General features: G+C 51.7%; 76 protein-coding genes and 1 pseudogene (1 of these 77 running past the window's edge). 36 read left to right on the top strand and 41 right to left on the bottom strand.

Annotation, left to right across the window (positions count from 1 at the left end):
- The 4 genes from KHS78_RS02805 to KHS78_RS02790 all read right to left on the bottom strand — a co-directional run.
- Positions 1 to 3,816, bottom strand: the 5' portion of a protein-coding gene (locus KHS78_RS02805) for a hypothetical protein (protein ID WP_211824936.1). 2,232 nt of this gene lie to the left of the window's left edge; 3,816 of the gene's 6,048 nt are visible here — the first part of the coding sequence; its start codon is at positions 3,814 to 3,816; its stop codon lies off the left edge, out of view.
- 230 nt (positions 3,817 to 4,046) lie between these two features.
- Entirely contained in the window at positions 4,047 to 6,323 is a 2,277-nt protein-coding gene (pflB, locus tag KHS78_RS02800) for a formate C-acetyltransferase (protein WP_425513952.1), read from the bottom strand.
- 68 nt (positions 6,324 to 6,391) lie between these two features.
- Positions 6,392 to 8,491 (bottom strand): phosphate acetyltransferase, encoded by a 2,100-nt coding sequence (gene pta / locus KHS78_RS02795; RefSeq protein WP_211824935.1) that lies wholly within the window; start codon positions 8,489 to 8,491, stop codon positions 6,392 to 6,394.
- 108 nt (positions 8,492 to 8,599) lie between these two features.
- On the bottom strand, positions 8,600 to 9,322 hold the full coding sequence (locus KHS78_RS02790; protein ID WP_211824934.1) for a helix-turn-helix transcriptional regulator: 723 nt from the start codon (positions 9,320 to 9,322) through the stop codon (positions 8,600 to 8,602).
- A gap of 162 nt (positions 9,323 to 9,484) precedes the next feature.
- Here KHS78_RS02790 and KHS78_RS02785 point away from each other — a divergent pair, with 162 nt between their 5' ends.
- From KHS78_RS02785 to KHS78_RS02770, 4 genes are all read left to right on the top strand, one after another.
- Entirely contained in the window at positions 9,485 to 9,853 is a 369-nt protein-coding gene (locus tag KHS78_RS02785) for a DUF1904 family protein (protein WP_211824933.1), read from the top strand.
- 56 nt (positions 9,854 to 9,909) lie between these two features.
- A complete protein-coding gene (locus tag KHS78_RS02780; RefSeq protein WP_211824932.1) occupies positions 9,910 to 10,242 on the top strand; it encodes a DUF1904 domain-containing protein in 333 nt (110 codons plus the stop codon).
- Positions 10,243 to 10,734: 492 nt separating this feature from the next.
- On the top strand, positions 10,735 to 11,157 hold the full coding sequence (locus KHS78_RS02775; RefSeq protein WP_211824931.1) for a hypothetical protein: 423 nt from the start codon (positions 10,735 to 10,737) through the stop codon (positions 11,155 to 11,157).
- A gap of 345 nt (positions 11,158 to 11,502) precedes the next feature.
- Positions 11,503 to 15,168: a C80 family cysteine peptidase gene (locus KHS78_RS02770; protein ID WP_211824930.1), complete on the top strand. Its 3,666-nt coding sequence runs from the start codon at positions 11,503 to 11,505 to the stop codon at positions 15,166 to 15,168.
- Positions 15,169 to 15,461: 293 nt separating this feature from the next.
- On the opposite strand, the gene KHS78_RS02765 is transcribed toward KHS78_RS02770, so the two are convergent.
- The gene (locus tag KHS78_RS02765) at positions 15,462 to 16,532 is read right to left on the bottom strand and encodes a PLP-dependent cysteine synthase family protein (RefSeq protein WP_211824927.1); all 1,071 of its coding nucleotides are present in this window, start codon (positions 16,530 to 16,532) and stop codon (positions 15,462 to 15,464) included.
- A gap of 150 nt (positions 16,533 to 16,682) precedes the next feature.
- On the opposite strand from KHS78_RS02765, the gene KHS78_RS02760 reads away from it, so the two are divergent.
- Entirely contained in the window at positions 16,683 to 17,135 is a 453-nt protein-coding gene (locus KHS78_RS02760) for an Lrp/AsnC family transcriptional regulator (RefSeq protein ID WP_211824925.1), read from the top strand.
- A gap of 9 nt (positions 17,136 to 17,144) precedes the next feature.
- Here the strand turns inward: KHS78_RS02760 and KHS78_RS02755 are convergent, their stop codons facing one another.
- Positions 17,145 to 18,425: an HlyD family type I secretion periplasmic adaptor subunit gene (locus KHS78_RS02755; protein WP_211824924.1), complete on the bottom strand. Its 1,281-nt coding sequence runs from the start codon at positions 18,423 to 18,425 to the stop codon at positions 17,145 to 17,147.
- Complete coding sequence (locus KHS78_RS02750) at positions 18,422 to 19,033, bottom strand: hypothetical protein (RefSeq protein WP_211824923.1); 612 nt, start codon at positions 19,031 to 19,033, stop codon at positions 18,422 to 18,424. The genes KHS78_RS02755 and KHS78_RS02750 overlap by 4 nt, the downstream gene beginning before the upstream one ends.
- 242 nt (positions 19,034 to 19,275) lie before the next feature.
- On the opposite strand from KHS78_RS02750, the gene KHS78_RS02745 reads away from it, so the two are divergent.
- The 3 genes from KHS78_RS02745 to KHS78_RS02735 all read left to right on the top strand — a co-directional run bounded on the left by KHS78_RS02745 (position 19,276) and on the right by KHS78_RS02735 (position 23,105).
- Positions 19,276 to 20,541, top strand: coding sequence for a TolC family protein (locus KHS78_RS02745; RefSeq protein WP_211824922.1), 1,266 nt, complete (start codon positions 19,276 to 19,278; stop codon positions 20,539 to 20,541).
- A gap of 85 nt (positions 20,542 to 20,626) precedes the next feature.
- Positions 20,627 to 22,099: a hypothetical protein gene (locus KHS78_RS02740; protein ID WP_211824921.1), complete on the top strand. Its 1,473-nt coding sequence runs from the start codon at positions 20,627 to 20,629 to the stop codon at positions 22,097 to 22,099.
- Position 22,100: 1 nt separating this feature from the next.
- Entirely contained in the window at positions 22,101 to 23,105 is a 1,005-nt protein-coding gene (locus KHS78_RS02735; protein ID WP_211824920.1) for a M23 family metallopeptidase, read from the top strand.
- On the opposite strand, the gene KHS78_RS02730 is transcribed toward KHS78_RS02735, so the two are convergent.
- Positions 23,075 to 25,171: a peptidase domain-containing ABC transporter gene (locus KHS78_RS02730; protein WP_211824919.1), complete on the bottom strand. Its 2,097-nt coding sequence runs from the start codon at positions 25,169 to 25,171 to the stop codon at positions 23,075 to 23,077. The two genes, KHS78_RS02735 and KHS78_RS02730, sit on opposite strands and share 31 nt — an antisense overlap.
- A 56-nt stretch (positions 25,172 to 25,227) precedes the next feature.
- Positions 25,228 to 51,879, bottom strand: coding sequence for a hypothetical protein (locus KHS78_RS02725; RefSeq protein ID WP_211824916.1), 26,652 nt, complete (start codon positions 51,877 to 51,879; stop codon positions 25,228 to 25,230).
- A 294-nt stretch (positions 51,880 to 52,173) separates the two neighbouring features.
- Between KHS78_RS02725 and KHS78_RS02720 the strand changes: the two genes are divergently transcribed.
- A complete protein-coding gene (locus KHS78_RS02720; RefSeq protein ID WP_211824914.1) occupies positions 52,174 to 53,319 on the top strand; it encodes a 2OG-Fe(II) oxygenase in 1,146 nt (381 codons plus the stop codon).
- A 69-nt stretch (positions 53,320 to 53,388) separates the two neighbouring features.
- Here the strand turns inward: KHS78_RS02720 and KHS78_RS02715 are convergent, their stop codons facing one another.
- Positions 53,389 to 53,946, bottom strand: a complete 558-nt coding sequence (locus KHS78_RS02715; protein WP_211824911.1) for a DUF4136 domain-containing protein — start codon at positions 53,944 to 53,946, stop codon at positions 53,389 to 53,391.
- A gap of 177 nt (positions 53,947 to 54,123) precedes the next feature.
- Between KHS78_RS02715 and KHS78_RS02710 the strand changes: the two genes are divergently transcribed.
- Entirely contained in the window at positions 54,124 to 54,735 is a 612-nt protein-coding gene (locus tag KHS78_RS02710) for a YigZ family protein (RefSeq protein WP_211824909.1), read from the top strand.
- A gap of 13 nt (positions 54,736 to 54,748) precedes the next feature.
- Here the strand turns inward: KHS78_RS02710 and KHS78_RS02705 are convergent, their stop codons facing one another.
- Positions 54,749 to 55,528, bottom strand: a complete 780-nt coding sequence (locus KHS78_RS02705) for a hypothetical protein (protein ID WP_211824908.1) — start codon at positions 55,526 to 55,528, stop codon at positions 54,749 to 54,751.
- Between the two features lie 122 nt (positions 55,529 to 55,650).
- Positions 55,651 to 56,613: an alpha/beta hydrolase gene (locus tag KHS78_RS02700; protein ID WP_211824907.1), complete on the bottom strand. Its 963-nt coding sequence runs from the start codon at positions 56,611 to 56,613 to the stop codon at positions 55,651 to 55,653.
- Between the two features lie 147 nt (positions 56,614 to 56,760).
- Here KHS78_RS02700 and KHS78_RS02695 point away from each other — a divergent pair, with 147 nt between their 5' ends.
- The gene (locus tag KHS78_RS02695) at positions 56,761 to 57,819 is read left to right on the top strand and encodes an IS701 family transposase (RefSeq protein ID WP_211824906.1); all 1,059 of its coding nucleotides are present in this window, start codon (positions 56,761 to 56,763) and stop codon (positions 57,817 to 57,819) included.
- A 215-nt stretch (positions 57,820 to 58,034) separates the two neighbouring features.
- Here KHS78_RS02695 and KHS78_RS02690 read toward each other — a convergent pair whose 3' ends face one another.
- A complete protein-coding gene (locus KHS78_RS02690) occupies positions 58,035 to 58,262 on the bottom strand; it encodes a YgdI/YgdR family lipoprotein (RefSeq protein ID WP_211824905.1) in 228 nt (75 codons plus the stop codon).
- A 497-nt stretch (positions 58,263 to 58,759) separates the two neighbouring features.
- On the opposite strand from KHS78_RS02690, the gene KHS78_RS02685 reads away from it, so the two are divergent.
- Positions 58,760 to 60,805, top strand: a complete 2,046-nt coding sequence (locus tag KHS78_RS02685; RefSeq protein ID WP_211824904.1) for a hypothetical protein — start codon at positions 58,760 to 58,762, stop codon at positions 60,803 to 60,805.
- An 83-nt stretch (positions 60,806 to 60,888) separates the two neighbouring features.
- Here the strand turns inward: KHS78_RS02685 and fba are convergent, their stop codons facing one another.
- Positions 60,889 to 61,953: a class II fructose-bisphosphate aldolase gene (gene fba / locus KHS78_RS02680; protein WP_211824903.1), complete on the bottom strand. Its 1,065-nt coding sequence runs from the start codon at positions 61,951 to 61,953 to the stop codon at positions 60,889 to 60,891.
- Between the two features lie 420 nt (positions 61,954 to 62,373).
- Between fba and KHS78_RS02675 the strand changes: the two genes are divergently transcribed.
- Positions 62,374 to 63,588 carry a protein kinase domain-containing protein gene (locus KHS78_RS02675; protein WP_211824901.1) on the top strand — a complete coding sequence of 405 codons (1,215 nt, stop codon included), beginning with the start codon at positions 62,374 to 62,376 and terminating at the stop codon, positions 63,586 to 63,588.
- A gap of 83 nt (positions 63,589 to 63,671) precedes the next feature.
- On the opposite strand, the gene KHS78_RS02670 is transcribed toward KHS78_RS02675, so the two are convergent.
- Positions 63,672 to 64,835, bottom strand: coding sequence for a phosphoglycerate kinase (locus tag KHS78_RS02670; protein WP_211824900.1), 1,164 nt, complete (start codon positions 64,833 to 64,835; stop codon positions 63,672 to 63,674).
- 241 nt (positions 64,836 to 65,076) lie between these two features.
- Between KHS78_RS02670 and KHS78_RS02665 the strand changes: the two genes are divergently transcribed.
- Both KHS78_RS02665 and KHS78_RS02660 read left to right on the top strand, forming a co-directional pair.
- On the top strand, positions 65,077 to 65,520 hold the full coding sequence (locus KHS78_RS02665; RefSeq protein WP_211824899.1) for a host attachment protein: 444 nt from the start codon (positions 65,077 to 65,079) through the stop codon (positions 65,518 to 65,520).
- Between the two features lie 25 nt (positions 65,521 to 65,545).
- Complete coding sequence (locus tag KHS78_RS02660) at positions 65,546 to 65,764, top strand: hypothetical protein (RefSeq protein WP_211824898.1); 219 nt, start codon at positions 65,546 to 65,548, stop codon at positions 65,762 to 65,764.
- 20 nt (positions 65,765 to 65,784) lie between these two features.
- On the opposite strand, the gene KHS78_RS02655 is transcribed toward KHS78_RS02660, so the two are convergent.
- Together KHS78_RS02655 and KHS78_RS02650 are read right to left on the bottom strand one after the other, a co-directional pair.
- The gene (locus KHS78_RS02655) at positions 65,785 to 66,285 is read right to left on the bottom strand and encodes an ATP-dependent zinc protease family protein (RefSeq protein WP_211824897.1); all 501 of its coding nucleotides are present in this window, start codon (positions 66,283 to 66,285) and stop codon (positions 65,785 to 65,787) included.
- A gap of 102 nt (positions 66,286 to 66,387) precedes the next feature.
- Entirely contained in the window at positions 66,388 to 67,407 is a 1,020-nt protein-coding gene (locus KHS78_RS02650) for a type I glyceraldehyde-3-phosphate dehydrogenase (RefSeq protein WP_211824896.1), read from the bottom strand.
- 146 nt (positions 67,408 to 67,553) lie between these two features.
- Here KHS78_RS02650 and KHS78_RS02645 point away from each other — a divergent pair, with 146 nt between their 5' ends.
- The gene (locus KHS78_RS02645; RefSeq protein ID WP_211824895.1) at positions 67,554 to 67,925 is read left to right on the top strand and encodes a group I truncated hemoglobin; all 372 of its coding nucleotides are present in this window, start codon (positions 67,554 to 67,556) and stop codon (positions 67,923 to 67,925) included.
- Positions 67,926 to 68,163: 238 nt separating this feature from the next.
- Here KHS78_RS02645 and KHS78_RS02640 read toward each other — a convergent pair whose 3' ends face one another.
- Genes KHS78_RS02640 through KHS78_RS02630 form a run of 3 tightly spaced genes read right to left on the bottom strand, consistent with a single transcriptional unit; the run spans position 68,164 to position 70,219 of the window.
- Positions 68,164 to 68,856, bottom strand: a complete 693-nt coding sequence (locus KHS78_RS02640; RefSeq protein WP_211824893.1) for a TIGR00266 family protein — start codon at positions 68,854 to 68,856, stop codon at positions 68,164 to 68,166.
- 12 nt (positions 68,857 to 68,868) lie between these two features.
- Positions 68,869 to 69,549 (bottom strand): TIGR00266 family protein, encoded by a 681-nt coding sequence (locus KHS78_RS02635; protein ID WP_211824891.1) that lies wholly within the window; start codon positions 69,547 to 69,549, stop codon positions 68,869 to 68,871.
- 4 nt (positions 69,550 to 69,553) lie between these two features.
- The gene (locus KHS78_RS02630) at positions 69,554 to 70,219 is read right to left on the bottom strand and encodes a TIGR00266 family protein (RefSeq protein WP_211824889.1); all 666 of its coding nucleotides are present in this window, start codon (positions 70,217 to 70,219) and stop codon (positions 69,554 to 69,556) included.
- 254 nt (positions 70,220 to 70,473) lie between these two features.
- On the opposite strand from KHS78_RS02630, the gene KHS78_RS02625 reads away from it, so the two are divergent.
- Positions 70,474 to 71,034 (top strand): DUF4136 domain-containing protein, encoded by a 561-nt coding sequence (locus tag KHS78_RS02625; protein WP_211824887.1) that lies wholly within the window; start codon positions 70,474 to 70,476, stop codon positions 71,032 to 71,034.
- Positions 71,035 to 71,090: 56 nt separating this feature from the next.
- Here KHS78_RS02625 and KHS78_RS02620 read toward each other — a convergent pair whose 3' ends face one another.
- Together KHS78_RS02620 and tkt are read right to left on the bottom strand one after the other, a co-directional pair.
- Entirely contained in the window at positions 71,091 to 71,519 is a 429-nt protein-coding gene (locus KHS78_RS02620) for a hypothetical protein (RefSeq protein ID WP_211824885.1), read from the bottom strand.
- A gap of 311 nt (positions 71,520 to 71,830) precedes the next feature.
- Positions 71,831 to 73,837, bottom strand: coding sequence for a transketolase (gene tkt / locus KHS78_RS02615; RefSeq protein WP_211824883.1), 2,007 nt, complete (start codon positions 73,835 to 73,837; stop codon positions 71,831 to 71,833).
- Between the two features lie 232 nt (positions 73,838 to 74,069).
- On the opposite strand from tkt, the gene KHS78_RS02610 reads away from it, so the two are divergent.
- Complete coding sequence (locus KHS78_RS02610) at positions 74,070 to 74,933, top strand: hypothetical protein (RefSeq protein ID WP_211824881.1); 864 nt, start codon at positions 74,070 to 74,072, stop codon at positions 74,931 to 74,933.
- On the opposite strand, the gene KHS78_RS02605 is transcribed toward KHS78_RS02610, so the two are convergent.
- The 3 genes from KHS78_RS02605 to KHS78_RS02595 form a co-directional block, all read right to left on the bottom strand.
- The gene (locus KHS78_RS02605) at positions 74,934 to 75,824 is read right to left on the bottom strand and encodes a hypothetical protein (RefSeq protein WP_211824879.1); all 891 of its coding nucleotides are present in this window, start codon (positions 75,822 to 75,824) and stop codon (positions 74,934 to 74,936) included.
- Positions 75,805 to 76,839, bottom strand: coding sequence for an acyltransferase family protein (locus KHS78_RS02600; RefSeq protein WP_211824876.1), 1,035 nt, complete (start codon positions 76,837 to 76,839; stop codon positions 75,805 to 75,807). The genes KHS78_RS02605 and KHS78_RS02600 overlap by 20 nt, the downstream gene beginning before the upstream one ends.
- Before the next feature lie 261 nt (positions 76,840 to 77,100).
- Positions 77,101 to 77,802, bottom strand: coding sequence for a glutamine amidotransferase-related protein (locus tag KHS78_RS02595; RefSeq protein WP_211824875.1), 702 nt, complete (start codon positions 77,800 to 77,802; stop codon positions 77,101 to 77,103).
- A gap of 210 nt (positions 77,803 to 78,012) precedes the next feature.
- On the opposite strand from KHS78_RS02595, the gene KHS78_RS02590 reads away from it, so the two are divergent.
- From KHS78_RS02590 to KHS78_RS02550, 9 genes are all read left to right on the top strand, one after another.
- Positions 78,013 to 79,035 carry an ArsR/SmtB family transcription factor gene (locus tag KHS78_RS02590; RefSeq protein ID WP_211824873.1) on the top strand — a complete coding sequence of 341 codons (1,023 nt, stop codon included), beginning with the start codon at positions 78,013 to 78,015 and terminating at the stop codon, positions 79,033 to 79,035.
- Between the two features lie 22 nt (positions 79,036 to 79,057).
- Positions 79,058 to 80,221 carry a methionine adenosyltransferase gene (metK, locus tag KHS78_RS02585; RefSeq protein WP_211824871.1) on the top strand — a complete coding sequence of 388 codons (1,164 nt, stop codon included), beginning with the start codon at positions 79,058 to 79,060 and terminating at the stop codon, positions 80,219 to 80,221.
- A gap of 125 nt (positions 80,222 to 80,346) precedes the next feature.
- The gene (gene ahcY, locus KHS78_RS02580; RefSeq protein ID WP_211824870.1) at positions 80,347 to 81,741 is read left to right on the top strand and encodes an adenosylhomocysteinase; all 1,395 of its coding nucleotides are present in this window, start codon (positions 80,347 to 80,349) and stop codon (positions 81,739 to 81,741) included.
- An 81-nt stretch (positions 81,742 to 81,822) separates the two neighbouring features.
- Entirely contained in the window at positions 81,823 to 82,683 is an 861-nt protein-coding gene (gene metF / locus KHS78_RS02575; protein WP_211824869.1) for a methylenetetrahydrofolate reductase [NAD(P)H], read from the top strand.
- A 203-nt stretch (positions 82,684 to 82,886) separates the two neighbouring features.
- Positions 82,887 to 83,609 (top strand): hypothetical protein, encoded by a 723-nt coding sequence (locus tag KHS78_RS02570; protein WP_211824868.1) that lies wholly within the window; start codon positions 82,887 to 82,889, stop codon positions 83,607 to 83,609.
- 174 nt (positions 83,610 to 83,783) lie between these two features.
- Positions 83,784 to 84,512, top strand: coding sequence for a 16S rRNA (uracil(1498)-N(3))-methyltransferase (locus tag KHS78_RS02565; protein WP_211824867.1), 729 nt, complete (start codon positions 83,784 to 83,786; stop codon positions 84,510 to 84,512).
- Positions 84,513 to 84,661: 149 nt separating this feature from the next.
- Positions 84,662 to 85,147, top strand: coding sequence for a DUF3015 domain-containing protein (locus KHS78_RS02560; protein ID WP_211824866.1), 486 nt, complete (start codon positions 84,662 to 84,664; stop codon positions 85,145 to 85,147).
- A 104-nt stretch (positions 85,148 to 85,251) separates the two neighbouring features.
- A complete protein-coding gene (locus KHS78_RS02555; RefSeq protein WP_211824865.1) occupies positions 85,252 to 87,111 on the top strand; it encodes an Lnb N-terminal periplasmic domain-containing protein in 1,860 nt (619 codons plus the stop codon).
- A 12-nt stretch (positions 87,112 to 87,123) separates the two neighbouring features.
- Positions 87,124 to 87,984: an alpha/beta hydrolase gene (locus tag KHS78_RS02550; protein ID WP_211824863.1), complete on the top strand. Its 861-nt coding sequence runs from the start codon at positions 87,124 to 87,126 to the stop codon at positions 87,982 to 87,984.
- A 15-nt stretch (positions 87,985 to 87,999) separates the two neighbouring features.
- On the opposite strand, the gene KHS78_RS02545 is transcribed toward KHS78_RS02550, so the two are convergent.
- The 8 genes from KHS78_RS02545 to pilG form a co-directional block, all read right to left on the bottom strand.
- Positions 88,000 to 88,464: a chemotaxis protein CheW gene (locus tag KHS78_RS02545; RefSeq protein ID WP_211824861.1), complete on the bottom strand. Its 465-nt coding sequence runs from the start codon at positions 88,462 to 88,464 to the stop codon at positions 88,000 to 88,002.
- 31 nt (positions 88,465 to 88,495) lie between these two features.
- Positions 88,496 to 89,515, bottom strand: coding sequence for a chemotaxis protein CheB (locus KHS78_RS02540; RefSeq protein WP_246506061.1), 1,020 nt, complete (start codon positions 89,513 to 89,515; stop codon positions 88,496 to 88,498).
- Positions 89,508 to 95,468 (bottom strand): Hpt domain-containing protein, encoded by a 5,961-nt coding sequence (locus tag KHS78_RS02535; RefSeq protein WP_211824857.1) that lies wholly within the window; start codon positions 95,466 to 95,468, stop codon positions 89,508 to 89,510. Before KHS78_RS02535 ends, KHS78_RS02540 begins: the two co-directional genes overlap by 8 nt.
- Positions 95,469 to 95,538: 70 nt before the next feature.
- Positions 95,539 to 96,384 carry a CheR family methyltransferase gene (locus tag KHS78_RS02530; protein WP_281416976.1) on the bottom strand — a complete coding sequence of 282 codons (846 nt, stop codon included), beginning with the start codon at positions 96,382 to 96,384 and terminating at the stop codon, positions 95,539 to 95,541.
- A gap of 31 nt (positions 96,385 to 96,415) precedes the next feature.
- Positions 96,416 to 98,395: a methyl-accepting chemotaxis protein gene (locus tag KHS78_RS02525; RefSeq protein WP_425513955.1), complete on the bottom strand. Its 1,980-nt coding sequence runs from the start codon at positions 98,393 to 98,395 to the stop codon at positions 96,416 to 96,418.
- A gap of 192 nt (positions 98,396 to 98,587) precedes the next feature.
- A complete protein-coding gene (locus KHS78_RS02520) occupies positions 98,588 to 99,130 on the bottom strand; it encodes a chemotaxis protein CheW (protein ID WP_211824851.1) in 543 nt (180 codons plus the stop codon).
- A 117-nt stretch (positions 99,131 to 99,247) separates the two neighbouring features.
- The gene (gene pilH, locus KHS78_RS02515; protein WP_211824849.1) at positions 99,248 to 99,613 is read right to left on the bottom strand and encodes a twitching motility response regulator PilH; all 366 of its coding nucleotides are present in this window, start codon (positions 99,611 to 99,613) and stop codon (positions 99,248 to 99,250) included.
- Positions 99,614 to 99,713: 100 nt separating this feature from the next.
- Positions 99,714 to 100,100, bottom strand: a complete 387-nt coding sequence (gene pilG / locus KHS78_RS02510) for a twitching motility response regulator PilG (protein ID WP_211824847.1) — start codon at positions 100,098 to 100,100, stop codon at positions 99,714 to 99,716.
- A gap of 246 nt (positions 100,101 to 100,346) precedes the next feature.
- Here pilG and gshB point away from each other — a divergent pair, with 246 nt between their 5' ends.
- The 3 genes from gshB to KHS78_RS02495 all read left to right on the top strand — a co-directional run bounded on the left by gshB (position 100,347) and on the right by KHS78_RS02495 (position 102,973).
- Entirely contained in the window at positions 100,347 to 101,300 is a 954-nt protein-coding gene (gene gshB / locus KHS78_RS02505) for a glutathione synthase (RefSeq protein WP_211824844.1), read from the top strand.
- A 173-nt stretch (positions 101,301 to 101,473) separates the two neighbouring features.
- Entirely contained in the window at positions 101,474 to 102,349 is an 876-nt protein-coding gene (locus KHS78_RS02500; protein ID WP_211824842.1) for an energy transducer TonB, read from the top strand.
- A 48-nt stretch (positions 102,350 to 102,397) separates the two neighbouring features.
- Entirely contained in the window at positions 102,398 to 102,973 is a 576-nt protein-coding gene (locus KHS78_RS02495; protein ID WP_211824840.1) for a YqgE/AlgH family protein, read from the top strand.
- Between the two features lie 13 nt (positions 102,974 to 102,986).
- Here the strand turns inward: KHS78_RS02495 and KHS78_RS02490 are convergent, their stop codons facing one another.
- The gene (locus tag KHS78_RS02490; protein WP_211824838.1) at positions 102,987 to 103,535 is read right to left on the bottom strand and encodes a hypothetical protein; all 549 of its coding nucleotides are present in this window, start codon (positions 103,533 to 103,535) and stop codon (positions 102,987 to 102,989) included.
- 146 nt (positions 103,536 to 103,681) lie between these two features.
- On the opposite strand from KHS78_RS02490, the gene ruvX reads away from it, so the two are divergent.
- Positions 103,682 to 104,146, top strand: coding sequence for a Holliday junction resolvase RuvX (ruvX, locus tag KHS78_RS02485; protein ID WP_211824836.1), 465 nt, complete (start codon positions 103,682 to 103,684; stop codon positions 104,144 to 104,146).
- A gap of 25 nt (positions 104,147 to 104,171) precedes the next feature.
- On the opposite strand, the gene KHS78_RS02480 is transcribed toward ruvX, so the two are convergent.
- Positions 104,172 to 105,311: a PilT/PilU family type 4a pilus ATPase gene (locus KHS78_RS02480; protein ID WP_211824834.1), complete on the bottom strand. Its 1,140-nt coding sequence runs from the start codon at positions 105,309 to 105,311 to the stop codon at positions 104,172 to 104,174.
- A 32-nt stretch (positions 105,312 to 105,343) separates the two neighbouring features.
- Entirely contained in the window at positions 105,344 to 106,378 is a 1,035-nt protein-coding gene (locus KHS78_RS02475; RefSeq protein WP_211824832.1) for a type IV pilus twitching motility protein PilT, read from the bottom strand.
- Between the two features lie 173 nt (positions 106,379 to 106,551).
- Here KHS78_RS02475 and KHS78_RS02470 point away from each other — a divergent pair, with 173 nt between their 5' ends.
- From KHS78_RS02470 to KHS78_RS02450, 5 genes are all read left to right on the top strand, one after another.
- The gene (locus tag KHS78_RS02470) at positions 106,552 to 107,247 is read left to right on the top strand and encodes a YggS family pyridoxal phosphate-dependent enzyme (protein WP_211824830.1); all 696 of its coding nucleotides are present in this window, start codon (positions 106,552 to 106,554) and stop codon (positions 107,245 to 107,247) included.
- A gap of 32 nt (positions 107,248 to 107,279) precedes the next feature.
- Entirely contained in the window at positions 107,280 to 108,098 is an 819-nt protein-coding gene (proC, locus tag KHS78_RS02465) for a pyrroline-5-carboxylate reductase (RefSeq protein ID WP_211824828.1), read from the top strand.
- Between the two features lie 108 nt (positions 108,099 to 108,206).
- Positions 108,207 to 108,779: a YggT family protein gene (locus KHS78_RS02460; RefSeq protein WP_211824826.1), complete on the top strand. Its 573-nt coding sequence runs from the start codon at positions 108,207 to 108,209 to the stop codon at positions 108,777 to 108,779.
- A gap of 179 nt (positions 108,780 to 108,958) precedes the next feature.
- Positions 108,959 to 110,920 carry a dynamin family protein gene (locus KHS78_RS02455; protein WP_211824825.1) on the top strand — a complete coding sequence of 654 codons (1,962 nt, stop codon included), beginning with the start codon at positions 108,959 to 108,961 and terminating at the stop codon, positions 110,918 to 110,920.
- A gap of 83 nt (positions 110,921 to 111,003) precedes the next feature.
- A complete protein-coding gene (locus tag KHS78_RS02450; protein ID WP_211824823.1) occupies positions 111,004 to 111,378 on the top strand; it encodes a DUF2306 domain-containing protein in 375 nt (124 codons plus the stop codon).
- 213 nt (positions 111,379 to 111,591) lie between these two features.
- On the opposite strand, the gene KHS78_RS02445 is transcribed toward KHS78_RS02450, so the two are convergent.
- The 5 genes and pseudogenes from KHS78_RS02445 to KHS78_RS02425 all read right to left on the bottom strand — a co-directional run.
- The gene (locus KHS78_RS02445) at positions 111,592 to 112,398 is read right to left on the bottom strand and encodes a formyltransferase family protein (RefSeq protein ID WP_211824821.1); all 807 of its coding nucleotides are present in this window, start codon (positions 112,396 to 112,398) and stop codon (positions 111,592 to 111,594) included.
- The gene (locus tag KHS78_RS02440) at positions 112,398 to 113,516 is read right to left on the bottom strand and encodes an acyl-CoA dehydrogenase family protein (protein WP_211824819.1); all 1,119 of its coding nucleotides are present in this window, start codon (positions 113,514 to 113,516) and stop codon (positions 112,398 to 112,400) included. The genes KHS78_RS02445 and KHS78_RS02440 overlap by 1 nt, the downstream gene beginning before the upstream one ends.
- Before the next feature lie 15 nt (positions 113,517 to 113,531).
- Positions 113,532 to 113,957 carry a type II toxin-antitoxin system RatA family toxin gene (locus KHS78_RS02435; protein WP_211824817.1) on the bottom strand — a complete coding sequence of 142 codons (426 nt, stop codon included), beginning with the start codon at positions 113,955 to 113,957 and terminating at the stop codon, positions 113,532 to 113,534.
- A gap of 20 nt (positions 113,958 to 113,977) precedes the next feature.
- Entirely contained in the window at positions 113,978 to 115,186 is a 1,209-nt protein-coding gene (locus KHS78_RS02430; protein WP_211824815.1) for an aspartate aminotransferase family protein, read from the bottom strand.
- A gap of 35 nt (positions 115,187 to 115,221) precedes the next feature.
- Positions 115,222 to 115,343 (bottom strand): annotated as a pseudogene (locus KHS78_RS02425) (IS1595 family transposase); the annotation flags it as partial.

Below are 115,343 nucleotides of genomic sequence, written 5' to 3'. Positions count from 1 at the left end.
TCTTAAAAGCAGGTCTTTTATATCATCATCAAAAATATCTTGATCAAAAACATTCCTTAATACACTTTCAAAAATTTTCAACCTATTTTCATTTGATATAGGTCGATACCAGCATAAAAGCACATACAAAAAGTGTTCATGTAACTCGTAACTATTGAATTCATCTCCCGTCACCGTTAAAGCACGCTCAACGTTAAGAGGTTCATCTTTTGTTCTATTTTCGGCATCAGAATCTTCAATTTCGTCGTTCACAAGCTGGCTAACCAATTGTGTTGTTTTATCTAATTTTTGTCCCCATAGCTCCTCAAATATCTTCGCCTGAATATCCTTATAATTCTCAACGCCCTGCTGCGAAAAACGATCTAATAGTCTCAGCGACTTCTCTAAAAACCATTGTTCAATATACTGTGACTGGTGTATACCTCTAACAAGCGTCCATCTGACCATTTCTGCTATAAGCTCAATGTAACTCCATACTGTTGCTCTTGGGGCCTCATGATTGAAAAAGTACTCCCAAAAATCAATCAACCTATAAAGGAAAAACGCTGACAGCAACTTTCTATCGCGCACATCAACTTTGTCAATAGCAATCTGGATGGACTCCAGTTTATCCCCAATAATCGAATCTTCTTTCACCCTATATCTAATCAAAAGAAGATTCATTATGACATCTAATGAATTCTCTTTAACACCACCACTTTCCGTTTCATAATTACTCAGTGGGGGTAGGCATCGTTCATTAATAGTACTCTCATACTGTCTATCCCACAGTATTTTTTCAACTTCCTCCACTGCATCGGCTGGCGACCAAAACTGAGTAAAATATACAGTATCACTTTCTTCTTGATCAGAGGGTAAACCCTGCTGCCCTGTTAATTCTTGACCTTTCTGAGCTTCTACTAATGATGATTTTTTCTTTTCTATAGCATCAAAATATTCATGGATTTTTGTCAAGATAAAACTGCGTGTTGTTTCATCAACAGCTGGAAACCATTCACTATCTTCTTTATCTAAAGTTTGTTTCAACCAGTCTGGTTCTAAAAGCAAGTGCGCATTAAAACAGAAACCGAATTTTACCAAGTCAAGCAATGTTCTCCTATCATCAGCTGTCATCAAGATTTGTTCTTGAGAAAGAACAAATCTATTAAACAAAGGCATAACCTTATAAAACCAAGACCACATAAATAACTGTTTATAGACTGGCTGTTGAATTTTGCTAAGACACACCCTGAGCAGACTTAATTTCCGTATATAGTCTGGATCCTGCTCTACATTTTCATCTGGCAAGCCGGCAACATAAAATATGATGCCTCTTGCATCACTCTCTTCCAAGTATTTACTTTGATAACAGGCATCAATGAATTTCTGTTTATTATAGCCCCATGAGGGTTCAACAGATACAGTTCCAGGCCGCAGCACTTGATTTTTTAAAGCCTCAACTATCACTATAAGACCCTTTACTTCCTTCTCTTTGCGTAGATATGGTCCAAGCCCGCTGTGCCTTTGACTATAAAGCTCATCAATAAAATGACCTAGTTCATCACATTGAGTCTCAAGGTGTCGTTTTATGTCAACAGGATCATAACCACATATTTTAATTTTTACCTCAGCCTCTGCTCCCCTTGATAAACCAGCTTGCTTTACCTTTAGGGATTGCGGCGTTACAGTTACGGCCTTATCGCTTTTTTCAGGTACCGTTACATCATAGCTCCCTTTCACCCCCTCCCCTTCTTCATCAGATAATTGTTCATCAGATGAAGGTTCCTTAGGCATCACTGAAGCATCCTCAGCCTCGTGAGCTCCGGGTAAATTCATCCGAGCATTATATACATCTTGATATAACCCCCTCGCTTCATCCCTCCGATTTGATGTAGTTTCAAGAGCATTTTCTAGTAACTTAAGGTGTATAACAGATAAATTTTCATGGATACCGTTTCTTATCGCATATTCAATCAATCGGTAAGCTCGGTCAAATAATAAGTCTTCCTCTTCCTTTAATTCATTCGTTAAAATCACAAACACATCAATTAGTAAAACAAGCCACATCTTTGATAACAAACCCTCATCATGTATTGGTATTTTTTTTGCCAATAGGTTTTTTTGAATATTTTCTAAAACATGAACTCTAGCTACCCCATCATCAAAAAAACACCATGAAAGCACAAGAATTTCATAGTGCATACGTACATCATGGGAATTAGCCATATCCCTATCATCTATATCCAGAGGCTTAGCATGTTCAGGCCGCCGGTATTCTCGAGCTTGTATTTCCGCATTAGCGCGATCAATATCACAAGCTACTATCTTCCTAACCAGCTGTCGTCTTAACTCTAATTTATTTCTTTCTTCGACTTCTTTTAATAGAACACTTCGAATATCATCACATTCACAGTTAATTCTCATTAACGATTCTATATTTTCCACTGCTTTTTCGAGAACATTTGACCCTAGACAAAGCGAAGACAACAGTTTTTTTTCAGATATCATCTCGCGCAATACACCTAAGATCGAGTTAATATTGCGCTTTTTAAGCCTTGATTTTAGTGCAAGAGTTTGAAGATACTCCAGGTACTGAAAAACCCTGAAATACCAGAAGGATTGAGCAATCTCTTTATCCTCTACTTTTAGTTTAAAAAACATTCTCTTAACAGAACGCAATGCTTGCATCATATATTTATGATCATCTAATTTTTGAGCTATTAATAATGTATACTGCAATACACAGGTTGTATGTGGGAAAAGATTACCTTCTCTATCCAGAAACATCTCTAATGGCGGTAATGACGATATATCAATAGAATCGTCAGTAGCGGAACCTGCCAAAATCTCTATCACCTTTTGCTTCGTAGATTCATAGCCCCACTCCTGTTTTATTTGCTCAATTTCAGCAGAGGCTTTATATTGACCGGATCCTACTCCTTGTTCCTCGCTGACATAACGTTCTAATATTTCTCTTTTTTCAAGATATTCTTTTAATTTATCAATAATTACTGTTCGTTTCGAAAGATCTTGTTCCTCAAATTTTTCAACCCCCATATTATTCTTAATTTCTTCTATAAGTCGTGCAGGTAACAAACAGTACAACTCATTATGACAACCATACATCATCATCATCATTAATTGAGACTTAGCCGAATCCTGACAATACCCTTTCCCCCCGTAAGCAAGTAATGCTTTGAAAAACAAGGATGCTTTATAAAACCATATTTTCGCAAAAACCTGTTTCCATGCGCCAGATTCAGTCGCATGCAACGCCTTCCTTATTTCCATTAATTTTTCTATTTCGACATCAACGACATTTCGATCACCGGTTATAATTTGTGCTGCTTCAAACATTGGTTTGACAACATTAGTTTCAAGCGGTTCTTCCCATTCCCACTCTCCAGGAACAATAACACTCTCTGGATTTAAGTACCTCTTATCTATTGCTTCATTGATGGTCAAAAGAGCTCGTTTTTTATTTGGATCAAGTGATTCGGCATCCTTAATGACCTTTTCCACATCAACCAGTTCGTATTTATGAAAAACTTTAAAATCACTCGCTTTTGAAACACGTTGCTCCAACGACTCAGTTAATTCACCCACTGAAACAACGGCTACTTTTCTTTTCCAATGCGGTAATACTTCGCTTGCTGAAGCACTTACACTTGATTCTGGTGATGCAAAATAACGTTCAAAACCCGGTGGCACACTGACATGGGTCGTTTGCATGCGGCCACGCATGGCCTGCGCATGCGCCCCCCCCGATCGTCGCACTGCAGGTGGTGTACTTGGAGGTGTTTCTGAAGGTGTTCTTGGACCTGGAGCCTGTGCCATTCCCTTGCCTCTCTGTTGGATTTCACAAGCATCAGACAGGCGATGTATCAGTTAGTTCAATTCAAATGCCTTACAATCAGCAGACATAAAAAAACCGGCCACATGGGCCGGTAAAAAATCCCTGGCATTGAAAACAGGGGTCACTGTTTTCCGCCTTAACTACCTCTCACAGTCATTCCATGTTTGGTAGCCGACAGTGTCAGCGACACTGTCGGGCTTGTTTGTCGTCTTTACATTGTCGCAGTAAAGGTACGGGTAATAACGTCGCGCTGCTGCTCTGGGGTCAGAGAGTTGAAGCGTACCGCGTAGCCAGACACACGGATGGTCAGGCTTGGGTACTTCTCCGGGTTCTCCACGGCGTCTTCCAGCATTTCACGGTTCAGCACGTTCACGTTCAGGTGCTGACCACCTTCACGGGAATCTTCGTGGTGGAAGTAACCGTCCAGCAGGCCGGCCAGGTTACGCTGACGGTTGCCGTCGTCCTTGCCCAGCGCCTTCGGCACAATGGAGAAGGTGTAGGAGATACCGTCTTTCGCATAGGCGAAAGGCAGTTTAGCCACAGAGCTCAGGGATGCAACCGCACCGCTGGTGTCACGGCCGTGCATCGGGTTGGCGCCAGGACCGAAAGGCTGACCTGCACGACGACCGTCCGGGGTGTTACCGGTCTTCTTGCCATACACAACGTTAGAAGTGATGGTCAGGATAGACTGGGTCGGTACCGCGTTACGGTAAGTCTTGTGGGAAGCAACCTTCTTCATGAAGCTTTCCACCAGCTCGCAAGCGATGCTGTCAACGCGGTCATCGTTGTTACCGAACTTCGGATAGTCACCTTCGATTTCGAAATCGACGGCAATACCGTTTTCGTCACGTACCGGCTTAACTTTCGCGTACTTGATGGCAGACAGGGAGTCCGCCGCGATGGACAGACCCGCGATACCACACGCCATGGTGCGATAAACGTCACGGTCGTGCAGCGCCATCAGGGCGGCTTCGTAGCTGTACTTGTCGTGCATGTAGTGAATGCAGTTCAGTGCAGTCACGTACTGGGTTGCCAGCCAGTCCATGAAGTTGTCCAGACGGTTGTAAACGTCTTCGTATTCCAGTACGTCCGCAGTGATTGCGTCAGTCTTGGGACCGATCTGGGTCTTCAGCTTCTCGTCCACACCGCCGTTGATTGCGTACAGCAGGGTCTTGGCCAGGTTGGCACGAGCGCCGAAGAACTGCATCTGCTTACCAACGATCATCGGTGATACGCAGCAGGCGATGGCGTAATCGTCGCTGTCCATGTCAGGACGCATCAGGTCATCGTTTTCGTACTGGATGGAGCTGGTGTCGATGGAAACCTTCGCACAGTACTCCTTGAAGCCCTGGGGCAGCTGCTCGGACCACAGAACAGTGATGTTCGGCTCCGGGCTCGGGCCCATGTTGTACAGGGTGTTCAGGAAACGGAAGCTGGTCTTGCTGACCAGGGTACGGCCGTCCAGACCCATACCACCGATGGACTCAGTCGCCCAGATAGGATCTCCGGAGAACAACTGATCATAGTCAGGAGTACGCAGGAAACGCACCATACGCAGCTTCATGACGAAGTGGTCGATGTATTCCTGAGCTTCCTGCTCAGTGATGGTGCCGTTGTCCAGGTCACGCTGGATGTAGATATCCAGGAAGGTGGAGGCACGGCCCAGGGACATGGCAGCGCCATTCTGGGATTTAACCGCAGCCAGGTAACCGAAGTAGGTCCATTGAACCGCTTCACGGGCGTTGGTTGCAGGACCGGAGATATCGCAGCCGTACTTGGCGGCCATCTCTTTCATCTGCTGCAGGGCACGGTACTGGTCGAAGATCTCTTCGCGCAGACGAATCGTCGCTTCCAGGTCTTCGCCGGCATTCAGTTTTTCTTCCAGGGACGCGTGAGAACGTGCCTTGTCCTTCATCAGGGCGTCGATGCCGTACAGGGCAACACGACGGTAGTCACCAATGATACGGCCACGTCCGTAGGCATCGGGCAGACCGGTCAGAACACCGGACTTACGGCAGTCACGGATGGACTTGGTGTAGACGTCGAAAACACCCTGGTTGTGAGTCTTGCGGTACTCGGTGAAGATCTTCAGGGTATCAGCGTCCAGCTCACGGTTGTACGCTTCACAGGAAGCCTCAACCATGCGGATACCGCCGTTCGGCAGGATCGCACGCTTCAGGGGCGCATCAGTCTGCAGACCAACGATGGTCTCCAGGTCCTTGATGATGTAACCGGCATCGTGGCTGGTGATGGTAGACGGCAGCTTGGTGTCGAAATCCAGCGGCGCGTGGGTCTTGTTCTCGACCTTGATGCCTTCCAGGACGTCAATCCACAGCTTGTCAGTGGCCTCAGTCGGGCCGGCCAGGAAGGTGTGATCCCCTTCAAACGGGGTGTAGTTTTTCTGGATGAAGTCACGAACGTCAACGGACTCTGTCCACTGACCGTGCTCGAAACCTTCCCAGGCGGCGCTCATGGTTTCAGTTGTCATGGCTATACCTACTGTGCTTCTCGTTAACTGACAGACAGGGCAGCCCATGGGGACTGCCCTACCATCTTTTACTGTTGCCCGGCGTCGGCCTGAATCGCAGTCAGGGCGATGGTGTAGACAATGTCGTCTACCAGCGCGCCGCGGGACAGGTCGTTAACGGGCTTACGGAGACCCTGGAGCATCGGGCCGACACTTACGACGTTGGCGCTACGCTGTACCGCCTTGTAAGTGGTGTTTCCGGTGTTCAGGTCGGGGAATACAAATACGGTGGCGCGGCCGGCAACATCACTGTTCGGTGCCTTGCTGCGGGCAACGTCTTCGACAGACGCCGCGTCGTACTGCAGCGGACCGTCGATCATCAGGTCAGGGCGACGCTCGCGGGCGATACGGGTCGCTTCACGGACTTTCTCAACATCGCTGCCGATGCCGGAGTCGCCGGTGCTGTAACTAATCATGGCGACGCGGGGGTCAACACCGAATGCGGCGGCAGAATCAGCGCTCTGAATGGCGATGTCAGCCAGCTGTTCAGCGGTCGGATCCGGGTTAACGGCGCAGTCACCGTAAACCAGTACCTGTTCCGGCATCAGCATGAAGAAGATGGAGGAAACGTTCGCGGCATCAGGACGGGTCTTGATCAACTGGAACGCAGGACGGATAGTGTTCGCGGTGGTGTGAACCGCACCGGAAACCAGACCGTCAACGTCATTCATAGCCAGCATCATGGTGCCCAGAACAACCGTGTCTTCCAGTTGCGCTTCCGCCATCGGTGCAGTCAGACCTTTGCTCTTACGCAGCTCAACCATCGGGTCAATATACTGGGTACGAGTGGTCTCAGGATCCAGAATTTCCAGACCTTCCGGCAGGGTGATGCCCTGGCTTTCAGCCACAGCCTCGATCACCTCACGCTTGCCCAGCAGGACACAGTTGGCAATACCACGTTCCTGACAGATAACCGCCGCACGGATCGTACGCGGCTCATCACCTTCCGGTAGAACAACACGCTTGTTGGCCTGTTGCGCCTTGCGTACCAGCTGGTAACGGAATGCCGGCGGAGAAAGACGGGATTCAACGGTGGTGGCAATCGCGCTCTGCAGCCAGTCCACATTGATGTGATCAGCCACGGTCTCCATGACCATCTCGATCCGCTCCAGGTCATCGGCCGGTACGCTGTTGTGCATACGGTCCATGCGAGTTGCGGTTTCGTAGGAGCTGGATTCAGTCATTAACACGGGCAGGCCACTGCTCAGCAGGGAAGGCTTGACCAGGTTGATGATAGAGTCTGCCGGCTGGTTACCACCGGTGATCAACAGACCAGCCAGGGGCACACCATTCTGTGCAGCCATAGAGGTCGCCAGGATGACGTCGTCACGGTCGCCAGGGGTGATGATCAGGGTGCCAGGCTTCAGGTGGTGAGCCATGTTCGCGGCAGTGCGCGCGCACAGCACACGGGAGGTCACACGACGCTGGTTTATTTCACCTTCAAACAGGATTTCAGCGCCGAGGTTGTCAGCAATATCCCGGGTACGGGCGGCTGACAGCTCTTCACGCATGGGGATGTAGCCCATGGGCATAGCGCGGTTGCAGGCGATGTCCGGCAGTGGCTTGAACTCACCGTCAGGATTCAGTTCAGCCAGGCTCGCTTCGTCCATCTTGTTCAGGACATAGCCCAGTACGTACTTGCTGCACAAACCACCGTAGTTGTCTGCCGCGATTTCCAACTGGTCCGCGACGTCTGCCAGGGTTTCATCTTCGTCACGCTGGCCAACCAGAACCACCTTGCTGTTCAGGGTCTTGGCGATTTCGCTGTTCAGGCGTGGCACATAAGGCGCGTCACGGGTCGGGATCAGACCTTCAACGATAACCACATCCGCACCGGCGCAGGCGCGGTCGAAGTTGGCGACGATCTCTTCCATCAGAACGTCGGATTTATTGTCACCCAGCAAATCTTCCACACGGTTCATGGTGATCGGCTGAACGGTTTGCTGGCTGAGCACGGAGCGGGCCATTTCCACGGAACGCTCAGGGCCATTTTCACCCGGACGCGGCTGGGCTACCGGCTTGAAGAAACAGACGCGGCATCCGAGCTTATCAAGGGCGCGAACCATACCCAGGGCAACGGACGTAAGACCAACCCCATAATGTGTGGGTGCAACAAAAAACGTGTGCATACTGACTGAATAGAGACCTGATAACTGAGAAACAACTGTAGTCGTTAATCGTCGTTTTTGACGCGATAGCGACTACACCGCTTTTGAAGGCTGACTCCCGGTAAGGGATTAGCCTTCTCCGGATTTACGCTGTCGTATGTACAGATAGACGGTGTGCTTGGACACGCCGAGTTTACCTGCAACCAGCGGCACACTTTCCTTGATATCAAAGATACCCTTGTCGTACAGGGCCATAATGATGTGCTTATTTTTCACCTTGTTGGACAGCTGGTGATCGCTGTTGATTTCCTGAATGGTATTGTCGACCGTGCTCTCCACCAGGTCGTCGACGCTGGAGGGGAAGTGCTCGGTCACCGCCATTTCACTGTCAACACCACCCACAAATGCCTGCAGGAAGTCCGCGGCAGGAATGCTCATGTTAATGTTAATACAGAGCATGCCAATGGGACGGTTCTGGCCGTTACGAATAACACTGCTTGTGGATTTCAGCAGCTGGCCGTCAGGCGTGCGCTTGAAGGTGGTGCGGATATCACTGCCCGGCTGGCTGGCAATTTCATGCAGCTGGCGCAGGGCACCGGCAGTAATGGGATTATGGACACTGCGACCGGTCGTCATGCCGTTGGCAATCTTGACGATCGACTGGTTGAGGTCTTCCAGGGAGTGCAATGCAACTTCACAGCTCATACCCAGAATAGCGGCAATACCGTCTACCACGGTTTCCATGGAACGGATAATCTGGCGGTCTTCCTCAGTGAAAGGACCACTGCGCCAGGCAGGCTCGTCATCCGGCAATTGCAGCCTGTTAGGTTGAGTGTGAATGTCTTCCAACACAGTGACAGCTTCTCCCGAAGACGCTTGGTCGTACCTGACCCGAATACTGAAATAATCAACGACACAATGTGATTCAACTATAGTTGAACAACTTTTTTGCGTAGTTGTTTTAAGTCAATAGTTTTTGAGTTTTTAACGCCATGTTGAATAAGGAGAAACCACATGCCGCATATCAAGATACGAGGTCTGGACCAGAAAACCGTCAACCAATTCAGCAAAGAGTTGATTGAACGTGTTGCGGAAATAATGGGTTATCCCAAAACACATATCACCCTTGAGCAACCGCTATCACACTTTTTTGTCAGTGCCGGAAACCCGGCTCCGTCACCTGTCATCGAAGTATTCTGGCTGGATCTCGGCAACCCCATCAAACAACGTACCGTCAACACAATCACCAGCATCATACGACGAAAGACAGGTATATCGGGCAATATAACCATCATCTTCTTTGACAAAAGCGATCAGGCATTTTTCATGAACGGACAGTGTTTTGATCCTTCCACTGACAGGCGGGAAAGTGCTGACAGGTAAATGCCTGGCATAGTGATATGCTCTCTCGTCAGTTGCATTTAACCAGGAGACATACCATGCCACATGTCAGGATTCGAGGCGTTCAAAAAAACCAGATCATGATGATGAGCAGCGAGCTGCTTGATTCCCTGTCAGAACTGGTCGGCTGCCCCCGGGATCATTTCACGATTGAGCATATCCCCTCGACGTTCATCGTCGATGGTAAAGAAGATGCCGGTTATCCCTTCATTGAAATGCACTGGTTTGACCGGGGGCCAGAGGTACAGGACAAAGTCGCCGCCAGCTTAACTCAACTGATTCGCCGGGTCAGCGATCAAGCTGCTGATATCGCCGTTGTGTTTCACCAATTGATTGAGAGAGATTACTACGAGAACGGAGAGCATTTCTAAGCAAATCATAACATTGGATAACAGCCCCCAAAATAGGCGATGCCAGAACAACCTTTCACCACTTTCCGTATATAAACGAGCAGGTACCTCTTATCACTGATATTAGTGCCTCTTTGTAAATCAATTAGACCAGCATATCGTTCTTGCAACCCCAAGCAATATCACTAACACCAATGTACATCTTATGATACATCAGCAACGGCTATGTATTATGCAGGGTATTTAATCAAATAATAACGCCATTAAATCATAACCACATTATAAAAACCTTAGATTTTATAACCAATTTATTCGTAATCGTACCCCTTAGTTATTTGGAATTTGATTTTTCCAATCTAAATAACTCATCTACAACGAACATCCCTAGCCCTACCTTGAGATGGAACTTATATAAGAAAAAAACATCTAAACAAGGGGTTTACTCATGGTAACAAATCACCACTAATTAAAAGAGGCCTTTTGATTAGTGCCAAAGTGTTTTAAGGAATCGTTATGGCAATTTCACTTTTAAAGAATGCATTTTGTTGCGGTAGTTTAAACGACTTCCGCATTCCAGCTGTCAAGACAGCATGTAAAGAATCTGTTTTTGGACGTACCGTATATCGAATCACATACCCTCTTCGCCAACTAGCATCAAATCTTATTATGATTCCTTATACATGGACAAAGTTAGCAGTCCAAGAAACATGGAAAAGCTTGGATGACCGTTGCTGTGTCCTTATAAAAATACCCTTAACCCTATTGGCTGGTGCTGGTGCTTTCGTAGTCAGTCTGGCACTTGGTACCACCGTCAGTTCTACAGTCGGACTCATCCAGTCTATTCATAAATCAGCATATGAGGCCAATCTTGATGAGCTTGATACCCTTCTGGAGCGCGTCTTTTGGAATAAATTTGACGATAAAGAAATATCTTAGTGAATGACTTGAATTGGTACGGTTGTTAATAGTATTTGCTGGAAAGTATACGAAACCGAGTCATTCGGTGATCTGGCTTACTGTCTAGGTAATGGAGCACTATTAACTCCGTGTTTGCATACAACCGTATCTCGATAAACCTATTAATTGTATGACTGATAGTCACATTTTATTTTCCTCTTATTCACAGGATGGTTGTTAATAATGAATTACAACTCCTGCTTTGCCGAAAGAAGGTTATCGATTTATAGACAACTTCAATAGTTTCAAAAAACAGCAAATAGATTGATTGACAATTATCACAACACATGATGCATTTAATAATTTCAAGGATTATGCAAGGCAATGGACAGCATACACGTAAACCCACCGCTTCATCGTTCTAATCCTGAGACCAATAATTCGTCTGAGCAAAGTTATTTTTGTGGAAAAGTCGTTTGTGTGATTGAAGCCGCTATCAGATTAGTGCAGGACGTTAAGGAAAAGGTTTACGGTTTTTTTATCAACTTAAAAAAAATTATTACCCGCCATTGTTTTGTCTGTTGTCGTGACGACAATATATCAGAGACAGGCATGACAGCTGATGGTTTACACAGCGATGAAAACGTAGGTGTTGGCCCACAAGACATCCATGTCACCGACAACCATTCATCCAGCATCCCACCTATTTCTACAGAAGCAGTGAATTCCGATGCAGAAATAGTCAATTCACCATCACCAGAAGAACACATAGAAGCGATGAGTGCCGACTCAAGTTCCTTGACGAGTCAGCATGCATCCTTAACCTGGGATGTAACAGAGCCCGCGATAAGCTTCAGGTCGGATCAACCACCCCAGATATATAGTGATTCAGGAGCAATACCGAAATTCACACTTCACGATATGGTCAACGCTTGTTCGCTACCAACAGAGGAACAATGCGAGAAAGAAAACAGCTGCAACGGGGCTGCATGTGTAGCGGATCATGATCGTTTAGACACAGTTGACACCTTAGCAACGGAATCTCTCGCTCCTGAATGCATAGGGCCTAACGCCCCATCTGACAGCATATCAACCGGCTGTTTGCTGATAGATACTGAACCAAGCATCCCTGAGAGGTTTCAAGAATTAGATAAAATTATTATGCAAAAGATGGAGGAAGATCCGGCTTTACAGAAGTACGATGAACACGGTCCGTTAACGTTTAGGCATATTGTTCGTATTGGTGACTTTGAATTGGTCTGGAAACTCATGACGGACTACCCGGAACACTTCGAACAGCCACAAGGTTTGCTGTACCTTTTATTCAATACAGGGCTTCAAAACCGGTTAAGGGATAGTTATGAAGAAATAAACTTCGACAATCTCACACTAATAGTAGATAACCTGCTATTAACAGAGTCGCATACTACTATTGTTGACACATTAATTTGTATCACTGCGCTCATGAAGGCGTGTGAAGAAATGCGACCAGAAAGAGAAACAGATCAATGCAAACAACATATTTTTAAAACGCTGACAAGATATAAAATCCAGATAACTCAATACTTAGCAAAGAATAATCATTCTCCTAATGTCCAAATGATGAGACGCATAGGAATGATGCATCCCCTAACCCAGCATACGTACAGATTGCATTCAAGACCATTCCTCCTGTCAATAGCTATGTTTAACTTCCCTCAAATAGGCCAAATAACGATTGAAGCTCATATGCTATCAAGACTTATAGATACATCATCTCCCGTAAGCGAATACCAATTCCTGTATGATGATTTAATCGATTGTATTTACAGCTCTTTTATTAAAGATTGTATTTTTGGATATGCAGAGCATGCATGGATTGCCTACTTAGAAAAGCACTATGACGTTAAAAATGCGATCATTATCCATGCAATTAAAATAAAGAATGAAGCCCATATCTTACAGCTACAACAAGCTGGAATACTTTATAAAGAATCAACCAACCCTTTAATAGAAGAAAGAATACGCGCAATCACTGATCAAACATTGCTGCAGGCGCATGCAACACAATTTAATATAAAAGTAGTCAGAAGCGCGCAGCCTGACACACCACAAAAACGATTAACCTGGATGCCAGACGCTCCTGAAAAACCAGATCATATCGACCATTTGTCAATTGAGCATTCTGCTGACACGGTTGATATACCTACTAACACTAATAAATCAGATCATAGTATTGATGAACATAATGAAGAGACCAATAACAACTCACATCATCATGCAAACCTTAGCGCCACTTGTCCCAACAGTGCAGATTTACCTTTAACAGATTCTACATTAAGTAAAACTCATTCTGAATCAACCATCAGTTATAGCGTACTGCCAAAACAATTAACACCACCTTGTATTTTTGTTGATTCTGAAAGTAGTCTTACTGAAGCTTTTCAAGCATTGGACGCAACCATGGCCCAAGACCATATAATGTTAAGCTCAGCTTTTGAGGCCTACGCTCTTGATGCTCCACTCACTTTTAGCTATACGGTTATCGCGGCCGATTTTGCATTGGTATGGGAACTAATGACGCAATACCCGAGTCACTTTGCACAAAAACAAGGAATATTACATTGTTTGTTTCTTCTCGGCCTTGCCAATCCAAAAAGGTACTACTTTGACGAAATTGATTTTGAAAAGCTGACACTAATCATTCAAAAGCTTGTATTGTCAGAACCTAATTCTGTACTGATAGATACGTTACTCTGCATCTATTATCTCATTGAAAAGGTAGATACTACAAAAAATCAAAGTAGAATACATTATCAGGAAGACTTAAGATTCCTAGAAAAAATGGAAGAATATAAAGTTGACATTATAAATACACTAATAAAAAGAGAAGCTATTGCAATAGACGAAATACCGATTGAGGCCTACATGCTACAAAGGGCTTTAAAGAGTATAAAATACACCTATAGATTTAAACACCTTTGCAAACATTACTTCCTCGACAAGTTATATGACCACTGCCAAGACAACTTTAATGAAGCATGGATGGAATTTATTAGAGGCAACAATGAAATCGGCACCGCACTAATCCTAGCCGCAATTAAAAGAATGGATGAGAGCATGCTCGATTATATAGAAAAAACGGGATTCCAATGCGGAGAGTTTCCTGTCGCCCTACTTCCTCAATTAACCAAGGAACTAGCCCATACTTTAGTACACAAAGCTGCTATAACATTTGATCTGAGAATAAACAAAAGACTTCTTCGCGCCAGACTAAGAGAAAAAATAGATTTTAGAGTACCTATTTCAAAAGATGCTCAACAGAATTACCAAATATTAACTGGAGAACCATTTGATGAGGATGATATCTTTGATGATGAAGAGTATCGCTACGATCATGCAATCGTCTTAGCAACCCCAAGCGTTATTGATGATGGTCCTGAAAAGCTTTGCATTAAACATCCAAGACGAACAGCACTTTATGAATGGTCTATTAATGATGAACGATTGAAATTAATTCGAGGAATAGAACGCCCATTAAAAGGCAATTATAAAATCATTATCGGCTCACATGGCGATGGCAACATAATCTCTGACAAAGACAAATACGGGCTGACAGAACTCCCTCTAGGAGGTCAATATGTTGCTAATAAAATGCACCAATTGATTATGAAAAAAGATGGAGACAAACCTTCAAAAATAACCTTACTACATTGTAATACTGGAAGTAATCTCCCATTAATAAACTTTAGAACTAGGTTTACAAAACGACTAGCATTTCTAGGCTATCGAACAATGGTCAGCGCTCCTCGAATTGGCTGTCCATCTTTTTCAGATAAAACAGGTAGAAAGACATATATAAAAGAGGGGTTACTAGGATTAACTATTGAGCTACCCTGGATTAAAAAAGCGCTTTCTTATTGGAATGAAGTACAAACAAAAGATAAAGAAACCCATGACCACTTTATTGGAACAGGTTATAAACGAGTGAACAATATGAAAGCTATTTACAGAATTGAAGATGGAAATGTAATAGAAGAGGATGATTCAGACCTCCCTGAACTCAAATAAAAAACATGTAACACTGAAACGCAAAAACAAAGATACTTCATCAATAAACACCATCTTTCTGTGATAGATACCTTCTTCAGCTATACACATTTATTTTATTTAGTGAGATTAGATTAACCCATTTTTATCACTATAAATATCGTAATATAGCCCATCCAAAAGACGACTTATGACCCTATTTTAATCTCACTGACTAATTTCAAAATCAGGATGTATGATCTTGCTGTAGTGAGTAGAGAGCCTGTTGCAAGAAGACCAGTTCAAAACAGGCTCTCTTCTACACACCCTCCGTATCAGGCTGGAAGGTTACCTGTAATATCCAATGTTTCCAGGGCTTTCTCACAGGCGCTGATATCGCCAATATTCGCAGCCACCCACTCGGGGTTGTAGTAGGTATCCAGGTAACGCTCTCCTGCATCACAGAGCAGAGTAACAATGGAACCCTGCTCTCCCCGTTCCTGCATGCCACTGGCAATTTTGAGTGCGCCAAACAGGTTAGTGCCTGTACTTGCACCAGCCTTACGTCCAATGTTCTTTTCCAGCCAGTAGATCGTGGCAATAGCAGCTGCATCTGGAATGGTGAGCATGGTATCCACAACCTCCGGAACAAAAGAGGGCTCCACTCTTGGACGACCAATGCCTTCTATACGGGATGACTTATCCAGTGTTAGCGCACAATCACCAGTCTTGAAATAGTCGTGAAATACCGAGTGATCCGGATCTACGACACACAGTCGTGTATCAAGTTGCCGATAGCGGATATAACGCCCGATCGTTGCCGAGGTACCACCAGTGCCTGCGCTCATGACTACCCAGGAAGGCTCAGGACACGGTTCCTTTTCCATCTGGCTGAAGATGGAATTGGCAATATTGTTGTTGCCCCGCCAGTCTGTAGCACGCTCGGCATGAGTGAACTGATCCATGTAGTAACCATTCAGCTCAGCCGCCAGCCGTTCGGACTCCAGGTAAATATCTGAGGGTTTATCCACCAGATAACACTGTCCGCCATAAAATTCGATCTGCTCGATTTTCTTTTTCGCGGTAGATTTCGGAATCACGGCGATGAACGGCAAACCAATCAACCGAGCAAAGTAAGCTTCGGAAATCGCCGTACTGCCGGATGACGCCTCAATAATTGGCATGCCTTTCCGAATCTTTCCGTTGCATAGCCCATAGAGAAACAGGGAACGGGCAAGCCGGTGCTTCAGGCTGCCGGTAGGGTGGGTACTTTCATCCTTGAGGTAAATATCAATACCGGTCAGGCTCGGGATATTGAGTTTAATCAGGTGCGTGTCGGCCGAACGCTGAAAGTCCGCTTCAATGGCACGGATAGCCTGGTTGACCCATTCACGATTACTGACCATAAATCATCACTCTCCACACATGCGATAACAGACGTTTCTGTTACTCATACTATCGCCCGGACGGGGGAAAAATATTGCAAAGTCGACTGGTGATTTCAGTCAGTATGAAAAATAATTCCAAACTATCCAATATAGTTAGAATTATTTTTCATGGATAAAACTGATCGTAAAATACTTACACTGCTACAAGAAGATACCACTCTTCCGCTGACGGAGATCGCTGAACAGGTCAATCTCTCTCCCACCCCATGCTGGAAGCGCATCAAGCGCCTGGAGAGTGAAGGCATCCTGACCCGCCGTGTCGCCTTGCTTGACCCTGCCAAAGTAAACCTCAGCGTTTCCGTTTTCGTACACATAAAAACCAGCGGCCATAACAGCAGCTGGCTGACCGACTTTGCCCACACCGTAGCCTCGTTCCCGGAAGTGGCCGAACTCTATCGTATGAGTGGGGAGTGGGATTACCTGCTGCGGGTCGTTGTCAGTGATATTCAGGCATTTGATGTGTTCTACAAGAAGCTGATTGATTCAGTCGACGGGCTGAGTAATGTCACTTCCAGCTTTGCCATGGAACAGATCAAATACACCACCGCACTACCACTGTGACACCGAGGCTTATGTATCCGTCGCCGTAAAACGGATGGATTCAGACAAAGGGCCCAGCAGGTAGCCAAGCAGCGTCCTTTTACCGGCAAGGATATTCAGCTCTACCGTCATTCCAGGAATCAGCTGACTGTTTTCATCGAAACCGGTGGTATCGGTCTCAATCATGGCCTTGTAATAGTGCTGGGACGTGACTTCATGTTTATAGGTGTCCGCACTCACTTCCAGCACCTTCCCTTTCAGGGAACCATACGTGGTGTAATCATAAGCAGAGACCCGCACATTCACCGCCTGCCCCGGCCAGACCTTGGCCCGGTCGTGCGGTGCCACCATGGCTTCAACCATCAGCGGCACACCATCCGGTACGATTTCTGCCATCACGGCGCCCGGTGGCACCACTTCACCAATCGTATTGACGTGAAGGGTGTGCAGGGTACCGGTAACCGGCGCTGTGACGTTTTCACGGACTTCCCTTTCCCGCGATGAGCGAATCTGTTCCTGGATCTGGGCAATTTCCAACCGGGTCTTGTTGTAATCGTGCTGGGCTTCTTCGCGGAAGTCGGTAATCAATTTGCTTTTCTTCAGACGCAGCTCTGACAATTTCGCCTCAATCACCGGAATCTGTTTCATTGACTGGTTGACCCGGGTTTCGATCTTGAGCAGCGCCATCTTCTTTTCGAGCTGGTTCTGCACGGAACCGGCGCCCTGCCGCAGCAAGGTCGACAGAATATCCAGCTGCTTCTGCGCCACGGCCCGCTCATTGTTCATATCCTTGATGACCTGTTCCAGCTCGGACAACAGTGCCTCTTCCTTGGTGATCTGCTGGCGGACAATAGAGATCTGTTCCCTGAGCTTCTTTTTTCGTTTCTTATGCAGTTCCAGCTCATTGAAATAATACTCATCTTTCTCCGCGACTTGCTCAATGGAGGGTGACAGGGCCTCGCCTTTCATTTCTGCATACAGTCGCTGGGCCTTGGCCACCAGCCCATTCAGCTGTTGTTTCCGAATACTGATGTTTTCAGTCAGGGTGGGATTCATCACCGCAAACAGCAACATATTCTTGGCGACCCGCTGGCCTTCCGTGACATGCAGGCCAGTCAGGATCCCACCTTCAAGATGCTCGACCACACTGTTATTACTGAAGGTCGTAACCCGCCCGTCGCTTTTGACAACTACATCAATCTCGACAATCGCCGCCCAGATCAGGAAAAAAAGAATAATGCCCGTGATACAGAGCACGATGGAATAGCGCGACAGGAAGCGGTGGTTCATCCGGCTTAGCAGCGGTTTCATGGCCATTCTTCCAGTACCTTGATAACAACTTCATTGCGTTGATTGTCAGGACCGGAGTCATCCAGCCGAACCTTGATATTCTCGGAAGGGAGGCCTTTTTCAACGAGGACCTTACGAATCTGGGTGATCCGGTTGAACGCCACCTCATAGGCCACTGTTTTCGCCACACCTTTATGAGTCAGGATGCTGATGATGAAGACAGGTTTTTCCTTGATTTCATCGTATTTTTCATCAATCCATGACTCAAAATCTTTCTTGGCGTCTTCGGTCAGGCGGGAACTGAAATCCTGGTACTTTATACGAATCAGTTTCTCTTTGACTTCTGCTTCAACCTGGCTTTCCAGAATGACATCTGTGGCTTCTGAGACAATTTCCCGTTCAATATCCGCATCCACAGTCGCCTGCTGACCCGACTCCAGGGCCTTCATTTTACCCGCTGCCTTTTTCTCGGTTTCAAGCACGGCTTTCGCGATATCGTAACCGACCTGAACACTGAGTGCGGTTACAACCAGGATGAGTACGACGACAAGGAATACAAATACCAGCAACGTGGTCGACAGTGCATCTACAAATCCGGGCCAAGGATTACTTTCAGGTTCTTTCGCCATAGCGCTCCACCGGCGGATCAGCAGAATGAAAACCGGCTACGGCCCGGGAAACCGGCATGCCTTGTCAGCCACGACGTGTATTACACCGACAGGTCTAAGTATCTATCGTCTGCCTTATGGGCTTCTTGATGTTTCTACAGGTTCGTCAAGCGTATTCCCTTTCTACAGTTCTCCTTCAATAAGCCGATTCAGCTTGAAAGCCTTCCCCATAATTACAACGGACTCAGGCGGAATTGGATGGTATGAAGCTGAAATGTCTGCTTGGGGGCTGTTCATTGTTGTTCCTGACCCCGGGCCATGCCTTGACACTGACAGAAGCAGTCATCAAGGCGCTGGAATTTAACCCTACTGTGAAATCCCTTGAGGCTTCGGTCGATATGGGAGAGGCCCGGCTTGACCAGAGTTATGCCGATTATCATCCCAAGTTGTCCTACCAGCTGGAACGTGGGTTAACCCGTAGCACGGACAAGGACTGGCGGGACAAGATCAAATCGTCCGTCATCCTCAGCCAGGTTGTCTACGATTTTGGCCGGATCTCCAACCAGGTCGATGCCAGAAAGCACAAACTCAATGTCTCCCGGCAAACACTGAATGATGGCCGCGAAAAACTCGCCCTGCTGACCACCAAGACTTTCCTGGAAATCCTGAAACTGGAACAGGTCATCGGGCATGTGAAAGAAAACATCGTTTTCTACAAGCGTTTCCTGGGCATTCTTGAAACCCGGGAGGCCGCGGGCGCCTCGGGCAAATCGGACGTCCAGCGTCTGACCAGCCTGGGACAGAATGCCGAACTGGAGCTGATCCAGTACAAGACTGACCTGACCTTCGCCCGCAAAACCTTCAAGAGCCTGACTGGGATTGAACCCGACAACCTGATCATGCCCATGCTGGATGACCTGGTGATTAAGCACACACAGGATGAACTGGTGGAGTTTGCAGTCACACGGAGCTACCAGGTTCAGGCGATGCACTCTGCCATCGAATCAGCCAAAGAGGAGAGGGACAAGGCCCGCGCCGACCTGTATCCCACCTTCAAGATGAAACTGGAGGTCAACCGGGAAAACTCCCTGGACACCTCGGAAAAATGGAAAACCACTGAGGCCGGCACTGTCACCATGAGTTACGACCTCTGGGACGGTTTCAAGACCCGCCGGAAAATTGACGAAACTAACGCCAAGGTCATGCAGGCCGATTACCGGATGCGTGAAGCCACACTGTCACTGGAGAAAAAAGTCCAGGAATCCTACAGCTCCATGATGAAGCTGCTGGACGAGAAAATGGTCAACGACGAAGCCCTGAAGACCAACCAGGAAATTGTCGACCTCTATTACAAGGAGTTCGAACTGGGCGAAAAGACCCTGCTGGATATCACCACCGCACAAGGTGATTACCATAACAGCCGGGTTCAGAGCGCCGTCTTTCAGTTCGACTTTTATAAAAGCATTCTGGACATCCGTTTTTTCATGAACGATGTCATCAACACGATCAGGACTCTGGAAGACAGCTGAGTATGCTGTCACGACAAAAGAGCAGTAGAGGACGCCTCGGCGACTCTGGCAAAGGAAATGCGAAAGCAAAAGGGTATACAGGGATATGTCTGAGCTGCATATTGCCAACCCCAAGAAAATCGTGGGGTTCATCCAGCGCATGGCGTTTGTCGTGGCAGCCACCATCGTGCTGGTTTACTTTACCAGGGACTTTTTTGGCCCGGCCTTCATGTCCAACGTGGCACTGAACGGCACCATTCTGTTTGTTTTCCTGCTGGGCACCTTCTTATGCTTTCTTTACGTTTTCCACCTCAGGGATGATGTACTGATCGTATCCAAGCTGGATGAGATTCTCTTTGTCAGCCCGGACGATGATACACCGCCTCCCAAGCTCAAAATGCACCTGATGACGCCAACCGTGACCCTGCTCAAGAACAACGTTGCCTCACTGGGTCTTATTAAACTATCAGCCCCCGCCACCAAGGCGTTGATCGACTCACTGCAGGACAGTCTGGATGAGAAAAGCGCCTTCGTACGCTACTTCACCGACCTGCTGGTCTTTATCGGTCTCCTCGGTACCTTTCTGGGTCTGACCATCACCATTGGCTCCATCGGCGGCATTCTCGCCGATCTGGCAAAAGGCCTTGGTGGCGATGTCGACATCATGGTGACGCTGGTGCAGCTGATCAAGGGTCTGGAAGGGCCTCTTGGCGGTATGAGCACCGCCTTCGGCTCCTCACTGATGGGTCTGAGCACATCACTGGTGCTCGGCATTCTCCTACTCCACCTCAACAAGGCGAGCAGCTACTTTAACTCTTCCATGGAAAACTGGCTCGCCCAGCATACGGTTGAGCACCTGGCCGGCAGCGGTGTCGTCAACAGCGGAGGCAACACCGCCAATGCGGTACCCGCTGCCGACAATGCTCAGTTGGGACAGATCGCTACGCAGCTCAAGACAATTTCCGGCATTCTGCAGAAGATATCTGACAAAGACTCTATCAGTGATGGCCAGTGGCAGGAATTGACGGGCCTGATCCGTAATAATCATCAGGAGCTGTCTGAACAAACCACCCAGATGTCAGACACCGTGAAACAGGTCGGCAACCACATTGAAACCATGACGGAACTGCAGTCCAGCCAACTAACCCAGGCGGAGCTGCAACTGAAAGAAGCAGAAAAACTGCGACAGCTGTTCACCACCCAGACCAATGCGAGTGTCGAGGCCCTGGGTGCCGTCAAGGAAAGCAAGCACCGGTTGGTACAGATTGTCACTGCCTTGCTGAATGAACAGAAAACCCTGCACAGAAGCCAGATGAAAACCACTGAGCAGGTCACCGGGCTTAAAGATACACTCAAAGAAAAAGTGGTCACCTCATCCAAAGAACTCAAGGTGGTGTCTGATCAGGTGAAGGACTATTCCGGGAAGGTTGAAGACTGCTCTGAACAAATAGAAACACTTTCTGAGAAAGTCGAGACAGAAAGCCAGTCGAACCAGGTTCGCCAGTCGCGGCTGGAAAAGATGTTCAAGGTGCTGACCAAGGCGGTCACCGACCTGAAGAGCAAGCTACAAGACCGCTAAGATGGCCCGATTACGCTGGCGTTGCCTCTTTTGGTTATTCAGTCTCTCGACAAGTGCCAGCGCAGCTGAAACACCGTCATTCATCTTTCCTGTCGACTGTAACTATGGCGTTGACTGTTTTATCCAGAATTATGTGGATAACGATCCCACCCCTGCTTACCGTGATTATCAGTGCCACCACCAAACCTACAATGGTCATACAGGCACAGATATCCGCCTGATTAATCTACCGCAAATGGCATCCGGTGTTGCCGTCCTGGCTGCGGCGGACGGTGAAGTCATCGCCATTCGAAATAGCGTTGCGGATGTCTACCTTGATCCTGAAAAACATGCTCAACTTGAAGCCATCGGGCTGGGAAATGCGGTGATCTTGCAACATTCTGACAGCTGGCTAACCCTGTATGGACACCTGAAAAAAGACAGCCTCAAAGTGTCGAAGGGCGATTGGGTTCAGCAGGGGCAGGTTCTGGGCGATATCGGCCTGTCAGGCCTGACAGCGTTTCCCCATGTGCATTTTCAAGTGAAACATCAGGATCAGACGATTGACCCCTTCACCGGAACATCCATAAGCGCAAACTGCGGAAATACCGAAAATACTCTCTGGCATCCATCCCTTCTCAAACAACTCACTTACTTTGAAGGATCCTTACTGGATCATGGTTTCAGTGACCAGCGACCACCGGACTATCAGGCGATAGAATCCGGCACATTCAATCAGGGAGCCGACAAGCACAGTCCACACCTGTTTTTCTGGGTACGACTGATCGGCCTAAGCGAGGGTGATCAGATCACGCTCCAACTGATAGCCCCCGATGGACAATCACTCAAGAATCACACCTTCCCCGCCCTGACGCGCAGCAAGGCACAGCAGTTCTATTACATCGGCATGAAAAACCCGGTTGGCCAACCGGGTAGCTGGCAGGGCCAATTGACGCTGGAACGGTCAGGCCTGCCCGTCATGGAAAAAACCTTTTCCTACATCGTAGAAGATGCCGCGGGTCGCTGAGTCAACTCAGCCAGCACCCGGTTACGGCTGCCATCGGCAATGATACGCCCCTCAGCCATCACAATAATGCGATCCACCAGCTGTAACAGGTTATGTCGATGGGTAATGAGGATCAGCGTCTGGTTTTCCTTCAGCATGTTCGGTAATCGCTGACAGAATAGGGTTTCACTGTAATTATCATAAGCACTGGTTGGCTCATCCAGAATCAACAGCCGTCCGTGCCGTAACAGCGCCCGGGCGAGGCACAAGGCTTGCTTCTGCCCACCCGACAAATTGCCACCCCGCTCCTGGATCGGGTGGCTGTAGCCCCGGGAACACTGCCGGACAAAGCCATCCAGGCAGGCGGCATGGCAGGCTTCATCCAGTTTCTCTGTTGTCGCAGAACTTTTCCCTAGCATCAGATTACTTTTGAGCGTTCCCCTGAATAACGAAGGTTTCTGGGGGGCTACTGCGCAATGGCTGCGGTACTGATCCAGATTCAGATGATTGATATTGTGGCCATCAATCAGGATATTGCCCTCTGAGGGTTCCACCAGTCCCTGAATCAGTCGAACCAGCGTGCTCTTACCGGAGCCGGATGCTCCCAGTATCGCAACACGCTCCCCCGGCTTGATGGTGAAGCTGATATCCCGCAACACCTCAGGCTCTGACGACGCAAACCGGTAGGACACTTTGTCGAATTCAATATGCCCTCTCAACGTGGGAACATTGAGCTTGTCACTTCTGTCATCTTCCCCGGTCAGCCCCAGCAGTTCATTGATTTCCTTGAGCGCCTTGATGGAAAAACTCAACCGGTTGACCGCCATGGCCAGATTCATCAATGGCGCAATGGCACGGCTGCCGAGAATGATGCAGGCAAACAGGGTGCCCGGGGTAATACTGCCGTTGTAAATCTGGAACACACCCAGAACCAGCATACCGATAACTACGCACTGGGTGGCGCTGGTGACCAGCGTATTCAGCAGCACATTGGACTGTTTGCTCGACAGTGATGCGCTGGCAGAGTTGGTCACCAGCGAACGCCAGCGCGCCAGCGCCTTACGCCGGGCACCCAGTGTTTTGATGGCTTCCAGTTCTGAACTGACTTCGTACAGATAGGCTGTTTTGGCATTATTGGCCTTGGTCAGCTGGCTGGCATAGCGACGGGTCCGACGATAGCTGTAGATCGTAACCGGCACCAGGCACAGCGCAATCGTCAGGGGAATCAATGCCATGACCCCGGCAATCAAGGCAATCACCAGGGTAAACAGAAGAAAAAACGGAACGTCCAGCAAAGACAGCAGCACCGTTCCGGACAGGAACTCCTTCACCCGGGCAAAGTTTTCTACGGCATGGGTAATCCGGCCGGGCGAGTCGGGTAATGCGCTTTGCTTGAGCTGGATCAGGCGCGCCAGAATGAACTGCTCACTGCGCTTTTCAATGATCCGGCAAGCATCATCGACAAAATAGCTGCGCAGCCAGCGCAGGATGAAATCAAACACCACGACGCCCACCATGCCAATACTGAGCGTCAGCAGAGTATCCGTGGCAAAGGTCGGGATCAGCTTGTCAAAGACCATGTTGGTGAACAGAGGCAGTGTCAGGGTCAACAGGTTAACCATCACCGTTGCCAGCAGCACCTGTGCATAGTGTGGCCAGAGTTCTGTCATCTGAGAGCGGAACCAGGCCGGCATAAGAGAAAGGTTTTTCTGCTGCTCGGCACCACCTTCCTGAAACCGGTAAATCACACCGGAATAGACCGCTTCCAGACGTTCCAGTGGCATCCAGATGCCCTTGTTATGCTTTCCGGAGGCAACAAAACATCCACCCTCACGGACATCCGTGATGATCATAAAGTGCTTTTTCTTCAACTGGACAATGCAGGGCAGGTCGTCTTCTGACAGGTCAATCAGCTTTCTGCGGCTTTTCACTGCGCGGAGACTACAGTAGCTGGCAGCCCGCTCCAGCGAGCGAAGATCAAAATCCTGGCCGTCCCGGGTCAGCGCTTCGACATCTTCATTGACAACATCCGCCCCGAGATAATGGCAGATGGCGAGGAAACTCTCTTTCAGTGTGAACTTGAGCATAGCAGGCGCTGCAATCCGTTGTCTGTGCGCCCTCTGAACCGGCTTGTCTGAACAAATCAGAGGAAGTTGACGGTTATCGTGTTACCACTGCCATCAGTATAAACATCCTGGTTGACGTTGTGCTGGACACTCGTTTCATCGTCAACGGTGATGTTATCCGTTCCATCGTCAACATCAATGGTCAGGCTGTTACCCCCCGTAATGGCGCTGACATCATTCATGGAGATAGAGATGGTATCGGCATTTCCTCCGGTGAAATCAATTTTTTCCATATTATCGATCAGACTGGTGTAGGAACTGAGGTTGAAGGTCGCGCCCTCGTCCAGATTGAGCGTGTCATTGTCCGCCCCGCCATCCATACTCGTGGAGCCGTTCTGCAAGGCCGCCAGGTTGGTATTGAGGACATCGTCGCCGGCACCGCCGATCAGCTGGTCGGCCGCATAGCCGGTCAGGGTGTCGTCGCCGGCCTGTCCATCCAGCACGTTGGCAATGGTGCTGTGGGCTGTCAGGGTATCGCCAGTCACCGCATTATTGGAGCCCAGGACTTTTTCAATACTACTGAGAGTATCCGTGCTACCACCACCATCCGTCGCCGAGTTGGTTTGCAGGTTAACGGTGACACCGTTGGTGTCGTTGCTGTAATCGGCGGTGTCATCATCCGCACCGCCATTCAGCGTATCAGCACCCGCACCACCTTCCAGCGTATCCTCACCGGAGCCACCGTTTAGCGTATCAGCACCATTATTGCCTCGGAGGATATCTGCCCCCTGGCCACTGGTAAGCACGTTATTGGCATTATCACCGATCAACGTGTCATCACCGTGATCTGTCGTGACATTTTCGAAGCCCTTGACCTTGTCGGTACCGGTATTGGCGCCGCCGCCATAACTCTTGTTAACCGTGATGTAGCCTTGTGCATCTGGCGTTGCAGAGAGATCGACAGTGATATCATCCGGGGTATCGCTGGGGCCAGTCACAGTACCCACCATATCCAGAGTATCACCAGCTGCCGTGTTAGCCCCGCCATCTAGTGTATCGTTGCCGAAGCCGCCATGGATGGAGTCATCACCGGCATCGCCGTTGATCGTGTCGTTGCCCTGATTGCCGTTAATGGTGTCGTTGCCGGTTCCACCATTGACGGTATCCGCCCCTGCGCCAGCCTGGATGTTGTCATTACCGCCGCCGCCATCAATGGTGTTGGCTTCACCATCACCGCGCAAAATATCACCCGCCGCATCATCAGAGCCGATGATATTTTCGATATCACTCAGGATGTCAGTTCCTCCACCACCATCCAGGGCAATGTTGGAAAACAGATCAACGGTCACCGCCCCACTATCCTGACTGTAATCCACAGTGTCACCAGAGGAACCTTCAGCACCGCCGTTCAGAGTATCCCAGCCACCGCCGCCACGGAGCGTATCATCACCGGCTCCTCCCTGCAGTGTATTAGCGGAGCCATTACCGATTAACGTATCTTGACCAGACGTCCCTGTGGCATTCTCTATTCCTCTCAGGGTATCTGTACCCGTGGTCTTGGTGGCTGAGCCATCACCGGCATCCACCAGTGTCACTGTTACGCCACCGGAAATCGTTGAGTAATTAACGGTATCTGTGTCAGCACCGCCATCCAGCGTGTCATTTCCGGCGCTGCCGAAGAAGGTATCGTTATTACCATTACCTTCAAAGCTGTTATTGCTGCCATCGCCAGTCATGGTATCGATACCACTGGTACCGACAATATTTTCAACATTGCGTACTGTATCGGTGTTTCCACCCTTGGCTACAGAGCCATCGGATGCACCTTCCAGAGTCACCGTCAGGCCACTGGCATTGGTGCTGTAATCGAGCGTGTCACTGCCAAAGCCGCCATCAATGGTATCGGTACCGCCACTGGAGTGAATGGTGTCATTCTGCGCCCCCGCATTGATCACATTATCTTCATCATCACCCGTAATGGTATCAACGCCGTCTGTCGCCGTAATGTTCTCGATATTACGCAACGTATCGGTGTAAGTGCCATCATTCACCGTGCCCACCCCACTGCCATTGAGCACCACAGTGATTCCCGCGTTGGCATGCCCGCTGTAGTCGGCAGTATCCATATCATCACCACCATCCAGCGTGTCTGTACCCAGGCCGGCTTTCAATGTGTCATTGCCAGCAAGACCTGTCAGCGTGTTATTGGCGCTATCACCGCTAATGGAATCGGCATTGCTGGTGCCAATCACATTTTCGATATTTTTCAGGGTATCCGTATCACTGCCATGGACGGCCGAGCCGTTAGACGCACCATTCAGAATGACGGTGATACCGGTGCCTGAACTATTGAAATGCGACGAGTTATAGTCAGCGGTATCGGTATCACCACCACCGTCCAGGGTATCGCTGCCATCTGTCGCATGAAGGGTGTCGTTACCGGTACCCGCTTCGATCGTATTGTTGACCGTGCTTCCCGTCAGCGTGTCGCCCTGATTACTACCCACAATGTTCTCAATATTATTGAGGGTGTCACTGCCCTGATCCGTACTGCTGCCCGTATTCCCCGCTAGGTTAACGGTAACCACACCGGTGGCATCACTGTAGTCGACGGTGTCGCCCTGGCTGCTGTGATCGCCGCCATCCAGCACATCGTCTCCCCCGCCGCCTTTCAGGGTGTCATCACCATTACTGCCGTCGATATTATTCGCGCCACTGTCGCCAATCAGCGTATCGTTTGAGAAGCTCCCGATAATATTCTCAATTTCATAAATACTGTCAGTGCCTTCACCCGTGGCAGTATTGGTGGCCAGGTTGACGGTGACGGCACCCGCATCAGCATAGGTGATCGTGTCGTCACCATCACCGCCGTAGATAGTGTCATCACCGCCATTACCTTCCAGAGTATCAGCACCGCCGTCACCGTAGAGCGTATCGGCACCATTACCGCCTGCAAGCCGGTCTGCTGCACCACCGCCACGAAGGGTATTATTTGCGGCATTCCCGGTGATATTGTCAGCTTGCGCACCACCAGTGACATGCTCTATCCGCGTAATGGTACTGTCGGATGAGCCATAGCCGTCTTGTACGGCTTCGCCATCCCCCAGATCCAGGTTGATAGTATGGGTAGCCGTGCTCAGATCGAGCAGGTCATTATCACCACTGCCGCCGTCAATGCTGTCATTGCCTTGGCCACCATTGAGCGTGTCATCATTATCGCCGCCATTCAGGGTATCGTTGCCGGCCCCGCCGTTGATCACATCGTCGCCAGCATTACCGGTCAGGGTGTTGGCATCGCCATTTCCTGTCAGCGTATCATCGCCACTACCGCCTACTGCGCTTTCGATACCGGAGAGGTTGTCTGTCACAGCGCTGACCGTTGCGGTCTGTGAGGCTGAGGCAAGATCAACGGTGACCGTAGCCGTCTCGCTGGAGTAATCAACCGTGTCGTTATCCCCGGCTTCCTCACCTCCGTCGAGGGTGTCAGCACCTGCACCACCGGTCAGATAATCATTGCCATCCCCCCCTTCCAGATGATCAGCACCACCGCCACCGGAAAGGATGTCGTCACCCCCATTACCCACAAAGTGGTTGGCATTGCCATCACCGGTAAGATCATCGATTTGGGCGCTGCCGCGAATATTTTCGATATTACTGAGGGTGTCACTGGAGCCTTCGCCATCCTGAGCATTGGTGCCAACGGTATCACTGAGATCTGCCACCACATTACCGGCGACACTGCTGTAATCCGCCCAGTCTTCCGTGCCGGCACCACCGTTCAGAATATCGTCCCCGGCACCGCCGATAAGAGTGTCATCACCGGCATCGCCATTGAGAGTATCGTCTTCGGTACCACCGGTCAGGGTATCGTTATCATCACCACCATTCAGCGTATCCGCCCCTGCTCCGCCATCCAGGTCGTCATCACCGGCATCGCCATTGAGCTCATCCCCGCCAGCGTCACCTCTCAGGGTATCTGCGCCTCCACCACCATGGAGGAAGTCGCCATCATCGCCACCTTCCAAGGTATCCGCATCATCACCCCCTTCAAGGGTATCGATGCCTGCACCACCAAATAACTGGTCCTGACCGGCATCACCACGCAGGGTGTCGTTATCGTCTTCACCACGCAGGATATCGTTTTCGGTACCGCCTTCGATGATGTCGTCACCGGCACCGCCGTGCAGGGTGTCCTGGCCGGCATCACCATAGAGCTTGTCATTGTTTTCATTCCCGAGCAGGGTGTCATTCCCGCTATTGCCATGGAATTCATCCACACCCGTGCTGCCGGTGAGCACATTCACGCCGGTGGTACCGGTTACAACACCGCCATTGCCTCCCAGCGTGACATTCTCAATAAAGATGATGCTGCTATCGCTGGTGCCATAGCCGTCGTTGGTCGCCGTGTTGCTACTGAGGTCGATGTCCACCGCTTGAGTGGCACCGGTCAACAGCAGGGTATCGGTTCCGCCACCACCATTAATGGAATCGTTACCGGCACCACCGTCAATCGTATCGTTATCATCCTCTCCCCAGAGCGTATCGTCATCGTCGCCACCCAGGAGGGTATCTTCGCCCGCGCCACCTTTCAGGAAGTCCTCTCCCTGACCACCGGTCAGTGAGTCATTCGCATCGTTGCCTTCAATAGTGTCGTCGTCAGCACCACCATCAATGGTATCAACACCACCGCCGCCCAAGAGAGTGTCATTACCAGCATTACCGTTCAGGGTGTCTGCACCGTCGCCGCCTTCAAACCGGTTATTGTCAGCATTCCCGGTGATACTGTCGTTGCCACTGGTACCGATAATGTTCTCTATTTCATTCAGTGTGTCCTGACCACCTTCACCATCATTGCTGACCTGGTTACTACCCAGCGTCATATCAACGGTGATGGCGCCCTTGCCACTGTAATCTACCGTATCGCCATTGGTTGATTCAGTACCGCCATCCAGCGTATCGTTACCCGTTCCGCCGTAAAGTGTGTCATCACCGGCATCACCATTCAGCGTGTCATTGCCAGCATCACCGTAAAGCGTGTCGTCGTCATTACCGCCATTGATGGTATCGCCGTCGGCATCACCGTGGATGGTGTCAGCACCGGCATCACCATTGAGAATATCGGCACCGGCACCACCATTGACCGTATCCGCACCTCCTCCGGCATTGATGGTATCCACACCGCCATTACCATTGATGGTGTTGACCTCATCATTTCCCGTCAGCGTATCGCTACCTGATGAACCATTGATGTTTTCAATGCCTTGCAGCGTATCGGTATCGGAGCCATCGGAAGCTGTACCGTCACCACCGGCACCCAGGGTGACAGTGACATTACTGCCATGTGAACTGTAATCCACGGTGTCACCAACACTGCCATGTGCACCACCTATGAGGGTATCGGAACCAGCCTTGCCATAGAGTGTGTCATCGCCACCCTGGCCATCCAGAATGTTGACTTCTGCGGTACCAATCAGTGTGTCGTTACCGGAACCACCGATGGCAGACTCAAAGTTAGCGATAATGTCAGTACCACGACCCACATCCACAACGCTGGACGCACCCAGATCGATAGTCAGACCAGCCGTTGTATCGGAGTAATCGAGGGTATCGTTGTCATTGGCACTTTCACCGCCATCCATGGTGTCACTGCCGGCACCGCCCTGGAGTGTATCGTTACCTTCATCACCATTGAGGATATCATCACCGCCGCGGCCTTCGAGGGTGTCATTACCAATGCCGCCGTCATAACGGTTATCATTGTTGTCACCGATAATGTGGTCATCCCCTTCGCCCAGCACCAGGTCTTCTATGCTGATCAGGGTATCAATGTTGCCGCCGCCCAGATCCACCTGGAAACTACTGCCACCGCCGGAACGATCGATGGTCAGTGAACCAGTGAATGCGCTGTAATCAACCCGATCGTTGCCAAGCCCACCATTCAGCGTATCCGCCCCGAGGCCGCCCTCAAGGATGTCGTTACCTTCACCACCAAGCAACTCATCATCGCCACCATTGCCTGTCAGCGTGTCAGCACCGTTCCCACCTTCCAGCTTGTTGGCATTGTCATCCCCCGTGATCGTGTCACCATTACTGGTACCAATGACGTTCTCAATACCAACCAGGATGTCGTTTGAACCATCACCATCATTGGAAGCGACACCAGACGACAGATCCACATTAACAAAGTTACCGGCACTACCGTAGTCGGCAGTATCAACAGTCCCTGCATCATCACCGCCAGTAAGCGTATCAACACCACCCGCGCCATAAAGCGTATCGTTACCGTCCCCACCCGTCAGATGGTTGCCGACTGCATCACCACGAATCGAGTCATCATTCGACGTACCGATAACACGCTCAATACCGATCACATCATCGCGATTGCCAAAGCCATCATTACTGGCTTCCTCACTGGCAAGGTCAATGGTCAAGGATCCGGTGGCACCACTGTAGTCGGCCACATCCGCATTACTGGTATCGGTGCTTGCATCACCACCACGAAGGACATCCGCGCCATCACCGCCTTTAAGCGTATCTGCGCCATCACCACCATGGAGTACGTTAGCCTGATCATTGCCCGTCAACGTATCATCGCCACTGCTGCCGGTAAGATTTTCAATCCCTGCAAGGGTATCCGTATCGCTGGTGCCAGCATCTGTCACTGAGCCAGCTCCACCACTGGTCAATGTTGCGGTTACGGCACTGCCGTGTCCGGTATAATCTGCCGTATCACCGGTGCCGCCGCCGCCATCCAGCGTATCGCTGCCTGCACCACCCTGCAGGGTGTCATCATCCGCATCACCAAAGAGCTGATCGGCTCCGCCACCGCCACTCAGTACGTCGTTACCCGCATTACCATGAAGAATGTTGCCGACACTATCACCCGTCAGTGAATCATTATTCGAACCACCGGAGAGATTCTCGACACTGTTCAGGGTATCTCTGCCACCCTGGCCATCATTATTCACCGACTGGTTGGACAGGTTGATGGTAACGGCCTGCGACTCTGCACTGTAATCTGCCGTATCACTACCACCATCCCCGAACAGGTTATCGTTGCCTGCACCACCGATCAGGGTATCGTCGTTATTCCCCCCACGGAGTGTATCAATGTCGTTACCACCATTGAGGGTGTCGTCACCATCCCCACCTTCCAGCGTATCCGTTCCGGCCAGACCGCTCAGAGTATCGCCACCCAGACCACCCTGAATCACATTGGAAACACTGCTACCAGTCAGGGTATCTGCAGAATTACCACCGATAATGTTTTCAATGGATTGCAGTGTATCCTGCCCACCCAGCGTATCATTCACCAGGGCGGCGCTGGACAGATCAACCGTCAGGCCAGAAACCGCACTGCTGTAATCCACCGTATCAATATCGCCATTACCATTCAGGGTATCGTCACCAGCACCACCGGCAAGCGTATCATTACCATCACCACCATCCAGAATATTGTCCTGGGTATCGCCAGTCAGTGTGTCGTTACCGGTGCCTGCCGTGACATTCTCTATGTCGATGTGGGTATCCTGGCCACCATGACCATCATCATTGTTCGTGTTATCTGCCAGGTTGATATTGATGTCGTTGGTCTGGTAACCGTAATCGGCCGTATCACCACCCGCACCTTCAGTTCCACCATCCAAAGTATCGTCACCGGCTTCACCGACCAGCCGGTCATCACCGCCACCACCGGCCAACACGTTATCCTCACTGTTGCCGGTGATATCATCGTTTTCATTCGTGCCGGTGACATTTTCTATGTCAATCAGGGTGTCGGTATCAGAATTACCGCTGAAGGTAACAGAACCCGTATCCCCACCGGTTCCATTATCTAAATCAACCGTTAATTCATTACCAACCACAGTGCTGTAATTAACAGTATCGACTTCCGTGCCGCCATCAATGGTGTCACTGCCTGAACCTTCATGGAACGTATCCGCGCCTTCATTACCAAACAGCTGGTCGTTGCCGGCACCGCCAGTAATGCTGTCACTGCCTTGTCCGCCTTCAATACGGTTGGCGCCACCACTACCGATCAGCGTATCGTCATGGTCACCGGAAATAATATCTTCAACTTCATTCAGGGTGTCGGTCAGAACCCCGCCCTCTTTGGACCGGTTGGTTGTGAGATTGACTTCGATATCACCCGTTGCATCGGTGTAATCCGCAGTATCCGTACCTGAACCACCATCCAGCAGATCAGTACCCTCTCCCCCTCTCAGCGTGTCATTCTGGTCACCACCGTACAGGTTGTCGTTACCATTGGCGCCAATGAGGGTATCGGCACCACCGTTGCCGTAGAAATCATTGTCTTCAGCATCACCGGTGATCTGGTCATCTCCGGCACCGCCGCGAATAATTTCAATACCGGTCAGCGTATCCACACCACTTTGACCATCATTATTCAACGCCTGGTTACCTAGATTGATAACAATGCCCTGTGTACTGGTATTTGAGGAGTAATCTGCTGTGTCACGGTCCGTGTTATCCCCACCATTGAGGATATCGCTGCCCGCTCCGCCGGTGAGGGTATCGTCACCCAGTCCACCGGTTAGTTCATTAACGACCGCGTTACCTGTCAGGGTATCGTTACCGTTGGTACCAATGATATTTTCAATATTACGCAGGACATCGGTATCGGCACCGGATACCGCGGTACCATCACCGCCCAGTATCAGCGTCGCCTGAACGGACTGACCCGCACCAAGGTTGCTGTAATCCACAGTATCTGTATCGTCACCACCATCAATGGTGTCACTGCCGGCGCCTTCGATAAACGTATCGTCACCGTCACCACCGTTAAGCGTGTCGTCCCCATCGCCACCAGTGAGGCTATCGGTACCTGCATTACCCGTGAGCGTATTGGCGACTGTTGTACCCACCAGTGTGTCGTTGCCACTGCCGGTAATCGCAGCTTCAAAGTTGCTGATGGTATCCACATCACCAGCGCCAGCGTTGACCTGGGTAAGATTGAGATTGACGGTCAGGTCATTACTGTAATCACTGTAATCCAGCGTATCGAAATCAGCGCCACCATTCAGGGTATCGTTTCCAGCACCACCGCTGATGGTGTCATCATTGGCATCGCCGTTAATCGTATCAGCGCCATCACCACCAAAGAGCGTATCGTTCTGATTACCGCCGTGAAGGGTATCTGCTGCGTCTTCGCCTCGGATAGTATCCGCACCATCCAGTCCTTCGATGACATTGGCAGCACTACTTCCAGTAAGGATGTCATCATGATTACTGCCCTTAAGATCCTCAATGCCGGTCAATGTATCATTGCCATTAGCACCGGAGGCTGTGCCGTTCGTCAAATTGACCGTGACGCTATCTGTAGCATCATCATAATCAGCACGATCCGTGGTGCCGACATCATCACCACCGATGAGTACATCGTCACCCAACCCTCCCTTAAGGACATCATTGCCTTCACGCCCTTCCAGCCGGTTACCCAGGTTATTGCCGGTCAGAGAATCTCCCTGGGTACCACCAATCAAGTTCTCAATGTTTTCGAAGGTATCCTGGCCGCTGTCACCATCACTGGTCGCCTGATTGGTTAACAGGTTGGCATTAACAATACCGGTTACACCACTGTAATCGACCGTATCGGTGCCCGCATCGCCTTTCAGGGTGTCATTGCCGCTACCGCCGCGCAGAGTGTCATCATTGTCACCGCCTTCAAGGGTGTCGGCGCCATCCTCACCGGTCAGGTCATCATTACCGGCACCGCCTAGCAGGGTGTCCCCACCCGTGCCCCCGGTAAGGGTGTCATCACCGGTACCACCATCCAGGGTATCAACCCCGCCACCACCGGACAGCGTATCTGCTCCAGCCAAACCGGTCAGCACATTGTTGGCTGTATCACCGGTCAGGGAATCCGCATTCTGGCTCCCCGTCACATTCTCAATGCTATCCAGTGTGTCACTGGTGAAATAACCGTCATCAGACGTCTGATTCGCCCCTGCGGTTAAATCAACGGTAACGCCATTCAACGCATCGGTGTAATCGGCTGTGTCCGTGCCATTCCCTCCCCGGAGAATGTCAATACCGGCACCGCCAGTCAGGGTATCGTCGTTATCTCCCCCTTCCAGGGTATCTCCACCCGCCATCCCGTTCAGGGTGTCGTTACCACCACCGCCCTGCAGCAGGTTAACCTCAGTGTCGCCAGTCAGCGTGTCGCCACTGCCTCCGCCAACCAGGTTTTCAATATCAATGAGTTCGTCCGTGCCACCGTCACCATCAACGGTCGCTTCAGAATCCGTCAGATTGGCAACAACAATACCGGCCGCATTACTGTAGTCCGCCGTATCCACATCGGAACCACCGCCGCCCACCAGACGGTCATTACCACCGCCACCGGCCAGCGTGTCATCACCATCGTTACCGGTCAGGACGTTGTTACCACCATCACCGGTCAGCGTGTCACCCGCACTGCCACCGGTAATGTTTTCCACATTGACCAGGGTATCCTGACCGCTGTTGCCATCATTATTGAGTGACTGGTTTTGCAGATTGATAGTGACGGCGGTGGTTCTGGCACTGTAATCCGCAGTATCTCCGGCCGATTCACCGCCAGTGCCGCCATCAAGGGTATCCGCACCATCACCACCCACGAGGACATCATCTCCGCTTTCGCCATACAGCAGGTCAACACCGCCATTACCGGTCAGCGTATCGCCGGAATCACCACCATAGAGATCATTGGCATTATCATCACCCGTCAGAGTATCGGCGTGGTCGCTGCCACGGAGGTTTTCAATGCTGATCAGCGTATCCGTCGCATCACCGCTTACTGTGGCCTGAGGGGTACCAAGAGAAAGGTTCGCAGTAACGGAATTTGCCGCGCTGCTGTAGTCAGCGGTATCACCATCGGTTTCACCGGTGGTGCCACCATTGAGCGTATCGCTACCAAGGCCGCCAATCAGGGTGTCATCACCACTACCGCCCTGCAGGTTGTCAGCACCGGCATTACCATTGATGGTGTCATTGCCGTTCTGGCCTTCGATGACATTGGCGTTCAGGTCACCGGTCAACGTATCACTTAGCCCGCTGCCCTTGATGTTTTCGATATCTGTCAGGGTATCGGTATCGGACGTGCCATCGGTGGCAGTACCCGCACTGAGGTCAACGTTGACGATACGGCCATGGCTGGTGTAATCCACCGTATCCCCGTTCGTTTCACTGCCCTCACCGCCATTGAGCACATCACTACCGCTGCCGCCAATCAGCGTATCATCGCCATCTTCACCGTACAGCTCATCGTCTTCGGCATTACCATACAGGGTATCGTTGTCCGAATTACCACGCAGGACATTGACGTCATCATCACCGGTGATGACATCAGCGTGTGTACTGCCCGTGATATTTTCAATACTGGTCAGGGTATCGGTGTCACTGCCCACCGTGACGGTATCGGTTGGTCCGGAAATATCGGCATTCACACTGCCAGATGCCAAGCTGTAATCAGCCGTATCATTACCGCCACCACCGTTCAGATTGTCGCTGCCGATACCACCATCCAGGGTATCGCCACCACTGCCGCCTTCCAGGGTATCATCGCCAGCATCACCAAAGAGTGTGTCTGCATTATTACCACCTTCCAGGGTGTCACCGGCGCCGCCGCCCCGTAATGTGTCGTCGCCATCTCCGCCCTGCAGCAGGTTAATCTCGTCATCACCGGTGATGGTATCGGCGCCGGCACTGCCGATGATATTCTCGATGCTTTCTAATGTATCTGTGGAACCTGAGCCGTCCGTCGCATTGGGTGTTGCAGCCGCCAGGTCAACGATGATGCTGTTGGCATCATTACTGTAATCCGCCGTATCGGTTCCATCACCGCCCTTGATCTGGTCAGCACCGGAACCGCCCTCAAGGCTGTCAGCGTCATCCCCACCTTCAAGGATGTCATCACCGCTGCCACCGGTCAGCGTATCATCGCCAGCATCACCTCGAAGCGTATCTGCAGCCTGACCACCGTCGAGGATATCATCACCCAGTCCACCTTCCAGCGTATCATCACCACCGCCGCCGCTGAGGGTGTCATCTTCGTCATTACCGAGTAATGTGTTGGCGGCACCATCGCCGGTCAGGGTATCGGCGAAAGCACTTCCTGTAAGATTTTCAATATCGATCAGCGTATCGGTGGCATCACCATCAACAATCGCAGTGTCACTGGAGCCAGAAAGATCGGCCGTGACAAAACCTGAAGCATTGGTGTAATCCGCCGTATCACCGCCACTGCCTTCAGTGCCGCCATCCAGCGTGTCAGCTCCGGCGCCTCCCGCCAGGGTATCATCCTCAAGACCGCCTGACAGGCTGTTATCGCCGCTATCACCGGTCAGGGTATCCTTGAAGTTACTGCCGATGACGTTTTCAATATTATTGATCTGGTCAATAGAGCCGCTGCCATCGGTGGCATGATTGGATGCAGCAGACAGGTCAAGGATGACGCCGACCGTATCACTGTTACCATCCAGATCGGATGAATAATCTACCGTATCAACGCCTGTGCCTGTACCACCATCAATGCTGTCAGCGCCTGCGCCACCTACAAGGGTGTCAGAACCCTCACCGCCTTCAAGCGTATCAGCGCCCGATCCGCCATTCAGGGTATCGTTGCCATTCATGCCCTGCAGAGTATTGGCGTTAGCATCCCCCGTCAGCACATCATGGGAGCTACTGCCAATAATGTTTTCAATCTCAATCAAGTCATCCTGACCGGAATCCCCATCATCCGTTGCCTTGTTGATGGAAAGATTCGCATTCACCGCATTAGCGGCCAGAGAGTAGTCTGCAGTATCACCAACCGCGGTATTCGCGCCACCTTCAAGGCGATCATTTCCAGCACGCCCCTTCAGATTATCATCACCCGCGCCGCCATAGAGATCGTTGGCATTGCCGTCACCGGTGAGCGAGTCATCATTGCCGCTACCCCGGAGGTTGTCGATATCAAAGAAAGTATCCTGACCACTGTCGCCGTCATCCGTTGCCATGCCATCCGTAAGACTGGCGGTCACGGCCCCTGCAGCATTGGTATAATCGACGGTGTTTTCATCACTGCCATCACTACCGCCACGGAATGTGTCATCCCCCTGTCCACCGGAGAAGGTATCACTGCCCAGTCCGCCAGACAGTTCATTGTCTTCAGTGTTCCCGGTCAGGGTATCGTCACCATTGCTGCCGATAACATTTTCAATGCCAGAAAGCGTATCGGAGAACCCGAAACCATCGGCGGAGGCCGTACCGGTCTGCAGGTTGACGTTCACAAAGAGGTTACTGGAGCTGTAATCCGCGGTATCAATATCATCACCGCCAATCAGTTCATCAGCCCCCTGACCGCCAACCAGGGTGTCATCACCGGCACCGCCATCGAGCCGGTTTTCATTGGCATCCCCGGTCAGCTGATCCGCACCCGAACCACCATTAACGTTTTCGATACCAATTAATGTGTCAGAACCACCAGTGCCGTCTGTTGCCTGAGGTGCGGAAGCCGAAAGGTTAACGGTGACATTACCGGTTTCATCACTGTAATCCGCGGTATCTTCCAGACCAGCACCGCCATCCAGCGTGTCATCACCCGCACCACCTTTCAGGATGTCATCACCAACCTGACCTTCCAGCGTGTCATCTTCATCCCCACCATTGAGGGTATCTGCGCCATCGCCGCCCTGAAGCAGGTTGGCTTGATCATTACCGGTTATCGTATCCGCACCCTGACTACCGATAATATTTTCTATGCTGTACAGGGAATCGGTCGTTCCGGAACCATCAATAGCGGTGGCAGGTGTCGCACCGGCCTCTACAGAAAGGTCAACGGTGACACCCGCCAGACCGTCCTGGCTGTAGTCAGCCGTATCAATGCCTGAATCACCCCTCAGGATGTCGGCGCCATCCCCACCTCTCAACGTATCGTTCTCACCACCACCATCCAGGGTGTCGGCACCATCTTCACCGGAGAGGAAATCATCGCCCAATCCGCCCTGCAGATTGTTGACACTGTTATTACCGGTCAGGGAATCATCGTGATCACTGCCTATGACATTTTCTATATTAAGCAGTGTGTCCTGATCGCCATTCCCATCCGTCGAAATGCCATCAAGATCAATCGTAACTGCGCCGGTATCCAGGCTGTAATCAGCGGTATCGCCGTTGGTCTCGCCTGTGGTACCGCCATCCAGGGTATCTGCTCCATCACCGCCCCGGAGGATGTCATCACCACCACCGCCACTCAGGTTATTGGCTGAATCACTGCCGGTCAGCGTATCATTCAGCGCACCACCGATAGCGTTTTCAATACTGCTCAGGGTTTCTGTGACACTGCCTTCCGTTGCCTGGTTGGTGGAAAGGTTTACTGTTACGACTTCTGTCGCTTGATAGCTGTAATCAACCGTGTCGTTGCCCCCACCGCCGGTCAATGTATCCTGTCCAGCTCCGCCTGACAGCGTGTCATCATTACTACCACCGATGAGAGTGTCATCACCATCACGCCCATTAAGGGTATCGTTGCCGCTCCCGCCTTTAATGGTTTGATCATTACTGTCACCACTGATGGTGTCACTGCCAGAGCCGCCAATGAATTCTTCTATACCGGTTAAAGTATCTATGCCGCCCTGACCGTCGTTGTTGATTCCCTGATTTTCCAGATCGATGGTGACATTAGAGGTTTGGGCAGAATAATCCACCACATCCGTGCTGGCATCATCACCACCGATAATCACATCATTACCGGCACCACCGGTGAACGTATCACCGCCATTACCACCGTTGAGTGTATTGTCATCGGCGTCGCCAATCAGTGTGTCACCACGTGTGGAGCCGATGACGTTTTCGATATCTACCAGCGTATCAACATCGGTTGTGGCATCGGTCGCACTACCGCTATCCAGATTGACCGTTATGGCGCGCAGGTGTGCACTGTAATCAGCGGTATCGCCGTTCGTTTCAAGGTTCTCTCCACCGCGCAGGGTATCACTGCCTTCACCGCCACTGAGCGTGTCATCACCATCACCGCCTTCGAGTACATCATCTCCGTCGTTACCGGATAATGTGTCCTCACCGCTGCCACCCTGCAGGGTGTTGGCAATGCTGCTCCCGGTCAGCGAATCATCACCGGTACCACCGATCAGGTTTTCAATGTTTTCCAGCGTATCTGTTGCATCACCGGTAACGACAGCCTGTGGGCTGGCTGCAGACAGGTCAGCATCCACATCGCCAATCGCATCACTGTAATCGGCGGTGTCGTTATTCAAACCACCGCGCAGGGTATCGGCACCTAATCCGCCCTTAAGAATGTCATCACCATCCCCACCATCCAGCGTGTCATCACCGGCACCGCCATCAAGGCTGTCAGCGCCAGCCAGACCTTCCAGCGTATCGGCCCCACCATTACCAATCAGGGTATCGGTCAGCGTTCCACCACGCAGGAGATTATTCTGGTTATCACCCGTCAGGCTGTTACCCAGATTACCGCCCCAGATATTTTCGATACCGACCAGTGAATCCGGTGCATCTCCCGTCACAATGGCAGTCGGGGAGGCAACCGACAGATCAATGGTGACGGACCCACCGGCAGAGGTGTAGTCAGCGGTATCTCCGCCGGTATCATTATCGCCCCCTTCCAGTGTGTCACCACCAAGACCACCGGCCAGAATGTCATCGCCATCCCCACCTTTCAGGACGTTGGCATTACCATCACCCGTCAGGGTATCGCCTGCACTACCACCTGTGACATTTTCAATACTGTCAAGAACATCTGTCACCTGGCCATCTTCCGTCACCTTGTTATTCGTGAGAGAAAGATTGACCGTCACAACCTCGGTGTTGTTGCTGTAATCCGCGGTATCATTGCCTGCACCGCCATTGAGGGTATCGCTGCCGGCACCGCCATCCAGAATATCGTTTTCGGCACCACCATTGAGGGTGTCATCTCCCCCATTGCCGCGCAGGGTATCTACACCGCCATTGCCGGAAAGGACATTAACCTCACCATCGCCTGTTAACAGGTCATCACTGCCGGTGCCATTCACATTTTCGATATCAATCAGCGTATCAGTCGCAAGACCGCCTTCCTTCACCTGATTGCTTCCGGCAGAAAGATCTACTTCCACACCACTGGTATTGAGGCTGTAATCTGCCGTATCACCACCCGCGCCATGGGCACCGCCATTGAGAGTATCTGCACCGGTGGAAGAACCCACACCGCCGGACAGCACATCATCACCGGCATTACCGGTCAGAATATTATTCCCGTTGTCACCTGTCAGGGTGTCATCCCCGGCGCCGGCCGTGACGTTCTCAATATCCTGAAGCGTATCCGTAGCACCAAACTGGTCAGTAGCGGTACTGCTGCTCAGATTGATGGTCAGGTCCTGGCCAACCGTAGCGGCACTGTAATCAGCCGTATCACCATTGGTTTCAGCACCTTCCCCACCATTCAGCGTGTCATTACCATCACCGCCGATCAGGGTGTCATCACCCTCCATGCCTCTCAGGGTATTGGCGCTGGCATCACCCGTCAGGCTATCAGCGTCATTGGTGCCGGTAAGGTTTTCAATGTTAAGCAGGGTATCACTGCCACCCAGGCTGTCGGTGGCAGTGCCATCGGCAAGGCTTGCAGTTACCCCGGTACTACCGGTATCGCTGAAGTCAACCGTATCACCCAGGGTTTCATCGGTTTCCCCACCATCCAGGATGTCATCACCACCACCGCCAGTGAGCGTATCGTCTCCATCACCACCAGTGAGTTGGTTACCTACAGTGCTACTGTCTGATCCGATCAGGGTGTCATCGCCTGCACCGCCGATAACATTCTCGATAGCGACATAAGTATCAACACCACCCAATCCATCACTGCCCGACCCTGTGTTCAGGTTCGCACTGATATCAACAAGACTGTCCGCATAACTGGCAGTATCGACATCATCACCGCCATTGAATGTATCGTTACCGCTGCCACCAATCAGCGTGTCATTACCAGCGCCCCCCTGCAGGGTATCATTGCCGCCTTCACCTCGAAGGGTATCCGCATCACCGCCGCCACTCAGGGTATTGGCGTTGGTATCACCCGTAATATCATCGTCCCAGTTGGTACCAATGACATTTTCTATTCCTGTCAACGTATCAGCGTCTGACGTGCTGTCAGTCGCTGAACCACTACCGCTACCTGTATCCAGATCAACCGTAATTTTTCTCAGGTGGGTGCTGTAATCCGCCGTATCCCCGTTAGTTTCACCACTATTGCCACCCGTTAGTGTGTCGCTGCCCTCACCACCGCGCAGGATGTCATCACCATCCCCACCTTCCAGGGTATCTGCATCACCCAGGCCGGACAGGGTATCGTCACCATCGCCACCCTGTAGCGTATTGACCGCACTACTACCGGTCAGGGTGTCGCCGGCACTGCCGCCGATGAGATTCTCAATGCTGTCCAGGGTATCGGTAGCATCACTTGCAACTATGGCTTGAGGCGAAGCTGCTGACAGATCCGCCGTCACCACCGTGGTAGCGTCACTGTAATCCGCCGTATCCTCATCCGCGCCGCCACGCAGGATATCTGCACCGGTGCCACCTTTCAGCGTGTCATTGCCATCCCCCCCGTCCAGGGTGTCCGCACCCTCACCACCGTCCAGAGTATCCGCGCCACCGCTTCCTTCCAGGGTGTCAGCCCCCGCATTGCCGCTCAGGGTATCGTCCTGACTGCCTCCCCGCAGGGTGTTGGCCACACTGCTGCCGGTCAGCGTGTTAGCATGACCGCTGGCACCATCAATATTCTCGATGTTGGACAATGTGTCTGAAGATTCACCAACAATGAGTGCCTGCGGCGAAGCAACGGACAGATCAACAGTGACGGCACCTGTCGCATCTGTGTAATCAACAGTATCACCAACAGCGGTATTGCTGCCGCCATCAAGGTCATCAGCCCCCAGGCCACCTTTCAGGATGTCATCACCGGCACCACCATCAAGGACATTAACCGCATCATCGCCAGTCAGGGTGTCGTTGCCGCTGCCGCCGGTGACGTTCTCAATGCTGGTCAGGGTATCGGTCAGGGAACCGCCTTCCGAGGCACGGACCGTGGCAGCCGACAGGTCGACCACCACATCATCGGTGTTATCGCTGTAGTCGGCGGTATCGGTGCCACCACCACCATTGAGGGTGTCAATGCCGGCACCACCGTTGAGGATATCGTTGTCACTCCCACCATTAAGAGTGTCGGCACCGGCATTACCACTTAGAACGTCATCTCCACCGCCACCAGACAACACATTGGCATCGGTATTACCCGTCAGCGTATCGTCGGCAACAGAGCCAATGACATTTTCAATATTGATCAGGGTATCCGTCAAAACACCTGCTTCACGCACTTGGTCACTTGTAGCAGAAAGATCAACCGACACCCATGCACTGTTCTGGCTGTAGTCCACTGTATCGCCATTGGCACCGTGGGCGCCGCCGTCCAGGGTGTCGTTGCCAGTAGAAACACCCGTGCCGCCCATCAGGGTGTCATCGCCACCGCCGCCGGTCAGCACGTTGGCACTGCTGTCACCGGTCAGGATGTCATCACCACCACCGCCGGTGACATTCTCAATGTTCTGCAGGGTATCCGTCGCACCGAACTGGTCCGTCGCCGTGCTGCTGGTCAGGTTGATGTTGAGGTTCTGGCCGGCCGTCGCCGCACTGTAGTCCGCCGTGTCACCGGCGGTCTCGCCGCCTTCGCCACCGTTCAGGGTATCGTCGCCGTCGCCGCCCACCAGGGTGTCATCGCCGCCCATCCCCAGCAGCTGGTTGTCATTGCCATCACCGGTCAGGCTGTCTGCCCCGCTGGTGCCGGTCAGGTTCTCGATATTCTGCAGGGTGTCGCTGCCACCCTCACTGTCGGTGGCCGAGTTCGTCGACAGGTTCGCCGTGACGCCGTTGGTGCCGTCCTTGAAGTCCACCGTGTCGCCGTTCACCCCGTGGGTGCCGCCGTCCAGGGTGTCGTCACCCGCGCCACCGGTCAGGGTGTCATCCCCGGCGCCACCGGTCAGGGCATTGCCCACCGTGGTGCTGTCCGTGCCGGTCAGGGTGTCGTCACCACTGCCGCCGATCACATTCTCCACAGCGGTGTAGGTATCCGCGCCACCGGTGCCGTCATTACCCGTGCCGGTATCCAGGTTGGCGGTCACATCCTGGCTGACACCGTCGTAGCTGACCGTGTCCACATCCGCGCCACCGTTGAAGCTGTCGGTGCCCGCACCGCCGAACAGAATGTCATCACCGGCATCCCCGTTCAGGGTGTCATTGCCGCCTTCACCCCGCAGGATATCCGCATCATCACCCCCACTGAGGGTATTGGCGTTATCATCCCCGGTAATATCATCGTTCTGGTTCGAGCCGATCACATTCTCAATATCGGTCAGGGTATCGACAGCACTGGTCGTATCCGTCGCCGTACCACTGCCACTGCCGGTATCCAGGTCCACCGTGATGGAGCGCAGGTGGGTGCTGTAATCCGCCGTGTCCCCGTTCACTTCGCCAGTCGTGCCGCCGCTCAGGGTGTCACTGCCCTCACCGCCGCGCAGGATGTCATCACCCGCACCGCCTTCCAGGGTGTCGTCATCCCCCAGGCCCGACAGGGTATCGTCACCGGCACCACCGGTCAGGGTGTTCGCCACGCTGCTGCCGGTCAGGGTATCGCCGGCACTGCCGCCCACCAGGTTCTCAATGCTGTCCAGGGTATCCGTGGCATCTCCGGTCACCGTCGCCTGGGGTGAACCCACCGACAGGTCCGCCGTCACCACCGTGGTGGCGTCGCTGTAATCCGCCGTATCCTCATCCGCACCACCGCGCAGAATATCTGCACCGGCGCCGCCCTTCAGGATGTCATTGCCGTCACCCCCGTCCAGGGTGTCTGCATCCGCACCACCGTCCAGGGTATCCGCGCCGCCATTGCCTTCCAGGGTATCCGCACCGCCGTTGCCGGTCAGCGTGTCTGCCTGGCTGCCGCCGCGCAGGGTATTGGCCACGCTGCTGCCGGTCAGGGTGTTGGCATGGCCGCTGGCGCCATCAATGTTTTCTATACCGGACAGGCTGTCCGAGGCTTCGCCGGAGATCACCGCCTGGGGGGAAGCCACAGACAGGTCCACGGTCACCGCACCGGTGGCACCGGTATAGTCCGCCGTATCACCCGCCCCACTGTCGGCACCACCGATCAGCGTATCCGCCCCCAGGCCACCGGCCAGGGTGTCATCACCGGCGCCGCCGTCAAGCACGTTGCCCACGGTCAGGCTATCGGTGCCGGTCAGGGTATCGTTGCCGCTGCCGCCGGTGACGTTCTCGATGCTGGTCAGGGTATCGGTCAGGGAACCGCCTTCCGAGGCACGGACCGTGGCAGCCGACAGGTCGACCACCACATCATCGGTGTTATCGCTGTAGTCGGCGGTATCGGTGCCGGCACCGCCGTTGAGGGTATCCGCCCCGGCGCCGCCATTAAGAATATCGTTGTCGTTGCCACCGTTCAGGGTGTCAGCGCCATCATTCCCCTTCAGGGTGTCATCCCGGTCGCCGCCGGTCAGGGTGTTGGCCTGGTCGTCACCGGTCAGCACATCATCGCTGCCGGTACCGATCACGTTCTCGATGTTGAGCAGGGTGTCGGTGAAGACGCTGCCTTCCTTCACCTGGTTGCTGGTCACCGACAGGTCCACTTCCACCCCGGTGCTGTTCTGGCTGTAATCCACCGTGTCGCCGTTGGCACCGTGGGCGCCACCGTCCAGGGTGTCGTTGCCGGTCGTCGCGCCGGTGCCACCCATCAGGGTGTCATCGCCACCGCCGCCGGTCAGCACGTTGGCACTGCTGTCACCGGTCAGGATGTCATCACCACCACCGCCGGTGACATTCTCAATGTTCTGCAGGGTATCCGTCGCACCGAACTGGTCCGTCGCCGTGCTGCTGGTCAGGTTGATGTTGAGATCCTGACCCACCGCCGCATCGCTGTAATCCGCCGTGTCGCCGTTGGTTTCGCCGCCTTCACCACCGTTCAGGGTATCGTTGCCGTCTCCCCCCTTCAGGATGTCATCCCCGGTTCCGCCCAGCAGCTGGTTGGCATTGGCATCACCGGTCAGCGTGTCTGCACCGCTGGTACCCGTCAGATTCTCGATATTGAGCAGGGTGTCACTGCCACCTTCACTGTCCGTGGCCGAGTTCGTCGACAGGTTCGCCGTGACACCGCTGGTGCCATCCTTGAAGGCCACCGTATCGCCGTTCACCCCGTGGGCGCCGCCGTCCAGGGTGTCGTCACCGGCACCGCCGGTCAGGGTGTCATCCCCGGCGCCGCCGGTCAGGGCATTACCCACCGTGGTGCTGTCCGTGCCGGTCAGGGTGTCGTCGCCGCTGCCGCCTGTTACGTTTTCTATGCTGGTGAATGAATCATTGCCACCGGAGCCATCATTACCGGTGCCTGTTTGCAGATCGATCGTGATGTTCTGAGTAACACCGTCATAAGTGACCGTATCCAACTCAGAACCACCATCGAAGCTGTCACTTCCGGTTCCCCCGGAAAGGGTATCATTGCCGCCTTCACCGTAGAGCGTATCTGAACCGGCAGCACCGTTTAGAATATCGTCACCACCACCACCGGTCAGGACGTTATCGACATTGTTGCCTGTCAGCGTATCGCCGTAGCCTGACGTACCGATGATATTTTCAATATTGCGAAGGGTATCGGTTTCTGTAGTCCCGGCATCAGTCGCTGTACCATCGCCACTATCAGCCAGTGTGGCAATAACGGCTCGACCATACCCATCGAAGGTTACGGTATCGGTATTCCCACCACCATCAAGTACATCATCACCAGCGCCACCGAATAGCAGGTCATCACCATTGCCACCGTTTAGGTTGTTGGCCTCCGAAGAGCCACGGATATCATCATTACCACCGCTACCGGTCACATTCTCGATGAATAGCAGCGTGTCTTCGCCACCATCGCCATCATCACTCGCCCGGCCTGCAGCAAGATCGATGGTAATAGCGTTACCCGCGCCACTGTAATCCGCCAGATCACCGGTGCCTGCGCCACCATCAAGAATGTCATCCCCGGCACCACCTGCCAGCGTATCGTTATCGCCCTCACCTTTGAGCGTATTGTCATTGGCATCACCGGTAATATCATCCTGACCGCCACTACCCGTGACGTTCTCAATGCCATAGAGGAAGTCGCTGCCACCATCGCCATCATCACTGGCCAAACGCGCGGAAAGATCAACAGTGACATCGCTGGCTGCCAGTGAATAGCTGACCGTATCACTGCCCTGGCTGATCGGATTGGTGCCCCCGGCTTCCGTTTCGCCATAGAAGATGTCATCACCCGCACCGCCCCGCATCAGATCATCGCCGGCATTGCCGCTCAGGATATTGTTATCCGCATTACCCACCAGCGTATCGTTGTTACTGCCACCCGTCGCATTCTCAATATCGATCAGGGTATCGCTACCGGCATCAATGCCGTTTGCGTTAGTCAGTGAACCATCCAGCGCAACCGTAACGACACCGGTGCTGTTGGAATAATCAACCGTGTCACCCTTGGTCTCGCCGCCTTCGCCGCCATTGAGGGTATTACTGCCACCCCGCCCACGCAGGACATCATCACCGGCTCCGCCCAACAGCTGGTTGTCGTCGCTATCGCCCAGCAAGCTGTCGTCACCACTGCCGCCGGTGATATTTTCAATACTGATGAGTGTGTCATTACCACTGAGTATGCTGCTGGCAAAGCCGGCATCCAGATCAGCATTCAGGTCAGTCGAATCGGCACTGTAATCTGCGGTATCGCCAGCGGTTTCCCCGACAGTTCCACCATTGAGAGTGTCATTGCCACTGCCACCGGTCAGCTGGTCATCACCGGATCCACCTTCCAGCGTGTCCTCACCACTGGCGCCATCGAGGACATCATCACCTGCATTACCCGTGAGAGTATTGTCATCGGTGTTACCGGTCAGCTGGTCATCACCGGATCCACCCATGACATTTTCAATACCGGAAATCGTATCCTGACTGCCAGTACCATCATTCGCAACAACCCCGCTGGTCAGATCAACCTGAAGTGTGATGCTCGCGCTGCTGTAATCGGCCGTGTCACCATTGGTTTCATTGCCTTCACCACCGATCAACTGATCCTGACCTGCGCCACCGATCAGCGTATCGTCACCATCACCACCATCCAGAACATCAACGCCACCACCGCCGGAAAGCTGATCAGCACCAGCATTGCCACGCAGAACATTGCCTTCTGTTCCCGTCAACGTTGCGGTGATCACATCATCCCCAGCACCGCCGATGACGTTTTCAATGCTGGTCAGAGTATCGGTGTTGTTGAATCCATCATTGCTGGCAACATCACTGTCCAGATCAACCGCGATATCACCGGTGACCTGGGAATAATCGGCGGTATCGCTTTCTGCGCCGCTTCCGCCATCGAAAGTATCACTGCCGTCGCCTCCCACGAAGGTATCGCTGCCGGCACCGCCCTGCAGGGTGTTGTCTGAGGCATTACCAATGATCGTGTCATCGCCACTGGAACCAATGACATTTTCAAGATTCACTACCGTATCGGTACCCAGGTCACCATCCTGGGCCGTGTTCGCGCCAATGCCAAAGGCTGCCGTGTAGTCGGTTCCAGAAAGGTTGACCGTTACCGCCGCTGATGCACCACTGTAATCAACTGTATCGCCCGACACATCATGATTACCACCATCCAGCGTGTCATCACCTGCACGACCTACCAGCAGATCGTCGCCGTCGCCACCACTGATGGTGTTATCATCGGCAGTACCCTGCAGCGTATCGTCGCCGGAGCCGCCGGAAACATTTTCTATGGAAATGAGGGTGTCTTGACCCGATGCAGTAACGACAGGGCTGCCCGTATTATCCAGATCAACCGTGATGTCTGCGGTTTCACTGGCATAACTGACGGTATCGCTCCCATCGCCGCCATCCAGCGTGTTTGTACCACCGCCGCCGCCAAGCGTGTCGTCTCCATCCAACCCGAAAATCTGGTTATCTGAGGCATCACCGAGCAACGTATCGCCCTGAGCGGTCAGATTAGTACCCTGCAGGTTTTCTATGGAATCGATGGTGTCCGTACCACCCTGACCATCATTGGAAATGCGACCGTCACTCAGGTCGACATTGACTGCGTTACTGAGGGTCGCGAAACTGACGGTATCAATGCCGTCACCACCGCGAAGCACATCATTACCGGCTCCGCCCTCCAGGGTATCGTTATCATCTCCCCCTTCGAGGATATCGTTACCGGCACCACCGATCAGCGAATCATCGCCGTCTCCGCCCTGTAGCGTATCGTGCCCGTCACCACCATTCAGCGTATCGGTACCACGTCCACTGCTCAGTACGTTATCCAGATCATTGCCGGTGAGCGTGTCATTACCATGATCCGTTGTGACATTTTCAAAACCGGTCACCGTATCGGTACCGGTATTAACGCCGCCACCATAACTCTTGTTGACGATGACAGGTCCCGTGCCATCCGGTGACCCGCTTAAATCAACCGTAATATCATCCGGTGTATCAAAAGCGCCGGTAACAGTCCCCACCATATCCAGGGTGTCGATACCATCACCGCCAGTCAGGGTATCGTTACCAAACCCACCATGGATGGTGTCGTCATTGTCTCCCCCATCAATGACATCATCTCCCTGATTGCCATTGATGGTGTCATTGCCGGAACCACCATTGATCGTATCCGTGCCATCGCCGCCAAATATTGTGTCATTGCCGTCTACACCATTGAGGACGTTTGCCCCCAGGTCACCGATAATCTGGTCATCACCCGTACTGCCGGTCACATTTTCAATATTGGTCAGTGTATCGGTATCACCCGCTGTATCCGTCGCTGTATTCGTAGACAGGTTAACCAGAACAGGGCCGGTTTCCTCACTGTAATCCACGGTATCGGTGTCGTTGCCACCGTTCAGATTATCCGCACCGGCGCCGCCCTTCAGGATGTCATCCCCGTCACCACCGTTCAGGGTATCGTCGTCATCTCCGCCATCCAGGGCATCATTGCCGAAACCGCCATCCAGCGTATCCATTCCGGCACCGCCAATCAGCGTGTCATCACCACTCAGGCCATTCAGCGTGTCATCGCCCGCCAGACCGGTGAGCACATTGGCGCCATCGTTATTCACATCAACGTATTCGCTACCGGTGATGGTATCGTCGTGGGTCGTTCCAGTGACATTCTCAAAGTTGCTGATGGTATCTGAGGTGCCGTAACCGTCGTCCATGACAGTACCCGACCCCAGACTAACGGTGACGCCGCTCTCCGGCCCTACCGTATTACCGAGATATTCATAACTGTACTGGACGGTATCCGAACCGTCGCCGCCATCCAGCGTATCATTACCCACACCACCGGAGATGATGTCATCGCCTCCAGCTGCATTGATTATGTCATCCCCCACGCCGGCATGGATGATGTCATTCTGGTCACCACTGGTGATCTGATCACCGGTCGCGCTGGTATCCAGCACCAGCGGCGTCAGACCGGTGGATGTCAGAACCAGGTCATCCGGATCTGTCGCATCCCGCAGGACAACAGGCATGCCATAGTCATTTTCTGAGCCATCCTTGAAGACGACCTTGAAAGAGAGGTCGGTGACCTGACTGTCAGACTGGGTGGGAAACTTCAGGGTAAAGGCTGACAGGCTGGGCAGCAGCCAGCTGCCATCGCCTTGGTCTGAACCTCCGGATACTGCCCAACCATCTGGCATGTTTTCGACATAAATAGCAGCAATATCGGTAATATTGGCATCATTTTGCAGATTTAAGACTTTACTATTCTGCGTATCACTGAACAGTGACGGGTCATCACCGTAAATTTCGAGTCCATTGTCTTTGTTCAATGAGATATCGGGCAGGCCGCCATCCAAACCATCCAGATCACCACCAAAATACTCCGTGCCCAGATGTTGTTCAGGATCACTCTGACTGATGGAAGGGTTGTTACCCCCACCGCCAATGATCAATTGTCCGGCAGCGCGTGATCCAACGTTGGTGACCGATACCGAGAATGAGATATCAATATTGGTTTCAGCAATTGACGGTCCGACATCCTCTTCTGTGGCTGAGGATGTCGCAGTGCTTGTTGCTTCAAGGCTTTCGGTGAAATCTCCTTCTCGGGGTTCAACTTCTTCTACCGGCTTCTGCTTGAACTCTTCATCATTCTTTTTAATATCCTTAGCGGCTTTCGACTGTTTCTTGGAGTCAGCGGCTTCACTATAAGATGCATCGGCTTCCGTTTGACCGGAAGAGCCTGGCGCTTCCTCCAATTCATCCGAATCGCCTTCCAGCCCTTTCAAGGTGGAAATCGGCACATCTTCCGATTCAACAAAATTCGCTTTGGCAATAAACTCATCACCGGTAATGATCGTACCGTCGGCGAACTTAAACTCCAGCGGTTTTTCTGTTGCGGTCATTACCCCGGCCAACAATAGGGTGACTTCAATACCGCCGGGATAAACAAGAACAAAGTCAGGCCCCCTGACTTCCATTTTGATGTCATCGGGGTTCACATCCAGTAAATACTGGGTATCAGCCGCAGCAGGCTTGACTAACGAAGTGGATAGCGCCTCATAGCGAACTTCTTCAACTTTTGTGGCGCTTCCTTGATTACTATCAGAAGCACCGGTGGTTTCCGACTGCTGATCACCACTGACGCCGTTTTCATCGGCCATGGCAACATCCTTGTTTTATTCCCGCTTATCGTCAGGAAAAGGCACAAAAATACTATCGTTTTTTTATTAACAACATCGAGTTATTAATAAAACTGACACTATTCCGTCAGAACAAAAAATCAAGAAATGAATAAAGCCCTGCAAACGCAGGTTATCTTAATAATTTATAGTAAGTTGCCAAGAGTAATTCAAAGAATTATCCAATAAGAAAATTAAAAACCCATTTCCTAATTAAAAAAAATTTTTTACTTATAATTAATATAAACAAAGCAATAATTCGAACAGGATAAAGTCATGACGATTAAAGCACCTTCTTGGGGAGAACCGGCTCCCTGGTTTTATGCCGATACGGTTTATAATCCACGCTTTGCCTTTTCCAGTCTTGGCGGCCGTTTTGTCGGCCTGGTATTTCTGGGCAACTGCGCAGCACCGCCGGTAATAAAGTTTCTGGAAGCAATAAAAAATGCCACTTTAATTGCAAATGATGATCACAGCGTTCGCTTTGCGGTGACCCTGAATCCCAAAGACCAGAAAAACCGTCTGGCACTTGACGCATTTCCCAAACAACGGATCTTCTATGACAAGGATGCCAGCATTGCCAGGGAGTACGGCGCCCTCGGTTACGACCCAGTTGAAGGGAAGGATGTCTTCTACCCCTACTGGGTGGTACTGGATCCCACACTGCGTGTCTACGCCAAGGGAGGCATTGATCAGCCAGAGGCGTTTATCCATACCATGCAGAACCTGCCGGACCCTGCCAGCCATGTGGATACCAATATTGATCTCTGGGCTCCTGTTCTGCTCGTCCCAAGAATCCTGGAGGATGATCTCTGCCAAACCCTGATTCAGTATTACCATGACGGCCAGCCTGAAGCATCCGGCTTTATGCGCACCGTCGATGGCAAAACCCTTGAGCTGCAGGATTCCGGCGTCAAACGCCGCTCTGATATCAATATTGACGATGAATCCCTGCAGGATGCCCTGAAATACCGGATCAGAACCCGGCTGGTGCCTGAGATCGCCAAGGCCTTCCAGTTCCGGGCCACACGCATCGAGCGCTATATCGTCGCCTGCTATGACAGTAGCGACGCAGGCTTTTTCAAGGAGCACCGGGACAACACCACCAAGGGCACCGCGCATCGCCGGTTTGCTATCAGTATCAATCTGAACAGTGAAGACTATGACGGGGGTGAACTCTGGTTCCCTGAATATGGACATCGCCGCTACAAACCACCCACAGGGGGCGCTATCGTCTTTTCCTGTTCCCTGATGCATGCCGCTACGCCAGTGACACGGGGTACCCGCTATGTCACGCTGCCGTTTCTCTATGATGATGCCGCCGCCAAGATACGGGAAGCCAATAACTGCTTCCTGGGTGACGGCGTTGAACCCTATCGTTCTGATGACCACAGCGACGACTGGGACAAGCAGGCCCAGTAAACGACAAGGTAATACCAATAAAAAAGGCGCTTTTCATTGTTTCAGTGAAAAGCGCCTTTTTCGTATGTATTACTGGATGGTGGCTTTCGGCGGAAATGCCGCCAGTGTTTCCTGCACCGCTTCCTGTATATAGACGGTTCTTTTTTCCGGTGTGGAGGTTTCAGGCAGTCGTCGTTTAGCAACACCCCGCCAGATCAGCTGGCGACTGGCAGGATCAATAATATCCAGCGTGAGTTGTCCTTCCTCGTAGTCCCGAACCCGGGTTTCCGTTCTCGCTCCCATAGACCACGGTAACGTATGGTAGCCCATACCAACAGTGACATGGGATTCATCGCGTCGGGTCTTGCTTCCGGTGAAATAGTGAACCAGGAAATCAGCCTGATCCGGACTCACCTGCTGGTACCCCTGCTCTGTCAGGGTGTGCTCTACCGCCGCCCTGATGCGACGATCCTGCAAACTGTCTTTGTCATAGTCATCCTTGTTATCCGTCTGAGGCAGCCATGCATAGCGTGACAGCGACGTGTATTGATAACCGGGATCAAAATCACGATCCACTTTTATGCTGGAACAGGCCACCAGAACCAGTGACAGAAGTAGAAACATGAACGTTTTTATTGGTTTCATCATCCCACTCTCCATTCGCCTGTACCTTTACCACTATATTTAAATAGTCGTTTAATAGGCATCGTTTTTACGGCTTGCTGACATCTGCTTGCCATACAGTAAGGCTCCATTATCATTGAATACAGCCTCGGTGACAGATACGACAACTGTCATCAAACAATGACACTGATGCAGTAATTCATGTCTGACATATCCCCTTTTTTTATTCCTGATAACACGGTTTTCCTGGAAGACGTCATCAAAAAGAGTCGCTTCCTGACTTATCTTGCCCATACCCCTGGCCGAGAAGCGGCATTGGCGTACATTCGCCAGCTCAAAGCCGAACACCCCGCCGCCCGTCATCACTGCTCAGCATTTATCGCCGGCACACCCAGTGATGGTCAGCAATGGGGGTTCAGTGATGACGGAGAACCCAGCGGTACCGCAGGCAAGCCGATGCTGGCGCAATTACAGGGTTCCGGGCTGGGGGAAGTCTGTGCGGTGGTGGTACGTTATTCCGGCGGAATTAAACTGGGAACGGGCGGACTGGTCAAAGCCTATGGCGGCGGTGTTGGCGATGCGCTCAAGCAGTTGCAAAGCAGAGAGAAAATACCCCATCATACGTTTTCCCTGCAGTGCGACTACGGCACGCTGAGAACCGTTGAGTACCTTCTGGCGCAATATGCCGGCGTTATTGAGGACCGCCTCTACACCGACAGCATCAAGCTATGCTGTTCTATCGATTCCCGCTGTTACAACGCCTTCTGCCAGCAACTGCTACAAGCCAGCGATGGGCAGCTGAAACCACAGTGATGATGTCAGCACATTAACCGGATAGTGAACGTGCCAGTACCAACAGATTATCAACGATCGTCCGGGTCTGCTTCGCAACAACCATTGGTGCGAGGTTAACCTGATAATCCTGGTATCGGCCACGAATGTAACGCCAGCGATGACTCACAGGCTTCAACTGCTCTGATGACACCCCTGACTGGCTCAGCTGCATCAACACCTGATCCATATCATCCGCCAGAAGATTGAGGTCACGATCGAAATAGCCGTCCTGATCCAAGGTATGCAGGGCACCAATATAAGCGCGGGCCGTATAACGTGCAGCCATATACTGGATCCGCACCGCCTGCTGGTAAAGCAGCTGCTGCTCCGTTGTAGAAGAAAGGCTTGTCGCTATGCTTTCAAGAAGGGTGTCCAGCTCGCGGAGCTGTTCGGTGAACGTCAGGTTGAAGTCCCATTCGAAATCCTGTTCATGCAGGTCCAGCGCTGCCGCATCAGCCACCTTATGCTCAAATGCAGGCCACAATGCCAGCAATGCATCGCGCTGCTCGTCTGAAATAACCGAATTCTCAACAGACACGATCTGCTCCAGCAAGCGTGTTGCCTGCAGCAATTCTGCCTGAACGGCCTGCTGATCAACAGCAAGCCCCAACTCGCCTCGCTGAACAAAGAGATCACAGCTGATTCGAAATACCTGCATATGCAGCTGGCGAACAGTATCCAGTACCGCAATATCCGCTTTCGCTGATGTTGCAACACACAGACAGGCACATAGCAATAACCGACCGGTAAACAACCTGGTGAGACCCTTCACAACAACCCCCATTACTTATTCTTGTTTACATCCCTAGCGGGTGAATTGTCAGGTGGAGATTTTAACGGGTGTTCCCAACGATGTCTTGCCGGAGCCCTGTACAGGTTAACATTTTAATGATATCACCCCTGTCGTTTCGCCAGGCGTTTCCGAATCACCTCAAAATATTGTTCGCGGATACTTTCGATTTCATTGGCCAGATGGTGGCAACCGTCGGGGATGAAGAAGACATCCGGTTTTGTGTACAGCCGTTTCAGCACCTTCAGGTTATGCTGCCAGTTGACAGTCCTGTCCCGCTGCCCCTGGATAATCAGTGGAGAACAAGGACAGGGTTTCCGATACGACTCGATGCGCCGTATCCACTGGTGCAGTGCACCGACCCACTCAACCGGCAGGACATTGGATTGCAATGGATCGTTAGCCAGAAACTCAAGAAATGCCTGATCATTCGAGTTATTGGAACGGGAACGCGGCACCGACGATACAAACGTACGCAGCATGAAATACTGCACCAGTCCCATACGCCAGAGCATCGGACGCACCAGCGGCGCCATCAGGAAAACATCGGCAATCTCGTAGCGCGCCAGCAGTTCCGGATAATTGACCAGAGTATCCGTAATAATGGCGCCACCGGTACTCTGTCCCTGCAGGAACCAGGGGCTGGACAGCTTTCCGCTGGCCCACTCAAGACAGTGACGGAACACCATGGAGTAACGGCTGAAACAGTCAATGCTGGCAATTGAACCGGAGGACAGTCCATGCCCCGGCAGGTCATGGACCATGACAGCGTACCCCTCCTCCAGCCAGAAGCGAACAAGATGACCGTACAGACCGGCGTGGTCATAATAGCCATGCACAAGAAACACGGTACCCACCGGATGCTCCGGACGCCAGACATGGGTAGCCAGATGATAGCCATCCACTTCCAGATAGCCAATATCATGCTGAACACCCGGCAGGAAGTGTTCCGGCGACATCGCGTAGAAATCCAGATACGCCCGGAGGTTAGCATCGGGTTCTAATGTATTCCCCAGTTCCAGCGCAGGCAGGGAAGATTTAAGGTTTTCTATAATTTGCCGGTTCAAATCCGTTCGTCCATTCAACACGTTCAAAAAGGCAATTATACGGAGTATTGCCCAATCTGCTTAAAATACGGCCTGTAAAAGCGCTTCCCTGCCATCGTTAATTACTCAAGTTACGCGCCAGGTTGAAAATACGGCATCATAGACAGCATGAAACACGATCTGATTGAACTGTACTCTGACTATCTGCTGTCCTCTTTTGGCAAAACAACCGCAACGGGTTTGTCCAACCTATCGGACGATGCCTATAGCCATGATCAGGTCACCAGGCTGCTCTCAACGAATCAGTTCACCAGCCGTACACTTTGGGGGTATGTGAAGCCCGTCGTCAGGCAAGTTGAGAAGCCCGATGGCGTATTGATCTTTGATGACACGATCCAGGAAAAGCCATACAGCAAGGAAAACGCCCTGAACACCTATCATTTTGACCATACGAAAAACCGCACGGTTAAAGGGATCAATCTCCTCAATGCCCATTATCATGCAGGTGATGCATCAATCCTTGTAGCCTATGAGCTGATCGAGAAAACGATTCAATACACCGACCTGAAAACGAAAAAGATCCGACGCAAGGCAGAAAGGACTAAAAACCAGATGCTCAGGGATATGGTGAAGGTTTGCTGCCAGAACAACCTCCTGTTCCGCTATGTGCTTGCTGACAGCTGGTTTTGCTCCAATGAAAACATGATGTTCATCCGTCATGATTGCGGCAAACATTTTCTTATGGCGATGAAATCTAACCGCAAAGTGTCACTGTCCCTGGAAGATAAGCAGCAAGGCCGCTCACAACGCATAGATACTGTAGATTTCTCCGAAGGCGAGCCTGTTGAAGGCTGGATAGCAGGCATCGACTTTCCAGTTCTGCTATTCCGTCAGGTCTTTAAAAACAAGGACGGCAGCACAGGCATTCTCTATCTGGTATGCAGCGATCTGGAGTGTGACGCCGAAAGTCTCAAAACGATCTACAAGAAACGGTGGAAAGTTGAGGTCTTCCATAAAACCCTGAAGTCCAATGCCTCCATGGCAAAGTCACCAGCCCATACGGTCAAAACTCAGAGCAACCATGTCTTTCTGTCGATTTACTCAGCTTTCAGACTGGAAACCCTGTCTCTGAAACTGAAGATCAATCATTTTCAGCTCAGGGCGAAGATTTACATGACCGCTCTGCGAGCCTCATTCGAGCATCTAAGGTTATTCGTTACTGCGTAACTTCAGTTAATTATTGTCTGGAGCCACTCTCAGACAAACGTACCATAGCTGATGGTCTTATAGCCGACCTGCCAGAATCGCCTTAAAGTAATCACCAGAAGCTGCCTGCCTTCACTGCCCTGTGATTCTTCAACCCTGATGAACCGGGCGGGCGGCTTCGTTCCTTATATTCCGGCACCCCATGTAGAAACAACAGCCGGTACCCGGCAATAGCCCTATTTTTTGGTTATCGACTCAATCAGGTTACGATTCAACTGCATATTTTCCCCAGCCACCGTGGTGAACTGGTAAAAACCGGAATCTTCATCGTAATGCGGCATGCCTCGCGTGATGATTTCACGGCCATCATTCATCTTGATCACATGGGGGGAAGAGCAGCCGCTCACCACCAGACAGGCGAGCATGACAGCAGGTGGCACAAGGCCAGTCAACGGACGAAACATCGCGACAACTCCGAAAATCGACTTTCAGAGCATAGCCAGCCTGAACCAATCTGCCAAAAACCAAAATCTATGCAAACACCTTTTCTTTAACCCTGAAGCACTGACACTACCCACCCAGACATTAAACATGCGCATCAGTGTCGCCTGTTATTTATTTAAAATTTTTCTTCATTAATTCGTCCACCTTAATTACAAACTCGAAAGCAACTGTTTCAATCATCATATAAAAGAACAAATATCTAAAGCGACAGATAAACACTTTTTACCTTAATAAACCTGCCACCCCAAAATCTCCAACCTGCAGAATTATAGGTTCCCTATAACATCGATAAAAATATGCGGAACTCTGATCAATAAACACAATCTAATCAGAACAAGTAAAAAATATGACATGCCCGATGTATTTCTTCATTTTACGTGCAAGCATGTTTTTTCAAAACCAATGGTAGATTATTTTTTCATCACGAACATAAAAGACAAGACAGGAGACTCATAAAATGGACAGTGGAAATGTTTTATCTCGCCTTATTCAGCGAGGCTATTATTTTGACGATAGCCGTAAAGCCATTATGCACCATGATGGAACCAAAGCGGTGGTTTCCGTTGATAGAAATGGCGTATGCGTAAGAAAAATTGATAATCCAGCTTACTTATCTTCTATTCAGGCTTTCTACCAACAACATAGAATGACAGCATCCGAGGGAAACAACCCGGCACTAAGAACGATTACCCATACAGAAGCAGCCGTAAGCAGTGTAACGCCCCCAAAATCTATCGACAATGAAACACTCAAGGTACTGGTAGAGCTAATCGCCCACATGAAATGCGCCAGAACGGATATGTTGCTGAAATTAGGCGAGCTATTCAGTATCAGGGTAAACAGCTTACAGTCAGCGGTATTCGCAAACCAGAATGCATTCATTGACGAAGACGACCCTGATAAAGGTATCGACCTCATTGAAGGCTTTGCGAAGCTTTCAGAAAAAATCGCAACCCCTGAAGACTATAACGCTCACATCTGGCATGAAGATATTCGAAGCAAGACACCGCCCATACGCTGCGCATCAGACTTCGTCGCTTACTTAAGTCGCGAGCCAGGGTTTAATATCCCCACACATGCGCTTCGTCAAGCACAAGGTGCCTTACAGGACACTGACAGCACCGAGGGCGCCACGGCAGTACACACAACCAACCGGTCAAAAGTTCTTCCTGCAACGGATAACGTTCCAGTATGTATGGTTAGAGTGATTGCTAATACGCAAGATTTTACAGCAGACCTTTTAGCCGGCTTAGGCAACATCATGGGACTTTCACCACAACAGCTACTCGAAATTGTGAATAACAATAAGGAGATATTTACTAATGGAGAGAGTGTATTACAAGAATTGCATCAGAGAATAGACAAAGACGGTACGACTTTCATCATTCGTGATATTACTATCGCTAATTTTGTTCGAGGTATACCCAAAGAAACTCAATGTAAATTTAGAAAAACCGAAGCATTTCTTTATTTCATAGATCAGAGAGCCTTTAACGCTCGCTCTTCACTGAATAGAGAACTCGTTAAACAGGCACAGGAATCCATTGACAAAGCGCTACGTTTAGATGAAGAAAAACGAAAGACCCCATTGGAAAAAGATAAAACAATGCTCGAAATATTGAAAATTACGCTAACGCAACGATCTTTCAATTTCAATTCAAAGTCAGGCCATGATTACCTGCTTCTAATAGCTGCCATATTCAAATTATCCCCTGAGCGATTAGCAATCTTGGTTAATGATGCTATCGCTCACCGCAAATTACCTGAACCTGAATGTTATAATTTATTGGATCCTATGGGAGAAATGCAAAATTACGTCAATATAGATCATGACCAACTATGGCGATTAGCTAAATTTGGGGAAATGAAATCTTATTTACAGAATATGGAGTATGAAGACGCTGTTTTACGTTTCAATTTGAACATTGGAATGTTAAACCTTGCAGCACAAAGTGCTACAGGAGCTACAGGAGCTACAGGAGCTACAGGAGCTACAGGAGCTACAGGAGCTACAGGAGCTACAGGAGCTACAGGAGCTACAGGAGCTACAGGAGCTACAGGAGCTACAGGAGCTACAGGAGCTACAGGAAAGGATAAATCCGCACTGCCATACATGCATAGTGAAACAGTCAAACCTGCCGTATTAAATAATCCTGATCATTTAAAAATACGCGGCACTGCTCCAGAAGAGCAGGCAAAGGTACAACATGCATTAGCCAATGTTCTCAGGGAGGGCCACATAAGAATAGTGCCCAAGCATGCTCTATTGAAGCTCACAGCTGAGGATTTATTAACATTCGAAACGCTGGCCGCACGTGAAGAAGGTGAGGTGATTGAGTACCTTAACGGCAATGATAAACCCGTCCAGGAAACGGTGGCCTCTTTTTGGGCGAGACTGAACAAACCGAGCTCTAAAAAGCTAATCTGTGCGATTAACGGCCGACCTCTCTTTCAATTTGATGAAGGAAAAAATATGGTCACGCACCTTGCCAGTCGCCAATGACCTTGAGCACTTGCTGGACTGGTAATGGACCATGATGCCATTGCCGGGGTGATTTATTCAATCACCCCGGCAAAAAGATAAGATCAGGAAATCTTCGGATCCAGATCACCGCTAGCATAGCGCTCGAACATCACGTCCAGGCTGACCGGCTTGATCTTGCTGGCATTGCCGGCAGTACCAAAGGCTTCATAACGCGCCACACAGATATCCGCCATCGCCTTAATAGTTTCATTCAGGTATTTGCGGGGATCGAACTCCGCCTTGTTGTGTGCCAGGAAGCGACGGATCGCACCGGTGGACGCAAGACGCAGGTCGGTATCGATGTTGACCTTGCGGACACCGTGCTTGATGCCTTCCTGGATCTGCTCAACCGGGACACCGTAGGTTTCTGGAATCTCACCACCGAATTCATTAATAATGGCCAGCCATTCCTGCGGCACACTGGAAGAACCATGCATGACCAGGTGAGTATCAGGAATACGCTCATGGATCGCCTTAATGCGGTCGATGGCCAGGATGTCGCCAGTGGGCGGACGGGTAAACTTGTATGCGCCGTGGCTGGTACCGCAGGCAATGGCCAGGGCATCCACACCGGTCAGCTTGACGAATTCTGCCGCTTCATCAGGATCGGTCAGCAGCTGGTCATGGCTCAGGGTGCCTTCAGCGCCGACACCGTCTTCTTCGCCGGCCTGGCCGGTTTCCAGGGAACCCAGGCAGCCCAGCTCGCCTTCGACCGATACGCCGCAGGCATGCGCCATCTCGACGGTACGGCGGGTCACTTCCACGTTGTAATCCCAGTCAGACGGGGTCTTGCCGTCCGCTCTCAGGGAACCGTCCATCATGACAGAGCTAAAACCCAGCTGGATGGAACGCTGGCAGACATCCGGCGAAGTCCCGTGATCCTGATGCATCACCACAGGGATATGAGGGAATTCTTCAATCGCCGCCAGGATCAGGTGGCGCAGGAACGGGGCGCCGGCATACTTGCGGGCGCCGGCCGAGGCCTGGACGATGACCGGGCTGTCGGTCTGATCCGCCGCCATCATGATGGCGCGCATCTGCTCCAGGTTGTTGACGTTGAAGGCCGGGACGCCGTAACCGTGCTCGGCGGCGTGGTCCAGCATCTGACGCATGCTGATCAAAGCCATGACTGATCCTCATCATTGGAATTTGGGACAGTACCCGCACTACCTCCGGCACCGTACTTACGCAAGTCAGGGTATCCGGTCAACTGCGGTGGGATAAATGCGGTGAGAGTGTATGACAGATTGGCGCCGGTTGAAATGGTGCATCACCCGAACAACCCCGACACCCTTATCAGCGTGGACAGATTGTCTGACATAGCCCCAGACGCAAGGAACTCTCTGTCTATCATCGACTCTACACCCATGATGCCACGCTGAATTTACTATGAATTTGTCTCCTTCTGCCCAAGAAAGAGGCCAAACCCATGCCAAAGAGTCTGCCCTATGGATATACAAACGCCCTTAAAGAGGCCTCCACCTCACACATCATTACCACCATCTACGAGCAGAACGAGTAGCCCAGCCGGTAGCGTGAGACAATGTTTGGTAACGTTTCACTTCTCGGATAGTGACACGCCCTCCGGAGCCAGCAATGGAGAATCTTCGGGTGAAAGATCACTAGATTCGTTTGATATTGACGTAGCTTGTGGCGATGAAAACGCAATTAAAGAAGCCATCCTGCATTTTTCCGATTACCAGAAAAAACCAGAGCCCGCAGATACAGCCTTACAAAAAATAGACTATGAAATGCAGGCTATAGGTACAGGTCACTTTGCAAATATTCTTCTCTATCGTCACCTGAGTGCAACTGAGCATAGTGACCATGAGCAATCAGAAACATTCAGCTGTGCGTTTAAATTTGCAAAAGAAGCATGGGAAGAAAACCAAATAAATAATGAACTCAAACTATTAAGAGAAATACATGACCATAAAAACATTGTAAAACTATGCGCCTCATTCAGACATAACCTGCAAACTGTACTAGTCCTTGAGAGGTGCCAACACAGTCTGCAGGATCTCTTAGATATGGATCATGGCAGTCTGACTGAGCATCAAGTAAGAGTCATCGGAAGAGATATCGCACGGGCGCTGACTTACTTAGAAGAAAAGCACATTGCTCACTGCGATCTGAAGCCAGCCAACGTGCTGGAATACAAAAAAAACTGCTGGAAAGTGTGTGACTTAGGACTTTCGCAGACTAAGGGAACCCGCTCTCCTGAGTATAAGGGTACCTTGGAATACATGGCGCCAGAAGCAATGAAACAATTGTTATATTCATGCCATTCTGACTGGTTTGCTTTTGGCATCCTACTCATGGAGCTGGCGATACACCCAACAAAAATCAAAGATCTGTTCCCTATTACCTATCAATCACATGAACTCTGTGAGCTCCTAAGTCTTCAAAATGATGAAGAAAATAAAGCGTTTATGGAAGAAACTTTGCAAGACTATATGAGCAATTTAAAAACTCAAAAACCTGATCAGAGAACCATTGACGATATTCTTAAAAGCACACCTAAAGCACTCAATCTGGCTTATGTTGCACATATATCAATACTCATAAAAGAAATCAGTATCAGCTGGCAGGAAGAATTCCTTATTCTTGCTTTCGCAGAACTACAAGACAAAACAACGGACCGCCTTCACCCAAAACACATTGCACGTTACCAACAGAACGCACTGGAGAGAATGTACCAAGAGAATAGAGATGCGCAACCTTACCGCCGCTGTGTGCCGCAATGCTGCAGCATTCAATAATAATGAAGAATGTTGATTGTGGATAAAAAGCAGCAACGGATACTGTTAATTACCCGTTGCTGCCTCTCAATGAGAAAGAGAGATTAATTCGCACGCTTCTCCAGCATCGCAACCGCCGGCAACACTTTGCCTTCTACATACTCAAGGAACGCACCGCCACCTGTAGAGATGTAGGATACCTTGTCCTTGATGCCATACTTATCCACAGCTGCCAATGTGTCACCGCCACCCGCAATGGAGAACGCCGGGGATTCAGCAATCGACAATGACATGGCTTTGGTGCCTTCGCCAAACTGATCAAACTCAAACACGCCGACCGGGCCATTCCAGATAATGGTACGGGCATCTTTGAGGATATTGGCAAACAGCTCACGGGTCTGGGGACCGATATCGAAGATCATGTCATCATCTGCGACATCATCCACCAATTTGATGGTGGCTTCTGCATCTTCACTGAATGCCTTGCCGACAACAACATCCAGGGGCAGGGGAATATTGACCTTTTCCAGCAGCGCCTTAGCCTGGGGAAGCATTTCATGTTCGCAGAGGGACTTGCCGACTGAATAGCCTGCCGCTGCCAGGAAAGTGTTGGCGATACCACCACCGACAATCAGCTGATCACAGATATCAGAGAGGGACTCCAGCACCGTCAGCTTGGTGGACACCTTGGAGCCGCCGACAATCGCCGTCATCGGCCGTTCCGGATTACCCAGCGCGCGGGACAGGGCGTCCAGCTCAGCCACCAGCAGCGGACCAGCACAGGCTACCTGCGCGTAAAGGCCAACACCGTGAGTAGAGGCCTGGGCACGGTGCGCGGTGCCAAAGGCATCCATCACGTAAATATCGCACAGGGCTGCCATCTTACGCGCCAGGGCTTCGTCGTCTTTCTTTTCGCCCGGATTGAAGCGAACGTTCTCCAAAATCACCAGGTTACCGTCTTCAACGGTGAAACCACCATCCACCCAGTCACGGATCAGAGGAACGTCACAGCCGAGTTTTTCACTGATGTAATTCGCCACTGGCTGCAGGGAAAAAGCAGGATCATACTCGCCTTCTACCGGACGCCCCAAGTGGGAGGTCACCATCACCTTGGCGCCAGCCTTCAGGGCATGCTCAATTGTGGGCAATGAGGCAAGAATACGGGCATCACTGGTTACCCGTCCTTCTTTTACAGGGACATTGAGGTCCTCACGGATCAGAACGCGCTTACCTTTCAGATCCAGATCGGTCATCTTCAGAACGGTCATCTCAGGCTTCCTTACGACAGCTTCTGACAAGCCGGCTCAGACATGTGCCGGAAAGGCACGGACATTACCACAAGCGTGCGCCGGCGGTCATGTTCCGGGGTCATTAAACCATAGCCTTTGTACGGTGCGATCACGACAACAACGCTGTTCATGCTGCCAACAGGCGACAACAGGCGTCTTGAACTATCTTTGCTCTGACATCCGCTGTCGATGGTCAAAAGACCAATGAGAGGTACATCCCATGGCATCAACCTGGGTACTGGTCGCTGATAACAGCGAAGCCAGAGTTTATGATTTTGACCGGCATAAAAAAACGTTGACGTTAATTGATGAGGTCGAGCACGAAGAGGGCAGGTGGAAAAACCAGGCTTTTGTCTCTTCAGGGCCAGGACACACCATTACATCTTCAGGGAGTCACACCAGTCGCGCAGTAGGCACTGATGCTTCCCCGAAAGTCCATGAATCCCAGAACTTTGCCCACATGATCGGCACCTGTATTAACCATGCTTATGATCTTCACCGGTTCGACACTATCAGCCTGTGTGCTCCTCCCAAATTACTGGGTGAAATTCTGCCTGAAATCAGCAAGAACGTGCCCCAAGGCGAGCACATCAACAAAGACCTGGTCAAGGAGAGTGACAACGCTATTGTCGATCACCTCCTGGCGCAGTCCGGTATCGTCTGAACCCTGAGCATGGGCGGTAATCGCTATGAATCGTTACAGAGAACTGGAAGAACTGGATATTGAGTTCCAGGAAGCAGAAAGTGCCTGGCTGGGCGTCAGGGAAGACGCCACATTATCCGATCAGGACAAGCAGGCTTTCCTTAGCCGGCTTCATCAATGCCTTGAGAAACGCAAGGCCCATATCACCAAACACTGGCATGACCCGGCGTATTACGATATACAGTGCAACCTCAAGGTCGATTAACCTATAAGGCCAGAACAGATTTACTGTTCTGGCTTGATTTCCGGCAGCTCCACATCCACTAGGAAATCACCATTGAGCCAGTTACGCCCCAGCAGGAGAGGGTAGGTCATGGTATCCCGGTTATTGAGGTTGACCTCAACCGGTTTACTCTGCCCCTGATACGCAAGGTTCATTTCAACCACATAGCGCATTTTGGCGCCGTGAGAGCTTCTCACCTTCACGATATCTACAATTTCGGCATCTGCTTCAATGACCTGGCCAGCTTCATTCGACGTTTTGAAATGAATCGTCTTGCCAACATTATCATCCATGACCGGCGCCGGATCGCGGACGACCATATCCCACGCATGCAGTGAGACTTTTGCGGCCCCGGTATCCACCCGGGCAAGATAGGTCAAACCGGTTTCCTCTATCGAAATATACTCCACCGGCCCAACAACCTGCTTATTACTGAATGGACCAGAAACCGTAGAGCACGCTGCCAGCGTCAGAGATAGACAAACCAGTAACCATCGCTGCATAAATACCCCCAGATATAGATAGAAGAAAGGCTAGAGTTGTTAGATCACACAGAATCATAGCTGGTTTTCACCGTGTGTTGCCTGACACCGTTGTCAGCCAACCTAACGCCCTCCAAGCCATACACGACTAACATCCAGCATACGGTTGGCAAATCCCCATTCGTTATCAAACCAGCAGAGCATTTTCACCATACGTCCTCCACTAACGCGAGTCTGGGTGCCATCTACAATCCCTGACCGGCTGTCGTGATTAAAATCCACCGACGCATGGGGCTCTTCAGTATAACCGAGCAAGCCCTGTAACCGTCCACTGCCTGCAGCCTGCCTGAAAATACCATTGATCATTTCAACCGTTACATTGCTCGTGAGGTTAACGGTTAGATCCATAGCAGATACATTGATGGTCGGTACGCGCAGGGAAAGCGCTTCGAAACGGCCAGAAAGCGAGGGTAAAAGACGATCAATCCCTAACGCCAACCCGGTATCCACCGGAATGATTGACTGAAGAGCACTGCGCGTCAGGCGCAGGTCGGCCTGATGATAGGCATCAATCACCGGCTGGTCGTTCATGGCGGAATGGATCGTTGTGATAACACCATGCTCAATACCGAACGCCTGATCAAGAAGATGCAACACCGGCACAATGCAGTTCGTGGTACAGGAAGCATTGGATACAATCCGATGCGTCTGACTCAGGTCTTCATGATTAAGCCCATACACAATCGTGGCATCAACATCCGCCTGGGCAGGCTGTGAAAAGAGCAGCCGACCGGCACCAGCTGACAGATGCTGCTGGGCTGTGTCACGATCCTTGAAAGAGCCGGAACACTCCAACACCAGATCAATTTCCAGCTCCCGCCAGGGCAACCGCGCAGGATCCGGCTCATTAAGCACTCGAATGTGATCGCCATTAATCTGCAGGTAGTCACCCTCATGGCTCACCTGCCCCGGAAAACGGCCATGGGTCGTGTCGTAACGGGTGAGATACGCCAGAGTAGCGATATCCGCCAGCTCGTTAATGGCCACAACCTGGAAATACTCGCGATAGCCGCACTCATAGAGGGCCCGCATCACACTCTGGCCAATACGCCCATACCCATTGATTGCCAGCCTGAACGCCATACCTGCCCGTACCCGTTACCTCATAAACACCGGCTGGAGTATATCACGAGGTTATCAGCCGCTATTTTCAAAAAAGCTTTTTTTCTCAGCAGGACAGCCGACTAACTGTAAATGGACAGAGAAAACCGGACAGGGCAGGGCGGGTAATGGCAGATTCTCTCTATGAACGGCTGGGCGGACACTCCACACTGTTTGAAGCCATGCACCGGCTTTATGAAAAAATGCAGAACGACCCGGTGATCAGCCACTATTTTGCAGACATGGATATCGAAAGCCTGACGCGAAAACAGGTTTCTTTCATGACCCGGGCTTTTGGTGGGCAATCACCATCCGAACGCCGCTCTTTGAAAGAAATCCATGCCGGACTTAACATCTCGAATCACGATTTCAACGTACTGGTCAGGCTGCTTCAGGAGACGCTTACCGAAATCGGCATCGAAATCAAACTGCAGCATGAAGTGATGGCCATTATTGAGGATGTCAGAGAAAGTGTGGTAAGCGACTCAACAGACAATTAATTCGTATCAGATGACACAAAATTCAGTATTCAAGCGCTGAGAAGAAACATAACGCACCATCTGCTCTTACCGCTTTTTTCTTTCTCTTTCCTCCAAGATCAAAGGATGTGCCCGGTCACCGGACACATCACGACAGTTTGTTAATATTTGCAGATTCATACACTTGATTATTTATCCATCAAACACCTGGCAGCGTTACTTTGCAAGGTGACTGCTGACAATGTCTGAATCATTCAGATCAATCCTTTTTCTTCTTGATTATCCGTCTAAACGGTTCCGCCCATGCGGCCAAGGCGCTGGCCTGCCGGGTTTGTATCCAGACCTTTCCCTTCCCGGAAAAACGGCAGACAAATCCTTCACCTGAGAAAAACAGGGATTTATAGCCACCCGGTTTACTGATCTCGTAATCAAGCCCGTCGGTAAAGGCAACAATATGGCCAGTATCGACCACATAATCCTCCGTGACATCCAGCTCAATCATCGCCCCATAGGTGTTGAACCAAAGGTCACCCTGCCCACGACAACGAATCAAAAAGAGGGATTCCCCGGAGAAAAACCCTCGCGTCAGTCCCTGCCATTTCGTTTCAATCTCAACCCCTGCAGTGGCGGCCACAAAGGCGGCACTTTGCAGATAGATCGATTCCTCATTTAGAAACACATGCGCCATATCACCGGGTGAGCCCGGTGCAATCCCGATTTCACCACTGGCGTCTGCCGCCGTGTATTCATTGATAAACAGCGATTCACCGGTCATCAGCCGTCCAATGCCACCACGGAGTTTTGTCTTCATCCGTATATGGCTGTCCATCGTCGCCATGGCAGAGGCTTCAACTTTCAGCGTTTCATTGGCTGGCACCTGTACGGTCAGGAAGCTGTAATCCGGTTGGCCGGTAAGGGTAAATGGATAGCCCTGCATCTGTTCTGCTGCCATGATACGTTTTCCTCAGGCTTTTCTTGGCCGTAACAGGGGAGTCAGGCGATGACCAAACCCTGATGGACTGTGCGACTGACACCAGACCCGACCACGCCCCTTAAACCGGCAGGCCAGACCTTCTCCCCCCAGCCAGGAATGCAGCCAACTGTCACCGGCCTTGCTCAAGGAAAAGTCCAGGGTGTCGTCGAATGCGACAATATGGCCGGTATCCACCAGTGCCTCCCCATCGACATCCACAGGGTAAATGGCACCAAACGCACCGAGTACCAACTTGCCTCTGCCAGATAGATGCAGCCAGAACAGGCTCTCACCAGAGACCAGGTTTTTAATTCCCTGCCAGCCAAGATCCATATCTACCGAATGCTCACAGGCCACAAAGGAACCTGCCTGTACAACCAGGCCACTGTCCAGATCCAGCGACAGCATATCGCCTGACAGTGTCGTGCCCAGCCAGACTTCACCAGCCGTCTGTTGCGGCTCAAAGTGATTCAGAAAAAAGGATTCTCCGGCCACCATGCGCTTCATCGCCTTGAACAGGCCGGCTTGCCCTTTCTTATGAGTGGTCGTCGTCACCGCCATATTGCCACTCATGGCAATCATGGCACCGGCTTCTACGGTGCAGGCTTCCCCTGGCGACAGCGTCAGTCGGGCAACGGCATTCCCGGGTCCATGTTCTAATACGACATCCATAGCATTATCCCCGGAGTTTTGGATTCAACCAGTCGGCCAACCCGCTCAGGCTTCGGGTTTGCAGTGTGATCCGGCCCTTGCCAACCACCCGCATCACCAGCCCCTCACCACCAAAGAAACTGGAAAACAGCCCACCGGCAAGGCGTAACTTCAATTTTAGCCCTGGTCCGTACGCAACAAGATGACCACTGTCGACAATCATTTCGCCATCGACGTCTTTTTCCAACAGCGCCCCATAGGCACCGTACCAGACCCTGCCGGTACCACTCACAGCGATCTTGAACAGCCCTTCCCGTGCTAGAAAGGACGTAAATCCCGCCCACTTGAGCCCAATCCTGATACCGTCGGTACAGGCAAGAAAAGCACCTGCCTGAAGATACAGACATTCATCATTAAGCGACACTTCACGAATATCACCCGGTGTCGTCCGCGCCAGAACAAGACGTTGATTGTCACTGCCTGGATTACTGAACGCACTGAGAAAAAACGTTTCCCCCCCCAGCCATTTACGCATCAACGCACTGAAGGGGTTACCGTTTATCCTTGCTTTCAACGCAAGCTCGGCATCCATGCTCGACATAGCACCCGATTCAGCAATCACACACTCGCCAGGCGCCAACACAACCGCCAGATGGGCAAAGGCTGGCGCCCCCTTAATCTCTGTGTGCATGGTTGTGTCGCTCCTTACAGTCACACCGTTCAACGAGTGAATGCAAAACATGATATGGCAGCTTCCACAGTACTGTCATTGATTTCATCACGAGAAAGCAGCATCCATTGCAAAAGATTTATTAGCCTTTAGTCGTTTATTAAACGATAACGCTTCATAACCATCGAAACCACACTGTTTATCGGGCGAAATAAACAACTTACGTTATACTTCAAACGCTTTCCTAGATGCACATGCAGACAGGAGTACCCTCCATGAAGCTGGCTTCTTCCCTCACCGCTCTACTATTGCTGACATTACTGTCCGCCTGTACCGTTAAGCCACAGGTTAACTGGGATTACGACCCACAGGTCAACTGGTCCAGTCTAAAAACCTGGGCATGGCTGGAACCCAAGGGTAAATTCAAAGAGCGTATGATTCATGGCTTTATGAGCCAACGGATTCATCGCGCCGTAGAACAAGACTTGGTACTAAAAGGGCTGAAGGAAGTAGCAGCCAAAGATGCGGATATGTTGCTTAGCTGGGGGTTTACGGAAAAAAGACGTCTGCAGGAAACACGCTACAACGCCGGTTTTTCATGGTATCCCTACCCCTGGATGATGAGCAGCTGGCCCACGGAAACGATTATTGATACCTATCAGGAAGGGTATTTGACCTTAAACATGATTAATCCAAAGACAAAAAACCTGGTCTGGCAGGGCGTTGCCCGTCATCGCATCACCGGTTCCATGTCACCAGGAGAGAAAAAGGAGCATATCAATTCATCAATAATTGATATTTTGTCAGAATTTCCACCTCACTCGGAAAACAAATAACGATCAGATCGCGAAAGAGAAAATAGGAATTTCTCTTTCACCTCCAGAAACAACGATCAATTAGCATAGAGTGAATCTTTTAGTAGAGCAGGGCGAGAACAAGACTTAAAAAAGTTGGTTCCACTCTGATGAACAAGATTTAATACACTAGCGTTATCAAAACTGTATACAGGATAAAACGAAGCACCTGTATAGCTAACTGTTACATTACCCTCATTAACCACCTGAAAGTAATCACATTTATGGTCACTCAAAGACGCCAAGGTATCAACCAGAACAATATCTCCAAGCTTCAATGTCTGGCTATCACTACTACCTACAAGCATTGTTTTAGTATAATCAGCGGGTACATTTTGACTTGCATAACTCACATAACTGATAAAGGCAGCCCCCAATGGGAGTTTAACAGTAACATTCGCCTGTTCATCAGCGTAAACATTAAAAGTTGATAGCAACATAAATAGCATCAAGGTTTTCTTAAACATCAAAAACTCCTACGAATAATTAAACACCAATCTTTTCATAACCATTGAAACCAAGATATAAATCTCCTTTTCTTCTTGGGTTAAACGTGAAAAATCTATAAATAAAAGAAATTTTCTCGCCTAGACATAAGACAATAACAAATTTAACAAGTTCAAATTCTCAGATAAAAAATCTGTCAGGAAGACAGGTTTCCAGAAAAATTAATGTTTTTATTAAGCAGAGCGTTATTTAAACATCTACGAGAACAATATCTTATCGATTTTTGAATACCCGGCAGAAAGCAGAGACTCTCTGCCGGGTATTTAGCCTATCAGCTGAAGTCTGTCAGAAGCTCATCCGCAACCGCCAGCACATTATCCAGCGTGAATCCGAACTCACGGAACAGATCTTCCGCCGGGGCAGATTCACCGAAGGAATTCATGCCCACGATGCGTCCGTCCATACCGACGTACTTGTACCAGAAATCAGCAGAAGCCGCTTCAATGGCGATACGGGCAGGGACTTCCAGCGGCAGTACCTGCATGCGGTACTCGATATCCTGCGCATCAAACGCTTCCGTTGACGGCATGGAGACCAGACGCACCTTACGACCCTGACCGGTCAGCGCATCATACGCCTTGGCAGCCAGCTCGACTTCGGAACCGGTCGCGATCAGGATCAGTTCGGGCAGGCCTTCGCAGTCTTTCAGGATATAACCGCCACGCTCAACATCCGCCAGCTGGGCGTCCGTACGCGCCATTGCCGGTAATCCCTGACGGGAGAAGACCAGCGCCGTCGGGCCATCTTTACGCTCGATCGCGGATTTCCAGGCCACGGCAGACTCAATGGTGTCGCAGGGACGCCAGGTGCGCATGTTCGGCGTCAGACGCAGGCTGGCCAGCTGTTCAACCGGCTGATGGGTCGGGCCGTCTTCACCCAGGCCGATGGAATCGTGGGTATAAACGAAAATGGCGCGTTGCTTCATCAGCGCCGCCATCCGCACTGCGTTACGGGCATACTCCATGAACACCATGAAGGTCGCGCCGTAAGGGATAAAGCCGCCGTGCAGGGCAATACCATTCATCATGGCGCTCATGCCGAATTCACGAACTCCGTAGAACAGGTAGTTGCCGCTGGCATCTTCACGGGTCACACCCTTGGAATCGCTCCACAGGGTCAGGTTGGAACCGGCGAGGTCAGCGGAGCCACCCAGCAGTTCCGGCAGCTTCGGACCAAACGCGTTCAGAGCATTCTGGGAAGCTTTCCGGCTGGCAATCTTTTCGCCTTTGGCCTGACACTCACGGATATATTCGGCCGCGTTTTCAGCGAAATCTGCAGGCAGGTCGCCGGCAACACGCCGCTGGTATTCCGCTGCCAGTTCAGGATATTCAGCCTGGTAAGCGGCAAACTGTTCATTCCACGCCGATTCGGCAGCAGCACCTTTCTCACGTGCGTTCCAGTCTCCATAAATAGCATCAGGAATTTCAAACGGGCCATAGTTCCAGCCCAGGCGCTCACGGGTCAGCGCCACTTCATCGTCGCCCAGCGGGGCGCCGTGGCAGGCTTCCTTGCCTTCTTTGTTCGGGGAACCAAAACCGATGATGGTCTTGCAGCAGATCAGGGTCGGCTTGTCGAGGTTGCTGCGTGCTTGTTCCACAGCGGCGCTGATCGCGCTCGGGTTGTGGCCATCCACACCAGCAATCACTTCCCAGCCATAGGCTTCAAAGCGCTTCGGCGTATCATCGGTGAACCAGCCTTCGACTTCACCGTCGATAGAAATGCCGTTGTCATCATAGAAAGCAATCAGCTTACCCAGACCCAAGGTACCGGCCAAAGAGCAGACTTCGTGGGAAATACCCTCCATCATGCAGCCATCACCCAGGAACGTGTAGGTAAAATGATCCACAACTTCATGGCCGGGACGGTTGAACTGCGCCGCCAGCACCTTCTCGGCCGTCGCCATACCGACGGCATTGGCAATACCCTGACCCAGCGGGCCGGTCGTGGTTTCAATACCGGGGGCATAGCCGTGTTCCGGGTGACCGGCGGTCTTCGCGTGCAGCTGGCGGAAGTTTTTCAGGTCATCGATGGTCAGGTCATAACCGGAGAGGTGGAGCAGGGAGTACAGCAGCATGGAACCGTGGCCGTTGGACAGGACGAAACGGTCGCGATCGGCCCAGGCCGGGTTGGCCGGGTTATGGTTCAGGTAGTCACACCACAGGACTTCGGCGATATCCGCCATCCCCATGGGTGCACCCGGATGGCCTGATTTTGCTTTCTGAACCGCATCCATGCTCAGGGCGCGGATGGCGTTGGCGCGGTCTTGACGGGTTGTCATTGCGAGTTGGCTCCGATTGAAGACTCTCCGGCGACTGAGTAGAGCGCCAGGGCGAAAAAAGAGCGCTATTGTATAGCCTGCACGGCCAAACGTGAACAAACCGACGAAAAGCTGGCGAAACAGGCTCACAAACTACGCCCAAAGGGCCAAAAATAACGTGCCCCGTCGAACACATTTCTCTACCAACTAGACTTGGATTAGTGAATGTTCTCAGTCAAGGCGGTCAGGGACGATGTGGTATTCAGCAGTCAGATGGTCATCATTTGCGGTTTTCACCGCATTTCTCGGTTTACTTTCCTTTTCTTACAGTGCAGTTTCAGCTCCGGCCCCTCGTGATGCCCTGACACACGACCTCAAGACGTCGCTGGCTAAATCCCTGTACCGGCAGACTTATCTGAGCGAACAGTTCCAGTTTTACTTCAAGGACAAGCAGGACAAGTTGAGCCAAGGCCTCACCGACTATTACCGTGAGACTATGGGCGCCAAAGCCAATGATGAGGAATTGGAGCGCCTCCTGCAGGCCCTGGATCGTAAGATCCGCGACAAGATTACCCTGGAGCGCTATGAGCAGGCGATTGTCGCATCACTGACCAGTCATCTATCCCTGAAGGAGCTGGAAACCCTGCATCGCTGGATGGCAGAGCCCATGGCGGAAGCCATGGCGAAAGAACAGCAACACATCATGTCAGAAGCCGGACAGGTGGAAATGGGTGCGTTTTACCAGCAGTTATCCCGGATTCCGCTGGATAAGCACCGGGTGGAACAGGTTCAGATTGTTGTCCAGACACTTCATCTGGATGATCTTCAGGCCCAGTTTCTGACTGATGATATCCTGAGCAATATCCGGATGATCAATGAAGCCTTACCAGCCAGCTTTGACCAGATGAAAATCCCATCACCACCCCGGCAGGAACTGCTCAGTCACTTCCGGCGCCAGGTACACAACATGAACATTGCCGCTACACTGTTTCTGCTAAGGAAACTGTCGGAAGACGATGTTGACCGCTACATCCTGCTCCTGCGCCAGTCTGACGCCATGACGCGGTACCACGAGGCGGTCAGCAAAGCGATTCTGGGCCTTTCCAGGAATCAATGATCAGGTTTTCACCGCCGGAGATTCACTACCTTTCTGGAACAGGCGATTGAGCCACGTTGGGTTCAGGTCTGAGAACTGAAGTGACAGGATAATATGGGTATATGCCACCCAATACAGTGGAATCGTATCGCCAAATATCCACTGTTTTGGGTCAATACCATCCCACCGGGGTTGAACACCATAAATTGAATAAAAACACAGATAACAGCCGGCAATTAAGCTTACCCACAGAATATTCAAACCATAGTAGCCCCGCCTCTCTTGCTTGCTCATTAAAGATAAGGGCAGGAAAAACCAGAACACAAAGTGATACACCAGCAAGGCATAGGCAAAGACCATAAACTCTGAAAAAAATACCACCAGTAAAAAGACCTGCAGGCATTCGAAACAGATCATCTCCAGTGCGTTTGGGTGCTTCTTCAAACCAATGAGATAGACCATATACAGCACTAGAGAAGCACCAAAGATCAGCAGAGACATATCAAGCTCAGCCCCAAGAAACGGGGCACAGACACTCACATTCATCACTAAACGAATGAAAAATAGAGGGTAATCGCCTGGCTCAGACTGTTTATCAAATTTTTGGACAATATATTGTTCCGTCAGTATATGGTGAACCACAAAAATCAGCGTTATACCGGGCCAGTCATAATACGCAATCACCTGAGAAACAGTGATCAATACCAGCAGGCTAGCCACCCCAAAACGCGATGAGAACGTATAACGCAGCTGACGCTTTGAGTACATGAGCCCAATAATGGTATGTGCAAACGCCAGAATCGTGACAATAAATGTCAACGTGAAAAAGTCAAAAACGAAAACAGACAAGGCGGCCATAACAACCGATACCGTCCGTATCTGGATCAGGCTGCTAAATGCGTTTGAGAACATAATCCCGTACTTTATGACTTGGCTTTTCAACAAAGTGCTTGATCAAAATCGCCAGCAGAATCGAAATAACACTGGACGCAACAAACCCAGCGGTATCCATCATGTCCAGCCTGCGAATAAAGACATACTGAATAAATGGATGTACCAGAAACATAGAAAATGACAGCGAACCTAAATACTCAAAGGTCCGACATGCGACCTTGTTGCCAACCTGAAATGACAAACCGGCACAAATCAGTGCAAGCACAATAGCCATAGGCGTTTGAAAAAACGTCACTTCAAAGTGATACAACGTATATCCAAACAAAGTGATTTGTGCATAAATGAGCACAACAAGCAATGTCACAGAAATAGGCAGTATTTTCTGACAAAGCGTCTTGAATGCCGCTCTCTTATTCACAAGGAGATAAACGATGCTTCCCCAAAGAAAGTATTCTATTGCGATAGGCAGTATCAGGCCATAAATCCTATAAACATACTGACCCAGAAGGAATTCTCTTATAACAACCGATAACGCTATCAACACAGCGATGAAATAAATAACTCGATCTCTTGGTATCAAAAGAAAAAGGAAAGGTGCGATAAAATATAACTGTTCTTGCAGACTGACATACCACAAGTGGTCAGCATTTTGGTGAAAATCAAAAAACTTTTGAAAAAACGCTGCTTTGGATTCAACATCCAGATACTGCTTTATATTGGCAACAAACAATAATTTATAACCGATATCCTTCATTGCGAAAAAGAAAGAGGCAACCAGCATAACGGCCAGAAAAGGCGGAAGGATCCTGAAAAATCGTTTTATATAGTAAGTACCAGCATGCCGCCAAAAGGATTGATCCGCTTTTTGTGAAAAGCTCATTGCTGAGTAAAACCCACTGGCCACAAGAAAGAAGGGAACAGTAAACGAGAGAATCGTAAACGGCGGATAGCGCAGGACAAAAAAGTGCCCCAGCATAATCAATAGCATCACGATAAAGCGCGCCAGATCTACGAGATACTCCCTATCCTGCATAATGTTCCCCCCAACCGTTTACGCAAGCCTCGTTAAAAACGACTCATGAAGGCTCAATAGCAGACGGACAAGCAGTATCGAATACTTGATCTGTCATTAGTACTTGAATCGGCATTCACCCTCAATAATTGATCGCACCCTGCTTAACGGGAGAGTAAAACCGTTAGGATTTCACAGGAAAACAAGCGTCAGAACAGCAGGGCCAAAGCCTGCTGCTCGGGCGTGACACCCACAGGCTTTGATGGAGACATTCCTGATGATTCAGAGAGCCAGAAATTTCACCACCCAGCGGGCTACCCGGCCGGAGTCGACTGGCGCCTGCAGGGAGATCAATGCTTCACGGATCCGATTGTGTGGAATCTGAAAATCCTGGCTGCCGATCAGTGCCCGAACAAAACTCAGGCTAAATTCAGGATGCCCCTGAATACTCAGAAAACAATCACCATACTGCAGCATGTAATAGGGACAGAACGCATTCCCCGCCAGAACCTCAGCGTCCTCCGGCAACACTACAACCTGATCCTGGTGGAAACAGGCGAGATCCATCGAATCACACCAGGGCTCCATCCAGGGCTTACGCTGCGCCATCTGGTTAAAGGCAACCCCAACCCCCCAGCCCCGGTCCGATTTTTCTACCGTTCCCCCCATGGCCTGCGCCATGATCTGGTGCCCAAAGCAGATACCGATGGTCTTTTTTTGTGCTTTATAGAGGTCTCGAACAAAGCCTTCCAGGCGGGCTATCCAGTCAAGCGGGTCATAGACGCCATTTTTACTGCCGCTGATCAGCCAGGTGTCACACTCATCCGGGCTGTCAGGGAACTGGTTTTCGAAGCAGGTATAGACCGCATACTCCAACTCAATCCCGGCGCTGGAGAGCAGGGTTTCAATCATTTCAGGGTAAGAACCGTATTCGCTGGCCAGCTCGGGGGTAAAGCTGCCGCATTGAAGAATTCCCAGTTTCACAGGCTCGTTCCCTCCAACAGTTAGGTGCAGATTTCCTGTAGCAGGAATCCTGCCGTTTTCGCATCCTGCCTTTAATCACAAGCTGATCGATCTCAGCCGTCAACTATTTCTTATCGGCTCAATCACTTTGACCGCCATAATAATGAGAAATTCCGAAATCTATATCAATTTATTTTGATATAGCTCGCATGCGTTGATAGACTTTCTCCCATGACTGCAACCGCTACCCCAATATCCCCACAAACCTTAGGGGAACAGGACTTTCAAACACTGGCCGCCCTTAACAAGGCGGCCGGTGATCCGTTGCGTCTGGAAATTCTGCGGTTACTACGCACAGAGTCCATGGGAGTACTGGAGCTGACGGCTGTCTTTGACAGCAAGCAATCCGGCATGAGCCACCACCTGAAGGTGCTGGCCAGAACCGGTCTGGTCACCACCCGCCGGGAAGGCAATTCCATCTTTTATCGTCGTGCGCTGCCGCCGGCAGAGGACAGCCTGGGCGATTACATTCGCGCCCTGTTTCAGGCCATTGACGTGATGCCGCTGAGTCAGGCTGTGCAAACCCGCCTGGACGACATCCGGGCACAGCGGGGCGAACAGTCCCGGGTCTTCTTTGCCCGCCATTTCCACGAATTCCGTCGACACCAGGAAATGATCGCCGAGCACGAACTTTATGCTCGCTCAGTGCTCGACATGCTCGGGAGCATCCAGCTGCCCGCCCATGACACCGCACTGGAACTGGGTCCCGGCGAAGGTTACTTCCTGCCCGCGCTGTCGCAACAGTTCCGGCGAGTCATGGCTGTGGACAACTCTGCCGATATGCTGGATCAGGCTCGTACAACGGCCACCAGCGCATCACTCGGTAATGTGGAATTCATCCTGGGTGAAACCAGTGATCTGCTAACCGCTTACCCGCACACTGTTGATTGCCTGATTGCTAATATGGTTCTCCACCATATTCCCAAACCAGAAACCATATTTCAGCATGCCGCGGCTATCCTGAAGCCCGGCGGCTGCCTGATCATCAGTGAACTCAGTGCTCATGACCAACACTGGGTGCGGGAATCCTGCGGCGATCTCTGGCTGGGATTCCGGGAAGAAGAACTGACGGAGTGGGCGCAAACGGCAGGGCTCACGACCGGTGAATCGCAATACCTGGGGCTGCGTAACGGCTTCCAGATACAGGTGCGCTGTTTCCGGCGCCCCCAATCCAATATCGTATTCAATAAATAACCTTTCAGAGGACACAGAGCACATGGCTGAATATTCACTGTTCACATCAGAATCCGTCTCCGAAGGCCATCCGGACAAGATCGCCGACCAGATTTCTGATGCGATTCTCGACGCCATGCTGACGGATGACCCGGAATCCCGCGTAGCCGTTGAAACCATGGTCAAGACCGGCATGGTCATCGTCGCCGGTGAAGTACGCACCAAAACCTATGTGGATATTGAAGATCTGGTCCGCCAGGTCGTGAAAGACATCGGCTACAACAATGGCGACCTGGGCTTTGACGGTGACTGTGTAGCCGTACTCAATGCCATCGGTAAACAGTCTCAGGACATCGCCATGGGCGTGGATGAAACCAGCATCCATGAACAGGGCGCCGGTGACCAGGGCCTGATGTTCGGCTACGCCACCAATGAAACCGATGTGCTGATGCCTGCTCCCATTTACTACGCCCACCAGCTGGTTAAGCGTCAGGCGGAAGTCCGCAAGAACGGTCAACTGCCCTGGTTGCGCCCGGATGCCAAGAGCCAAGTAACCCTGCGCTACAACGCTGAAGGCAAGCCGGTCGCAGTTGACGCGGTCGTCCTGTCTACCCAGCACAGCCCCAGCGTGAGTCAGGAAGAACTGCATAACGCGGTACTGGAAGAGATCATCCGCCCGGTTCTGCCCGCAGAGTGGCTGAGCTCAGAAACCCGTTACCACATAAACCCGACCGGCAACTTTGTCATCGGCGGCCCTGTAGGCGATTGTGGTCTGACTGGCCGCAAGATCATCGTGGACACCTACGGTGGCATGGCCCGTCACGGTGGCGGCGCCTTCTCCGGCAAGGATCCGTCCAAGGTTGACCGCTCCGCCGCTTATGCCGGCCGTTATGTTGCCAAAAACATTGTGGCCGCCGGCCTCGCAGATCGCTGCGAAATCCAGGTGTCCTACGCGATTGGTGTGGCTGACCCGACCTCTATCAGCATCAACACCTTTGGCACTGGCAAGGTCTCCGATGAGCGTATTGGCGAACTGGTGCGCGAACACTTCGACCTGCGCCCTAGGGGCCTGATTCAGATGCTCGACCTGAAACGTCCGATCTATCAGGCCACAGCCGCCTATGGTCACTTTGGCCGCGAGGAGAAGGAATTCACCTGGGAAGCCACTGACAAGGCCGACGCACTCAAGCAGGCCGCCGGACTGTAAAACGAAAGCCGCATGGATTATCCGCTGCGGCTTTTTTTTCGCCCAACAACATCGGGCGACACAAACAACGATACAACGAACATGACAACGCCAGAGCCAATGCTCGGGTAAAAGGAGATAAAGCGATGACCGCCAACCTCAACACCGTGGCAACCTTCAGCGACTACAAGGTCGCCGATATCAACCTGGCGGAATGGGGCCGCCGGGAAATCCAGATTGCCGAAGGCGAGATGCCGGCACTGATGGCCATTCGAAACAAGTACCGTGACCAGCAGCCGTTGAAAGGCGCCAGGATCATGGGTTGTATTCATATGACCATCCAGACCGCCGTCCTGATTGAAACCCTCGTGGAGCTGGGCGCCGAAGTTCGCTGGTCATCCTGTAACATTTTCTCCACCCAGGACCATGCCGCCGCCGCTATCGCTGCCGCCGGTATCCCTGTGTTTGCCTGGAAAGGAGAGACAGAAGAAGAGTTCTGGTGGTGTATTGAACAAACCATCCAGAAAGAAGGCGAGCTCTGGGACGCTAACATGGTGCTCGACGACGGTGGCGACCTGACCCTGCTGCTGCATGAGAAATACCCGGAATTACTGACCCTTATTCACGGTATTTCTGAAGAAACCACCACCGGTGTTCACCGCCTGCTGGAAATGATGGAAAAAGGTACATTGCATGTACCTGCCATCAACGTGAACGACGCTGTCACCAAAAGCAAGAACGACAACAAATACGGCTGCCGTCATTCACTGAACGACGCGATCAAACGCGCCACAGACCACCTGCTGGCCGGTAAGAAAGCGCTGGTCATCGGTTACGGTGATGTGGGTAAGGGTTCCGCTGCCTCCCTGCGTCAGGAAGGTATGATCGTTAAGGTCACCGAAGTGGATCCTATCTGTGCCATGCAGGCCTGCATGGACGGCTTCGAGGTTGTTTCACCCTATAACGATGGTATGAATACCGGCACCGCCGAATGCATCAACAAGGAGCTGCTGGCGACTATCGATCTGGTGGTGACAACCACTGGTAATGTCCATGTCTGTGACCGCCACATCCTGACATACCTGAAAAACAGCTGTGTCGTCTGCAACATCGGTCACTTTGATACCGAAATCGATACCGCCTTCATGCGTGAAACCTGGGAGTGGGAAGAAGTTAAGCCCCAAGTGCACAAGATCTATCGCAACCGTGCCGAGAATGATCATCTGCTGCTTCTCTCCGAAGGCCGACTGGTGAACCTGGGCAATGCCACCGGTCATCCTTCGCGGATCATGGACGGTTCCTTTGCCAACCAGGTGCTGGCACAGATTCACCTGTATGAGGCCGGTTTTGCCAACCTGCCAGCTGCCGAGAAACCAGAAAAAATCACGGTCACCGTCCTGCCCAAGAAGCTGGACGAAGAAGTGGCCCGTTACATGGTGGAAGGGTTCAGCGGGGTTATCACCCAGCTGACGCAGGAACAGGCAGACTACATCAGCGTACCGGTCGACGGGCCCTTCAAGAGCGACGACTACAAATATTAAAATCGTCGTTCATAAGGCGCGTCCGTCAGGGCGCGCCATCTGCCCATAAAGACCTTAAAAAATACGAGCAGAGCAGCGAACATGACAACATCAGCAGCCACATCCAGCTCCCCGACAGTGAGCTTCGAGTTTTTTCCCACGAAGACGGAAGAGGGCGCAGCCAAACTGCTCACGACAGCACAGAAGCTGACAGCCGCTAACCCGGAATTCTTCTCGGTGACCTATGGCGCGGGTGGTTCTACACGGGACCGCACCCGCGACTCGGTCTATAACATCCGGGAAACGACGTCCATTCCAACCGCCCCCCACCTTTCCTGTGTGGGCGACAGCAAAGAAGACATTCGTACGCTGCTGACCCGATACCAGCAGGATGGCATTCAGCGTATCGTCGCCTTACGGGGCGATCTTCCGTCCGGCATGGGTCGCTTCAACAGCGGTGACCTGCAATATGCCAATGAGCTGGTCGAGTTTATCCGCAGCGAAACCGGTGATCATTTCCATATCGAGGTGGCCGCGTATCCGGAAGTGCACCCACAGGCGCACAGCATGGAAGTGGATCTCCAGAATTTTGAGCGTAAGGTGAAGGCTGGCGCCTCATCCGCCATTACCCAGTATTTCTTTAATGCTGACAGCTATTTCTACTTTATAGAGCGCTGCCGCGGTCTGGGTATCGAGATTCCCATTCTCCCCGGCATCATGCCAATCACCAATTTCACCAAACTGGCCCGCTTTTCTGACGGCTGCGGCGCTGAACTTCCCCGCTGGATCCGCAAGCAGCTGGAAGCCTATGGCGATGATTCCGCCAGTATTCGCCAGTTCGGGGAGGAAGTGATTACACGACTCTGTGAACGCCTGCTGGCTGGTGGTGCGCCGGGACTTCATTTCTATACGCTGAATAACGCTGAACCCAGTTTGAAGATTTGGAATAATTTGACTGTCTAGCTTCTATAAACACTTCAGCACTTCTGTCTCAGTCAGAAGTGCTTTCCATTCTTGCCCATTTCCTGCCGCTTCAAATAAAACCATTGATAACAATTCTAACCACTCAGTTATGAACCATTCCTCTCAACAGCAGTATATTGGTGCAACACACTGCCACCATTCGAAACACATATTGGCCTGTTATCAAAGGGGAATTATCAATTATGGCAAGCTCTATGACTGAGATGAAACGCTCGCCCTCATTTAACACTGTCAATGAGCTTAGAAAGCTTCAACGACCACAAGGTCAAAATACAACTGGCGAATTTCAACACAGACAAAATAAAGGCCAGTCTAAAACAAACCTATCTCCACAGATGGGAGGGAGGGATGTCAAGTTTCAAGCGGATGCAGATGCCTATCACCGCACATTTAACGAATGGAGCTTCAAGAACTGCTGTCGGGGTTTTGGGAAATGCCTTATGAAATACGTCATTCGCCCGATTGCACGAGCTGCTGTTTTTGTTCTGGGCTGCACATTATTGCTTCCTTGGTCCATCTATCTGGTTGCAACCCACCATAAACACCACTGTGAAGATATGCGTAGTCCTTTAGTCGAAAACCATATGGGCGTTAAGCCAGAACATTCATTAGAAACCTATGCATCTCAAGTCAGAATTGCGGCGGATCAACTGGGTGAGACGGAGAAAGGTGGTTGCAGACTGTGCTGTGACGTATGCTGTCCGCTGCTGTGGCCATTTAAAGGCCCTCAATTGCTGGTCGAAAAATTTGATAACTGGTGCAGCAACAACAACAGGTCAGCAGATCAGTATCTGTACTCGAAAAAAACCCCTCTTTCTGAGAGTGAAAGGACGTTTTTTAAAAAACGCGGATATGATCTAGAAAATACAGCACCTTTCCCTGCTGCTCATATGATAGATGCTTAAGATATATGAAAATCACCCTTCATGATGATTTGAAATCCTACTGAAGGGTATTATCCCAATATGGCACTAAAACTCTACGCCTCTAGTAATAGGCGTAATGAATTGACGATGGTTCACTCAGCCTAATGATATAAGATATGCAGCATCTAAGGCTCACGTATTCTCTCTTTTGTTATGAGAAACCCTCGAATCCACACTCCTCAACCCCTGTGTGCAAACCGTGATATAACGCTGACAGACAGTGCAGCCAACCATGTTGGCAAAGTGCTTCGCATGCGCCCCGGTGATCCACTGATCCTGTTTAATGGTGAAGGTCATAGCTGGCAGGCTGAAATAACCTGTGTCAGCAAGAAACAGGTGGGCGTAAAAACACTGGAACAACTGCCTGGCGATAGTGAATCGCCTCTCCGGATTGAATTAGGACAGTGCCTCAGTCGTGGCGAGCGGATGGACTACGCGATACAGAAGGCAACAGAACTGGGGGTAACAGATATCACCTTACTCTTCAGCGAACGGTGTGAGGTTAAGCTGAGCAGTGAGCGTCAGGAAAAGCGTCTGCAACACTGGCAGCAAGTCGCGATCAGCGCCTGTGAACAGTGTGGGCGGAATCGTGTTCCTACTATCCATGCTCCCGTATCACTGGATACCTGGCTTAATAACCGGAATACCGATCTGAATTTTGTGCTGCACCATCGAACTGAAAAGCAACTCAAAGGCTTTGATCGTCCACAGTCTGTCTCACTACTGATCGGGCCAGAAGGTGGCTTGACCACAATCGAGATAGAGCAGGCTCAGGAACGGGGCTTTCATCCACTAGCGCTGGGGCCGAGAGTCATGCGAACAGAAACGGCACCAGTTGCCGCTGCCGCTGTTCTTCAATACCTCTGGGGTGACTGGAATTGAGAGAGTTCACATCTGGCAAATTTTTCTAAGTAAACGACAAATTTTATGTAATTGACCATTTGTCCAAAAAAGCTAACACTTGACAGGCACAGGGCCATACCCTGACTGCAGGATGCAATCGCTTTTAAGAACACACCAAGGTATTTCTCATGAAAAAAATCGTTTTAACCGCTGCTCTGGTTGCCGCTTCTTCTTCCGTTATGGCAGCTGCCCCCGGTGGTCCAAGCTGCGGATGGGGCAACATGCTGTTTGAAGGCCAAGCCGGCACGCCGACTCACGTTGTCGCCTATACCACCAACGGTACCTCCGGCAACGCGACCTTCGGCATGACCTCCGGCACCAACGGCTGCCAGACCTCTGCGCCGCTGACCTACCGCGGTGACAAGATGATCAATGTTGCCTACATGATGGACGAACTGTCCGAAGACATGGCGCGCGGAAACGGTGAAGCCCTGAATGCGGTTGCCGTCATGATCGGTATTGAGCAGGAAGACCGTGCTCGTTTTGCATCTATCACTCACGAGAACTTCAACCAGATCTTCCCGAGTGCTGACGTAACGGCGGATCAGGTCGTAAATAATCTGGCAGTTGTCATGAACAATGACGAGCAACTGTCCAAGTACATTGCATCCTGATAGCGTTTCGCTGATCAAAGACAGCTGTCTTTAAAAGATGGCTGTCTTTTTAATAACCAGACGTTTCATTCGTCCGATAACAGAGCAACCGGTTCTACCTATCCATGTCGCGCTTTTTGATTTCCGTCCTGGTCAGGCAGCTACCGGCCATGTTGCTGTGCCTGTTTTCTACGGCCGCCCTCGCTACGCCTGCCATCGAACCATTGGCGCGCTCCCCAATGTGGCTCAAGCTGGGGCATTATCACTCCAGCCTGATGAACCCTTCCGGTTACACCAGTTATGTGGATGATCCCGCGTTTTTCCTGAGCAAAGACGGGGATAACAACCCTCAGGCTGAGCTGGCAGCAACCATCCAGCTGTTCTCACAACCGGAGCAAACGGCAAACAGTCAGGCTTGTCGTTTTCAGGCGCGCTACCAGTGGCTGACTGAGCAGGGCTATACCTTTTCCTCCCTGTCCTGCCCTGAATACGACAACTGGCGTCAACAACTGCAGGCGCATTCTGTCACGCTGGCTTTCCCGGCCGCGTATATGAACAGCCCGTCGTCCATGTTCGGGCATACGTTCCTGCGCTTTGATCCGGAAAACATTGCTGAGGACTCCCTGTGGCTCTCTTGGGCGGTTAACTTTGGCGCCACACCGGAAGGGGAAGACAATTCCATTCTCTACGCCTGGAAAGGGGTCGCGGGCGGTTATCCGGGCAAGTTCGCCATGATGCCCTATTACCGGAAACTGCAGGAATACAATCGCCTGGAAAACCGGGATATCTGGGAATACCGATTGAACCTGTCGCCTGAACAAACCGCGTTTATCAGCAGTCATATCTGGGAATTGCGAGATATCCGCTTTGATTACTATTTCATTGATGAAAACTGCAGTTTCCGTCTGCTGGAGTTACTGGAACTGGCGAATCCAGACCTCGACCTGACCAGCCATTTTCCTGTAGCAGCCATTCCTGTGGATACTGTCAGAGCCGTGCTGGATGCAGATCTGGTTCAGAACGTACATTATCGCCCCTCCAACGCCACGACCCTGCACCACTACCTCGCGCCACTGACCCCGCCGGAACAAACCCTCGTTTACGAAATGGCACTGGATCCGGACTTAACGGATAGCGAGGCTGTCGCCCATTTGTCAGAACAACGACAGGCACGGATGATCCAGTCATCCTACAAATACCTGCGTTACGAGGTGAACAAGCAGTTTCGATCACCAGAAAACGCAAGAAACAGCCTGGCGTTGTTGCGGGGACTCAACCGGCTTCCGCCGCATAACATAACCCCACCAGTGGCGCCGGAGAAACCGGAACAAGGGCATGACACTTCGATGTTGGCGTTGGGCGCCGGCCATCACAAAGGCCTTGGCAATTATGTTGAGCTTCAAGGACGTTTTACCTATCACGACCTGTTAGATAATCGTGAAGGCTTCCCTCAAGGCGCCGAGATCACCTTTGGCGATTTGCGCATCAGGGGCTACGAGGACAATTACTGGCAACTCGAGCAATTGGATATCATCTCAATCCGCTCCCAGTATCCCCGGGATCGATTCTTCCAGCCGCTATCCTGGCAAATCCAGACAGGGTTGGAGCGTCAGCCCGGCTCCGATGGCAAGGAACACCTAGCAGCCCATATTAACGGTGGGGCTGGCATCACATTACCGATGACCGCCAATAGTCAGTGGTTTGGCCTGGCAACCCTGCGCCTTGAGCATAACAGTGGCTTCGATCGCAATATGCAACTGGCGCCCGGTATCAATACCGGGTTCAGCAGCCGTAACCCGCTGGGTAACTGGCGGCTGGAATGGCAGCTGGATCAATTCCTCAATGGTGAGTTGCGCTCAACAGTCTCCCTGGGACAGCACTGGGAACTGAATCGTAACAATGGCCTGCGCCTTGATGTGCGCTATGAAGACCAGGATGCATTCAATAACCATGAATTGTCGTTAAGCTGGCGCCACTATTTCTGATCAGGGACGATAATGAAACGAAAGACTCTCTATACGCTGACACTGACCATGGCATTGTTGACCAGCTTATTGTCAGGCTGCCAGAACCTGACAAGGCTCTACTTCTTTCCGGAAAGCGGTTACCGGCTGACGCCGGATCAGCTCAACCTTGCCTGGCAGCCCGTTGAGTTGAAAACCCGTGACAATACCACCCTGAAAAACTGGTGGCTGCCGGCACAGCCCGATCCAGATACTGGTGAGGTACTCGGCACTATCCTATTCCTGCACGGTAATGCAGAGAATATCAGCACCCATATTCACAGCATCGCCTGGCTTCCCAGGCAGGGCTATAACGTCTTTATGCTGGATTACCGAGGATTCGGCCATTCTGAAGGTAACCCCAAACTACCCGAGGTTTTTCAGGATATTGATGCCGCTGCTATCTGGCTGCAGACACAGGAAAGCGTTCGACAGAAGCCCCTGTATTTACTGGGGCAAAGCATCGGCGGCGCACTGGGTGCCACATGGATCAGCCAGACCAACCATCAGGATGCGTTCAGCGCTGTTGTACTGGATGCCCCTTTCGCCAGCTGGCCAGGAATGGCCCGCTACGCCATGTCCCGCCAATGGCAGACCTGGCCGCTATTACCAGGGACTTATCTGGTACCCGCGCAATGGGATGCTGAACAACATATTCAGAAACTGAAAAAACCACTACTGGTGATTCACAGTATTGAGGATGAGATTATTCCGACAGCCCAGTCCCGCAAGCTATATGACAAAAGCTACACACGAAAGCAGTGGCTGGAGGCAAGGGGGCCGCATATCGCAACATTCGGCCAGCGGGAAAACCGAAGCAGCGTCTTACAGTTTCTACAGGACCATCATCTCTAGAAAGGTACGGTACGCTTAGCTGCTGACGGTCATGACTTCATCAATCCCTGTTTCAATCCCATCCAGGTCAGGAATGACAGCAGGCGTTCCATGCACAATGACGCAGGCTTTCTCGTAGTCACCGGGTTCTTTGTCACGGTGCGTGATATCAGCAGGCGTGACACTCAATGGGTGGGGTATTCCCTGAACAACCAGTGCGTAGAAGCGTAAATCGCCCTTGTCACTGACGCGGTTCATGATAGCGAGCCGGGCGCTATCGCTGCTCTCGGCTAAAGCTTCGCCATTGGCGCGTTCAAACGAAACGACAGGAATCGTCTGATCACGCCAGCTTATCTGCCCCAGTAGCCACTCGGGTCCTTCTTCCATGCCTTCCAACGTTGAGAAAGGAATCATTTCAGCCAATGCCGCACTCGGCACCAGAAGGGCATTCCCCGAAACCGGGATAAGTAACGCTGACAACGTTTCCTGGCTGTTACTCATGATCCTGTCCTGTTTTCTATTGTCGTCTGAGTTATGCGGGACATTCTTCCCGCCTTGCTGCTGCCTGGCGAGCGATTCGGTTCACCAACTGCTGCGCCAGTTGTTCGGGCGTGCCGGAAAAACTGCTGAAACCGGCGGTTTGTATTGCCCCCGGCATCACTTCGCTGACTGCGTTGTCCAGACTCTGCGTCCAGACGGGAAGCCCTTCCTGCACATAGTTGCCAGCCTCTACCAGGCCATCCTCTCCCATGCCGGAAAAGATAATCGCACCACTGACCGGCCAGGCCAGGCGCGTCAGCGCCATCACTTCATCAATAGATGGGCTGTAAGGACCACTCCATCCCCTGCTGAGCAACCGAACACGCCGGTTGTCGTCAATATCTATGACCTGTTCAACTGGCGCCAGCAACACTTCCCCCTGATGGAGCTGCTGCCCCTCATCCGCAGTGACCACATCAAAGGAACTGTGTCGTGCAATCGTCGCTGCCAGTACCTGGGAAAACGCCCTGTCGATATGCTGGGCATAGATAAAGGCCACCGGCAAATCTTCAGGCAGGCTGTCCAGAAAGACTTTCACGGCTTCCGGTCCGCCCAGTGACGCCCCTAGCACCCAGACCTCATCAGCCGGTCGATGCCGGGTGCGTTGACGCGAAACCGGCTTTAAGGGCCAGGGTAAAACCTTACCCTGGCCTTTGGGTGGATCCGCTTTTGTCTTTGGCGTTACCGGAATCAAGGCTTTCAGCTTCGTCAACAAACGACGCTGCCAACGTGAATAGTCCGTACTGTTTCTGGCCGGTGCCTTACCAAGGCCGTAAAGCACAGGCGCCCGGGAGAGATCCGGCAATGATTCCAGCAGGAATTCACGATTGTTCTCATCTTCCAGATCAACAACCCAGAGACTGACCCGGGCATCCTCCAGCGCACCGGTTGTACACCCTTCCGTTGCCAGTGTGGCAATGACGGGGTACCCCGCTTCCAGCAGCAACATGCGTATGGCATGCCGCTGCAGCGACGTATCCGCAATAATGCCGACACCGCCGCTCTCAGCCATAGACACTGACCAGCCCCTCGATGGCTTCCAGCAACGGCCCTTCCTGGAACGGCTTGCCCATGTAATCGTTGACACCGATTTCCATGGCACGCTGACGGTGCTTGGTGCCGGTTCTGGACGTAATCATGATGATCGGTATACCCGACAATGCAGGATCATTCCGCACCGCGGTGGCGACCTCAAAGCCATCCATTCTCGGCATTTCGATATCGAGCAGAATCAGGTCAGGCCGCTGGTCCTGTAGCAGGGCCATGGCTTCCACACCGTCCCGTGCCACCAGTGTGTCGTAACCATGCCGACCCAGCAGGCGGGTGGTGACCTTACGGACGGTAACCGAGTCATCCACCACCATGATCAGTGCCTTCTCATCATGGCTTTCCGGTGCAGCGACAGGCTCAGCCTGAGGTTCAGCCGTAGTCGTACGCGCCAGCATCCTGAGCGCCAGCGCCGCAACATCCAGAATGATCACGACCCGACCATCCCCAAGAATCGTCGCGCCGGAAATGCCCGGTAACTTCGCAAACTGCGGACCCAGGCTTTTCACGACGATTTCCCGGCTGGCTGACAGGCCGTCGATCTGCAAGGCAACACTGGTATCACCGGAATGGACCAGCAACACCGGAACATCCTGCGTCATCTGCGCCAGAAGGGGTTGGCCTTTGCCGAACATTTCGCCGAGATAATGGAGTCGGTAGCTACGCCCGGCATACTCGAACAGGCCGCTGTCATAACCGGTCTGCAAGTCTTTCGGACTGACACGCACTATACCCTCAATGGTATTGAGTGGGACGGCATACACCTCTTCCCCCTGATTCACCATCAACGCCCGGTTGACGGACAGGGTAAAGGGCAGCCGAACATCAAACGTGGTACCGGCATCCTGATCAGAATGAATATCCAGACGACCACCGAGCTGCTTAAGCTCACTGTTCACCACATCCAGACCGACACCACGACCGGATATCTGGGTAACTTTCTCCGCCGTACTGAAACCGGGTTCAAGAATCAGTCGGGTGACGTCAGCATCACTGACATCCGCGCCTGATGCCAGCAGGCCTCGCGCCAGCGCTTTCTCCCTAATGGCGTCGGGGTTCAGTCCTTTACCGTCATCACGGAGGCTCAGAACAATATCGCCACCTTCACGGCCGAACACCAGGCTGATCTGGCCGGTGGAGGGCTTGCCCTTGCGGGTTCGCGCCTCCGCACTTTCAATACCGTGGTCGACCGCATTCCTGAGCATATGCTCCAGCGGCGCCAGCATCCGCTCCATGACGCTCCGGTCCATTTCGCCCTCAGCATTTTCTACCTTGAGCTCCACATCCTTACCCAGTTCTGACGACACCTGCCTGACAATCCGGCGTAAACGCGGCAGCAGGCGGGAGAAGGGCACCATGCGGGTCCGCATCAACCCTTCCTGCAACTCGGTATTGATCCGGGCCTGCTGCGTAATCAGGGTTTCGGAATCCCGGTTACGGTCTGCCAGTGCATCCTTGAGATCCATCAAGTCCGTCGCCGATTCCACCAGCGAGCGCGACAGCTGGGTCAATTCGGAATACTGGTCCATTTCCAGAGGATCAAACTCAGGATGGTCTGCCAGTTCCCCTTCATGGCGGGAGAGAATCTGGCTCTGGGTTTCAATATCCAGACGCCGCAGCTGCTCCCGCAGACGCTCGATGGTGTCGTGCATTTCCTGAAGGGTATAGCTGAAGTCGCTGATCTGCTGCTCTATCCGTGCCCGGCTGATACTGGTTTCACCGGCCAGGTTAACCAGCTGTTCGAGCAGTTCCGCAGGTACACGCACCATTTCACGGGCGGACACTTCAACCGCGTTATTACCTGCAGCTTGTCCTGATGAAAGAAAAGCCGGCGCTTTGATGAACGGCACTTGATTATCATCAGGCTGCGGGAATGAGAGGACATCCGCAATTTTCCGATTCGGTTCAACCGGATCAGGCGTTTCTGATACTTCCGGTACCTGTGCGGTAGCAACCGATTCATCAGACTGTCCAAAGCTTGATGCAACACCCTCAACCAGGCGCTGCAACTGTTCAGCATCAGTGCTCAGTCCACGAATTTCATCCTTACTGATACTCCCTTTCTGCTGCAGCCCTTCAACTACTACTTCCATCTGATGACTGGCATCACCCAAATCACCCAGCCCGGCCATTCGGGCGCTACCCTTGAGGGTATGGAGCGCCCGCATCAGCTCTTCTGCCGGCATCATGTTGGCGGTATCTGACTGCCAGGCAGCCACCTGCTCTTCTATCTGCTCCAGCAGATCCGTCGCCTCTTCCAGGAAGATACCGGCCATTTCCGGATCCAGCCCATCAGGCAGTGCAACAGATACAGGCTCGGGAGCTAATAGCTGGCTATTCTCCTGCGCCTCTTTTGTTGGAATATCATCATCGGTCTTACCGCCCCTGAATTCATGAATCAGGATGCGCAGGTCTTCTGCCGAACGACACACGTTGTTAGAACGCAGCTGGCTGAGCATTTCATCCAGAGTGTCATGGGTGCGCAACAGAAGGTTGATCAGCTCCTGTGAAGCAGAAAGCCGCGCTTTACTCAGGTCTTCATAGAGATATTCCAGTTCATGACCCAGATCACCGATGGCGGTGACACCCGCCATTCGCGCACCGCCCTTCAAGGTGTGGAGGTGGCGCTGGAGTGCCTGCAGGCAGCTCTGGTCGTCTGGATATTCCAGCCAACGGTAAAGGTCACGTGACGCCTCATCGAGGATGTCCGTTGCCTCATCCAGGAACAGGGCAATCAGCTCCTGATCCATGTCATCCGACGCGGTATCGCTCTTTTCAACGGTCTCAGCAGAAGCGGTGTTGTCGTTAGCCTCATCATCTGAAGCCATCGACGCACTATCCTGCAGCAGGACTGTAATCCGATCCAACAGCGGCTGAGAACCGGTAGGTGTCTGTTGAGCCGCCAGCTGATCCATCATCGCAATCAGGTGCTCATGGCTATCCCGTAACAGCTGCACCAGGTCATCATCCATCGTAATCTGGCGTTGCAGAATACGCTGATAGAGTTCAATGAGGCTGTCTGCCAATGTCGCCAGTGGTTCAATATCCACCCGTTTCGCGCTATCACTCACCGTAATCAAGGCATTGAGCAGCGCCTGGGCAGTCTCTGTATCCTGCTGATGATTCCAGTGGACCAGCGTGTCATTGGCCTCCAGCAGCAGGTCGACCCCTTCGGCCAGAAACAGGGCAACGGACTTTGGTTCCTGGCGAGGACCAGAAGTCTGTTCTTTCTCATCAATATCCGCTAACCGCTCAGACTGCAGCAGCTGTATTTCCTTAAGGAGTTCATTCGCCCCAGCCAATGCCGACAGCGGGTTGGCATCCAGCTGATCCAGCTGATCCAGCTGATCCAGACCATCCTGTATCAACAGGCCGCCATGATTCAGCAAGGCCAGCACAGGCTCATCGGCAACGATGTTGTGTGCCTGGAATGCCTTGATCATTTTCTCCAGCGGTGTCACTACCTCTGCCACCGGCGTGATACCGGCCATGCTGGCGCTCCCCTTCAGGGTATGCAGTGATCGCTGCAGCGCATCACTGATATCCAGGGCAACCTGCCGCTCATTGGATTCAGCAATAAAATCATTAATAACCTGAAGATGAACCACGGCTTCCTTGCGGAAGATATCCAGCAGATCCGCTTCCGATTCCGCTTGCTCAGCTGCGCTATCATCGACAGCCTGAGTCTCAGGAACAGTGGGGGGTAGTTCGATGGGTGTCCAGCTTTCTCCGCGGGCATAACAGTCCGCTTCATCCATCAAGGACTGAATATCCGGTGATAACCACTGTCGTTTTTCTGCGAAAGCAGCCATCATCGAGGGAAGCAGCGCAATCACTCGATCAACCAGTGAAACCTGCGCATCAGTGGGATCAATGGAACCATCGATGACTTTGTTGAGCATGTTTTCAATGCTCCAGGCCAGTTCACCGACAACCGTGGCGCCCACCATACGACCACTGCCTTTCAGTGTATGGAAACCCCGCCGGAACTCTGCCAGTGAATCCGCATCAGTACGATCCGCTTGCCAGCGTGGGAAGTATTCGGCCAGTGTTTCACGGACCTCCTGGGCTTCCTCTATGAAGACTTCCAGCAGGTCGTCATCGATGAGGTCGTCGGTCTGCTCTGACGTTGCACTATCGACCGACTCAGGCGAAACCGCTAAAGGCTCATAAGAAGCCAGTACAATCTCTTCGATAATCTCGTCGGACGGTACTTCCGTCGACGCATTATCTGGACGGTAACCCAATCGATTCAGGCTCTCATCCACAACATCCAGAATAACGTCTCCCTGGCTCTGCTGATCATCCAGGAGACGTTCAAGGTAATACTCCACCCCGGCAATGGCGTCTGCCAGTGTATCCAGCGACTGCCAGGCCGGTTCTGCACGACCACTCAGCAGCTCCTGTTCCACATACTGCGACGCCGCTGCCACCTGCTGCGCGGCACGCTCCAGCGGAATCATAGCCAGACCACCGCGAACACTGGCCAGTACGTCGGGCACTGGCGCCAGGCAGCGGGTATCCCACTGCGAGGCGATATAATCGACAATGGCGTCTTTCGCCTGTTCCAGTCCGCTGCGCGCCTCCTGGATGACCGCCTGGTGAGCACTGGCAAGATCCGCTTCCGGCACATTGGATGTGCTGACTGTCGCCGGTTTTTCCTGCGTCATGCCAGCCAGGGTCGCTTCTGCGTAGAGCAGGCTCCCTGCCACATCCATCAGGACGTTGCCGTCATAGCGATCCTCATTCACCATGCGGCTCAGGATATCGACCTGGTCCTGGATCACCTTACGGGGAATGCCCAGACCCAGAACGCCCATGGTATCCGCTACCTGACTGAGCACCGGCAATTGTGCTTTCACCAGTTCCCGGTCATTACCCGGGCTGCGGACGTATAGATCCAGAGCATCCTTGACTGACATCAGTTCATCGGACACCGCCTTGATCACCGATGACATCGCAGCGTTATCCGGCCCATGTAGCCGTTGACGTTCCAGTGACACCGTATTCTCATCCGGCAAAGCGTCATTGAGCCGATACTGCGACTGGATCGCTTCCGTCAGCGGCCCCTTATCGGTTGAACGGGCCACGTAGTACAGCAGGTTTTTCAGTAAATCTTCGGGCACCGTCCGGTTTACCGCGGTTTCACCTTCCTCAATCAGGCAGCGGATTTCTGCATCCACCTGCCTTAACAGATTTCTTACCGTTGAGGTGTTTTTGCAGCCACCGGTCGCGAGACCTTCCAGCAACGCAGACACAACAGGCCACAACAAACCAGCCGGTGTCCCTTCCAGCAACGTCTTAAGACGCTCAGAGACCTTCAGGAGATACCCAAGGTTCTCCTCGGTTTTGAGTCCCTTGATGTAGCCGACCAGCGCCATCTGGTACATCTGACGCAATTTTTTCAGGAAAGCCGACAGCTTGGGGTTTCTGAACGGTTTAAGCTGATCACCGATCACTGCCGGTACAGGAGAGCCCAGGTGAGGGGTGAACAGGGATGTCTCAGACAGCAGGTTCTCACCTCGGGCCGCCCGAAGATCATTCAGCACCGGCATGACCACCACCGGCAGATCCCGTCGACCACGGTAGACCTGTTCAAGATAGGGGGGAATCTGCAGGATGGACTGCATCAGCACTTCCAGCGCCTCATCCCGGTTCGCGACCGAGCCGTCCAGCAGGGCGCGGGTGAGCGCTTCCATTTCTTCCGCCAACAGGGCCGCGCCATAGAACTCCACCATGGTCAACGTGCCATGGACCTGATGGATATAGTTCAGGCAGAAACGCAGTCGGGTATCATCCTGTTCGCCAGACTGCACACTGTCGACATACGCTTCCAGCGACTGACGCGCCTGTGTCAGGGTGTCACTGATCTCACCTTTCACCCAGTCGAGGGCGACGTAATCGTGGTGATCCCCCATAATGTCTCCCGTTGGTTGCAGCCTTGCTGCACCTAAGTTATTTACTGCAGGTCACACCAGCCTTGGCTGGTCACAGGCGATAAAAAGCCAGTACCTGATCATTGTTGACCTGTTGCAGATCCGGATGCGTCCAGTCTGTGATTTCACCCGGCCCCAGAACCAGAAGCCCGCCGGGCGCCAGCCGCTCCGCCAGCTGCCCAAGAATGATCCGCCGACGCCAGGGCCTGAAATAGATCAGCAGGTTCTGGCAACAAATGACGTCCATATTGCGCATGGGTGCCCGCTCCAGATCCAGCACATTGACGCGGGTGAAGCAGACACGCTCACGCAGCAGGGGCGCTATTCTCAGGGTACTTCCCGCACATTCTTCGAAATAACGTTGCTGTAATTCTGGTGAGAGATCCCCCAGACGCCGCCGGGCATATTCCCCCTGTCGCGCCTGTGCCAGCGCCTTGAGGCTGATATCCGTGCCCGTTACGCTATAGCGAATCACCTGTTTGCTTTGGCGCAACAGCTGACAGACCGTCATGGCCAGCGACCAGGTTTCCTCACCGGTGGAGCAACCTACGCTCCACAACTCAAGGCCTGACTGTTGCTTTTCAGCAATACGCTGTTCCAGAAAGGACGTCATCAAGTCAAACGACGGAGGGTGTCTGAAAAAGCGGGTTTCATGCACCGTCAACCGTTCAACCAATGTCGTCCATTCCAGGGAACCGTCAGCCGCCGTGACCCGCTCGTAGTAGGTGTCGTAATCGCTCAACCCAAGCTCGCGCATCCGGCCGGCCAGATTGGCCTGCAGGATGGAGCGATGCTGCCAGCTGATATGGTTACCGGTACGTCCTTCAAGCAGATTCTGCCATTTGTCGTACTGTTCCGGCGTCATTTCCGGCACGGGCTGCACTGACCAGCGGGGCATGGACATATCATGCTACTCCGGCGTCATGCGCTCAGGATTCCAACGAATCAACCGGCGACTCCGGGAGCTTGAAGCCCGCCACCGACTGCCGCATGCCACTGGCCATATTCGCCAGGTTACCGATGGACCGTGCGGTCGCATTGGTACCGGCCGATGTCTGGGACGTGATCTCCTGGATAACGTTCATCGTATTGGAAATATGACCCGCAGAAGACGACTGCTGCCGTGCTGCGTTGGAGATGTTCTGGATCAGGGTCGAGAGACTGTTGGAAACCTGCTCGATATCTTCCAGCGCCACACCGGCATCCTGGGCCAGACCTGCACCCCGCACAACTTCCGAGGTGGTCTGTTCCATGGAGATAACGGCTTCGTTAGTGTCGGTCTGGATGGTTTTAACCAGGCCTTCAATCTGCTTGGTTGCCGCAGATGCCCGTTCCGCCAGACGCTGAACTTCGTCCGCAACCACCGCGAAGCCCCGGCCTGCTTCACCGGCCATGGAAGCCTGGATCGCCGCATTCAGTGCCAGAATGTTGGTCTGATCCGCAATGTCGTTGATCAGGGAAACGATATCACCGATCTCCTGAGAGGATTCACCCAGTCGCTTGATACGCTTCGAGGTATCCTGAATCTGCTCACGGATGGTATCCATGCCCGAGATGGTGTTCTGTACCAACTCGTTACCCTTGTTGGCCAGGTCAACCGACCGCTCAGCAACCGCTGCGGATTCAGAAGAGTTGGCAGATACCTGATCGATGGAAACCGCCATCTCATTGATCGCCGCGGAGGCACCGGCAATCTCCTGCGCCTGGTGTTCCGCCGCCTCGGCCAGGTGTTTCGCCGTGGTCTGGGTTTCATCCGCCGCGCTGGCAACCTGCACAGCGGTGTCGTTGATGGTGTTAACCAACGCCCGGAGCTGTTCGATGGAGAAGTTAATGGAGTCGGCAATCGCGCCAGTGAAATCTTCGGTTACGGTCGCGGTAACAGTCAGGTCACCATCGGCCAGATCAGCCAGTTCGTCCAGCAGTCGCAGGATCGCGGCCTGGTTCGCTTCATTACTGGCAGCGGTTTCAGCCAGACGACGGCGGGTACCACCCACCATGACCAGACCAATCAACAGGATTGCGCCCAGTGCTATAAGACCGGGGGCTGCAACGGTCAGCTCATTACCCTGAATCACTGAGCGCTGATCAGCCAGATGCTCGAATGTCATGGCCAGGTCTGAGGTATTTTTCAGCAGCTGCTGTGAATTCACAAAGATCTGGTCGGAGGCTTCACGTACCAGGAACAGTTCCGGCGAGGTTTCCAGAATCTCATCCACCGAGCCCGAAACGAATTCAAACAGATCGGCAATTTCCACTAGACGGTCGATGGCTTCTTCATCTTCCACCTGAGAAATATTCATGGCGATGTTGCCTTCCAGCATCCCGTTCAGAACCCGTCCAAACAACTTGGCGTCACGACCAAAACTGTCGGCCGCCATCACGGAATCCTCGCCACCTTCAAGTACCTTGCTGACGCTTCGAACGATACGCTCTGCCAACCAGGGCTGACGCTGGGCCACGGAAATCTGCTCAGCCGGCGCTTCGGTTTCCAGCAGGATTTCCACCACTTCATCGTATTCCACCTGGAGCTGGGGAATGGTTTCTGCCAGGGTGGCAGCAACGTCATGGAGTGAAAGTACCGTTTCCTGGCTTTCCAGAATGTTGTCGGTATTCTGCCGGACACGGTTCCAGGTCGTGGTCACGCCCTGCATCTGTTCAGCAACCACGGGAGACTGTCCGCCAGCAGCAGGCAGGCCCATGGATGGATCGCCAGACTGCAGATAGTTGTAACGTCGCTGGAACTCATCCCGCGCCCGCTTGAGCAACGGGAAGGCCTCGGATTTACCCGATACAGCTTCCGTCGCGTTCTTCGCTATCTGCTGCGACAGAACCCGCAATTCACCCGCGTGAGCGATGTATTCCTTGTCCTGCGTCGACTGCTTGTTGATCAGCCAGAACGCCCCAATCATCGCAACCAGTGACAGGAACAACACAACAAACAGGGTCAGGATGACACCGTTTGTCTGCGATCCGCTTGCTGCTTTTGCTTTGCCTTTCATTTCTCTCTGGCCCCCGCTGGCCTGGAAGTCATTGTTCTTGCTTTATTCAGTCAGGGCTCTGTAGCGAGCCGTTCCCCAGAGACACTCTACGCTGTCCGACTGTCAGGCAGTCTCCAGCGCCACCTGCATGAAACTGGCATGTTCTGCCAGCGTGAAAAGACTGAACACCAGGTAGGACGCTTCCCGCTGGTAGCTGCCCGCCAGCAATGGCTGCAGTGCCTCCGACGTACTGGCCGGTATACAGTCAGAAAAAGTATCCGCTTCAAAATGCTGCATGCCCTGAACACCATCGACAATCAGGCCGCAGATCAGATCACCCTGCTCAAGCACCAGGATGCGACGGGTGGTACTGGCAGACGAAGGCTCCAACCCCAGAAATTCACCCAGATCCATAACGGGCAGCAGGCGTCCACGACTGTTGGCCACGCCCTTTATCCAGGATTTCACGCCGGGCACCATCGTAATGCTGTCAGGCACGTGGAGAATTTCCGCCACCTCAGACAGAGGCGCCACACAACGCTCTCCGGCCAGTGAGAAACCCACACCGCTCCAGTACTGTTTCAGGTCCTGCTGGGCAGGCAAACCGTCACTGTTGGCACGGGCGCGCTGGTCAAGGTCAAGCAACAGCTCAAACGGTGTACTCATACCCGGCCTCGCCAGTCCAAAACCACGAAACCCTGCACAGAGCAGGGAGAGGAAGAGAAAAGCACGGTTTGCACACTTGTTATCGTTATCATGTCAACCCGTATGTGAGGGGCCGCTTCACGCGGCCATGACATCTTGCAGCTTCTGAATCAGATGGGATGCTTCCACCGGCTTGGTCAGATACCCCTTGGCGCCTTGGCGCTCACCCCAGACCCGATCCGTTTCCTGATCTTTAGTGGTCACAATAATGACCGGAATATGGCTGGTTTCCTGATCCCGTGATAGCTGGCGCGTCGCCTGGAAACCATTCAGGCCAGGCATCACGATATCCATCAACACCGCATCCGGCTTTTCAGCCCGACACAGGGCGACGCCATCGGCGCCATTGTCGGCCTTGAGCACTTCATGCCCGTGGTTTTTCAGGACCTTTTCCAGAATCGCCGTTTCTGTTGGAGAGTCATCAACAATCAGTACACGCGCCATGGTTCCCCCGGTATTTCTTCACGCATTCCCATGAGACAAGTTGGGATGCGCTTGTTTATTGGTTATGACCGCAGCCTGGCTCTGGCTGCAAGCGCCGCGTTTATGCCGCCGGTCGATATTCCCGTATCGCATCCAGCAACTCTTCCTTGCTGAACGGTTTTGTCAGGTACTTGTCAGAGCCGACAATGCGCCCCTTTGCTTTATCAAACAGCCCGTCCTTGCTCGACAGCATGATGACCGGTGTGCCCTTGAAGGTGCTGTTGTTCTTGATCAGGGCACAGGTCTGGTAACCATCGAGGCGAGGCATCATGATATCGACAAAGATGATATGCGGACGGGTATCGGCAATCTTGGCCAGCGCGTCAAAGCCGTCTATGGCGGTGACAACATCGCAGCCGACCTTCTTGAGCAGCGTTTCTGCAGTACGGCGTATGGTCTTGCTGTCATCAATGACCATTATCCGCAGATTCTCAAAGTTATCGCTCATTCTTGGCCCTTCCCTACCGGGTCAGTGCATCTGCCATGCTTCTTGTTATTGTCTGCCTTGCGGCGTAGAAGCCACTTTTTAACATACATTACTACGGCATTCTACTGACCACGTCACGGTAAATACAAGTTCATCATCCGATGATCGGAACCGGAAAGGGGGAGAAACAAAAGCCCGAAACAGGGGCTATTCAAGACTTTACATCTGGTACAATGCCGCCATCCATTATCTGCACAGAGAACCGGAATGACCATCAAGCTCGGCATTGTGATGGATCCTATTGCCGCCATCAGTTACAAGAAAGACAGCTCCCTGGCCATGCTGCTGGCCGCCCAGAAACGGGGCTGGCAACTGTTTTACATGGAGCAGGGCGACTTGTTCCAGGAGAATGGCGTCGCACAGGCGTCGATGTGCGAGCTGACCGTCAGGGCCGATCCTGAGGACTGGTTTACGCTGGAACAACCCGCCATCCGCAAACTGGCGGAGCTGGATGTGATCCTGATGCGCAAGGATCCACCGTTCGATAACGAGTTCATCTACAGCACCTATCTGCTGGAACAGGCGGGACGGGCCGGCACCCTGATCGTTAACAAACCCCAGAGCCTGCGGGACTATAACGAGAAGTTCTTCGCGACCCTGTTCCCCCAATGTTGTACTGACTGCATGGTCAGCCGGGACATGAACCGCCTGCGTGAATTCGCCGTACGTCATCAGGATGTGATTTTCAAACCGCTGGACGGCATGGGTGGCACGTCTATTTTTCGCGTTAAAGCAGATGACCCCAATGTCAGCGTGATCCTGGAAACCCTGACCGAGCGTGGCCAATGCCAGATCATGGCGCAGAAGTTTATTCCCGAGATCAAGCAAGGCGACAAGCGAATCTTGATGATTGACGGGGAGCCGGTACCTTACGCGCTGGCGCGGATTCCAGCCGAAGGCGAAACCCGGGGCAACCTGGCGGCTGGCGGCAGCGGTGTCGGCCAGCCACTTTCTGACCGGGATCGCTGGATTGCCGAGCAGGTTGGCCCTGTATTGAAAGAAAAGGGGTTACTGTTTGTCGGACTGGATGTGATTGGTGATTATCTTACCGAAATCAATGTCACCAGCCCAACCTGTATCCGGGAGCTGGATACCCAGTTCGATATCAGCATAGCCGACATGCTGATGGATAAAATTGCCGAAAAACGACAACTGGCCTGATGTATCTGACGGTCTGGCATCCTCCCCGATGCCAGACAAAGAACAATAAAATGCTTAGCCTGTCATACTCCGGCACACACTTCATGGACTTTTCCGCTTGATGTTGGCAGAGTGAAAGTCACTGCAGTAACCCTGATCCCCGGGGTATGGATAACAAGACAAGTCCACCAAACATGGCACAAGCAACGGCACCGGTCACAACAGCAGACCGATTAAGCTTTACCCTGCTCCTGGCAGTCGCCCTGCATGCGCTCATCATTCTTGGCGTAGGCTTCACGCTGCACGACAATCCCGAACCCGCCAAAACCATCGAAGTGACCCTGGCCAGTTTCCAAAGTGAAAAAGCGCCGGAAAAGGCGGACTACCTGGCCCAGGTCAACCAGGAAGGCAGCGGTAGCCTGGAAGAAGCAGCCCGTCCCTCCAGCGACCAGCTACCAGCACCGGTGCAGGATAACGAGATCAGGAAGGTCGAACTGCGGGAACAAACCGAACAACAGCAGAGACAAACGCTGGACACCTCCCTCAAGGTGACCGCCGCCATTTCGAATCAACGGATCAAAGAGGGCGCCGGCAAGCAGAAAGAAAGCCCAGTCAGGGAAAACAACGCGCCTCGCCCAAAAATCGATCTGCGTGCTGAAATCGCCAGCCTGGAAGCGGAGTTCTATGAGCAGCGCAACGCCTATGCCAAGCGCCCCCGCATCCTGCGTCTCAACGCCGCGTCAACACGGCAGAGCGACGGCGTCTGGTATATGGAAGCCTGGCGCAAGAAAGTCATGCGGATCGGTAATATCAACTATCCTGAATCTGCTCGCAGCAAGAAACTGTATGGCCAGCTGGAATTGGCTGTCCAGATCAACCGGGACGGTACCCTGAACAAAATAGAGGTTCTGCGCTCTTCCGGTCACAAGGTTCTGGATGATGCCGCTATCCGGATTGTTGAGCTGGCCGCGCCTTTTGCACCATTCCCTGAAGATCTACGTGAGAAGGATATCATCGAAATCATCCGGACCTGGCGCTTCGAACCCGGTGATCGGTTATACAGCGGCTAAGCGACCTTTTCTGCTGCAGGCGGTTCACTCATCATCTGGATACGCCCCATGAATCAGTCAACGGGTAACAGCCTGCGTCACCAGTTTCTGATCTCAATGCCTCAGCTGGCAGACCCGAATTTCAGCAGCACCTTGACCTATCTTTGTGAACACAATGAGCAGGGTGCGATGGGTTTGGTTATCAACCGGCCGACCAGTTTGTGCCTGGGTGATGTTCTCACGCATATCGACATTACCATCGCACCCGGCTCATCCCATTTCCACGATACCGTTTTCGCCGGCGGCCCTGTGGACCTTGAGCACGGATTCATTCTTCATAGTCGCGACAACAGACGCTGGAACGCCACCATGCCGGTAACAGACACCCTGTCACTGGCGACGTCCCGTGATATTCTGCAAGCCATTGCAGAAGGCGAAGGGCCGGATATGGCACTGGTCGCATTAGGCTATGCCGGTTGGGGCGCCGGCCAGCTGGAGCAGGAAATATCCCAGAATACCTGGCTCACCTGCCCGGCAGATACCGATATTCTTTTCAATACCCCTATTGACCAGCGCCTGATCAAGGCAGCGGCAAAGCTTGGTGTGAATCTTGATCTACTCAGCCATGAAGCCGGGCATGCCTGAAGACAACTTGACGTTATTCAATATCCAGATCCAGCCAGTCTCCAGCCATCCAGAAATCTTCCAGCTCCAATGACAATACCGGACACTCTCCGCCATCAATCAGCCCCTTGCCCATCTCAAAGACATTGCGGCATTCATCTTCTATAACCGGGCCTGTGATTTCGATACCTGAAGATTTTAACTGCCCGATCAACTCAGAGCATGCCACTTCCTTATCGCCACCCCAGATCTGACTGATCGTTTCTCGCGAAGCCCCATAAACAACCTGATTAATGTTGTAGCCCATCACATTGGCCCAATGAATCGCGCCTAATCCAACCGGCTCAGGCAAGGCGGTTGAAAACAGCGTTAACGCCTGCCCATCCCGGGCGCTGTAGCGGGTACATAACATATGCACCGCCAATGCCTCTGCGGTATAGATCGGGCTTATGTGACAGGCGCTACAAGCCGTTACCACAACCCGATCAGCTGCATCCACAAAGCAGGCGGCAAACGGGTAACCGGGCGTGACATCCACACCCATTTCAAGCAGCTCTCGGATAATAAATTCATGGTTGTCCATAATCCGTACCTCACTACAACCTGGGACGAAAAGGGAGAGGGAAATAACGCAGTTGAACCACCAGCATAGCTGTAATCTGCTATTCCGCAGCACTGATGACCGGTCTGTCATATAATCCGCGCTTCATCCCCGGCTATACATGACCCATGAAAGCAGAACCCGCAAGAACCCTGATGGCGTTTGACTACGGCACCCGCAACATTGGTGTTGCCATCGGCCAGTCTGTGACTGGCACCGCAACCGCCTTACCGGGCCTGAAGGCCCGTGACGGTATCCCTGACTGGCAGCAGGTGACGCGCCTGATTGAAGAATGGCAACCCGATGCATTCGTCGTCGGCATGCCACTGAATATGGACGGCACCGAGTCTGAAATGTCACAGCGAGCCCGCAAGTTTGGCAACCGGCTTTACGGTCGATTCGGTAAAGCCTGGCATGCGGCAGATGAGCGACTGAGCACGTATGAAGCGAAAGAGTGGGCAGGAAGACTGGGCCATACCGGCAGCTACGGCGACAACCCTGTCGACAGTATGGCGGCACAAATGATTCTGGAGAGCTGGATGAATGATCCCGCCAACGCCTGCTGGTTAATCAGAGAAACGCCCAGACCATGACGCTATCCGGGCGAATGGTTCACCCTTAATGCGGATCTTCGTCGCTCTCAATACTAAGACCGCTCGACATGGAATTGAGATGCTCAGCATCTGTTTCTGACCCCAGCTTGATCATCAGACGGAGATCATTGGCAGAGTCAGCATGGGCGATGGCGTCTTCATAGGTGATTTCGCCATTGTTATACAGTTCATACAACGACTGATCGAAGGTATGCATCCCGACTTCATTCGACCGCGCCATTAATCCTTTCAGTTCGTGCACATTTCCTTTGCGGATCATATCAGAGGCGAGCGGTGTATTGATCAAAATCTCCGTAGCGGCTTTACGCCCTTTGCCATCCGGGGTTTTGACCAGCTGCTGGGCAATGATTGCCTTGAGATTGAGCGCAAGATCATTCCAGACCTGCTGATGCTGGTCCGATGGGAAAAAGTGAATGATACGATCAAGCGCCTGGTTGGCATTATTCGCATGCAAGGTTGCCAGACATAAGTGGCCGGTCTCTGCGAATGTAACGGCATAGTTCATGGTTTCTCGCGTCCGCACCTCACCAATCATGATGACATCCGGCGCCTGACGCAGGGTGTTCTTCAGCGCGACCTCGAAGGATTCCGTATCAATACCCACTTCACGCTGGGTGACAATGCAACCCTTATGCTGATGGATGAATTCAATCGGGTCTTCGATGGAAATGATGTGGCCGTGGCTGTTTTCATTTCGGTGGCCAATCATCGCCGCCAGTGAAGAGGACTTACCGTGGCCTGTGGCACCGACAAAGATAATCAGCCCACGCTTGGTCATAGCCAGCTGGTTTATGACTTCCGGAACACCCAGTTCCTCCACCGTTGGAATTTTGGTTTCAATCCGGCGCAACACCATCCCTGCCAGATTGCGCTGATAAAATGCACTGACCCGAAACCGTCCGATGCCGCTGGCATTGATCGCAAAGTTACATTCGTGATTCGTGTGAAATTCTTTCTGCTGCTTCTCGCTCATGACACCGAGCACCGTTTCCATGGACTTCTCAGGCGACATGGGATTTTTGGTGACCGGTATAATCTTGCCCGCCACCTTCATACAGGGCGGCATGCCAGCGGTGATAAACAGATCCGAGGCGCGCTTATCCACCATCAACTTCAGCAAGGGGTTGAGATCCGTATGACTCATTCACTTATCTCGCTTTATGTGTGGATTGTGCGTTAAAAATCGTCCGGAATTTTCGCCTTCGAACGCGCGGCTTCACGGCTGACAATCCCTTTCTGGAGCAGATTCTTGAGGCAGCCGTCCAGCGTCTGCATGCCAAGGTTACCCCCGGTCTGAATCGCAGAGTACATCTGGGCTATTTTGTCCTCGCGGATCAGGTTCCGTATCGCAGGCGTACCGATCATGATCTCATGAGCCGCTACCCGGCCACCGCCGATTTTCTTCAGCAGCGCCTGGGAGATAACCGCCTGCAGGGATTCCGAGAGCATCGAGCGCACCATGGCCTTTTCCTCACCGGGAAAGACGTCAACGATACGGTCAATGGTTTTCGCAGCAGACGTGGTGTGCAGGGTGCCAAACACCATATGCCCGGTTTCTGCTGCCGTCAGCGCCAGACGGATGGTTTCCAGATCCCGCATCTCACCCACCAGGATGATGTCAGGGTCTTCCCGCAGCGCTGAACGCAGTGCAGCATCAAAGCCCAGGGTATCCCTGTGGACTTCCCGCTGGTTGACCAGACATTTTTTTGACTCGTGCACGAATTCGACCGGATCTTCCACCGTCAAGATGTGGCCATATCTGTTCTCGTTGACATAATCCAGCATGGCCGCAAGCGTCGTGGACTTACCGGAACCGGTTGGCCCGGTCACCAGGCAAAGGCCCCGGGGAAGCACGGAGATATCCTTGAAAATCTGCCCCATCCCCAGATCATCCATGGAGAGCACTTTACTGGGAATGGTTCGGAATACGGCGCCCGCGCCTCGACCATGGTTAAAGGCGTTAACCCGGAAACGGGCCACCCCCGGCACCTCGAAGGAAAAGTCCGTCTCAAGGTACTCTTCATAGTCCTTGCGTTGTTTGTCATTCATGATGTCGTAGATCAGGCCATGCACCTGTTTATGGTCCATGGCGGGCAGGTTGATCCGGCGCACATCGCCGTCGATACGAATCATGGGCGGCAGGCCTGCAGACAGATGCAGGTCGGACGCGCCCTGTTTGGTACCAAACGCCAGCAGCTCGGTAATGTCCATGACTCCCCCCGGGGTCTTGTTATTCTCTGGCCAGGCGCAATGACACGAAGCGCCTTCAGCATTTCTTTTAAGAATAGCTAGGTCACGGCCTGATTCTTCTTTCCACGCAGGTGGTGGTATTCTTGCGGTTTTCAGCCGTACCCGGCAAAGACGGGAAGTATCATTACATAGCCATGTCTGCAATTGAAACCCATTTTCAACAGGTCCGTGACCGGATTCATGCCGCAGAAAACGCCTGTGGCAGAGCCGGCGCCGTCAAGCTTCTGGCAGTCAGCAAAACCAAGCCGGCCAGACTGGTGCGTGATGCCTGGCATACCGGCCAGCGGGATTTTGGTGAGAACTATGTACAGGAGGGCATCGACAAGATTCAGGCCCTCCAGGACCTCGACGGCCTCTGCTGGCACTTTATCGGCCCCCTGCAGTCGAACAAGACGCGTGCCGTGGCAGAACACTTCGATTGGATGCACAGTGTCGATCGTCTGAAAATCGCCCAGCGCCTGAACGAACAGCGCCCAGAGCACCTTCCACCACTGAACATCTGCATTCAGGTGAATATCAGTGATGAAGACACCAAATCCGGTGTTTCGCCGGAAGATGTCCAGACACTGGCGGCAGAGATCGTTACGCTACCCAACCTGAAACTGCGTGGCCTGATGGCGATCCCCGTACCGACGGATGATCCGGCAGCACAACATGCCGCATTCCGGGCCATGTCAGAAGTACTGACCACGCTTCAGGACCGTTGGCCTGAACAGGATCTGGACACTCTGTCCATGGGGATGAGTGATGACCTGGAAGCCGCGATAGCAGAGGGTGCTACGATGGTACGGATTGGCACCGCACTGTTTGGCGCGCGCAATTATTCGTAATTCCTGATGACATAACGAACCGGAACAGCAGCATGACCACAGCAACCCTGGCCTTTATCGGCGCCGGCAACATGGCCGGCAGCATCATCGGCGGACTGATCAGCAACGGCTACGATCCTGACCACATTATTGCCTCCGACCCCGGCCAGGAGGCGCTGCAATCGCTGAAAGAGCGGTTTGGTATAAAGATCGCTGCCGATAACAATGCCGCTGTACTGGAAGCAGACGTCGTCATTCTGGCAGTCAAGCCTCAGGTCATGAAGACGGTGGTTACGGAACTGACGTCAGCACTTCAGACGGCCAAGCCCATGCTGGTTTCCGTTGCCGCCGGCATCACCATCAGTAGCCTCAATGACTGGAGTGGCGGTGAACTGCCCATCATCCGATGCATGCCGAATACCCCGGCGCTGGTTGGCTGCGGCGCCAGTGGCCTGTATGCCAACCCACAGGTATCAGAAGCGCAGAAAACATTGGCAGAGACTGTCATGAATGCTGTCGGTATCAGCCGGTGGCTGGATTCAGAAAGCGCTATTGATGCAGTCACGGCGCTTTCCGGCAGCGGACCGGCCTACTTCTTTCTCCTGATGGAGTCCATGATTAATACCGGCAAACAACTGGGCCTGTCACCAGAGACAGCCACAGCACTGACTTTACAAACAGCGCTCGGCGCAGCGCGTATGGCAACCGAAGGGGATGCCGAGGCTGCCGAACTGCGTCGGCGCGTCACCTCGCCTGGCGGTACCACCGAGCAAGCCATCAATACGTTTGAACAAGGTGAATTTCGTGCACTGGTACAGTCAGCCCTTGAGGCGGCCGAGCAGCGCTCCCGGGAACTGGCCAAACAGGACTGACATTCCCATCATCGTTCACTGTGGATAAGATTTAGGCGGGGCTGTTGCAACTCGCATGCAGCATCCCCATAGTGTGAGAATCCGGACTACTTAAGAGTTACCGATTACATGTCACCATTGACCAGCTCTCTGTCATTCCTGGTGGAAACTGTCGGCAGCCTGTTTGTTATGGCTGTGCTGATCCGCTTTCTGCTGCAACTGGTACGGGCGGATTTCTACAATCCCATCTCCCAGGCCATCGTAAAGGTCACGGGGCCCTTACTGAATCCGCTGCGCCGCTTGATTCCCGGCTTCAAGGGAATGGATGTCGCAGCCCTGATCCTGGCTCTGCTGGTTCAGATTGTGATTGTCTATCTGTTGCTGGGTATTCATGGCTACATTCCCTCGGTGATACCGGTAGGGCAGGTACTCGCGATTTCCATCTTCAAACTGCTGAATACCCTGCTGAATATTTACATGTTCAGCCTGATCATTATTGCCATCGCCAGCTGGGTGGCGCCGGGTAGCTATAACCCGGCACTGACCCTGCTGCATCAGCTGACTGAACCGCTGAGCAACCGCATCCGCCGGGTCATTCCTCCGATGGGCGGACTGGATTTCTCCCTGATGGTCCTCGTTATCCTAATTGTCATGATCAAGAACGCGTTGCCAGCCATCATTCCAGGACTTCCCGGGTTATAAGTTCCCCCGAAATACCTGCGCTGAAAAACCCGTAGCTTTGTCTACGGGTTTTTTATTGCCCATCACTAATCCTGACCAGACAGTTAGCCTTCACCCTGTGTATCACTATATAATCTTGCCCGCTATCTGCTCACGAACAATAACTACGCAGCCTGTCGAAGGGTGAGGGGGATCGCGTCATGGGACAACTGGAATCACAGTTTGACGCCTTTATTGAATGGAAACAGCATCTACTCGCCCAAGTCACCCGCTACCAGTCGTGGCTAGTCCATAATCACCTGCTGACGCCCGAGCTGGATCGCCGTCTCTCACAGGCTAACGAAAGCCTGCGCCGCAAGACCATCACCATCGCCTTTGTCGGTGAATTCTCCCGCGGTAAAACCGAACTGATCAACGCCCTGTTTTTCGGCAACCAGCATGCACGGATGTTGCCCTCCTGTGCCGGTCGCACCACCATGTGTCCAACAGAACTGTTTCATGAGCCGGGAAAACCGACCTCAATCAGGCTGCTTCCGATAACAACCCGACTACAGGCGACGTCTCTCGCAGAACTCCGGCAGGATCAGGAACAGTGGCACGACATTCCGCTGCCAATGGAAAACGCCACAGCACTGGCCGATGCTCTGGCGCGAGTGGCAGAAACCCTTGAAGTCTCCGAAGAAGAAGCCCTGCAGCTGGGATTTGAACCGGAACACCTGCAGTTCAGCAAAGCGGAAAATGGCAGCGTAAAGATCCCTGCGTGGCGACACGCCCTGATCAATATTGACCATCCCCTGCTGAGCAAGGGTATACGCATTCTGGACACGCCGGGACTGAATGCCCTCGGTCTGGAACCGGAACTGACCCTGAACATGTTGCCTTCTGCCGACGCTATCATCTATCTGCTGAGCGCTGATACCGGCGTCACCGCCAGTGATATGGCCATCTGGCAGGATCCGATCCAGGTCATACAGCAGAATCGCCCCACCAACCTGTTTGCTGTATTGAACAAGATTGACCTGCTGGACGATGAACTACTCACCCCAGCCCAGCAGCAGGACATTCGATCCATTATTCTGGATACATCCGCACGCCAGCTTGGGCTTCGAGCCGACGAGATTATCGCCGTCAGTGCCCGTCAGGCGCTGACTGGAAAATTGAAAGGCCATCCAGCACTCGTCGCCAACAGCGGAATAGAAACGCTGGAGCATCTACTCAGTCATGAGCTGATTCATCATCAGGAGCAGGTACTGGACGACTGTGTCGTCAATGATCTGCACCACCTGCTGGACAACAGTCGTCAACTACTGGAAAAACGTCTTCAGGATCTTTATACCCGACAGCGACAGCTCAACGGCAGCCGCAAGGATGATCAGCTACTGGTCGCAGAGCTGACAGAGCAGACGCGCACCCAGTACAACCAGCACCACAAACGGCTGCTGGCGTTAAAATCCAGCCGTCGCCTGGTACAGCAGCAGGGCAGGGCGCTGGTCCGGGCCTGTCGGACAGCCATGTTTCAGGAGCGTGTCAGGAAGGTTCATACACTGCTGCTGAAAAGCCTGACCACCGTTGGTATCAACCAGACCATCACCCGCTTTTTCCTCTATGTGCAGGATGATATTCATCAACTGAGCATTGAGGCGCGTCTGGCAAACCGGCTGGTGCAGTCCATTTATGAACGGCACGTCGACACGGATAGTCATACGCTGCCTCCACCGCTGTTCCTGACCGACGATTACCTGAAAGAACTCAATGCTCTTCAAGATAAAGCGGATCACTTCCGTAAACGACTCAGTACCGTATTAACGGAACAGCATCTGGTGATACGACGCTTTTTCAATACACTGGTACGTGAAGTGATTGCCCTGCATGAACGTATAGAAACCGATGCCAACCAATGGGCAGACCAGGCACTGTTACCACTGACCCAGCACGCACTGGAGCAAAAACAACTGCTGGAGCGGCAGCTGGTACAACTCAAAACCCTGAACCGGGATAACGCCAATCACAAACAGTTACTGGGTAAACTGGATGAGTTCATGGCTGATACTGAACATCAGCTGGTGAAGATTGACCATATTCTGAAAAACACCCGACAGCGGATCAATTCCGCCAAATCCAGCAATGTGGTGGTTCTTCATGAGCGACCGGTGATGGCTTGACCAGGCCATCACTCCACGAATGACATACCAATAATCTGCTACAGGCTATGCTGTATCATCTACCGTGACAGCCTCAAAATACAATGAATACACCCACCGCAATACATCTTGCGGCCGCCCTCTATGCCCTTGTGGTCGGCGGTTTACAGCTGGCCCTCCCTAAAGGAACCCTGCCGCACCGTTACCTTGGCCGCTCCTGGATGGCGGCAATGCTGATAACAGCACTGTCGTCTTTCTGGATAAAGAGCTTCATGCCACTCTGGCTCAGCTTCGGTCCTATTCATATCCTGTCGGTCTGGATCACCATCTGTGTAATCATTTCTACCGTGGCAGCCTGGCAGCACAACATCAAACAGCACAAATACTATGCGGTCGGCGCTTATGTTGGAATTATCGGTGCAGGCATCGGCACACTTGCGCCCGGACGTTATCTAAACCAGTTATTCTTTGGCGGCTAGACCCGCTTCGTCGGTTCCTTTTGACTTTCCAGACTTACAATAATTCGAACAAATCCGGCATGACAAATGTTACCACCAAACAGCCTGAGTGCACCTCCTGGCAGTCTACATGACAATTCCGTGAGACATAAACACCGCGCAGGCTTCATTTGGCCAATACACTGTTGGATAAGCACACATCAACAGCTTCAACACATGCCTTTTATTCAATCATTAGCGGAAAAAGTCCTTGAGGCTAAAAAAAACCAAACCTGTTTTTTTTAATTCATTTATTTCATATCGTGTTGGATATGAGAAATAACTACCTTCTTTATGATTATGCGATTTAATCAAAGAATCCCTATCTATCCAAGCATGGATAACTGTCTTAAATACTTGTGGAAATCTGGAAAATATCTTTCGTTCCAGTTCAATAATAGAGCTGCCCGACACATTGAGAATCTCTACTTGATAAATAATTGGTCCGGCATCAACTCTGGTATCATCCACCCAGTGCGCTGAAATGCCAAATTTCCCACCATTAAATAAAAAGCTATAAAAAACAGGAAACAAGCCGCGACATTTAGGCAAGTAGGATGGATGAAAGTTAATAACACCTATTTTAGCTGAGTCGATTAGCGGCTGAGTTAGTATCTGATCAAAATAAAATATTGTAATTATATCTATATCTTTCTCCCTAATTAGAGCAGCAATATTATCAGCATTAACATTGTTAGTTCTGATGACTGGTATCGAAAACCTCTCACAAATCTCTTCAACAGAAATCATGCTATTTTTTTTAACGATTCTTGCCAAACGACGAATTATAGAAGGCCAACAAAAACTAACAAACAAATATCCTGTAAAAGCAAGCCCCCTCTTTGTTAGATTAGTAGCAAGCTGCTTTACGAAACCGCCATTCTTTTCATTATAAACATTGCTCAAGATAACAAGCTTTATAGAGGCATGATGTTCCCGTATTGCTCTAATCACTGCCATTCGCGTAGATATACTTTCTACATTACACAAGGCCAAATTCATTATTTTCCAACCTCTACAATCGGACTATTTATATACTCAAGTATATTTTCAATTAAAACTCGATTACCCGGAGGGTGAAAATTAAAAGCCTGGATGGCTTGTACAAGCATTGCATAGCATGGATTGTTTAAGTAGTTTATTCCACCAACAAAACTAACAATCTTATTAACAGTGTCGATAATACTTTTTTGAAGACAGTACCGGCACAGAAAAACCTTACCAAGCAATATTTTTTTATTCTCAAAAGAGTCAGTTGCTATTGCAGCAAGCAACATTGCGGATGACTCAAGTTTTGAGTAAATCAGCACAGCATTATTCTGAGGTATTAATGTTAATTTATTCACTTTTTCCAACAGGCCGTATGCCATACCTAGATATGACGCACAAAGTAACATCTCAAACCATATATACCCTGTCGCACTAACATCATCAACGGTCCCCACATCAAGACGTGATAACATTTCTTTCGGTACATAGACATTTTCCAATACGATTGATTCACTTTGACTAGCTTGAAAGAAAGGCGCTTTCCAATAAGACCTTACCGACAATCCTTTTACATTCTTGTGAAGGATCACCACAAACAGCTCAGACTTATTACCTTTATCGATTTTTACACTTGCACTTAATATGTCCATTTCATAGGCAAGACTACAAGGCTCCTTTATTCCGCTAATCAAATAACCCTTTTCATGGGGGGTCGCAAAAATGCTACTATCAAGCACATCAGAAAAGGGAACTCCTTCACAAAAAGCAGATGCCACTAACAATTTATTTTTTGCAATATCTTTCAGCAACAGTTGTTCCAGGCATTCTGGTTTATATTTCACCATTTCCTGAAGAGTTGCTACCGAAAAGTGATGCATACAACTGGCAATTGCCAGCGATGGAGACAGTGCTCCAGATGCAATTTGTACTAAGACACTATCCATAGCTGACAATCCAAGTCCGCCATAACATTCATTAATGAGTAGATTGCCTCCTCCTGCAGCTTTGAATAGTTTTATCACATTACTGTCTGCGGATTCGTTTATCATGAAATCATTATTTTCCAGTGCCCCTCTTAACCCTCCAAATGTTTTATCAAAACAATTCACCGCTTCTCTATAATACGTCATAGCAACACTCCTATATTATTTGAATAACTGATCTAACATTTTTTGAACATTGTCTTTCAGAATCGACGCTGCCAATGGTTCAACCATTTCTTCAAGAGTAGGTATATCAATAGAAAATCTCGCTTCAAACGTTAATTCACATTCGAAAGCAGAAATAGGCTTTACAAACCAATAACCAGAAAAATCATCAAGATCACCTTCTACTTGCGAAAAGCTAATCCTGAATTCTTCAGGTTCAAACACATCGTTCTCTACCCATAAGAGAATGCCTTCTTTAAAATACACCATCCACTTTGATTGTTTTTCACACGCTGAAAGCTCTTCAATATCAATAGAAATAACGTCATCACACAGCTTTTCAAAGTTTTTGAAATCACTGATCTTTTCAAATACTATTGCTGCATCTTGATAAATAAGTTTTGATAGCCTGACATTTCTCATAGGTTCTATTCTCCGCATCACTACAGTCTTTTAAAAGCAAATTCACATGCTTCATAGATCCATTCGACCTCTCTTGAGGACATTAATGCGGAAGGTGTTAGGCGGATGGTACCGGTATTACCTAACGTAAAGTTGGCCAATAATTTTGCCTTCAACAAATTGATGAGTAATTGGCCAGCTTTTTCCGGACTTTTTGAATCAATTCCTATCAGTAAACCACGACCTCGAATATCAATATCGTATCGACTCGCCAAGTCTCTAAGCGTAGGGATAATCGTTTCACCCAGGGACCTGGATTTTCTATAAATTTCTTCATTCTGCAAGACATCCAGTGTACTCATAGCTGCCGCCAGCGCTACAGGAGAGCCACCAAATGTACTGCTATGTAAAATAAAATCATTATTAAGAGGAGCAAACGCTTCTGTTGTTGCGGCAAGAGCAGCACAAGGAATAACACCTCCACTTAGACCTTTTCCAATCAGCAGAACATCAGGCTTTACTCCATAGCGCTCGATATCCCAGTTGTACCCTGTTCTGGCCAATCCTGTTTGAATTTCATCAACGATCAGTAAACCGCGGCATTTATCACATAATTCCTTGGCTGCCGTTACAAATTCCTGATCCAGTGAATATACTCCACCTTCACCTTGAATTGTCTCCAGAATCACTGCCGTTTTCCTTGAGCAAAAACTCTCTTTCAATGCTTTGATATTATTACGCTCAACGAAAATCACATCATCCATGAGTGGCATAAACGGTTTCCGGAACACATCCCGAGAGGTCACACTCAGTGCTCCCAGTGTTTTTCCATGGTATCCACCCGTTATTGCAATAATCTTCTGGCAGCCATTGGCCCGTGCCAACTTAAGCCCCAGCTCTACAGATTCAGCACCTGAATTTGTAAAAAATGCATACTGTAGAGGATCCGGGCAAAATTTGATCAGCTTTTCACTGGCCTGTGACAACGTTTCATTTAACAGAATCCGACTGCTCATCGGTAATGCATTGAGCTGTTCGGCAACCTTACAAACAACCGCAGGATGACGGTGCCCAAGTATAAAAACTCCATAACCACCACAATCAAGATACTTATTACCTTCCTGGTCATAAATGATGCATCCTTCTGCTGTATGTTCGATTGGGAGGTGTATTATTCTGGCAAAACGCGCTCTCGAAACATTACTATATTGGGCAATCTTATCGATGAGCTGGTAATAAGTCTGGTTCATATATGCAAACGACTCTTATACAAACGACTTCCTGATTACCACTGTGGCTCAGCCAGCTTGAGAAGCCTTGCTGGCATGGGGCAGGTTCGCGCAGCCATGTAACCCAGCCTTGATACCATCGCCTTCAAATCAAAGCGCCGGTTAAATCGATAACAGT

It is taken from the genome of Kistimonas asteriae (assembly GCF_018263925.1).
GTDB classification, from domain to species: domain Bacteria; phylum Pseudomonadota; class Gammaproteobacteria; order Pseudomonadales; family Endozoicomonadaceae; genus Kistimonas; species Kistimonas asteriae.
This window is presented reverse-complemented; position numbering and strand designations above follow the sequence as displayed.

What these genes read in the sequence shown, in the direction of transcription:
- pflB (WP_425513952.1), bottom strand. Translation starts at nt 6,323, where the DNA reads ATGACAACTGAAACCATGAGCGCCGCCTGGGAAGGTTTCGAGCACGGT.
- pta (WP_211824935.1), bottom strand. Translation starts at nt 8,491, where the DNA reads ATGCACACGTTTTTTGTTGCACCCACACATTATGGGGTTGGTCTTACG.
- KHS78_RS02785 (WP_211824933.1), top strand. Translation starts at nt 9,485, where the DNA reads ATGCCGCATATCAAGATACGAGGTCTGGACCAGAAAACCGTCAACCAA.
- KHS78_RS02780 (WP_211824932.1), top strand. Translation starts at nt 9,910, where the DNA reads ATGCCACATGTCAGGATTCGAGGCGTTCAAAAAAACCAGATCATGATG.
- KHS78_RS02775 (WP_211824931.1), top strand. Translation starts at nt 10,735, where the DNA reads ATGGCAATTTCACTTTTAAAGAATGCATTTTGTTGCGGTAGTTTAAAC.
- KHS78_RS02770 (WP_211824930.1), top strand. Translation starts at nt 11,503, where the DNA reads ATGGACAGCATACACGTAAACCCACCGCTTCATCGTTCTAATCCTGAG.
- KHS78_RS02765 (WP_211824927.1), bottom strand. Translation starts at nt 16,532, where the DNA reads ATGGTCAGTAATCGTGAATGGGTCAACCAGGCTATCCGTGCCATTGAA.
- KHS78_RS02760 (WP_211824925.1), top strand. Translation starts at nt 16,683, where the DNA reads ATGGATAAAACTGATCGTAAAATACTTACACTGCTACAAGAAGATACC.
- KHS78_RS02755 (WP_211824924.1), bottom strand. Translation starts at nt 18,425, where the DNA reads ATGAAACCGCTGCTAAGCCGGATGAACCACCGCTTCCTGTCGCGCTAT.
- KHS78_RS02750 (WP_211824923.1), bottom strand. Translation starts at nt 19,033, where the DNA reads ATGGCGAAAGAACCTGAAAGTAATCCTTGGCCCGGATTTGTAGATGCA.
- KHS78_RS02745 (WP_211824922.1), top strand. Translation starts at nt 19,276, where the DNA reads ATGAAGCTGAAATGTCTGCTTGGGGGCTGTTCATTGTTGTTCCTGACC.
- KHS78_RS02740 (WP_211824921.1), top strand. Translation starts at nt 20,627, where the DNA reads ATGTCTGAGCTGCATATTGCCAACCCCAAGAAAATCGTGGGGTTCATC.
- KHS78_RS02735 (WP_211824920.1), top strand. Translation starts at nt 22,101, where the DNA reads ATGGCCCGATTACGCTGGCGTTGCCTCTTTTGGTTATTCAGTCTCTCG.
- KHS78_RS02730 (WP_211824919.1), bottom strand. Translation starts at nt 25,171, where the DNA reads ATGCTCAAGTTCACACTGAAAGAGAGTTTCCTCGCCATCTGCCATTAT.
- KHS78_RS02725 (WP_211824916.1), bottom strand. Translation starts at nt 51,879, where the DNA reads ATGGCCGATGAAAACGGCGTCAGTGGTGATCAGCAGTCGGAAACCACC.
- KHS78_RS02720 (WP_211824914.1), top strand. Translation starts at nt 52,174, where the DNA reads ATGACGATTAAAGCACCTTCTTGGGGAGAACCGGCTCCCTGGTTTTAT.
- KHS78_RS02715 (WP_211824911.1), bottom strand. Translation starts at nt 53,946, where the DNA reads ATGATGAAACCAATAAAAACGTTCATGTTTCTACTTCTGTCACTGGTT.
- KHS78_RS02710 (WP_211824909.1), top strand. Translation starts at nt 54,124, where the DNA reads ATGTCTGACATATCCCCTTTTTTTATTCCTGATAACACGGTTTTCCTG.
- KHS78_RS02695 (WP_211824906.1), top strand. Translation starts at nt 56,761, where the DNA reads ATGAAACACGATCTGATTGAACTGTACTCTGACTATCTGCTGTCCTCT.
- KHS78_RS02690 (WP_211824905.1), bottom strand. Translation starts at nt 58,262, where the DNA reads ATGTTTCGTCCGTTGACTGGCCTTGTGCCACCTGCTGTCATGCTCGCC.
- KHS78_RS02685 (WP_211824904.1), top strand. Translation starts at nt 58,760, where the DNA reads ATGGACAGTGGAAATGTTTTATCTCGCCTTATTCAGCGAGGCTATTAT.
- fba (WP_211824903.1), bottom strand. Translation starts at nt 61,953, where the DNA reads ATGGCTTTGATCAGCATGCGTCAGATGCTGGACCACGCCGCCGAGCAC.
- KHS78_RS02670 (WP_211824900.1), bottom strand. Translation starts at nt 64,835, where the DNA reads ATGACCGTTCTGAAGATGACCGATCTGGATCTGAAAGGTAAGCGCGTT.
- KHS78_RS02665 (WP_211824899.1), top strand. Translation starts at nt 65,077, where the DNA reads ATGGCATCAACCTGGGTACTGGTCGCTGATAACAGCGAAGCCAGAGTT.
- KHS78_RS02660 (WP_211824898.1), top strand. Translation starts at nt 65,546, where the DNA reads ATGAATCGTTACAGAGAACTGGAAGAACTGGATATTGAGTTCCAGGAA.
- KHS78_RS02655 (WP_211824897.1), bottom strand. Translation starts at nt 66,285, where the DNA reads ATGCAGCGATGGTTACTGGTTTGTCTATCTCTGACGCTGGCAGCGTGC.
- KHS78_RS02650 (WP_211824896.1), bottom strand. Translation starts at nt 67,407, where the DNA reads ATGGCGTTCAGGCTGGCAATCAATGGGTATGGGCGTATTGGCCAGAGT.
- KHS78_RS02645 (WP_211824895.1), top strand. Translation starts at nt 67,554, where the DNA reads ATGGCAGATTCTCTCTATGAACGGCTGGGCGGACACTCCACACTGTTT.
- KHS78_RS02640 (WP_211824893.1), bottom strand. Translation starts at nt 68,856, where the DNA reads ATGGCAGCAGAACAGATGCAGGGCTATCCATTTACCCTTACCGGCCAA.
- KHS78_RS02635 (WP_211824891.1), bottom strand. Translation starts at nt 69,549, where the DNA reads ATGGATGTCGTATTAGAACATGGACCCGGGAATGCCGTTGCCCGACTG.
- KHS78_RS02630 (WP_211824889.1), bottom strand. Translation starts at nt 70,219, where the DNA reads ATGCACACAGAGATTAAGGGGGCGCCAGCCTTTGCCCATCTGGCGGTT.
- KHS78_RS02625 (WP_211824887.1), top strand. Translation starts at nt 70,474, where the DNA reads ATGAAGCTGGCTTCTTCCCTCACCGCTCTACTATTGCTGACATTACTG.
- KHS78_RS02620 (WP_211824885.1), bottom strand. Translation starts at nt 71,519, where the DNA reads ATGTTTAAGAAAACCTTGATGCTATTTATGTTGCTATCAACTTTTAAT.
- tkt (WP_211824883.1), bottom strand. Translation starts at nt 73,837, where the DNA reads ATGACAACCCGTCAAGACCGCGCCAACGCCATCCGCGCCCTGAGCATG.
- KHS78_RS02610 (WP_211824881.1), top strand. Translation starts at nt 74,070, where the DNA reads ATGTGGTATTCAGCAGTCAGATGGTCATCATTTGCGGTTTTCACCGCA.
- KHS78_RS02605 (WP_211824879.1), bottom strand. Translation starts at nt 75,824, where the DNA reads ATGTTCTCAAACGCATTTAGCAGCCTGATCCAGATACGGACGGTATCG.
- KHS78_RS02600 (WP_211824876.1), bottom strand. Translation starts at nt 76,839, where the DNA reads ATGCAGGATAGGGAGTATCTCGTAGATCTGGCGCGCTTTATCGTGATG.
- KHS78_RS02590 (WP_211824873.1), top strand. Translation starts at nt 78,013, where the DNA reads ATGACTGCAACCGCTACCCCAATATCCCCACAAACCTTAGGGGAACAG.
- metK (WP_211824871.1), top strand. Translation starts at nt 79,058, where the DNA reads ATGGCTGAATATTCACTGTTCACATCAGAATCCGTCTCCGAAGGCCAT.
- ahcY (WP_211824870.1), top strand. Translation starts at nt 80,347, where the DNA reads ATGACCGCCAACCTCAACACCGTGGCAACCTTCAGCGACTACAAGGTC.
- metF (WP_211824869.1), top strand. Translation starts at nt 81,823, where the DNA reads ATGACAACATCAGCAGCCACATCCAGCTCCCCGACAGTGAGCTTCGAG.
- KHS78_RS02570 (WP_211824868.1), top strand. Translation starts at nt 82,887, where the DNA reads ATGGCAAGCTCTATGACTGAGATGAAACGCTCGCCCTCATTTAACACT.
- KHS78_RS02565 (WP_211824867.1), top strand. Translation starts at nt 83,784, where the DNA reads ATGAGAAACCCTCGAATCCACACTCCTCAACCCCTGTGTGCAAACCGT.
- KHS78_RS02560 (WP_211824866.1), top strand. Translation starts at nt 84,662, where the DNA reads ATGAAAAAAATCGTTTTAACCGCTGCTCTGGTTGCCGCTTCTTCTTCC.
- KHS78_RS02555 (WP_211824865.1), top strand. Translation starts at nt 85,252, where the DNA reads ATGTCGCGCTTTTTGATTTCCGTCCTGGTCAGGCAGCTACCGGCCATG.
- KHS78_RS02550 (WP_211824863.1), top strand. Translation starts at nt 87,124, where the DNA reads ATGAAACGAAAGACTCTCTATACGCTGACACTGACCATGGCATTGTTG.
- KHS78_RS02545 (WP_211824861.1), bottom strand. Translation starts at nt 88,464, where the DNA reads ATGAGTAACAGCCAGGAAACGTTGTCAGCGTTACTTATCCCGGTTTCG.
- KHS78_RS02540 (WP_246506061.1), bottom strand. Translation starts at nt 89,515, where the DNA reads ATGGCTGAGAGCGGCGGTGTCGGCATTATTGCGGATACGTCGCTGCAG.
- KHS78_RS02535 (WP_211824857.1), bottom strand. Translation starts at nt 95,468, where the DNA reads ATGGGGGATCACCACGATTACGTCGCCCTCGACTGGGTGAAAGGTGAG.
- KHS78_RS02530 (WP_281416976.1), bottom strand. Translation starts at nt 96,384, where the DNA reads ATGCCCCGCTGGTCAGTGCAGCCCGTGCCGGAAATGACGCCGGAACAG.
- KHS78_RS02525 (WP_425513955.1), bottom strand. Translation starts at nt 98,395, where the DNA reads ATGATTGGGGCGTTCTGGCTGATCAACAAGCAGTCGACGCAGGACAAG.
- KHS78_RS02520 (WP_211824851.1), bottom strand. Translation starts at nt 99,130, where the DNA reads ATGAGTACACCGTTTGAGCTGTTGCTTGACCTTGACCAGCGCGCCCGT.
- pilH (WP_211824849.1), bottom strand. Translation starts at nt 99,613, where the DNA reads ATGGCGCGTGTACTGATTGTTGATGACTCTCCAACAGAAACGGCGATT.
- pilG (WP_211824847.1), bottom strand. Translation starts at nt 100,100, where the DNA reads ATGAGCGATAACTTTGAGAATCTGCGGATAATGGTCATTGATGACAGC.
- gshB (WP_211824844.1), top strand. Translation starts at nt 100,347, where the DNA reads ATGACCATCAAGCTCGGCATTGTGATGGATCCTATTGCCGCCATCAGT.
- KHS78_RS02500 (WP_211824842.1), top strand. Translation starts at nt 101,474, where the DNA reads ATGGCACAAGCAACGGCACCGGTCACAACAGCAGACCGATTAAGCTTT.
- KHS78_RS02495 (WP_211824840.1), top strand. Translation starts at nt 102,398, where the DNA reads ATGAATCAGTCAACGGGTAACAGCCTGCGTCACCAGTTTCTGATCTCA.
- KHS78_RS02490 (WP_211824838.1), bottom strand. Translation starts at nt 103,535, where the DNA reads ATGGACAACCATGAATTTATTATCCGAGAGCTGCTTGAAATGGGTGTG.
- ruvX (WP_211824836.1), top strand. Translation starts at nt 103,682, where the DNA reads ATGAAAGCAGAACCCGCAAGAACCCTGATGGCGTTTGACTACGGCACC.
- KHS78_RS02480 (WP_211824834.1), bottom strand. Translation starts at nt 105,311, where the DNA reads ATGAGTCATACGGATCTCAACCCCTTGCTGAAGTTGATGGTGGATAAG.
- KHS78_RS02475 (WP_211824832.1), bottom strand. Translation starts at nt 106,378, where the DNA reads ATGGACATTACCGAGCTGCTGGCGTTTGGTACCAAACAGGGCGCGTCC.
- KHS78_RS02470 (WP_211824830.1), top strand. Translation starts at nt 106,552, where the DNA reads ATGTCTGCAATTGAAACCCATTTTCAACAGGTCCGTGACCGGATTCAT.
- proC (WP_211824828.1), top strand. Translation starts at nt 107,280, where the DNA reads ATGACCACAGCAACCCTGGCCTTTATCGGCGCCGGCAACATGGCCGGC.
- KHS78_RS02460 (WP_211824826.1), top strand. Translation starts at nt 108,207, where the DNA reads ATGTCACCATTGACCAGCTCTCTGTCATTCCTGGTGGAAACTGTCGGC.
- KHS78_RS02455 (WP_211824825.1), top strand. Translation starts at nt 108,959, where the DNA reads ATGGGACAACTGGAATCACAGTTTGACGCCTTTATTGAATGGAAACAG.
- KHS78_RS02450 (WP_211824823.1), top strand. Translation starts at nt 111,004, where the DNA reads ATGAATACACCCACCGCAATACATCTTGCGGCCGCCCTCTATGCCCTT.
- KHS78_RS02445 (WP_211824821.1), bottom strand. Translation starts at nt 112,398, where the DNA reads ATGAATTTGGCCTTGTGTAATGTAGAAAGTATATCTACGCGAATGGCA.
- KHS78_RS02440 (WP_211824819.1), bottom strand. Translation starts at nt 113,516, where the DNA reads ATGACGTATTATAGAGAAGCGGTGAATTGTTTTGATAAAACATTTGGA.
- KHS78_RS02435 (WP_211824817.1), bottom strand. Translation starts at nt 113,957, where the DNA reads ATGAGAAATGTCAGGCTATCAAAACTTATTTATCAAGATGCAGCAATA.
- KHS78_RS02430 (WP_211824815.1), bottom strand. Translation starts at nt 115,186, where the DNA reads ATGAACCAGACTTATTACCAGCTCATCGATAAGATTGCCCAATATAGT.